The following is a 114273-nucleotide window of genomic DNA, read 5'->3' as shown; positions in this document are numbered from 1 at the left end:
CCATGACATGACCAAACAGCGTGTCGAGATTGGAAAACACCATGCCATCCATTGATTGGGCATAGAACTCCCTCGATGCCTGGTCCCAGGTGATGTCGCTCAAGGCCTGGGTCTGCATGTAGGGCGTTTGGTCCGGGTGGCGATGGATTTCGCCGATGAAACCATATTCGCTGTGGGTCAGCGCCAGGATGTCGTTGAGCAAAGTGTCGAAGGCGATGGTGTTGTCGCGTTCGTCGATAAAGCAGGCCTGGGCACGCATGATGGCGCGCTCGAGGGCTTGCTGCTGGAGCAGTTGAGACTCGATCTTCTTGCGCGGAGTGACATCGTGTAGCGTGCCGATAAGCTGTTCTACACGGCCGTTCGCCACGATGGGAAACCCGGTAATCCTTACCCAGCGCTGCACACCCTTGGCGGACGTCATCTGATAGGTGTCATTGAAGGGATGATGAAATTCGACAGCCTGCTCGAGTGCCGAAAGGAGCCGTTCGCGATCTTGGGGAGGGTAGGATTCCAGGTGCTTGCTGAGATTCCGGCTGTATTCAGGGCCAAGATCATAAAGATCATGAATGACGCTGTTCCAGCAGGTAACTCGGGTGGCGGCGTCCATCTCCCATATGCCGATACCGGCTTTTTCCATCATTTTATGGGTTCGCAACAGGCAGCGCTGGCTTAATAGGGTGACGACCTGCTCGGCCAGCAGCTCGATGAGCTCGCGTTGAATGGCGGAAAGACGACCGGGCTGGACGTCGAAGACACACAACACACCGAGTGCCTCGCCCTCGGGCGTGATCAAGGGCATGCCGGCATAAAAGCGGATATGGGGAAATTCGCTACTGTGGCTAATCGCAGGGCTGATGTCGGAATCGATGCGTGTATCCCTCAGCTCGAGGAAGGAGCGTATGCCGACGACGTGACGACAAAAGCGAGCCTGAGGAAAGGGCTTGTCGTCCGAATCGCAATAGCGGCTCTTCAGCCATTGACTGTCATCTTCCACCATGGTGATGGCTGCATAGGGCGTATGACACACCATGGCGGCCAAGCGTGTGATGCGATCCAGGCTTGGGTCACGGCTACGGTCATTGAGCGTATAGCGCTTCAATACCAGTAGACGTTGGGTTTCAGCGGTGGCAGAAGCTGGCGATTGCATAAGTTGTGCCGTAACGAGCGTATTTGTCTACTTTCCCTGAAGTTGGAGCAGCTGTCTAGGGGCTGGACGAATCGTACGGAACGGCAAAATATCACCTTTTACTTATTTATAGTGCGTTTGGTTTCATCCAGTTAACGAGTCTTGCCGGACGATTTGCACGGCCGGTTGGCCGCAGCTTAGCAAGAAGTTATACTGGCGCGCCTTCAGTCCCTGTAGCTCAGCAGGATAGAGCAGCCGCCTCCTAAGCGGCAGGTCGCAGGTTCGAATCCTGCCAGGGACGCCAGTTTAATCAGCAAGTAAATCAGTATTGGACTGTGCAGCAAGCTGATCCAGGCTTTGCTGAAGTGGTCCAATTAGAGCGGACACCCCGGTAAGCCTCATAATGGAGGCAGTGGAGGTGTTCATGACCAAGAAGACTCGACGTCGGTTTTCCGATGAATTCAAGGCGGATGCAGTGAGCCTGGTGAGCGATCAGGGGTATTCCGTATCCGAGGCCGCCCGGCGCCTGGGCGTGGAGCGCAGCGTGCTGGACCGCTGGTGCCGCAAGCACCGCCAGCAGGGCTCCGGCACCCCGGGGCGGCAGGAGGACGATCGCGACGCCGAGATCAAGAAGCTCCGCGAAGAAGTTCGTAAGCTTCAGGTTGAAAAGGATATTTTAAAAAAGGCGGCGGCCTTCTTCGCCAAAGAGTCGAACTGAGATACCAGTTCATCGAGTCGGAGAAGGCCACCTACCCCGTGGCCGTGTTGTGTCGGGTCATGCGGGTCAGCCGGAGCGGTTTCTATGCCTGGCGACGACGTGACCCTGATGACCATCGACAGGCCCTGCTCCATGAGGTCAGAGAGATCCATCGCCGGAAGCGCGGCAGCTACGGCAGCCGCCGCATGGCCAAAGAACTGCGACGCCGTGGCTATGAGGTCGGTCGTTACCAGGCCCGAAGCCTGATGCGGGAAGCCGGTGTAGAGGCACGCCAGCGGCGACGCTGGCGTCATACGACCGATACCCAGCACACCCTGCCGGTGGCGCCCAACCTCTTGAATCGCCAATTCACGGTGGCGGCACCGAATCGGGCCTGGGTGGCTGATATTACGGCTATCTGGACGTTGGAAGGATGGCTCTACCTGGCGGCGGTGCTCGACCTCCACGACCGGCAGTTGGTGGGCTGGGCGATGGCCGAGCACATGCGCACGCAACTGGTCCTGGACGCCCTGGAGATGGGCGTGGGCCGCCGGCAACCCGGTAGAGGGTTGATTCATCATAGCGATCGCGGGAGCCAATACGCGTCGCATGAGTACCGCGGCACGCTTGTTCGGCATGGGTTCCAGGCCTCGATGAGCCGCAAGGGGAACTGCTGGGATAATGCCGTCATGGAGCGCTTTTTTGGCTCACTGAAAAGCGAGTGGTTGGCTGACCAGCGGTATGCGAGCCGACAGGCGGCACGGCGGGATGTAATCGACTACATCGAGATGGAGTACAACAGTTGCCGGCTTCACTCGACCCTAGGCTATCAGACGCCGAGGGAGATCGAACTGGCGGCTGCGGCTTGAAAATGTGTTCGCTCTGACTTGACCAGAACAGGACCCGGCGGCCCGGGACATGTCGTCGGTTTCTCTGCTGGCACCCCATCGCCTGGCAACTAGACTGAAGGCGAGACACAAATACAATGCCAGGAGACGAAGACATGGAAGAGTTACGTCAGAGGTGGCCGTCATTTGCTAGCATTTCATGGCTTGTCAAACTTGGGTTTGCTTTTTTATCCAGCGATAGGACGTCGAGGGGTAGGTATGGGCTTGGTACTGCAAGGATGGCGCTGGCGATAGGTCTAGCGCTGACCGTGTCCGCCCTTGTGCCTGGGGCGGTATGGGCTGCTGAGTCTGACAGGCCCGCGCTAGGGTCTAGCGATAGCGATGCGGTAGGTCTTGAGCATCCAAGCCAGCATTTGCGCGTCAATGACTTCCCAGCCATCGATGAGGATCTTGAAAGTTGGCAGCGGAACGTGACCGACATCCAGCATATCGAAATCCCGGCTTCTGCCGATGACAGCGATCAGAAGGCGCTCTATTTCGATTCGGGGTCGGAGGACAAAAAACCGCTATTACTCGTGTTGCATAGCTGGAGCAGTGACTACCTGCAGAGTATCGATATCCCTCTAGCGCAATTCGCGGTCGCCAATGATTGGGTCTTCATGCATCCCGATTTCCGCGGCCAGAACGATGGGCGGCCGGAGGCGATGGCCTCGGAACTGGCCATTTCCGATATGCAGGATGCACTCGACTACGCCCGCGAGAATGCAACGATCGACGAAAACCGTATCTACGTGTTGGGATATTCGGGAGGCGCCATGAATGCGCTGCATCTGGCGAGCCGACAGCCGAATGTCTTCGCCGGGGTCGCTGCCTGGGTGCCCGTATACGACCTGGAAACGTGGTATCAATGGAATGAAGCGCGTGGCGAGAAGTACGCAGGTGAGATTGTCGAGGGGTGCGGAGGGGAGCCCGGCGAAGGCAATGCAGGCCACGAAGAGTGTGTGAAGCGCAGCCCAGTGCTCATGTCCCCGATGTGGCAGGACAGATGCGTGTGCTCATCGCCCATGGTATCGAGGATGAGACAGTGCCCCCCGAGCAGGCGCTGAATGCGTTCAACGATCTGGCGAGCGAAGAAGACCGGATCGCTCAGGAGCAAATCGAGCAGCTCATGGAAACCCGCCAGGTTCCCGACGCCTTGGTCGAGCGTTCCACCCACCAGGATCGTGACTTTCCTCACTTCGAGGAAGCCGGTGCCGAGGTAGTGCTGCTCCTTCAATCCGGGCCGGCCGAGCTGGTACTGTTCGAAGGCGGACACGACATGCTCTACCGGCCTGGCCTGGCCTGGCCTGGAATGGCTATCGCAACAGACGCGTTAGTGACGCGTGCAGAATGACAATCCGCTATCGAGGACGAACGATATCAGGGAAGTCAATATGTTTTTCACTCACATCTTGCGCATGGCAAGCCACGCTACTGTCGGGCTTCTGAGCGCGATGCTGTTGATGGGCCTGGGCCTTTCGAGTGCTTTCGGCCAGGAAGAAGATTGGGCGGCAGTACCGGGACCATTGGAAGGCGAGCCGCGGATCATCGGTCACCACGGGGGAGCCTGCCTGGTAGGCGCCGAGCAATTGCCCGAAGATGGCGTGGGGTACCAGGCGGTCGATCTCCAGCGCCATCGCCACTATGGCCATCCGTCTCTGGTCGATTACGTCGAACGACTCGGGCAGCGCGTCGATGAAGCGGGCTTCGGGCCGATTCTCGTGGGTGACATGGCACAGCCCCGCGGTGGTCCAATGTCCACTGGGCACGTCAGCCACCAGAGCGGGCTCGATGTCGATATCTGGTTCCGCCTCGATTTGCCCCTGCTCAATTACCAGGATAGGGAAGGTCTGGAGCAGCCTATCCTTGTCGACCCGGTCACCCAGCGGGTCGATGAACGCTGGACCGATCAGCATGCCGAATTGATTCGTCTAGCCGCTGACGACTCCCGAGTGGCGCGTATCTTCGTTGATGGCGCGGTGAAGCGTGATCTCTGCAGCCGCGAATGGGACGACCGATCCTGGCTACGCCGGGTACGACCTTGGCATTCCCATGACGAGCATCTGCATGTGCGTCTACGTTGCCCACCCGGTGCAGCGGCACCCGGTGCAACGGAGTGTGTCGATCAGCCCGCGCCACCGGCAGGCGATGGCTGTCAATCGATCCCCAATACGCCGCGTCCAGCCGTCTACCCCAGCCCGAGCCGCAATCTACCGTCTGCTTGCCAGGCCGTCTTGAATGCCGAATGAGCGGGGCCGATATCGAGCTATGAGATAGCGAATAGACCCTAAGGAAAGCGGAGCAGGCATGCCGAGAAAAGTCAGTATGCGTATCACACTGGATGACGAGACCTTCAGGATTCCTTACGGTCGCGAGGAATATGAGGGAGGCGTGATCCACCCCTACCGATCCCTGGTAGAGCATCCGGAGCAGATCGACCAGATACCCGAGGTGGTGGGCCAACCTGCGCTCAGGGAATTGCTGAAAGTGCTTAACGGCTCCGAGGGGCGGTTCGAGTCGGTGCGTATCGACAGCACCTATCATGCCTTTGAGGGAGCCATGGTGCATGTGGCGGTCATTGGATTCATCTTCCGGGATCGACAGTTATTCAGCCATTTCGACAGCTGCCTGCTGTTCGCTGGAAACCTGCTGGAAGCCCTGCACGCCGAGGATGCCTTTCCGGAAGGTGAGGACGCCGCCCAGCTTGAGCTACAGCGCGCCACCTTCGGTGAGTCTCGGCAGCAAGGATGGATCATGGACCTTTTCCTGCTGGGGCAGGGCACTGACCGGAAGGCGTGCGACGCCGAGCTGGCCTTACGCTGTAATGCCTTGCAGCAACTGTTCAGGGAAAAGTATGCGCTTCGATGAATACCAGCAGTACGATGCGACCGGTCTGGCCCAACTGATACAGCAAGGCGAGGTGAGCCGGGAAGAGGTGCTGACGGTGTGCTGCGCTGCGATCGAGGCCGTGGATGCCGCCACATCTGGAGTAGTGCGAACGCGCTTCGATCAGGCTCGTCGGGAAAGTGCCGCCTTGGCGCAGAGGACACCGTTCGCCGGGGTGCCGACCTTGACCAAGGACCTGCTGATGGCGATAGGCGGCGAGCCGCTCAGCTTCGGCAGCGCTGCCCTAAGCAACTGGAAGGCCCCTTGCGACAGCACTTTGGTCAAGCGATTGCGTCGTGCCGGCCTGGTGATCGTCGGGCAGACCGCCACCCCCGAGCTGGGCCTGATGGGTATTACCGAGCCGCATGCCTATGCTCATCCCGTCAATCCATGGAAGCCGGGGTACTCACCGGGCGGCTCCAGTGGGGGTGCGGCAACCGCTGTAGCGGCCGGGTTCGTGCCTATCGCGATGGGCGGTGATGGCGGTGGCTCGCTGCGCATCCCCGCCGCCTACTGCGGGCTGTTCGGCTTCAAGCCTTCTCGCGGCCGGGTACCGCTGGGACCGCTGCATGCGCAAGTGTGGCAAGGGGCGGTGATAGAACACGGGCTGACACGCAGCGTACGCGATAGCGCCATGTTGCTGGACCATATCAACGGCATGGATAGCGGCGGGCCGTTCCCCATGCCCCAGGAGTCGGGATTCACCGAGGCGATAAACCGGCCGCCGCCGCCCTTGAGGATCGCCTTGTCCCTGGGGAACTCATTGAGCCAGGGCCTGGGGACCCGGCTCGACCCCGACGTTATCGAGGCGGTGGAGCGTACCGGCCGTCGACTGGAAGCGTTGGGACACACGGTTGAATGGTGTGATCCGGAGCTTGACGGCGATGCCTTGGCCGATAGTTACCTGACGCTCTACCTGGGGCATCTGGCGGCTGACCTGCGCTGGATCGCCGAGGAGACCGGCGTCTCGCTCAAGCATCTGGCTGTTGAGCCCGCCACCCGCGCCATCGGGCGCCTGGGGAGCCGGCTTGCCGCTCACGAATACGAACGAGCCAAGCGTTACTGGAATGTCCCCGGGCGCACGATGGGGGACTTTCATCAACGCTTCGACGCCTGGGTGCTGCCGGTCACGGCGGCACCGGCGCCCAAACTGGGCGAGCTGGCGCCCACTACCATGCAAGAGCAAATGATGAAGCTGCTGGCGCTGCCTGGCATGCCCGCCCTTGCCTTGAAGGCGGGGGCGCTCAAGCACCTGGCGCGGGATGCCCTGAGCCGCACGCCCTTTACTCAGCTGGCCAATCTCACCGGACAGCCGGCCATGTCGCTGCCGCTGCATGTCACGCCGGACGGTTTGCCGGTTGGGGTGCAGGTGGTGGGTGCCGTAGGGGCGGAAAGATTGCTGTTGGCCCTGGCGGCGCAACTGGAAGCCCAGGGGCCTTGGTTGACGCCTGAATTTGCCCCGCCCCAGCGCCTTCAACCAGATGAGACTTGCCTGGATAACGCGTAAACTGGCGTTTTATTTATGGCGGCTCCCTGATCCATGCCTTGCTCTTCCGATCCACCCTCTGTTAACCATTTGACTGCCGCCGGTGACCGTTATTTCGACGGGCTGGCGGAGAAGTTCTCGCGTACGCTGTATAACGCTCCGCGCGGCGAGTTGCGCCTGGCGCTGCTGGATAAGTTGCTGCCCGAAATGCTCCAACTGGAGCGGCAGCCCTGCCTGGACGTGGGTGGTGGATTGGGGCAGCTGTCGGCATGGCTGACCCAACGCGGCCATCCGCTTACCCTGGCCGAGCCCTCGGCCGAAATGCTGGCTCACGCACGGGAGGCGCTGAAGGAGACTCCTGTCACGCTCCTGCAAGCTTCGCTTCAGGAATTGGCCCATACAGCCCCGGGGCCGTGGCCGCTGATTGTCTGCCATGCGGTACTGGAGTGGCTGGGCGATCCCCGCGCCGCCCTGGCGAGGTTGGCCGACCTGCTGGCTCCCGGCGGTCAGCTGTCGCTGATGGTGTTCAACCGTGATGCGCTGCGTTTTTCCAACATCATCAAGGGCAACCTGGAGAAAGCCTGGAGTGAGCGCCTGGCGGGGACCGGGCAACGCCAACGCCTGACGCCGATCTCGCCACTTAGCCACGATGAAATCCTCGCCTGGGCGCAGGAGAGTGGGCTGGAGATGACGGCCGTGGCGGGGGTGAGAGTTTTTCAGGATTACCTGCGTCAAGCTCCACTCGATGCCGAGGCTCAAGCGCACTTGCTGGCCCTCGAGCTGCGTCATAGCCGCAGCGAGCCGCACTGGCGCCTGGGCCGCTATCTCCTTTACACCTTGGTCAAACCGGAGTCCGATTAATGCAAGCGCAAACTCCCGTAGGGCAGCTGCTTGAACGCCACGCCGAGGCTTACCCTTCGCCATGCTGGGTGGCGCCTCCTGTGGATGCCTGGCTCCAGGCCCGGGCGAAGGCAGTTATCAGCGCCGATCACGCCGTACTGAATAGCTTTCGTGCCGCAGGGAAATCAGGTTTGACGCCTTTCGACTCCTTGGCTGTAGACGAAGCGGGGCAGTGGGTGCTGTTCTGGCCCAAGGCGCTGCAACTGGGGCAGTGGTGGCTTGAATGGTTGTGCCGACAGCTTCCGCCGGGCACGCCGTTTACCGTCGTCGGGGAAAACCAGGGCGGTATCAAGCGGGTGCCCAAGCTGCTCGAGGCCATGGGTATGGAAAGCGAGAAGATCGACAGCGCCAGGCGCTGCTCGCTTTTCGTTACCCGGAGCCCGCAGACCGGGCCGCAAGCGGCCGATGAATGGATACGGTTTTCCGCCAATGGATTGGTGCTGGAAAGCCATCCCGGCGTATTCGGCCACGGCAAGCTGGACGAAGGGACTCAGCTGCTGCTGGATACCTTGCCCAGATGGCAGCCAACGCAGCGCTCGAGGGTGCTGGACATGGGCTGTGGCGATGGCATTCTTGCCGCGACCCTGGCCCGGCAGGGCTGCGGGATAACGGCGGTGGACGTCAATCATTTCGCCGTGGAGGCGACCCGGCGCACCCTGGCCGCCAACGGCTTGCAGGGAGACGTGTTGGCGAGCGATGTCTACTCGGCGCTTCACGAGCGGCGCTTCGATACCATCGTCAGCAACCCGCCGTTTCATCAGGAGCGGAGCATCGACTACGGCCCGGCGGCGCGTTTGATTCGCCAGGCGCCGCAATACCTGAGCCGAGGCGGCCGTCTGGTCATCGTGGCCAATGCCTTTCTGCCTTATCCCCAGGTGCTGGAGGAGACCTTCGGCGGGTTTGAAACGCTGGCGGATAACCGCCGGTTTCGTGTCTATCAGGCTTTTGCCGACGGCGCCGTATAGGAAATAGCGGTGATGATGTAAGTGGTTTCACCGCCCGGCGCCAGCACGGTGACGTCATCATCCAGTCTCTTGCCCAGCAGGGTCTTGGCCAGTGGCGCATCCACACTGATCCAGCGGTTTTCGGTCCGGGTCTCGTCATGGCCTACGATACGGATATGTATCTCCTCGCCTTCCTCGTCTTCGAGGGTGACATGGGCACCGAAATAGACCTTCTCCTGGTCGGCGGGGAGACGGTCCACTACCTGAACCTCGTCCAGCCGCTTGGTCAGGTAGCCGATGCGAGCAATGACGCGGTTGAGCTCCTTCTTGTTGTAGGTGTAATCGGCGTTTTCGCTGCGGTCTCCCTGGGCGGCGGCTTCGCCTACCTTGGTGGAGAGTGCGGGTCGCTTGACGCGCGTCAGGTGGTCGAGCACGCCGCGTAGTCGTGCCGCACCTTCCGCGGTGATCAGGTTGCTCTTCGGTTCCTGTCGGGGGTCCTTGGCCGGGTCCCGCCAGCGGGTCATATTACGGCCTTTCATCGGAATTCACCTTGAATTGATTCCATTGAGCGGGTTGGTGAAGGCGCTTGCGCTTGTCGGTCACTGTTCCATCCCCAGGGTGCGTATCAACTTGTCGTGAGTCTTCACATGCACGATACGGGAGCCGGCCTCGGCACACCAGGTCATATAGGGTGGTCAATCATTCAAACGTTCGTTACATTGCCTGTGAGCCAACCGAATTCTTGGTTCTCGTCTTGTTTACCGCGTTGCGGGCACAACAACAATCGGAGTTTCATCATGAAGCATCGTCATCCGTATCAACCAATTCTCGCCGCCCTGTTGGGGACAGGCTTGCTGTTGGCACCCTTGAGTGGCTGGGCCTATGAAGACGAACTGTTCTCCTTGAAAAGCCGCTGGGAGCACACCACGACCCAGATGGAAGATTCCAGCGAACGACGCAACACCCTGGAGGCGCTGGCCGAAGAAGCCGAGGCCCTGGCGCAGGAGCATGAGGCGGAGGCCGACGTGCTGGTCTGGCAGGGCATCATTCTTGCCTCCTACGCACGGGAGCGCAGTGGTCTGGGCGCGCTGGGCAGCGCCAAGGATGCGCGCAGCGTACTGGAACGTGCGATCGAGCTGGACCCCCAGGGCGGCAACGGCTCGGCTTATGTCACGCTGGGCGCCTTGTACGACCGGGCGCCGGGACGACCGCTCGGGTTCGGCAACAGCGAAACGGCGGAGCGCATGTTCCAGCGGGCCCTCGAGATTCGCCCCAACGGTATCGACACCAATTTCTACTATGCCGCTTATCTGAAGGAAGAGGGACGCGAGGACGAAGCGCGAGGCCATGCCCAGCGAGCGGTGGAGGGCGAGGCCCGAGAAGGCCGTCAAGCCTCCGATGAAGCGTTACGCGGCGAAGCCGAGGCGCTGTTGAACAGCTTGTAAGCGGTTCTTTCTCTATAGCGCGCGGTTCCCCGATTGGCATTCCCGGGTACAGCCATTGATAATAGGTCAATGTTTACCCGGGAGTTCTCCATGACCACTACCCACACAACCGATGATTTGGCTCGACCACTGCTGGGACGCGATGACGTCGAATTGCAGCAGCGCCGTTGCCTGTATCAAGGTTTTTTCCGCCTGGAAGCGCTTGAACTTCGTCACCGTCTGTTCGAGGGTGGCTGGAGCAATGTCATGACGCGTGAAGTGCATGACCGTTTCGATGCCGTGGGTGTACTACTCTATGACGTCAAGCGCGATGCGGTCGTGATGGTGGAGCAGTTCCGTGCCGGTGCCATCGATGATCTACATTCACCTTGGAAGCTCGAAGTGGTAGCGGGCTTGGTCGAGGAAGGAGAGAGCCTCGAGGATGTCGCCCGGCGTGAAGCCCTGGAGGAATCGGGCTGCAACGTCGGAGAGCTGATCAAGTTGCATACCTATTATCCCAGCCCCGGCGCCTGCAATGAGCAAGTCACGCTGTTCTGTGGTCTGATCGATAGTTGCGGCCTGGGCGGGGTGCATGGCCTGGACGAGGAGCACGAAGACATTCGCGTGCATGTGGTGAGTTTCGCCCGCGCCTGGGAGCTTCTGGAAAACGGTCGACTGGACAACGCCATGAGCTTGATCGCCATGCACTGGCTGGCCGGGCAGCGCGCTTCGTTACGAGCAAGGAGTTAACATGGCAAGAGCCGCTTATGTCACGGATTTGAAAACCCTGCAGGGAGAATGCAGTGCCAACTATTGGCGCCTGATTCGCCTGGTGGGCGAGCTTGAGGCGGGCATGTCCCGCGATATCGTGCTCAATGCGGCGGGACGTGATGCGGGGCGGCTGCAACTGCGGGTTCAGGAACAGGCCCCCTACACCACTATTCTCCACGTCTCCCAGGCGGGAATCTGGGATGATGTGATGCCGCCGCCACGCATGCGCGTACATTTGTATCATGACGTGCGCATGGCGGAAGTGACCGATTTCCAGCGTGAGCGACACTTCGAAGGCCGCTATCGCTATCCTAATTCGCGCATGCATCAACCCGATGAGAAGCTCCAGCTCAATCGCTTTCTCGGTGAATGGCTCGAGCACGGCTTGGCCCATGGCCTTTACGCCGACTTGCCGGAGACGCCTTGATGCGGCTGGTCCAGATTACCGACTGCCATCTGCATGCCGACCCAGAGGCCCCCTCGCGAGCGGGGTTTCCCTTGCGCCAGTTTCAAATCGTGGTGCAGCAGGTCATTGAGAAGCGCCCGGATATCGTGGTGGTCAGCGGCGATATCAGCCAGGATGAAACCTCGGCTTCCTACGTGCTCGCCAAGGAGATACTGGCAAGCTTGCCCTGTCCCTGGTTCTGGCTTCCCGGCAATCACGATCAACCCGAACTGATGGAGGCGGTGCATCCGTTGCATCGCGAGGTCGATATGCAGGGGTGGCGTTTACTGTTGCTGCATACCCAGGTCAGCGGACAGCCCCACGGCGAACTGGGCGCGGAGCAGTTGGCGGAACTGGTGGAACGGCTCGAGAATGACGTGCGCCCGACGGTTATCGCCATGCATCATCCGCCGCTCGACGTGGGCACGGCCTGGATGGACAGGATCGGCTTGCAGGATCGCGAAGCGTTCTGGCAGAGCCTGGCGGCCTATCCTCAGGTGAAGGTCATCCTCTTCGGCCATGCCCATCAGGCGTTCGCCCGGCTGCAGGGGTTCGGTGACCATGTCATCGGCGTGTACGGTTGCCCCTCGACGACCGACCAATTTCTGGCCGGTGCCGAACACTTCACCATCGATGAAGCCTCACGCCCTGGCTATCGTGTCATCGACCTCCATAGTGGTAGGGCTGGTAACGCTGGCTGGACGACATGGATCGAGCGAGTGGATCTGTAGCGCTTGTAAAACCTGTAACGCTTGTAAAATGAGCGTAGAAAATTTCTTTTTGATCTAAAAAGATAGTTATTAATTCTTTTGGGTTATTATCGTGGCGGCGTTACCCTGCATCTATATTTGAGGCATCCCTGGCCGATGCCCGTACCGATGCAAACTTGAGGTAACCGGGCCATGACCCATTTCTCTTCTGCTGCCAGCACGGCACAGCAAGTGCCGGCGCCCATTCTGAGTGCCGAACGCCAGACCCACCTGAAGCAGCTCGAGGCGGAGTCGATTCATATCATCCGCGAAGTCGCCGCCGAGTTCGACAATCCGGTCATGCTCTACTCGATCGGCAAGGACTCCTCGGTGATGCTGCACCTGGCACGCAAGGCATTCTACCCTGGCACGCCGCCGTTCCCGCTGATGCACATCGACACCACCTGGAAGTTCCGCGAGATGATCGAGTTTCGCAATCGCATGGCGCGTGAAGCGGGCATGGAGCTGATCGTGCATACCAACGAAGAGGGGCGGGCGGCCAACATCAACCCCTTCGATCACGGCAGCGCCAAGTACACCGATATCATGAAGACCCAGGCGCTCAAGCAGGCACTGACCAAGCACGGCTTCGATGCCGCCTTCGGCGGAGCTCGCCGTGATGAAGAAGCCAGCCGGGCCAAGGAGCGCGTCTACTCCTTCCGCGATAAGTATCACCGCTGGGATCCCAAGAATCAGCGTCCCGAGCTGTGGAACACCTATAACGCCAAGATCAACAAGGGCGAATCGATCCGCGTCTTCCCGCTCTCCAACTGGACCGAGCTGGATATCTGGCAGTACATCTACCTCGAGCATATTGCCATCGTGCCGCTTTACTACGCCGCGCCGCGGCCGGTGGTCGAGCGTGACGGCATGCAGGTCATGGTCGATGACGAGCGCCTGCCGCTGGCGGCGAATGAAGTACCCGAAGAGAAATGGGTGCGCTTTCGTACCCTGGGGTGCTACCCGCTGACTGGCGCGGTGGAGTCGAAGGCCGCGACACTGCCCGAGATTATCCAGGAGATGCTGCTGACCCGCACCAGCGAACGCAGTGGCCGGGCCATCGACCGTGATCAAGCCGGGTCGATGGAGAAGAAGAAGCGCGAAGGCTATTTTTAATGGGGAAAGTCTGATGGCACACCAATCGAACCTGATAGCCGAGAACATCGAGCAGTACCTGCACGAGCACGAGAACAAGGACCTGCTGCGCTTCATCACCTGCGGTAGCGTCGATGACGGCAAGTCGACCTTGATCGGTCGACTGCTCCACGATTCGAAGATGATCTACGAGGACCAGCTCGCCGCCATCACCCAGGCGTCGAAATCCAGCGGCACCACCGGCGATACCGTCGACCTGGCGCTGCTGGTCGATGGCCTGCAGTCGGAGCGAGAGCAGGGCATCACCATCGATGTGGCGTATCGTTTCTTCTCCACCGACAAGCGCAAGTTCATCATCGCCGATACCCCGGGACACGAGCAGTACACCCGTAACATGGCCACAGGCGCTTCGACGGCGAGTCTTGCCATCATCCTCATCGATGCCCGCTACGGCGTACAGACCCAGACCCGGCGGCACAGCTTTATCGCCGATCTGCTGGGCATCCAGCATCTGGTCATCGCGGTCAACAAGATGGATCTGGTTGAATTCTCCCAGGCCCGTTTCGACGAGATCGTCGCCGAGTACCGTGAGTTCGCCACCAATCTTCAGGCTCGCGATATTCGCTTCGTGCCCATGTCGGCGCTGCAAGGCGACAACGTGGTGAACCGCAGCGAGCGCACGCCGTGGTACCAGGACAAGACGCTAATCGAGCTGCTGGAGAGTGTCGAGATCAGCCGTGACCAGAATCTCAGCGACCTGCGGCTACCGGTGCAGTACGTCAACCGGCCCAATCTCGATTTCCGTGGCTATTGCGGCACGCTGGCCGCCGGTATCCTGCGACCCGGCCAGGCGGTCAAGGCCTTGCCTTCGGGCAAGCACTCCACCGTCGAGCGTATCGTGACCTTCGACGGCGACCTGGAAGCGGCCTATCCCGGCCAGGCAATCACCGTGACCCTCGACGATGAAATCGATATTTCCCGGGGCGATTGGCTGGTGGCGGCGGATGCCGAAATACCGCTGTCGAATACCTTCGCCGCCGATATCGTGTGGATGCACGAGGACGCCCTGGTGCCGGGCAAGCTTTACGATTTCAAGCTGGCGACCCGCGATCTTTCCGGCCAGGTGAGCACGATCGACTACCAGATCGACGTCAACAGCCTGGAAAAGCATCCGGCCGAGCGTCTCGAACTCAATGCCATTGCTCACTGCGAGGTAGAGCTGACCGCCGCCATCCCGCTGGATGATTACCGTACCAGCCCCGGCACCGGAAGCTTCACCGTGGTCGATCGGTTGAACAACGTCACCGTCGGGGCAGGAATGATCCGCAGGGTTTCAGGCAACCAACTGCAATCGGTCACGCAAACCGATTGGGCAGCGTTCGAGGCCGACCTCAATGCTTTGGTGCGCAAGCATTTTCCGCACTGGGAAGCCAAGGATGTCAGTCAACTGCTAGGCCATTGAGGAGACTTTGCGACACGCGTTGTGATGAGCCACACTGTCGGTGCAGCAAGCAATCTGCTGTGATTTGACGGAATTGTTTATCATCACGATAAGGAGAGCATGATGACTCAATCACTACAGGGAAAACGTGTCGCGATTGTCGCTGCCGATGGCTTTGAAGAGTCAGAGCTGAGTTCGCCGCGCAAGGCGCTGCAGGATGCCGGGGTGGAAGTGGATATCGTCACCCCGGACGGCAAGGATATCCGCGCCTGGGCGGAAACCGACTGGGGTGACACCTACCCGGCATCGAAGTCCCTGGATGCCGCCAGCATGAACGACTATCACGGCCTGGTATTGCCCGGCGGTCTGTTCAACCCGGATGCGCTGCGTACCAACGAGACGGCCCTGGCGCTGGTCAAGGAATTCTTTCATGCCGGTAAGCCGGTAGCAGCGATCTGTCATGCGCCGTGGATTCTGATCAACGCGGAAGTGGTCGACGGGCGTCGTCTTACCTCGGTGCCTTCCATATCCCAGGATCTCAAGAATGCCGGCGCGAAGTGGGTGGATGAACCCGTCGTCGTGGATAGCGGCCTGGTATCGAGCCGTACGCCTAAGGATCTCGACGCCTTCAATGCCAAGCTGCTCGAGGAGCTGGCGGAAGGCCGCCACCAAGGGCAACACGCTTGATGGCAGTACTTCGCCGTGTGACCAGCTTTGCCAAGCGGCTGGCCCATGTAGTGGCCAAGCCGATGAAAGGCGACAGCGGTCGCGGCGGAATGGTGGTTCACCCTTATCGTGGTTACGGCTCGCAGAGGCAGGTGTTTCTGATGGGCCGGGTGTTCCACCAGGCTGCGCTGGGGAGAGCGATTCCCCGGCGCGGCATGTTGCGTGATACCGCCGATATAGTGCGTCGTATTGCCCGCCGGGGGCTGAACCAGGCGCATATACACATCAGGTTGGGCGAGAATACGCTGGATGTAGTGACGGACCGCGACGGGTATTTCTATGCCCATCTTCCCTTGAACACCCCTTTACCCATCGAAGTATCCTGGCACCGGGCTCACCTCCACGTGACGGCGGATAACGAAGCGCCGGTACGGGCACAAGCGGAAATCTACATCCCGCCGCCGGAAACCGACCTGCTGGTGATCAGCGATATCGACGATACGGTCATGTACACCGGTGTGGCCGACAAGATTCGCATGCTCTATCGATTATTCGTCAAGAAGCCCCATCGACGCACGGCGTTTCCCGGCGTGGCGACGCTGTACCAGGCGCTTCATCGGGGATCGACTGATCGCCAGGAACGGCCCATCCTGTACGTCTCGCGGGGGCCGTGGGCAATCTACGAAATGCTGGAAGCCTTTTTTCAGCTCAATCGTATTCCGGTAGGGCCGATCCTGTTCCTGCGCGAATGGGGGCTGACCTGGCGACACCCCTGGCCGCGCCGCGCCGAAGAACACAAGCGTGATCTGATCAACCACATGCTGGAACTGTTCGAGGACATGCCGTGTATTCTGATCGGCGATAGCGGCCAGCACGACCCCGAAGTCTATGCCGATATCGTCAAGGCCTATCCGGACCGTATCAAGGCGGTCTATATTCGCCGAGTGGACAAGAAGCCCGCTCGCGAGAAAGCCATCCAGAAGCTGCGCGACGATATCAGCTATACCCAATGCGATCTGGTATTGGCGCCGGACAGCACCTTGATGGCCGAGCATGCCTATTCCCAAGGCGAAATCTCCGCCTGGGGAGTCGAAGCCGTCCGCCGAGATGTCGACGAACATATAAAAGCCGAGAACGAGAAGTAGTCGATAGCCAGTCTCAGCTGGTTGGGGGATAATCCGGCAAACACGCGGAACGAGGGGCTTGCGATGGTAGTGCTACTGGGTGCCGTGCTGCTGGCCGTATTTATCCTGCCCAATGTCTGGGCCAAGTGGGTGCTCAAGCGCCATACTCGCGGGCGTGACGACTACCCGGGGACCGGTGCCGAGCTTGCCGACCACCTCCTACGCCGCTTGGGTATCGACGGGGTCAAGGTCGAACGCAGCGAGCAAGGCGATCACTATGATCCCGAAGCTCGCCGCGTGCGGCTCTCCCCGGATGTCCATGACGGTCGCTCTCTGACAGCGGTAACGGTGGCCGCCCACGAAGTCAGCCATGCCATCCAGCATCACCAAGGATATCCCCCGCTGCTGGCGCGCAGCCGGCTGATCGGGATGGCGCAGAAAGCCGAAAAGCTCGGCGCCGTGTTGATGATGGCCGCCCCGTTTCTGTTTCTGCTTACCCGGGTTCCGGGTGGCCTGGCGGTGGTGGTGGCGATGGCGGTGATCAGCTTCGGCACCGCCGCTCTGGTACATCTGGTGACGCTTCCGGTGGAATTCGATGCCAGTTTCAACCGCGCCTTGCCGTTATTGAAAGAGTACGTCCCTCCCTACGACATGCCCGGTGCTCGCCATGTGCTGACCGCCTGCGCCTTCACCTACGTCGCGGCGTCCCTGGCTGGAGTGATGAACCTGGGTCGCTGGCTGGTCATACTCAGGCGTTAGGCTTGTTGGCAATCACCACCGCTCGTCGCGGTGCCGAGTAGCCTTCGATCGTGCGGGCATGGTCGTTGGGGTCGAGAAAATCCTCGAGAGATTGAAAGGTCATCCACTCGGTGGCGCGCTGCTCGTCCAGGCGGGTCACCGCTTCGTCCACCACGCGTACATTGTCGAATCCGCAGCGCTCCAGCCAGTGGCACAGGGCTTGTGAGGAGGGCAGGAAGTAGACGTTGGGCATGGCGGCATAGCGCTCGCCGGGCAGCAGTACCGTTGTTATATCGCCTTCCACTACCAGGGTTTCCAGCACCAGCTCGCCGCCGGGGCGCAGCGCGTCCTTCAATTGGTGCAAATGCTCCAGCGGGGAAGGGCGATGGTAGAGCACGCCCATGGAAAAAACCGTATCGAAGAAACCGAGCCCGGACGGCACGTCTTCGATGCCCACCGGCAGAAAGTGGGTGCGCATGTCATCGGCGTCGCCGACGAAGTGGCGGACCGCCTGGAACTGCCAGTAAAAACGCGGCGAGGGGTCGATCACCAGCACGAACTGCGCCCCGGCGCCGGTCATGCGCCACGCGTGATAGCCGCTGCCGCCGCCGACATCGAGTACCTTGCGCTGGGCGAGTGGCGCCAGGTGCGGCGCGACACGTTGCCATTTCCAGTCCGAACGCCACTCGGTATCGATGGCAATGTCGCCGAGGCGATAAGGCCCCTTGCGCCAGGGGGATAGCTTTTTCAGCAGGTTTTCGCACTGTTTGAGCTGGCTGGGGGAAAGCGCCACATCGACCGTCACGGTGTCGCTATCAAGCGACACTTCCCGCGATGCTGGCAGTGGTGGCAACTTGGCCACGGCCTTTTCCCAGGCGGGCAGATCGCCGAAACGCTTGCGGTCGAGCCCGGCGGCCAGTTGCTGGGGAAGAAGTGGCAGCCAGGCTTCCAGGCCCTGGTCGAGGAAAGCCTGATAGAGGGGGCGGTGAATCGGGGGAATTGCCAAGTCAGGCCTCCTTGAAGGCGATCAGAGACGCAAAGTTCAGATACTGGAACCAGGTCAGCGAACGCGAAAAGCCGCATGAGGTCAGCCGCGTATGGTGGGCTTCCAGGGTGTCGGGCACCAGCACGTTTTCCAGGGCGGTGCGTTTCTGGCTGATTTCCAGCTCGCTGTAGCCATTGGCTCGCTTGAAATCGTGATAACGCTCGACGCGCCAGGCATTGTCGCGTTCGTCCGGGTCGACCACTTTTTCGGACAGGATCAGTACGCCGCCGGGCTCCAGGCAGTCGTACAAGCGCTTGATGAGGGCGTCGCGGTCCTCGGGCGGCAGGAACTGCAGAGTGAAATTGAGCATCACCATGCCCGACGTTTCGTAGTCGAGGCTGCGAATATCGCCTTCTATCACGTTCATGGCGTGTTGCGGACACTCGGCGGCGAATGTCTGTCGGGCACGCTCGACCATCGCGGGAGACAGATCCACGCCGCTGTAGCGAAAGGCCTCCGCGGGGAGGTGGGCGGCCAGGGCCAGCCCGGCTGCGCCCAGCGAGCAGCCCAGGTCATAAACATGCGCACCGTGACGCAGGTGGCGCTGAGCCAGGACCCCCAGCATTCCCAGAATCTGGCCATACCCCGGTACCGAACGCCGAATCATGTCGGGAAAGCACGCCACTACCTGTTCGTCGAAGGAAAAACGCGCCACTCGGTCCAGGGGTGTCGAAAAGATGGCGTCACGGTAAGATGGAGAATTCATGGGCAAGCCGGGTACATTGAGTGGGAGACGTATTTTACGCGCCCCGCGCCCAGGCTGCACGGATCGACGCCTTGGAGACTACACGATGTCCGCAGTATCACGCGCTACTCCAGATACCTTGCCGGCCTGGCAGACCCTTCGGACCCACGCCGAACAGCTGAAAAGCATCCATTTGAAGCAACTGTTCGGCGACGGCGGCCAGCGCTGGGAGCATTTCTCCCGTCATGTGGCCGGCGTGACATTGGATGTCTCCAAGCAGCGCTGGGACGAGGACACGCTGGAACACTTGCTGGCCCTTGCTCAGGAGGCAGGAGTACCGGCGGCGATCAAGGCCTTGCTGAGCGGCAAGCGCGTCAATACCAGCGAGGATCGGCCAGCGCTGCATACCGCCTTGCGCCTGCCTGCGGACGCCAGCCTGGAGTTGGACGGCGAGGATGTGGTCGCAGCGGTTCACGCGAGCCTGGCGGAAATGGAGGTTCTGGTTGCCCGGTTGCACGCTGGGCAGTGGCGCGGCGCCACCGGCAAGCCTATTCGTGATGTGGTCAACCTGGGCGTGGGCGGCTCGGACCTGGGGCCGTTGATGGTGACCCATGCGCTGATGGACTTTCGCCCGCAGGACATTCATCGCGTCGAGGTACACTTCGCCTCGACCATGGACGGCTCGCAACTGGCCGATTACCTCAGCCGCCTCAACCCCGAAACCACCTTGTTCGTATTGTCTTCCAAGTCGTTCACCACTATCGATACGTTGTCCAACGCCAATACCGCTCGCGACTGGCTGGTGGGCAGGCTCGCCGAACACGGCTCCAGCCCGGTGCATGCCGAACTGGTGGTTCGCCAGCACTTCATCGGGGTTTCCGCCTGTCCCGAGAAGATGTGCGAATGGGGAATCGCGCCGGAACACCAGCTCAGGTTCTGGGAGTGGGTGGGAGGACGCTATTCGCTGTGGGGCACCATCGGCCTGCCCATCGCCCTGGTCGTGGGCATGGACAATTTTCGCGCACTGCTGGCCGGGGCTCACAGCATGGACGAACACTTCGCCAGCGCTGAACTGATGGGCAATATGCCGGTGCTGCTGGCGCTGGCGGGAATCTGGAACGTCAATTTTCTCGATATCCGCGCCCATTCGATCCTGCCCTATGATGGGCGCCTGGAGCATTTCGCTGCCTACCTCGAGCAGCTCGAGATGGAATCCAACGGCAAATCGGTCACCCGCCACGGCGAATCTGTGACGTACTCCACCTGCCCGGTCCTGTGGGGGCAACTGGGCCCCAACGCCCAGCACGCTTTCTATCAGCTCCTGCACCAGGGCACCCAGCCTGTGGCTTGCGATTTCATCGCCCCGCTGAAACGCTACGACGATGTCGAAGATGCCGACACCCGGGCGCATCTCAAGGCGCAGCACCGGCTGGCGTTGTCCAACTGCTTTGCCCAGTCGCGCGTGCTCATGCTGGGCGACGATGCGATTGAGGATGACGGCCCACGCCCGGAGCACAAGCGCTATCGCGGCAATCAGCCCTCCACCACGCTGCTGCTCGACGAGCTGACTCCTACCACGCTCGGCGCCTTGATCGCCCTGTACGAGCACAAGGTCTTCGTCCAGGCGGTGATCTGGGATATCAATCCGTTCGACCAGTGGGGAGTGGAGCTGGGCAAGAAGATCGCCGGCGAGACCCAGAAACTTCTGGAGCACGAAGGTGACATCTCGCGCACGGATGACTCGACACGCCATCTGATCGAAGCCTTCTGGGCCGCCGAGAACAACGTCTGAAATGGGTTGCCCTCTGGCTGGATATACAGCTTTTCGCTATGCTATGCGCCCTTGAGAGAATTGCCTGACAGTCGGCCCATGCCAGAGCCTGGTCCGGCTGTCCTTGCGCCATTGGATTCATCCCCTTCAGGAAACGTCCTTCATGACCCAGTTTGATGCTCAGCACGATGCCTCGCCCGGCACGCAGTACAGTGCCAGTGCCATCGAGGTTCTGTCCGGGCTGGAGCCGGTACGCAAGCGCCCCGGCATGTACACCGATACCTCGCGACCCAACCACCTGGTGCAAGAGGTCATCGACAACAGCGTGGATGAAGCGCTGGCCGGTCACGCAGGAAAGATCACCGTCGCCCTTTTCGAAGACGGCGGTATCGAAGTCAGCGACGATGGGCGCGGCATGCCCATAGACCTGCATCCCGAGCACGGCGTCTCGGGTGTCGAGCTGATCCTCACCAAGCTGCATTCGGGGGGCAAATTCTCCTCATCCAGTTACCGCTTTTCCGGCGGTTTGCACGGCGTCGGGGTCTCGGTGGTCAATGCGCTCTCCCGGCGCCTGGAAGTAGAAGTCACCCGCGGCGGCGCGCGGCATGCCATCGCCTTCGAGCATGGCGACAAGGTCAGCGACCTGGAAGAGGTAGGCAAGGCGCCCAAGCGGGCGACCGGCACCTTGGTGCGCTTCTGGCCGGAAGCGGAGTATTTCGACAGCCCCCGGCTGTCGTTGGTACGGCTGCGCCATCTATTGCGCGCCAAGGCGGTGCTGTGTCCCGGGCTCATGGTCACCCTGGTGGAAAGCGACGGCAACCGTACCGAGTGGCAGTACGCGGACGGCCTGCGCGACTACCTGGCCCAGGCCAACGATGGCTTCGAGGTACTGCCATCGTCGCCCTTCATAGGCCATTTCAACGATGACGAGCACGGCGTGGACTGGGCGATCCAGTGGTTGCCCGAAGGGGGCGAGCCGCTGACTGAAAGCTACGTCAACCTGATCCCCACTCCCCAGGGTGGCACCCACGTCAATGGCTTTCGTGCCGGGTTGCTGGATGCGCTGCGCGAGTTCTGCGAATACCGTAACCTGTTGCCGCGCGGCATCAAGCTCACCGCCGACGACTTGTGGGAGCGCGCTTCTTTCGTGTTGTCGGTGAAGATGCTCGATCCCCAGTTCGCCGGACAGACCAAGGAGCGCCTTTCTTCGCGCACGATTGCGGGTTTCGTCTCCGGTGTGGTCAAGGACGCCTTCTCGCTATGGCTCAACCATCATGTGGAGCAAGCCGAGTCGCTGGCCGAGCTGGTGATAAACGCCGCCCAGCGCCGCCAGAAGAAAGCCAAGAAGGTGGCCCGCAAGAAGGTCACGTCCGGCCCGGCCCTGCCCGGCAAGCTGGCCGACTGCAGCGGCCAGGACCCGGCACAGAGCGAGCTGTTTTTGGTGGAGGGGGACTCGGCGGGCGGCAGCGCCAAGCAGGCGCGTAACCGCGAGACCCAGGCGATCCTGCCCCTGCGCGGCAAGATCCTCAATACCTGGGAAGTCGAAACCCACGATATCTACGGCTCCCAGGAGGTCCACGATATCGCCGTGGCGATCGGGGCCGACCCAGCCAGCGCCGACCTGGAAAAACTGCGCTACCACAAGATCTGCATCCTAGCCGATGCCGACTCCGACGGCCTGCACATCGCCACGCTGCTGTGCGCGCTGTTTGTCAGACATTTCCCCGCCCTGGTGGACGCCGGGCACGTCTTCGTCGCCATGCCGCCGCTCTACCGCATCGACCTGGGCAAGGAGGTCCACTATGCCCTGGACGAGAGCGAGAAAGCGGCGATCCTCAAGCAGCTGGAGAAAAAACGCGGTGCCCGCAAGGGAACGCCCAATGTGCAACGCTTCAAGGGCCTGGGCGAAATGAGTCCTCTGCAGCTGCGTGAAACCACTATGGCCCCGGACACTCGGCGGCTGGTGCAGCTGACCCGAGAGGAGGGCGACAACACCTTTGAATTGATGGACATGCTGTTGGCCAAGAAGCGTGCCAGCGACCGTAAACGCTGGCTGGAAGACTACGGCAACCTCGCCGACATCGAAGTTTGAGCGAATGAACCTTTCTGCTCTCGAAGCGGCTCCGCAAGGGACTCGAGTAGCTGAGGTAAGCAGCGCCGGGGGCGGGCTGGCGAGGATGTCCGATGGCAGGGATGCCCTCGGTAGCGCCCATGGATGGGTTCACAGCGCGTCCTCGTCAGCCTGCCGCCGGGATAGCCGCGGAACTGAATTCCATTTGAACCCTGACCAAGGGCTTATCGTATGACCATGGACATCCAAGTGGCGGAGGGGGACGTCGAACGCCTCTCCCTGCGAGACTACAGCGAAAAAGCGTATCTCGATTACTCGATGTACGTGATTCTCGACCGGGCCTTGCCCAATATCGGCGACGGCATGAAGCCGGTACAGCGGCGTATCGTCTACGCCATGCGCGAACTGGCCTTGAACGCCAGTGCCAAGTACAAGAAGTCGGCGCGTACCGTGGGCGATGTCCTGGGCAAGTTCCACCCCCATGGCGATAGCGCCTGCTACGAAGCCATGGTGCTGATGGCGCAGCCGTTCAGCTACCGTTATCCGCTGGTGGACGGGCAGGGCAACTGGGGCAGCCCCGACGATCCCAAGTCGTTCGCCGCCATGCGCTATACCGAGGCGCGGCTGTCCAAGTTCGCCGAAGTGCTGCTGGCGGAGCTTGGCCAGGGCACGGTCGACTGGACTCCCAATTTCGACGGCACCATGAACGAACCCGTGGTGCTGCCGGCCCAGCTGCCCCATGTGCTGCTCAACGGCGGGACCGGAATAGCGGTGGGCATGGCGACGGATATCCCGCCGCATAACGTGGCGGAAGTGGTCGAGGCGACGTGTCATCTGCTGCGCCACCCCGAGGCCACGACCGCGGACCTGATGCAGTTCGTGCCGGGACCGGACTTTCCCACGACGGCGGAAATCATCACCCCCGCCGAAGACCTGCGCAAACTCTACGAAAGCGGACGCGGATCGGTGAAGCTGCGCGGGCGCTATGTGCGTGAAGAGGCCAATATCGTGGTCACCGCCCTGCCGTATCAGGTCAGTGGGGCCAAGGTCCTCGAGCAGATCGCCGCCCAGATGAACGCCAAGAAACTGCCCATGGTGGCGGATCTGCGCGACGAGTCGACCCACGAGGAGCCGACCCGGTTGGTCATCGAGCCGCGCTCGAACCGCATCGACGTCGAGTCGCTGATGGCCCACCTGTTCGCCACCACCGACCTGGAAAAGAACGTTCGCGTCAACATGAACGTGATCGGCCTCGATGGGCGTCCCCGGGTAATGCCGCTGGCGGACATGCTGGGCGAATGGCTGCGTTTTCGCCGTACCACCGTGCGTCGCCGCCTGCAGCATCGCCTGGGCAAAGTGGAGGATCGCCTGCATCTGCTGGAAGGTTTGCTTACCGCTTATCTCAATATCGACGAAGTGATACGCATCATTCGCGAGGAGGATGAGCCCAAGCCCGCGTTGATTGCCGCGTTTGGTCTCTCCGAGCGTCAGGCGGAAGCCATCCTGGAGCTGCGCCTGCGCCATCTGGCCAAACTCGAGGAAATGAAGATTCGCGGTGAGCAGGATGAGCTGGAAACCGAACGCAAGCGCCTCGAGGGCTTGCTGGGAAGCGAGGCCAAGCTGACCACCTTGATGGAAAAGGAGATTCGCGCCGCGGGCAAGGGGCATGGCGACGAGCGCCGCTCGCCCCTGGTCGAGCGCGAGGACGCCAGGGCGCTCTCCGAAGTGGAACTGCTGGGGGCCGACCCGATCACCGTGGTGCTTTCCGCCAAGGGCTGGATACGCGCAGCCAAGGGCCACGATATCGACCCCGAAGGGCTTTCCTACAAGGCCGGCGACACGTTTCATCTCGCCGCAAAGGGAAAAACCAATCAACCATTGGTACTGCTGGACGATACTGGCCGCGCCTACACCCTGGCGGCGCACAATCTGCCCAGCGCACGGGGCCAGGGCGAGCCGGTAACCGGTCGCGTCAATGTATCCGCCGGCGCGCAGATGACGGGATTGATGCTGGCGCCGCCTGAGAGCCGTTTTCTGCTGGCGTCTGACGGCGGCTACGGTTTCGTTGCCCGGCTTGACGCGCTGACGGGCAAGAACAAGGCAGGCAAGGCGGTGCTCAGCGTGCCCAAGGGGTGCAGCGTGATGCCTCCGGTTGCGGTGCCCGGCGGGGAAGGCCACTGGGTGGCGGCGGTTTCCAACGAGGGTCGTCTGCTGCTGTTCGCCCTCGAACAATTGCCCGAAATGGCCAAGGGAAAAGGCATCAAGATGCTGGATATTCCCGGCCCAAGGGCGGCTCGCCGCGAAGAGTTCATGCGCGACATGACGGTGGTGCCCAGTGGCGCGGCGCTGGTGGTACACGCCGGCAAGCGGCGGTTGACGCTCAAGGCGGCGGATCTCGAGTACTATCGAGGTGAGCGTGGGCGGCGCGGCAGCAAATTGCCACGCGGCTTCCAGAAGGTAGATCGAATCGAGGCGGAGGAGTAACCGTATGGCAAAGCGACTATTGATTCGTGCCACGGGGGTGGCCCGTCCCGGCCAGCTGGCGGGTCTGGGGCAAGCCTTGGCCAGAAGCGGGGCGCGGCTACTCGACATCAATCAGAGCGTGACCTTCGGCATGCTTTCGCTGGAGGCCCTGGTCGGGCTGGATCACGACAGTGCTCTTGAAGCGGCTCTCAGCGAGACCGGAGACGCCCTGGGGCTGGATGTTCAGGCGATTGCGGTCAGCGCTGCGGATTATCATCGCTGGAGCAGCGAGGCGAGTCGTCCCCGGCTGATCCTTACCCTGCTGGCGCCGCGCTTGCCGGCAGGTATCCTGGCCGAAGTCGGCGGCTTGACCGCCGAGTTCGGTCTCACCGTGGAGTTGATTCACCGGCTTTCGGGGCGAGAGCCCCTGGATGGTGAAGCCCCCTCCACTGGCGCTTGCGTGGAGTGCTGGTTGCGCGGCGAGGAAACCGATCTCGATGCGCTGCGGGAGAAGGCCTTGGCATTGGGGGCCCAGCACGGTGTCGATATTGCCTTGCAGGAGGACTCCATCTGGCGCCGCCATCGTCGCCTGGTGTGTTTCGATATGGACTCCACCCTGATCCAGACCGAAGTGATCGACGAACTCGCCCGTCGCCATGGTGTGGGCGAAGAGGTCGCCGAGGTGACCGAACGGGCGATGCGCGGCGAACTCGATTTCCAGCACAGTTTCCGCGAGCGCATGAGCAAGCTGGCCGGCCTGGATGAGTCCGTGCTGGCCGAGATCGCCGAAGAACTGCCGCTCATGGACGGCGTCGAGCGGCTGATGCGAAATCTCAAGCGTTTGGGGTATCGCACCGCGATCCTGTCCGGCGGCTTTACCTATTTCGCCCGCCATCTTCAGGACAGGCTCGGCTTCGACGAGATTCACGCCAACGAACTGGTGATAGAAAACGGCAAGGTCACTGGCGAGGTGCGTGAACCGATCGTGGATGCCGAGCGCAAGGCCGAATTGCTGGAAGCCATCGCGCTGCGCGAAGGTTTTACTCTGGAACAGACGATCGCCGTGGGCGACGGGGCGAACGACTTGAAGATGCTGGCCAAGGCCGGGCTGGGCATCGCCTTTCGCGCCAAGCCCTTGGTGCGAGCCCAGGCGCGCCAGGCGATCTCCACGCTAGGAATCGATGCCGTGCTCTACCTGATCGGCTATCGTCAGGTGGATCTGGAAGAGGAGGCCGGCTGACGGTCGCCATGCAAGACTGGCGACGCGTCACTTGAACGCTCGCCGTCGCTCAGTTGCTTCAACCATGGCCCTTATCGGGATGCAGCACGGGTTTTTCGCCGACTTCTTCCGGCGATAACTCCGCCGGCTTGCCCTGGGTAATGTCGATATGCTTGAGGCACAGGTGCAGGCCGGTCTTGGCCAGCAAGTGAGCGCTTACTGGGGCGGTGAGAAAGAGAAACAGGGTAATCAGCACTTCCTGGATATCCGGCTTGCCGTCGACGGACCAGAAGTACAGCATCGACGCAAATAGCATGCAGCCGATGCCCAGGGTAGTGGCTTTCGTCGGCCCGTGGAGTCGCATGTAGAAGTCAGGCAGGTGAGCCATGCCCAGCGAGCCGATGAAGACGAAGATACCGCCTGCCACGAGCACTAGCGAGATGATGATTTCAGTGATGAAAGACATTAACGCTCCTCCTGACGGATCTGCTTTCCAGCCATGTTCATTCGATGATATCTCCCCGCAGTAAGTACTTGCACACCGCAACGGTGCTGATGAAACCAAGCATGGCGATCAGTAACGCGGATTCGAAATAGGTCTTGCTGTTCAACCACAGGCCGAGCAGAACGATCAGGGCGATGGAATTCACGTACATGGTGTCCAGGGCCAGGATGCGGTCGGGCATGTCCGGTCCCACGGTCAGGCGATAGACGTTGAGCAACAGCGCCATGACGACCAAGGCGAGGGTGATGTACAAGGCAATGCTTAACATTCGTAGATCTCCTTGAGCGGACGTTCGTAGCGTTCGCGAATCCGTTCAATCAAGGCGTCTTCATCCTGTTCATCGAGGGCATGAATGAGCAGGCTTTTTCCATCCATGCGCAGGTTGGCCGATACCGTTCCCGGCGTGAGGCTGATCGTGCTGGCCAGAAGGGTGATGGTGAATCGCTCTTCCAGCATCAGCGGGTAGACGATGAAATGCGGGTTCAGGCGCCGCCAGGGGTTGGCGATCAGCCATGCCACCTCGAAATTGGCGGTGAAGATATCCCGCAGCACACGAAGCACGAAGCGCAGCAACAGTAACGGCCGGCCCAGCCGCGGCTGGGCGTCCCAGAAGCGGTAGGTCAGCAGCGGAATGATGATTGCCAGCACCCCGCCCAGGAAAATCTGGCCGAAAGCCACGCTGCGCACCAGCAACAGCCAGACGAACAGCAGCAACAGCGATAACAATGGAGTGGGAAGCCAGCGGCGAGGGGTGATCATGGCGTCTCTCCGGCATCGGGTAGCAAGGCGTTGGTCATCAGCTCGGGTGTGGCAAGCTGCTCGGCGGTGGCTCGGGTGTAATCACTTATCGGACCACCCAGTACCACCATCAGCGGAGCCGCACTCAATAGCCCGGCGGTGCCCAGCCATTGGCTGCGGGGAAGCGAATTCCCTCCCTTGCCGCCGCGATGGCTGCGCCAGAACAGGGTGGAACCGGCGCGGGACAAGGCGATCAGGGAGGTCAGGCTGACCAACAGCAGGATCGGCCATAGCCAATATTGCTGATAGCCTTCGACAGCGCCGAGCATCAGGGCCTTGCCCACTGCGCCGGAAAGCGGCGGTAGGCCGGCAACGGCGATAGCCCCGATGAAGAATAGCCCTGCCAGCCAGCCGCCTTGCTGCATTGGCCGCCCTTTTACCAGACGGGTGCCCGCCTTGCCGCGTTGTAACCCGATCATCTCCGCCAGCAGGAACAGCCCCCCTGTCACCAGGGTGGTATGAATCAAATAGTAGAGCAGCGCCGAGGTGGCGTCGGGGTTACGCATGCCGATACCGGCCAGCAGAGTGCCGATGGAGACCAGAACAAGATAGGCGACCAGCAGGCGCAAATCGCGCGCCGCCAGGATGCTGATACCCGCGACTACTAGCGTTGCCAGGCCCAGCCACCATACCCAGGGTTGCTCCAAGGCGGTGAGCTCGACGGCAGTCTCACCGAATATCAGCGAATAGACGCGCAGGATGGCGTAGATTCCCACCTTGGTCATGATGGCGAAAAGGGCGGCGACCGGCGCTGGCGCGGCGGCATAGGCCCGGGGCAACCAGAAGTAGAGCGGCAGGATGGCCGCCTTGAGCCCGAAGACCACCAGCAGCATCAAGGCGCCGGCGGTTACCAGGCCCTGGCGCTCCGCGGGAAGGTCGGCCAGGCGAATGGCCATGTCCGCCATGTTCAATGTGCCCGTGGCGCCGTAGAGTATGCCCACCGCAATCAGGAACAGCGAGGAACCGGCGAGATTGAGCACCACGTAATGCACGCCGGCCTGAATGCGGGCCTTGCCGCCACCGTGCAGCAGCAAGGCATAGGAGGCGAGCAGCAGAACCTCGAAGAAGACGAAAAGGTTGAACAGATCGCCGGTCAGGAAGGCGCCGTTGATCCCCATCAGCTGCCATTGAAAGAGACCATGGAAATTGCTGCCTCTCTCGTCTTCCCCAGCACAGGCGAATACCGCGGCACCGAGTGCGAGAATCGCCGTCAGCAGTACCATCAACGCCGACAGTCGATCGACGACCAGCACGATACCGAACGGTGGCTGCCAATCGCCAAGAGCATAGTAAGTAATCTCGCCACCAGCAGCCCGGCTCAGCAGGGCGATGCTCACTAGCAGCAGCACAGCGGTTGCACCAACGCTGATGATGCGCTTGAAACGAACCATTCCCTGGCGTTGAAAGAGTAACAGGATACCGGCAACCAAGGGCAGCACGACGGGAAGAACAATCAGGTGCTGCATCATGAGCGATCATCCTTGTTGCCGTCGACATGATCATTGCCGACCTCGCTGCGTGCGCGCATGGCGAGGATCACCACGAAAGCCGTCATGGCGAAGCCGATCACGATGGCCGTGAGCACCAGGGCTTGCGGCAAAGGGTCGGCATGATATTGCGCGCCGTTGACGAGCGCCGCGCCATCGGTGGTCAAACCGCCCATGGAGAACAGAAACAGGTTCACGGCGTAGGAGAGAAGCGTCAGGCCCACCACCACGGGGAAGGTGCGCCCACGCAGGGTCAAGTAGAGGCCGCAGGCCGTGAGAACGCCGGTAGTAATGGCGTAAAGGGTTTCCATCAGTGAGTCTCCCTGGATTGCGGTGTCGGCTCCGGCGTCTCGGGTTGTTTGCTGGGTCGGTGCGGCGTGGTCACTTTGCCCAGGTTGGCCAGGATCATCAGTGTGGCGCCGACGACGGCAAGATAGACACCGAGATCGAACAGCAAAGCCGTGGCCAGCTCGAAGTCCCCCAGCAACGGCAAGTGGAAGTGGCCGAAGGCGGAGGTGAGAAATGGATAACCGAATAGCCAGCTACCCAGGCCAGTAAGAGTGGCAATGCCTACCCCGACGACGGCCACCGGCTGGTAAGGAAAATTCAGCCGCTGCTGCGCCCAATCCACGCCACGGGCCATGTAAAGGAGGATCAAGGCCACGGCGGTGATGAGTCCGGCGATGAACCCGCCGCCGGGCTGGTTGTGGCCGCGCAGGAAGATGAAGGCGGAGACCAGCAGCGCCAGGGGCAGCAGGGCCATCGAGATCGACGTCAGAATCATCGGGTAGCGATCCGGTGACCACACTCGGCCTTCTCCATCGCTATGCGGGATGAACAGGCGCAAGCGGTTGAGCAGCTTGAAGATGGCCAGGCCCGCCAGGGCCAGCACGGTGATTTCGCCCAGCGTATCGAAACCACGGAAATCGACCAGAATGACGTTGACCACATTGTGCCCGCCCCCGCCGGGTACGCTGTTGGCCATGAAGAAATCCGAAATCGTCCCGGTGTCGCGGGTCATCACCGCATAGTTGAGACTGGCAACCGCCAATCCCAGGGAGGCGGCGAGAATGATATCGCGCAGGTTGCGTATGGGGGTGGATTCGGGCGGCGTCTTTTGCGGCAGGAAAAACAGCGACAGCATCAGCAGGATCATGGTCACCACTTCCACCGAAAGCTGGGTAAGCGCCAGATCGGGTGCCGAGAAGCGCGCGAAGGTCAAGGCTACCACCAGACCTACCACTGAAAGCAGCAGCAGTGAAATCAAGCGATAGCGATGTGTTGCGGCGGTACCGATACCACCGAAGATCAGCAGGCCCGCCCCCAACAGCACGATGCCGTCGATAGGCTGGTTACCTTGAGATCCGGTGAGATCGGTCATGCCCGCCAGGCCTATCACCGCCATGGATAAGGCGGAGAACAGCAGCAACCCCATGTAGCGTTGCAACGAATTGCCTTCGAAATAGGCTACGAAGGTTTCTGCCTTGTAGCTCATCCAGACCATGGCCCGCTCGAATACCCGGCGTGCATCGACGTCCCGGAATGTTTGGGTAAAACGGCGTACCTCCGCGTCCTGCCAATACATCGCAACCCCGGCGATGACGGCGATGAGGCTCATGATCAGCGGCAGGTTGACGCCATGCCAGATGGACAGATAGAAAACCAGCGGTTCGGTGAGCACTGCTCGTGCGGCAAGATCGAGCAGTCCGGTAGCCATCACGGCGGGAACGATGCCCACCAGGATGCACAGGACAACCAGAATTTCGACGGGTAGACGCATCAGGTGCGGTGGCTCGTGGGCGGCTTTCGGCGGCTGCTCTCGGGCCGGCTTGAAGAATACGGCATGCACCAGGCGCAGGGAGTAGGCCACGGACAGGATACCGCCCAAAGTGGCGAGAACCGGCAGCAGCCAGCTCAGGCCGGCCCACACCGGGGTGGCCAGGGTCTCGGTGAACAACATCTCCTTGGACAGAAACCCGTTGAGCAGGGGCAGCCCGGCCATGGCCGCCGCGGCAAGCGTGGTCAATAGCGCGGTAACAGGCATGGCACGCCTCAGGCCACCCAACTGCTTCAATTCCCGGGTGCCGGTTTCATGGTCGATAATCCCGGCGCTCATGAACAGGGCGGCCTTGAAGGTGGCGTGGTTGAGAATATGAAACAACGCCGCCAGTACCGCCATGGGACTACCGACACCCAGCAGTACCGTAATCAGGCCCAGGTGGCTGACGGTCGAAAAGGCCAGAATGGCTTTTAGGTCGGTCTTTATCAGGGCGAACCAGGCGCCATAGAGCATGGTGACGATACCCACCAGCGGCACCACCACCGACCACAGCTCGCTTCCGGCAATAGCGGGATGCAAGCGAGCCATGAGGAAGATTCCCGCCTTGACCATGGTGGCCGAGTGCAGATAGGCCGAGACGGGCGTCGGCGCGGCCATGGCGTGGGGCAGCCAGAACTGGAAGGGAAACTGCGCGGATTTGGTGAAAGCCCCCAGCAGCACTAGCCCCAGCATCAGTGGATAGCGGGCATCGCTGCGGATCAGGTCGCCACTGGCGAGGACCACGTCCATGTCGAAGCTACCCGCCATGTCGCCCAGCATGAGTAGTCCTGCAAGTAGCGCCAGGCCCCCGGCGCCGGTGACGGTCAGGGCCATGCGCGCGCCCTTGCGGGCATCGCTGCGATAGGACCAGAAGCCGATCAGCAGGAACGAGGAGAGACTGGTCATCTCCCAGAACAGCCACAGCAGCATCAGATTATCGGCCATGGCGATTCCCACCATGGAGGCCATGAACAGCATCAGAAAGGCATAAAAGCGCCCGAATGGTTCGTCGGCTGCCAGGTAGAAGTGGGCGTACAGCAGGATCAGCAGGCCGATACCCAGGATCAACAGATTGAACAGCAAGGTCAGCCCGTCCAGGCGCAATGCCAGTTCCAGTCCCAGCTCAGGCATCCAGGCCAGAGAGAAGCGCAGTGTTTCGCCATCGGCCAAGGCCGGTACCTGGGATAGCGTCAGCAACAGCGCCAGGGCCGGCAGAGCGGCGGTGGCAAGCGAGCAGATTCGTCGCTCCCGCTTGGCGCTCAGGGCCGGTACCAAAACACCGAGTAACGGCAGTACAGTGATCCACAGCAATGTCATGGGGTCCATCCAGCAGAATTTTCAGGAAACTTTCACAGAGCTTACGAAGAACGGCGACGATCCAGTCGCTTTTCAGCTTGCCCGTTAGTCACGATAATTCAAGCGAAACAAAGCACAGGGTATCATTTGTCCGGTGCCCATGTGTTTTTAGTATTGTCCATCTGTATTTAGTATAAAGTGTGCCGATCGGTATTCCAGAGACCCCTTGTGCAATGAGTGAACCCTTCAATACCTGGCAGTCGCGCTTTGAACGGCTGCGCTCGAACAAGCTCTTCGAGACGGTGGTTATTGCCATCATCATCGTTTCCGCCCTGGTAATCGGCGCCAAGACCTATGAGGAAACGTCGCGTTTCGAGCAGTGGCTGATCTATCTCGATATCGCGGTGACGGTGTTCTTCCTGGTGGAAATCCTGATCCGGATGGCGGCTGAGCGAAACCTGGCGCGTTTTTTCAAGAATGGCTGGAACGTCTTCGACTTCCTCATCGTCACCGCCAGTCTGATCCCCATGGATGATTCGGAAATGGTGCTGCTGGCCCGCCTGCTGCGTATCTTCCGGGTGCTGCGTCTGGTGTCGATGATCCCTGAGCTGCGCCTGCTGCTGGTGGCACTCGTCAAGTCGATTCCCCGCATGGGGTACGTCGCACTGCTGATGTTCATCATCTTCTATATCTATGCGGCGATCGGTAGTTTCCTTTTTGCCCCGGTGGACGAGTTCCTGTGGGGCAATATCTCGATATCCATGCTGACGTTATTCAGGGTCGCGACCTTCGAGGACTGGACCGATGTGATGTACGCCACCCAGGAAGTGTATGCCTGGAGCTGGATCTATTACCTGACCTTCATTTTCCTGACCGCCTTCATTTTTCTCAACATGATGATCGGCATCGTGCTGGATGTAATGCAGAAAGAGAGCGCCTTGATCGATCTGGAGAACGGCGAGGGCGAGGCAGCCGAGTTGCAAGGCGTTCGTCAGGACGTCCATTCGATGCGCGACCAGCTGGAGCGTATCGAACGGCTACTCGAAGGCGATAGCAGAGGTACAAGAGCCTCTTTGACGGACCAGACTACGGAGCGCTCTTCGCCGGCTAGACAAACGGATAATTAGATGGATTCATCGCCAGGGAACCGTGAAAAGGTAAAAACATTGACAATCCGTCGCGGGGCTGATTTTCTAGAGGCATGAAAACACCATTGAACTACCTAGCACTAGACCTACGACTACTACTAGCCCGCCGCTGAATCTTCAGGCGTCGGGCGATGCAGACTGCATTGTCGTTGGTTTTACTAGTTGCGAGGTTTTCATGGTTCACATCCTTTTCAGTCCCGGTTCAGCTTGTCCTTCCCAATACCGCTCTTGCCAGCCTCGCTGTCATGGCCGAGCAGTAGTGTGCTGTTCACCGGATAAATCGCGCGCCCCCTCGCACATAGCTGCGGCGGGGCGTTTTTCGTTTGCGCCCACGGCGCATCCTAGCCTCGATCACACCATAAGCATCGCCACCACCTGACCAGGAGAGCCGCCATGATGTTGCACGATCCCGCCCAGAAGTATCGCCCCTTCGTTGCCGTCGATCTGCCCGACCGCCAATGGCCGAGCCGGAGAATCGAGACGCCACCGCAGTGGTGCAGCGTCGACCTGCGCGATGGCAACCAGTCATTGATCGACCCCATGGACCAGGAGCGCAAGCAGCGCTTGTTCGACTTGCTGGTGGAGGTGGGTTTCAAGCAGATCGAGGTAGGCTTTCCCTCGGCGTCCCAGACCGATTTCGACTTCGTGCGCTCATTGATCGAAAACGACAAGATCCCCGATGACGTGACGATCCAGGTGTTGACCCAAGCCCGGCCGCAGCTCATCGACCGCACCTTCGAGGCGCTCAAGGGTGCGAAAAGCGCCATCGTTCATGTGTATAACGCTACCGATCCGGTGTTTCGTCGCGTCGTCTTCAATGTCGACAAGGCCGAGTGCGTCAAGATTGCCGTGGATGCCACGCGACAGATTCGCGACAACATGGACGCCGCCTCGGAAACCCGCTGGACCTTCCAGTACTCGCCGGAACTGTTCACCACCACCGAAATGGATTTTGCCGTCGAGATCGTCGAGGCGGTAATGGAAGCGTTCGCCCCCACGCCTACCGACCGCATGATCGTCAACTTGCCGGCCACCGTCGAAGTGGCGCCGCCCAACAATTACGCCGACCAGATCGAATGGTTCTGCCGCAACGTGGCCAACCGCGACAGCTTGATCGTCAGTGTTCACCCGCACAACGACCGCGGCACGGGCGTGGCCGCGGCGGAACTGACCATGATGGCCGGCGCCGACCGGGTCGAAGGCACCTTGTTCGGCAACGGCGAGCGCACCGGGAATGTGGATATCGTCACCCTGGCCATGAACATGTACACCCAGGGCGTCCATCCGCAGCTGGATTTTTCCAATATCACTCCGATCATGCGCGAAGTGGAGTATTGCAACCAACTGCCGGTTCACCCCCGCCACCCATACGTCGGAGATCTGGTCTTCACCGCGTTCTCCGGCTCGCACCAGGATGCCATCAAGAAAGGCATGGCCGTGCGCCGGGCCGATCCCGACGCCGCATGGGAAGTGCCATACTTGCCCATCGACCCGCTGGATGTGGGGCGCTCCTACGAAGCGGTAATTCGCGTCAATAGCCAGTCGGGCAAGGGGGGCATCTCCTACTTGCTGGAACAGGAACACGGCATCGAGTTGCCGCGCAGGCTCTCCATCGAGTTCAGCCAGGTCGTGCAGGAAGTGGCCGACCGTACCGGCAAGGAAATTACTTCCGCCATGATCTATCAAGCGTTCAAGGACGAATACCTGGAGAAGAGCGCTCCCCTGATGCTGATCAACCACCGACTCTCTTCAGAGCCGGATAGCCCCAAGGTCGTACTCGAAGCCGCTATCGAGGAAAACGGTACCTCGCAGACTATTCGTGGCGAAGGCAACGGTCCTTTGGCGGCCTTCATCAAGGCGCTTGCCGCACAGGGGCATGATGTCGAGATCATCGATTATCACGAACACTCCCGCGGGCAGGGCGCCGATGCCGAGGCCATCGCCTACGTGGAGGTTCGTATCGAGGGCGAAGCGGTATTCGGTGTGGGCACCGATGAAAGCATCACCAGTGCCTCGATGAAAGGTGTCTTGAGCGCCATGAATCGCCACCGTTCCACCCAGGCGCCTGCGGCCAATGTAACGGCAGAGACACTGGCGTAACGAGGCCTTTGCCGGGCGGGAAAGGCTGCCTGCGCACATGAGCCCATGTCGCAAAAGGGGCGAGCCTTGAGCTCGCCCCTTTTGCTATCTATTCACCAGCGATTGCTGGGTTATTCCGGCAGCGCGTAGACCGCGACCTGATCGCCGACCTGATTCTTCAGAATCGTGTTGCCGCCGGAAACGAAAGCGACGTATTGACGACCGTTGTGCTCATAGACCGCCGGGTTCGATACGGACGGCGCCTCGAGCTGATCCGACCATAGCTCTTCGCCGGTTTCAAGCGAGTAGGCCCGCACCTTGGCATCCATCGAAGCACCGATGAATATCACATTGCCGGCTGTTACCGCCGCTCCTCCGATGGTGGGGGAACCCCAGCTTTCGGGCATGAAGAAGCCATATTGCTGCGATGCCCCCACAGGACGGCGCCACTTGACATCACCGGTCGTCATGTCGAGGGCAACGAGCTCACCGAAGGGTGGCTCCCAGCAGGGCATGCCGAGCCAGTTCTGTGCTATCTCAAGGCGTATCCCGTAGGGCGCGCCTTCCTGTGCTGCAAAGCCACTCTCGTTGCCTGAAGACCTATTGGCTGCCTCGTAATCCTTTCGACTGTAGAGCTTCAGGGTTTGCACAATATGCGAGGTATTGACGAGCGCGGTCTGACTTTCAGGGTCGAAGGCGACGCCGCCCCACTGTACGCCACCAGCGGTGATGGGGTAACCAAGCGTACCTTTACCCCGTGTGGTGGGCGGAGTATAGAGGCCTTCGTACCAGAGATCGTCCCACAGGGCCGAGCACTGGCCGAAGCTCAACGCATCGGCCAGAGCCCATATCTCGGGCTTTTCGGTCTGATCGAGCAGCGGCGCTGGCTTGGTCGGGAAGGGTTGGGTCGGCGCGTACACTTCGCCCTCGACTGTACCGTCGCCGCCAGGGACTGGACGCTCCTCGATCGGCCAGACGTCTTCGCCGGTTTCGCGATTGACGACAAAAAGAAAGCCCATCTTGGTTGGCTGCACCAGCGCCGGGATCTCTTCGCCATCCACGGTGATATCCATCAGCGTCGGGGCGGCAACAGTATCGTAATCCCAGATATCGTGATGTACCCACTGCCGCGACCAGGCTACTTCGCCCGTCTCGATATCGAGCGCCGTCGTGGAGGTGCCCAGAGGCACCTCTTCGGTGCGGTTGCCGCCCCAGAAGTTAGGCGAGGGCGATGAGACCGGCAAATAGACCAGACCACGCTCTTCGTCGGCGGACATGTGCGTCCACACGTTGGCGGTACCGCTTTTTTCGCGCATCTCGTCTGACAGTGCCTGGAATGTCCATTCGCGCTCGCCGGTACGGGCATTGATCGAGAAGACGGTGCCGGGTGGGGTTTGCTCGTAGGCCCAGTCCATGCCCGCCCAACCAAGAATCAGACGATCGCCCACTACCGTCGGTGGCTGCAGCAGCGACAGCGGCCACTTGTCGTTGGTGTCGTTCCACTGGTTGACGTCGAGAATGCCATTGTCGGCAAAGCTTGCGCACTGCTCACCGGTGTCGGCATCGACGGCAAACAGCTGAGCGTCCATGGTGCCCATGTAGATGATCTTCTGGCAGGGCTCGCCCTCGTTCGGTTCGTCGGCTTCCCAGTAGGCGACACCGCGGTTCTTCAGCACGGGCTGCGTCAAGGCCTCTAGCGTCGACTGGGTATCGAAACTCCACTTCTCATCGCCGGAGGCGGGGTCGAGGGCGAGGATGCGGTAGAATGGTGTACCGATATAAAGCGTATCGTTGGCGAAAACCGGCGTCGCGGACCAGACGGTAGCAGGTAGCTCCCCCGAGCCATCGGCAACGTCGCCGGTGTGGATTTCCCAGACCTTTTCCAGCTCGCCGACGTTGTCGGAGTCGATCTGGTCGAGCGGGCTGTACTTCTGCGCGTTCAGCTGGCCATGGAAGCTGTCCCAGGTCGGTGTGCCGGGGACCAGCGGCACCGACTCGGATGGGCCTTCCGATTGAACGCTCTCCGGGTCGTTCGACGCATCCTGTGCGGCGGGCTGATCCTGCGCCAGAAGGGGTTGGGGCGACAGGCAAACCGCCAGCACCGTGGCCGTCCCCAGGCGCTGAGTATTGAAGTTGAATATCGGCATGGCGCGGCTCCTCATGTGTGGGCGGGATGGGTGGCGTGGGGCATGAGCATATCGAGAATCAACCCGACAAGGCCGACCACCATGGCGACGCCGATCCACCATTGATGCAGCAGCAACCCGACGAAAAAGGTGCCGACGAGACCCAGCAGAATCACCACACGCAGCGCCATGCGAGCGCCGCGACCTCTTACGGCCGCAAGAACGAACGCCAGCAATGCAAGTACGATACAGGCCAGAATGGCAACGAATGCACCGAACGATCCGGTGACACCGGTCAAAGGCGTGAAATAGGCATAGAGGGCGACGGCGAGTCCGGCGAGCGAGGCCAGCAGGAGCACGATGGCGCCCGGTCCAGACGAATGAGGTCGTGACATGGTTTTCTTGTCTCCTCCTGATCTGTTGTCTGACAGGACTATGGCGTCCTGGCGGAAATAGTTAGCTATATAACCTTAGCAGAGACTCGTGCCGTTTCGATTATCTCGGTATCGCTATGCTTGTGACATCGCCTTGCCCTCTCATAAACCTAGCATCAAAGCGGTGTCTTGCTTGCCTTGCCGGGAATTTCCCTGACCAGGCGAGGCATCAGGAACCCCGGCAGCTGATCGCGAAGCCGAGCGACAAGCTCGCGGGCCTCGCTATCCGGGACATCGAAATGCGCCGCGCCTTGAACCGGGTCGAGTACGTGCAGGTAATAGGGCAGTATGCCCGCTTCGAACAGCCGCTCGGATAGCGCCGCCAACGTGTCGACGCTATCGTTAATATCTCGCAGCAGCACGCTCTGGTTGAGTAGAGTCACACCCGCCTGCTTGAGGCGCGCGCAGGCGTCGATGACTGCATGGTCTATTTCGTTGGCATGGTTGATATGCAGCACCATGACTTTCTGCAGTCGGGTCCTTGCCAGCCAGACAAGCAAGGCGTCATCGATACGATCGGGTATCACCACCGGCAGGCGGGTATGAATACGCAGGCGCTTGAGCTGCGGAATATTGTCGAGTTGCTCGACGAGCCAGGCCAGCTGGTTATCGCTGGCAGCCAGCGGATCGCCGCCGGAGAGTATCGCCTCGTTGATGGTGGCGTCGTCACGCAGGTGTCGCAGCGACTCGCGCCACTGATCCCGCGAGGGAGCGTTCTCGTGATAGGGGAAGTGGCGGCGAAAGCAGTAGCGGCAGTTGACCGCGCAGGCGGGACTGGTGATCAACAGCACACGATTGGCATACTTGTGAATCAAGCCCTTGGCTGGGGTATGGCTGGCTTCTTCCAGTGGGTCGGTCAGGTAGCCCTCGACCGGCCGGTTCTCGGCCTCGAGTGGCAAGACCTGGCGTAGCAGCGGGTCGGTGGGGTCGCCGTGGCGCATGCGGACGAGGAAGGCCTCGGGGACGCGGACCTCGAACAAGTCATGCCCCTGCCTGGCACCTTGTGTCCAGTCGCGCTCCAGGCCCAGGCGACGGCATAATTCGTCGGGGTCGCGTATGGCGCGGGAGAGCTGGGTTTGCCAGCTGGATTGCTGCGCAATCACGTTCTTCCTGCCGGGCGAGATCGCATCGGCTTGCAAGCCATCGGCGTGACTGCCCTGCACAAGGGCTGGGCTTCGGGTTATCATGCGGCGCACCAGTCATTACGGGCGAAGCCTCGGCTTCGCTGAATATTATGTGAGAGGCAATATGGCGAACTATTCTACCAACGAATTCAAGGGCGGGTTGAAGGTCATGCTGGACGGTGACCCGTGTACCATCGTCGATAACGAATTCGTCAAGCCGGGCAAGGGCCAGGCGTTCAACCGCGTCAAGCTGCGTAACCTCAATACCGGGCGCGTCTGGGAGCGCACCTTCAAGTCGGGAGAGTCGCTGGAAGGCGCCGACGTCATGGAACTGGAGATGGAGTATCTCTATAACGATGGTGAGATGTGGTACTTCATGAAAACCGACGGCTCCTTCGAGCAGTACGCGGTGGAAAAGAAGGCCTTGGGCGATACCGAAAAATGGCTCAAGGAGCAGGTTCCTTATACCGTTACCTTATGGAACGACAACGCCATCAACGTGTCGCCGCCCAACTTCATCGAGCTTGAAGTGGTCGAGACGGACCCCGGCCTCAAGGGTGATACCGCGCAAGGTGGCTCCAAACCGGCAACGCTTTCTTCCGGTGCGGTGGTTCGGGTTCCGCTGTTCATCAACCAAGGCGAAGTACTCAAGATCGATACACGCAGTGGCGAGTACGTATCCCGCGCCTGATGAGTGATTGGCGGCCTTCGGCTTCCCTCGAAACATTACGCGCCCGCGCTCGTCTGCTTGGCGAGGTGCGGGCGTTCTTCGCCCGGCGCGGGGTGCTCGAGGTGGAAACGCCGGTACTCGGCCATGGCGGCAGCACCGATGTTCACTTGGCATCGTTGCAGGTGGCGGCGAACACCCCCGGCAGCCTGGAGCCGTTGTGGCTGCAGACCTCGCCGGAATTTCACATGAAGCGCTTGCTGGCGGCAGGCAGCGGCCCGATCTTTCAATTGGCCAGGAGCTTTCGCGACGGCGAAGTCGGGCGGCGCCACAACATCGAATTCACCATGCTCGAGTGGTATCGCCCCGGATTCAACCTGGATCAGCTGATCGAGGAGACCACCACCCTGGTCCGGCAGTTGCTGCCCGCGCCTCCGGCAAGGGTATTGCGGCACCGCTACCGCGACCTGTTTGGTGAGTATCTCGCTATCGACCCGTTTCTCGCCACCCAGGAGGAGCTTGGGCAGCTGGCGTCTCGCCATGCCGATGCTGATATGAGCGTGGAGTCCCGAGATACCTGCCTGGATCTACTCATGAGCCTTGCGATCGAACCGCATCTGGGGCGGGAAGAACTCAGCGTGGTAGTCGACTATCCTGCCAGCCAGGCGGCGCTTGCCCGGCGCCATCGAGATGCGCAGGGTGAGTGGGTGGCGTCGCGCTTCGAGCTTTATCTTGACGGGGTGGAACTGGCCAACGGTTATGATGAACTCACTGACGCCGACGAGCAGCGCGCTCGCTTTGCCGAGGACAACCGCGAGCGGCGAGCGCTGGGGCTGCCCGAAGTGGCGGTGGATAATCGATTGCTGGCGGCACTTGAGCACGGCATGCCCGAAGGCGCCGGTGTGGCGCTGGGCATGGACCGGCTGGTTCAGCTGGCGCTGGACAAGCAGAGCGTCGGCGAGGTGATGGCCTTCGCGACGCCCGTGGCCTAACCGGCTGACGTCAACGCTAGAAGGTCGGAACGTCGCCGGGAGCACCTCGGCCCAGCGTCCGGCCCATGTAGATTTTCCCGCCCCGGGTGTACTCCTCGAATTGCACGGGCTCGGCAAAGCAGGTCACCACCGTGGAGCCGAGCTTGAACAGCCCCATCTCGGCGCCTTTCTCCAGTACCACGCCTTGATCGAAGCGGGTGCGTTGCGGCGATTTGGCTAGCGGCGTCACCTGGCCCGACCATACGGTTTCGATCGCCGCGACGATCATCGCCCCCACCAGCACCATGGCTATTGGCCCATATTCGGTATCGAATATGCACACCAGCCGCTCGTTACGAGCGAATAGTCCGGGAACGTGGGCCGTCGTGGCCTGGTTGACCGAAAAGATGCGGCCCGGCACGTAGATCGTTTCGCGCAAGGTGCCGGTCAGCGGCATATGCACCCGATGATAGTTGCTCGGCGACAGGTAGATGGTGGCGAAGCTGCCGTTCATGAACTCTTCCGCCAGAGCGGCATCACCGCCCAGCAACGCCCTTGCGGAATAGGTGTGACCCTTGGCCTGCACAAGCTCGCCACCTTGCAGGCGACCGTACTGGGAGAGCACGCCGTCGGTGGGGCTGACGATGCCGCTACCCAGTGGGCGCGCGTCGGCTTTCAGTACGCGGGTGAAGAAGTCATTGAAGGTGGCGTAGGCTTCGGGGTCGGGTTCCAGCGCCTCGCTCATGTCGACGCCGAAGCGCTTGATGAAGGCCTTGATCAGGCGATCCTTGAACCAGGGTGTCGAGGAGTCGGCCACCGTGCCCGCCAGGCGCGATAGCGCATGATGGGGCAAGGGGTATTGCAGCAGGGAAAAGAGCTTGTCGCGCACGGCTATCTCTCGTTGATGATTCTCTCGTTGTCTCTATGTGAGCCATCGGCCAAAGCCTGGTGTTGGCTTGCTTGACCACAGCCTGGGCAATTAGCTTGCTCAGGTCTCGATGGGGCTCAGGTCTCGATAGGGGTGTCGTCGCGGTTGCCCCATTCCCCCCAGGAGCCGGGGTAGCCACGAATCCTGTCGAAGCCGAGTGCCCTGCCCACCAGCCAGGTATAGCTGCTGCGGTGGTGGCTTTGGCAGTGAGTGGCGATTTCCATGTCCGGGGTCAGCCCCATGGCCTGCAGCTCGGTGATCAACTCGGCGTAATCGCGAATGCGCAGAGCGCGCTGGCGATCCATGACATCGACCCAGTCCATGTTGACGGCGCCGGGAATATGACCGAGATGCTTGTTGTTGCCGCGCTGGCCGTCGTATTCGGCGCTCGAACGTGCATCCCAGATCGCAAACTGCTTGTCGCCAAGGCGCTCGATGATCTCCTCGCGGGTGATCATGACCTCGGGATGCAGTATCTCGGCGACATAGTCGCTGGGGGTGGTGGGCGTAGGCTCGCGGCTCTCCTCTAGTCCGGCGTCGCGCCAGGCGTGTATGCCGCCGTTGAGGTAGGAATAGCGGGTGTGACCGAGCAGCTCCAGGGTCCACAGCAGGCGTGCCGCCCAGCCGCCACCCTCGTCGTCATAGGCGACGACATGGGTATCCCGAGTGAGTCCTAAGGCGCTGAAAAGACGGGAAAGCACCTCGACATCGGGGACATCGTTGGGCACCGGACCTTCGCCGCGCATCAAGTGGCGAAAGTCGAGGAACACCGCACCGGGCACATGGCCCTGTAGGTAGCTGTCGGCATTCGCCGGCACATCGACGATCAGCAGGTTCGGCTCATCGAGATGTTCCTGGAGCTGTTCGGGTTCAACGATCAGCGGTAGCAGATTGGTTTCAGAACTCATGCGACGTCTCCTTGCAAGCGGATCAAAATGAGCCGGGGCCGGTATCGAGGCTTTCCACTATGCGCCGGTAACTGGCAAAACGGGCGGGATGAATATCACCGTTCTCGACGGCTTGCAGCAGGGCGCACCCCGGCTCCTGGCGATGGCGACAGTCCCTGAAGCGGCAATGCCCCAGATGCGCGCGAAACTCGACAAAGCCATCGAGCACTTCCTGCTCGTCCAGATGGGTCAGGCCGAACTCGCGAATGCCGGGAGAGTCGATCAGCTCGCCGGCTTCCACCCCGGCGCCAGTCATGGGGTAGAGCCGGGCGGTAGTGGTAGTATGAGTGCCCTTGCGCGAATCGGCGGAAAGCGCGCCGATTCGCAGCTCTTCGTCAGGCAGCAGCAAGTCGATCAACGAGGACTTGCCAACCCCGCTCTGGCCGACGAACACCGAGGTGCGCTCAGTCAGCAGCTCGCGCAGTTCGGCAAGCCCGTCCTCGCTGGCGGTGGTGGTGCGTATCACCGGATAGCCCAATTCACGGTAGCGTTCCAGCAACAGACCCAGCTCCCCGCCGTCCTCCGGCAACAGGTCGATCTTGTTGAGTACCAGTACCGGCGGGATCTGCGTGGCTTCCGCCGCGACCAGGTAGCGGTCGATCAGGTTGGCATGGGGGGCAGGCTCCACGGCGAACACGATCAGCAGCTGGTCGATATTGGCCGCCACCGGCTTGAGCTGGCCGCGTGGGTCGGGGCGCTTGAGCACCGTGTCCCGTGGTAATTGGGCCACCACCACGCCGGAGCCGTCGTTGCTCGCCCGCCAGATCACGCGGTCCCCGGTCACCAGGCCGTCCAGGTTGGCGCGCAGGTGGCAACGCACCGGGTTGCCCTGGTCATCGTGGACTTCCAGGGTACGCCCGAAATGCGCTACCACGCGGCCGGTCTGCTCGGCGCCGTACTCGCCGGCAGCCAGCTTGTCGGTATCGTCGGCATCGCGCTTTTCCGCACGCTTGGCGCGCTCGGCCTGGATCTTTTCCACGCGCCAGCGTTGCTGGCGGCTAAGGTTACGTTTGCTCATGGGCACCAGAAGATCGTTACAATAGCGGCATTGTACTCATCAAACATGCCGACTGTCCTGTCGGCACTGCACTGGAGCGACCAATGACGCAAGCAACCCAACCACGCGACGACCTGCTGGTCTGGATCGACCTGGAAATGACCGGGCTCGATCCCGAGCGAGAACGGATTATCGAAGTGGCGACGCTGATTACCGACAGCGACCTCAGCGTCGTGGCTGAAGGGCCGGTTCTGGCGGTAAAGCAGCCCGATTCGTTGCTCGCGGCGATGGACGATTGGAACCGGAAGACCCATGGGGGCTCGGGCCTGGTGGAGCGCGTCAAGGCCAGTAACGTGACCACCGCCGACGCCGAGCGCAGCACCCTGGAGTTCCTGCAGCGCCATGTGGTGGCGGGTAGCTCGCCGATGTGCGGCAACAGCATCCATCAGGACCGGCGCTTTCTCGAGCGCGAGATGCCCGAGCTGCTGGCGTTTTTTCATTACCGCAACCTGGATGTCTCCACCCTCAAGGAGCTGGCCAAGCGCTGGAATCCCGGGGCGCAGGCAGGCTTCAAGAAGCGTAACGTGCATCTGGCCATGGATGACATCAAGGAGTCCATCGAGGAGCTGGCCCACTATCGCAAGACATTCCTGCGTGCGGAAACCGAGCGCGACGAAGAGGAGTGAGCCGTAGCGCTTCAGCTGTGATCGGCTAGATCAGGTCTGGGCGCTTGGCGCGCTGTTCCGCCAGGGCCCAGGCGACGTGTTCGCGTACCAGGGCCGAGGGATAGCAGCGCCGGGCGCTGAGCGCGGCCTCGATCGCCGGGCTCCAGCGGGCATTGCCCAGGCCCACGGCCACGTTGCGTAGCCAGCGGATATAACCGATGCGGCGGATGGCGCTGCCGGCGGTCTTGTCGAGAAACTCCTCTTCGCTCCAGCTGAACAGGTCGAGCAGCTCGGCGCGATCGAGGTCGTGCCGGGGCGCGAAGTCCGCTTCCTGGCTGGCCCGGGTGAAACGGGTGAAAGGACAGACCAGCTGGCAGTCGTCGCAACCGTAGATGCGGTTGCCCATGGCGCGCCGGTAGTCCTCGGGGATGGCTCCCGAAAGCTCGATGGTGAGATAGGAGATGCAGCGGCGCGAATCGACCACCTTGTCGTCGACGATCGCACCGGTAGGGCAGGCCGTGCGACAGGCGCTGCAGCTGCCGCAGTGCTCCTTCGCGTAAGGCGCATCCACGGGAAGCGGCAGGTCGGTATAGAGCTCGCCGAGAAAGAACAGCGAGCCCGCCTTGGGGTTGAGCAGCATGGCATTCTTGCCGAACCAGCCCAGTCCGGCGCGCTGGGCCAGGGCACGCTCCATGACCGGGGCGGAGTCGACGAAGGCGCGATAGCCGATGCGCCCGGCCTCCTTTTCGAGTTGCTGAGCCAGACTTGCCAGGCGCTTGCGCATCAACTTGTGATAATCGCGACCCAGGGCATAGCGCGAGACATAGGCTTTCTGCGGTTGACCGAGCACCTTGGTGGTCTCGACTTCGGGGGGCAGGTAATCCAGGCGAACGCTGATGACGCGGCAGGTACCCGGCTCGAGTTCCTGCGGGCGGGTGCGTTTGCTACCGTGTTTCTCCATGAAGCCCATTTCGCCGTGGTGCCCCGCTTCCAGCCAGCGTTGCAGATACCCTTCATGCTCGACGATATTCACATCGGTGATGCCCACCTGCTGGAAACCCAGCTCGCGGCCCCACTTCTTGACCAGCGCCGCCAAGCGCTCTCCCTCGGAGTCGGAGAGCTGGCGAGAGGGGCTCTCGGTAGCGGTGTCGGTATCGATGTTGCTGGCATCGACGGCGAAAGAAGAGGTGGCGGACATGGCATATCACACAGCGGAAATCGGCCACGCTATGCTAAAGCATTGGACGCCGCAACAACATGCGATGAGGAGTTATCGTGACCATCCTGAGTACATCCCGTCTTCGCCCGCTCTACCGTGCCGCCCAGGTCGGCGAACTGGATAGACGCACCATTGCCGGCGGCATCGATGGCTTCGCCTTGATGCAGCGCGCCGCTTCCAGCGCCTGGCACAGCTTTCGGGCACGCTGGCCCCAGGTGCGCGGGGTCACCGTGATGTGCGGGGCGGGCAACAACGGCGGAGACGGCCATGTGCTGGCCGCCTTAGCGGCCCAGTCGGGCTTGAAGGTGCAGCGCATCTGCCTCAAGGCACCGGCTGAGCTGAATGGAGATGCCGCGCGAGCCGCCGCACTGGCTGACTCGGCCGGTGTCGAATGCGAACCCTGGCATGAAGACATGAGTTTCACTGGGGAAGTCATCGTAGATGCCCTGTTGGGAACCGGTCTGAGCGGCGAGGTCAGAGGGACGTTTCGTCAGGCCATCGACGCGATCAACGACAGCGGTTTGCCGGTATTGGCGGTGGATATTCCCTCGGGACTCGCGGCGGATACCGGTGCGGTACTGGGCGTGGCAGTCAACGCCACTCGCACGGTGACCTTCATCGGTGACAAGCTGGGGCTGCATACCGGCGCGGCGCCGGCGCATACCGGCGAGGTGGATTTTCGTCCCCTCGGGGTCAAGGCGGGGGCCTATGTGGATATTCCTCCCAGCGCCTGGTTGCTGGACGATGGGCTCGTCGAAAGCTGCTTTCCGCCCCGTTCCCGCACTGCCCACAAGGGCGACATGGGCCATGTGCTGGTGTTGGCGGGCGCTCCGGGTTTTGGCGGGGCGGGGCTGTTGGCCGCCCAGTCGGCGGCACGCCTGGGGGCGGGCAAGGTGAGCCTGGCCACAGCGCCGGAACACGTCACCGCCAGCCTGGTGCTCTGCTCCGAGGTAATGGCGCGAGGGGTGCGCAGTGTGGCGGATCTGGGAGAGCTTCCGGAGCAGGCGGATATCGTCTTGGTCGGCCCGGGCCTGGGATTGGGAGCGTGGGGGCAGGCGATGCTGCAAACGGCGTTGCAGACCGAACGTCCGCTGGTGGTCGACGCGGATGGCTTGAACCTCTTGGCGCAGCGATGGCCGAACTTGCGGCGCAACGACTGGATTCTCACACCGCATCCCGGCGAGGCCGCGCGCCTTCTGGATATCAGCGTCAGCCAGGTTCAGGCCGATCGCCCCGCGGCGGTGCTGGCGCTACAGCGTCAGCGCGGTGGTGTGGTGATTTTGAAAGGAGCGGGGAGCCTGATCGCCGGGCCGTCGGGGCTCGTGGTTTGTCCCTACGGTAACCCGGGCATGGCCAGTGGCGGCATGGGTGACGCCCTGTGCGGCATGCTGGCGGCCCTGGCGGCCCAAGGGTATACGCTGGAACATGTCGCCTGGCTGGGCAATCTGGTGCATGCTCTCGCAGCGGATCGTGCGGCGGCGGCTGAAGGTGAGCGTGGCCTGCTGGCCGGCGATCTGGCATCCTATGCACGCAAATTGATCAACCCGGGGTAAAGGCAGCCGCGATGCAGGTGCAACTTGAAAGTGAAGAGGCTCAGGTGGCCTTCGGCAAAGCATTGGGTCAGGCGCTTGCCGGACGTGGGCGAGTGCACCTGGAAGGGGAACTGGGCGCGGGAAAGACCACGTTGACGCGGGGCATCCTGCAGGCTCACGGCCACGAAGGGGCGGTCAAGAGTCCCACCTATACCCTGGTGGAGCCCTATGACATCGACGGTCGGCATATCTATCATCTGGATCTCTACCGGCTGGGTGATCCCGAGGAACTCGAGTTTCTGGGCGGTCGTGACCTGCTCGCCGAAGATGCTCTGTGCATCATCGAGTGGGCCAGCCGTGGCGAGGGCTGGCTGCCACCACCGGATATTCAGATCAACCTGGACGTGATCGAAGGCGGGCGCCTGGCTGTTCTTGAGGCGATCACACCCATCGGCGAAGCCGTACTGGCGCGCTTGCCGCCTCGGTTCTCCCAGACAGAAACACAAGGCGGCGGGATACAATGAGCAAGCTGGTGTCTTGTCTGGTGCATGGTTTATCGAAGCGATGTCTTTGTCTAGGCGTCGTGCTGTTGGTGACGGTACTACCGGTCAACGCCGCCGAGGTGGAAAATATGCGCCTGTGGGCGGCGCCGGATCATGCGCGGCTGGTCTTCGACCTTTCTACCGCGGCGAATGCCAATGTGTTCATGCTGGATAACCCGTCGCGTCTGGTGATCGACATGGACGCCAGCCGCTTGACTACCGACGCCGGCACACTCCCGTTGGAAGGCAGCGCCATCTCCACGGTACGAACTGGCGTGCGCGAAGGAAACGGGCTGCGCGTGGTGCTTGAACTCAATCGCGAAATCGAGCCACGCCACTTCATGCTGGCCCCCAACGATCAATACGGCCATCGTCTGGTGGTGGATCTCGAATACCCGGGGGAGAGCGCGGTGGAAAATCCGATCGACCCCATCGAGGCCATGATTCGTGAGCAGGAGATCTCCGCCCAGCGCAGCATGGCCGAAAGCCGGGCGCTGGGCGAAGAGGCCGAGCCGGATTCCACGGAGCAGACCTCGGCGGTACAGAAGGCTCAGCCGCATCCCAAGCGTGACATCATCATCGCCGTGGACGCGGGGCACGGGGGCGAAGACCCTGGGGCCATCGGCCCCTCCGGCACGCGGGAAAAGGATGTGGTGCTGAGCATCAGCCGCCACCTGGCCAACACCATCAACGCGGCAGACGGCTTTCGCGCCGTGCTGATTCGCGACGGCGACTACTATCTAGGCCTGCGCCAACGCACCCAGTTGGCGCGTGAGCAGAAAGTCGATTTCTTTGTCTCGATCCATGCCGACGCCTTCACCAGTTCACGGCCGCAGGGAAGCTCGGTATACGCCCTGTCCCAGCGCGGGGCGACCTCGGAGACGGCCCAGTGGCTGGCGGATAGCGAAAATCGCTCGGACTTGATCGGCGGCGTGGATGGCAGTCTCTCGCTGCGCGACAAGGACCAGGTGTTGCGCGGGGTGCTGCTGGACTTGACCATGACCGCCACTCTCAACGACTCCTTGTCGATAGGCGGACAAGTGCTCGACAAGCTCGGGCGGGTGAACCGCCTGCACAAGTCGCGGGTCGAGCAGGCGGGTTTCATGGTCTTGAAGTCGCCGGATATTCCCTCACTGTTGATCGAGGTGGGGTTTATCTCCAACCCGGATGAAGAGCGCCGTTTGCGCGATGCCTCGCACCAGCAGAGTCTGGCGCGGGCCATCTTCGGCGGTCTGAACGAGCATTTCCAGCGCAACCCGCCTCCGGCGAGCCTGCTGGCCTGGCAGCGGGATAATGACCGCCGTCCGACCAGCAATGAGTACCGTATCCAGTCGGGAGATACGCTCTCCGCCATCGCCGTGCGCCATGGGGTGCAGATAGAGCATCTCAAGCAGGCCAATGAGCTCAACGGCGATGTGATTCGGGTGGGCCAGGTGCTGCATATACCGCGCTCGTGAGCCGTACAGGCTTTCCAACGAAACAGGCAATCGGGAAGTTATCGTGATGTCGACGCGCATTCATGTGCTTGACCCTCGTCTCGCCAACCAGATCGCGGCGGGGGAGGTGGTCGAACGCCCGGCATCGGTGGCCAAGGAGCTGATCGAGAACGCCATCGACGCCGGCAGCCGACGCATTGAAGTGGATATCGAAGCCGGCGGCGCGCGCCTGGTGCGGGTGCGCGACGATGGAATAGGCATCGGAGAGGAGGACTTGCCGCTGGCACTGTCGCGCCACGCTACCAGCAAGATTGCAACCCTCGATGACCTGGAAGGGGTCAGTTCCCTGGGGTTTCGCGGCGAGGCGCTGGCCTCGATCAGCTCGGTGTCGCGCCTCGAGCTGATCTCCAACGCCTTGGAGGAGCCCACCGGCGGATGGCGGGTCACCGCCGAGGGACGCAGCATGGAGTCACGGGTGTCGCCGGCGCCGCACCCCCGGGGCACCACGGTCAATGTACGCGACCTGTTCTTCAATACTCCGGCGCGACGCAAGTTCCTGCGTACTGAAAAGACCGAATTCGGCCACCTGGAGGAGACGTTTCGGCGGCAGGCGCTGTCGCGTTTCGATATCGGCTGGATATTGCGCCACAATCAGAAAGTGGTGCAGCAGTTGTCCCCTGGCACCGATACCCTGGCCAGGGAGCGCCGGATCTCTGCACTGCTGGGCAAGGGCTTCATCGAGCACGCGCGCTATATCGAGCGCGAGGTCGGTGCCTTGCGCCTGAGCGGCTGGGTGGGGCTGCCGACTCATTCGCGGGCGCAGGCGGACCAGCAATACTTCTTCGTCAATGGCCGAGTGGTGCGCGATCGTCTGGTGGCCCACGCGGTACGCCAGGCCTACCGGGATGTGATGTTCCACGGGCGCCAGCCGGTCTTCGTGCTCTACCTGGATCTCGACCCCGATGTGGTGGACGTCAATGTTCACCCGACCAAGCACGAAGTCCGCTTCCGTGACGGTCGCATGGTCCATGATTTTCTCTTTTCCAGCTTGCATCACGCCCTCGCCGATGCGCGGCCGCAACCAGGCCCCGAACTGCACCAGGAGGAATCCGACGGGGAGCCCGATAGCGCGCCTGTTGATCCGCCTGCCGATGATTCAGCTGGCTGGCAGCAGCAGGGCATGGCCTTGCCCGCTGGCGCCTCGGCGAATGGCGATGCTGCGTCCTTTGGCGAACGGCCGGGTGCGGATCGGGTTCGCCGTTTCATGCAGGGCTATCGCGATCTGCATCCCGAACACGAAGAGACCTTGCTGACGCCTCGCTCCGCGGCACCGGGCGATGCCGACCCAGCGGTAACGGCAAGAGCTTCTTCGGTTGGGCCGAGCCCCGACCAGGTCAGAGAAACGTCGCCCGAGGGATGGAACAGCGACCCCGCCGCTCCGCCTCCGCTAGGCTTTGCTCTCGGTCAGCTGCACGGCATCTACATTCTGGCACAGAATGCCGCCGGCCTGGTGGTGGTGGACATGCATGCGGCCCACGAGCGCATCGTCTACGAGCGCATGAAGACCCAGGTCCAGGTGGGCCAGGGGCGACTCGATGCGCAACCGTTGCTGGTGCCGGTATCGTTGGCGGCCAGCCATCGGGAAATCGCCACCGCCGAGAGCGAGCGGGACGCTTTCGCACGCCTCGGGGTGGAGCTGGACGCGGCGGGCCCGGAGACGCTGCTGGTGCGCCAGTTGCCGGCCCTGTTGGCGAATGCCGATCCCGAGCCATTGATTCGCGACATGCTGGCCGACCTTGAGCGCTATGGTCGTTCGGATCGCATCGAGGCGCATATCAATGAGCTGCTCTCGATCATGGCCTGTCACGGCAGCGTACGCGCCAATCGCAGGCTGACGCTGGATGAAATGAATGCGTTGCTACGCGACATGGAGCGCACCGAGCGCAGCGACCAGTGCAATCATGGGCGTCCCACCTGGACGCAGATGAGCCTCAAGGCGCTGGATAGGCTGTTTTTGCGTGGCCAGTAAACGCCCGGGCACCGACATTCAGCCCGTTAACCGTATTCTCCTACCGAGGGCATGTCGAAATGGCGGATAACCGACCTTGGGCGATTTTTCTCATGGGCCCCACCGCCGCGGGAAAGACCGACCTGGCCATGGCCTTGCACGAGCGCCTGGGGATGGAGTTGATCAGTGTCGACTCCGCCATGGTATATCGCGACATGGATATCGGCAGCGCCAAGCCTTCGCCGCAGGAGCTGGCGCGGGCGCCACATCGGCTGATCGATATCCGCGACCCGGCAGAGCCTTACTCGGCGGCTGAGTTTCGCCAGGATGCGCAGCGCGAGATGCGGCAAATCAGCATGGCCGGCCAGGTGCCGCTGCTGGTAGGTGGCACCATGCTCTATTTCAAGCGCCTGGTGGAAGGCGTGGCCAACCTGCCGGAAGCGGATAGTGCGGTTCGGGCGCGGCTTGAAGCTCAGGCGGAGGAGCATGGGCTATCCGCCCTGCATGCCGAGCTTGCCCGGGTAGATCCGCACGCGGCCCGTAGAATCCATCCCAACGATCCGCAGCGTCTGATACGGGCACTGGAAGTCTTCCATGTCAGCGGTGTCACGATGAGTGAGCTGTGGGCGCAGCAACAACCGGAAACTTTTCCTTACCGAGTGTTGTCGATAGCGGTGTCACCCGATGAACGCCACGTATTGCATCAGCGTATCGAAGCCCGTTTCAGACAAATGCTGGAGCTGGGACTGGTGGATGAAGTGGCCGCTCTGAAGGAACGGCCCGAACTCCACGCCGGGCTACCGGCAATGAAGAGTGTGGGCTATCGCCAGGCGTGGGAATACCTTGATGGCCACTACGACGAGCCGATATTGCTTGAGCGCGGCATCATTGCCACGCGTCAGTTGGCCAAGCGCCAATTGACCTGGTTGCGCAGCTGGCCGCAGTTGCATTGGGTTGATTCCCAGCGCCCGGATGCCCTGGATCACGTGCTGAAAATCGTGCGTGAGCGCGGTGCTTAGCGTAAGATGGTGACTTCGAGTGGCCGGGTGACCAGGCCCTTCGGGTAACAAACCTTTGTCGCGTACCAGGTGGACGCGTCAATGACATAACCAACCCCAACGACATATTTAGGGAGAGCAACATGTCCAAAGGGCAGTCCCTTCAAGACCCGTACCTGAACATCTTGCGCAAGGAGCGCATTCCGGTCTCTATTTTCCTGGTCAACGGCATCAAGCTGCAGGGCCAGATCGAATCCTTCGACCAGTTTGTCATCCTTTTGCGCAATACCGTGAGTCAAATGGTTTACAAACATGCGATTTCCACCGTGGTACCCTCGCGCAACGTGCGCTTGCCGGTACAGGATCCGGCCGCGCCGGATGCCGAGGTGTGACGTATTCCCGCCGCGTCGTATGAAAAGACATGAGGTATTGATTGTTTTTTGAACGCCCCGAAGCCGGTGAAACGGCAGTGCTTGTTCACGTGGATTTTCACGATGAGCAAGCACGAGAAGATCCTGGTGAGTTTCTTGAACTCGTGCGCTCAGCGGGCGCTATCCCGGCCACGCTGCTGACCGCCAGCAGGCAGCGCCCCGACTCCCGCTCCTTTGTGGGGTCGGGCAAGCTGGAAGAGTTGCGTACCTGCCTGGAAGCTCATCAAGCGGAACTGGTGATTTTCAACCATGGTTTGAGCCCTTCGCAGCAGCGTAACCTCGAGCGCGAGCTCAAGTGTCGCGTGCTCGATCGCACCGGCTTGATCCTGGATATCTTCGCGCAACGCGCCAGAACCCATGAGGGCAAGCTGCAGGTCGAGCTTGCCCAGCTTGAATACATGTCCACCCGCCTGGTGCGCGGCTGGACCCACCTCGAACGCCAGAAAGGCGGTATCGGCTTGCGCGGCCCGGGTGAAACCCAGCTTGAAACCGACCGTCGTCTGTTGCGAGGTCGTATCAAGTCCATCCACAAGCGCCTGGACAAGGTGCGTAGCCAGCGCGAACAGAATCGCCGTGCCCGTTCCCGAGCGGAAATCTCCAGCGTTTCGCTGGTGGGTTACACCAACGCCGGCAAGTCAACGCTGTTCAATGCGCTGACCCAGGCGCACGTATATGCCGCCGATCAACTGTTCGCCACGCTGGACCCCACGCTACGGCGCCTTGAGATCGAAGATGTGGGCGCGGTAGTGATGGCGGATACGGTAGGCTTCATTCGGCACCTGCCGCATAAGCTGGTGGAAGCCTTTCAGGCGACCTTGCAGGAAGCGGCGGAAGCTACCCTGCTGGTGCATGTGATCGATGCGGCCGACCCGGATCGTGAGCTTAACGTCGAGCAGGTGGAGAGCGTGCTCAAGGAGATCGGGGCGCAAGACGTACCGGTACTCAGAGTGATGAACAAGATCGATGTGCTCGACAGCGCACCGCGTATCGAACGCGACGGCGCCGGTGTGCCGGAAGTCGTCTGGCTGTCGGCACAAGAAGGGCGCGGGCTGGATCTACTGCATGAGGCGCTTTCCGAGCGGCTAGCGCAGGATGTCATTGCCTTCGACCTGACGCTTTCGCCTGAGCAGGGTAAACTGCGGGCCGGCCTGCACGAACTGGGAGCCGTTCGCGAAGAACATTTTGACGAACAGGGTCGGCCGGTACTCAGCGTGCGGTTGCCAAGGCGCGATTTCAACCAGCTCATGGCTCAACTGGGAGAGCGCGCCGCCACATATCTGCCCGAAGCGTTGCGTGAGCCCACCGAGTGGTGACGCGGACGCAGGCCGACACCCGTTGGGTGCCGGCCGGGTACTGAAAATCAATGTCAATGATTCGGTAGGCTTCGTGAGTCGAGAGGTATGGGGTGACTGCTCGAAAGCCAACAAGATTCGATGGTGCGGATGCTTCGCCTTGTATCGATTGAAAGTCGCCTGACACATTACTATCGGCGGCAAGCGACAATTAAAGTGGAGACGACGTATGGCCTGGAATGAGCCTGGTGGTGGCAACCAGCACGACCCATGGAGTGGTGGTGGCCGACGCGGTAGTAATGGTGGCGGCAATAACAATGATGAAGGGGGCGGTAATCGCGGAGGCAACAACCAGGGGCCGCCCGATCTGGACGAAGCGCTGAAAAAGTTCCAGGACAAGCTCAACGCCATGCTCGGTGGCGGTGGCAAGAAGGGCGGTGGCCGCAAGAAGAGCGGCGGTGCCGGAGGCGGTGGTAAGCCGCGTAACGTGTTCGCGCTGCCGGGGCTGCTGCTGATTGTCGCGCTGGCTATCTGGGCGGCTTCGGGTTTCTATCTGGTCGACCAGTCCGAGCGTGGCGTGGTGCTGCGCTTTGGCAAGTTCCAGGAAATCGTCAGTCCCGGTCTGCAGTGGAATCCACCGCTGATCGATGACGTGCGCATGGTCAATGTGACACGTGTGCGTTCGCTGACCCAGACCCAATCGATGCTGACCCGCGACGAGAACATCGTCGAGGTGGAAATTTCCGCGCAGTATCAGGTCGCCAATCCGCGTGACTACGTTCTCAACGTGCGTGATCCGGGCCTGTCGATCGAGAATGCCCTGGACTCCGCCTTGCGCCACGTGGTCGGTGGTACCGAAATGATCGAGATCCTGACCTCAGGTCGTGAAATTCTCGGCAGTTCGGTCGCGAGTCGCCTGCAGTCCTATCTGGACAACTATGGTACCGGCATCCGTCTGCAGACGATCAACATCGAGTCCACCACCGCGCCGGCTCCCGTCATCGATGCGTTCGACGACGTCATCCGGGCGCGTGAGGATCGCCAGCGTACCATCAACGAAGGGATGGCTTACGCCAACGCCATCATTCCCGCCGCACAAGGCCAGGCACAGCGCGTGATCGAGCAGGGCCAGGGTTACCGTGAATCGGTAGTGGCCGAGGCACAGGGCCAGGCCAACCGCTTTACCGCACTGTTGGGCGAGTATCAGAACTCCCCGGCCGTCATGCGTGAGCGGATGTACCTGGATGCCATCGAGGAAGTCTTCGGCAATACCCCGAAGGTACTCATGGATGTGAGCGAAAACAGTCCGCTGATGTACCTGCCGCTGGACCAGTTGCGTGGTGGCGGTGCGTCGAGTGTCACCAGTGGCAGTGGCCGCGCCAGCGAAGAGGAGTTGGACCCGAGTGTGCTTGAGCGTTTGCGTAACACTCAGTCTTCGTCAGGTAATACGAGCAACAGCAATAACAGCAATATCCGCAGGGAGGGTCGCTAAATGATCAATAATCGTTCCCTGCTGATCGTGGGTGGTCTGGCGGCAGCCGCCTGGCTTGCCAGTAATACCTTGTATGTCGTCGATGAGACCGAGCGCGCAGTCAAGCTGCGCTTTGGTGAAGTCATCGAGGAAAATATCCAGCCAGGCCTGCATTTCAAGGTGCCAATCACCCAGACTATCCGTAAATTCGATACTCGGGTGCTGACGCTGGATACCGATACCAGCCGTTATCTGACGCTGGAACAGAAGGCGGTCATCGTCGACTCCTACGTAAAGTGGCAGGTAGTCAATCCGACTCGCTACTACGAGGCAACCTCCGGTGACGAGATGATGGCAATTCGCCTGATTCAGCCCCGTGTGGACGAGAGCTTGCGTAACGAGTTCGGCCGGCTGAACCTGCAGCAGATCATCGCCGAACGGCGCGACGATCTCATGACCGGGCCCACGAACGAGCTCGACGAGTTGATGCGTGAGGAACTGGGGGTATCGATCCTTGATATTCGTATCAAGCGTATCGATCTGCCGGATGACGTCTCCGCCGCGGTCTTCGAACGGATGCGTTCTGAACGCGAGCGTGAAGCACGGGAATGGCGGGCTCAGGGGCAGGAAGAGGCCGAGCGGATTCGGGCCAATGCGGATCGTCGGCGCCAGGTCCTGCTGGCCCAGGCTAACGAGCGTTCGGAAACGCTTCGCGGTGAAGGGGACGCCCAAGCCGCGGCCATCTTCTCCCAGGCTTATCAACAGGACCAGGAATTCTTCGCTTTCTGGCGCAGCTTGAATGCCTACCGCAACAGCTTTGCCGGTGACGACAATCTGCTGGTGCTGGAGCCGGATAGTGACTTCTTCCGCTACCTGAGAAGCGCAGTTCCATCGTCCGCAGACGACGAGTGAAATCGGTCCGGTGAACCTCGCGGAGCGTCGCCGCGGGGTTCATCAGCCGAGCAAACATGGTAGACTTCATTCACCGGGCGTCGCCCGGTTTTTTTGTGGCCATTTTCTTGGTCTTCATCGTCTTGCAGGATTGTTGACATGACCATCGCTGACCGCTGGCTATTGCCCGACGGCATGGATGAGGTACTCCCACCTCAGGCAAGCCGCATGGAAGAGCTGCGCCGGGCGCTGCTCGATCTTTATCACAGTTGGGGCTATGACCAGGTCATGCCGCCACCGATCGAGTTTCTCGATTCGTTGCTGACCGGCACCGGCACCGATCTGGATCTACAGACCTTCAAGCTGACCGATCAGCTCACCGGGCGCATGATGGGTGCCAGTGCCGATGTCACCCCGCAGGTGGCGCGCATGGACGCCCATTCGCTCAAGCGTCAGGGGCCGGTACGGTTGTGCTATTGCACTAATGTGCTGCGCGCCAAGGCCGACCAGCACCAAGGCGGGCGTAGCCCCGTGCAGGTAGGTGTGGAGCTGTTCGGCCACGCCGGGCTTGATGCGGACAGAGAGATCGTTCAGCTCGCACTCGCCAGTCTCGAAGCCGCAGGAGCCGGCGAAATCCATTTGGCCCTGGGTCATATCGGCATTTATCGTAGTCTGGTCGAAGCGGCGAAGCTGGATGGCGAGCAGGAGAGGGCGCTGTACGCCGCTCTGGCTCTCAAGTCTCCCGGTCAGCTGGCGGAGCAGGTCGCCCAGAGTGTCGACGATCCCGTGTTGGCCGACATGTTCCTGGCGTTGGGGGAGCTGCATGGCAGCGATCAGGTTCTGGTTCGGGCACGGGAAGCCTTTGCCGGCGCCCCGGCCTCCGTGCTGGCGGCCCTGGATCAGCTGGAGGTGTTGTATAGAGGGGTAGCGGCTAAATTCGATGTTTCCCTCTACTTCGACCTGGCTGAATTGCGCGGCTACCAATACCATACAGGAATGGTCTTCGCCGCCTATGTACCCGGCTACGGTCAGGCCCTGGCCAAGGGCGGCCGTTACGATGATACCGGGCGGGCATTCGGGCGCGCCCGTCCCGCTACCGGCTTTTCCATGGACTTGAAATTGCTGGCGACTCTGGCGCTGGGTAGTGTGGCGGCCGGGGCAATCTGGGCGCCACCCGGGGAGGACGAGGCGCTGCAGGAGGCGATCTCGGCTCTGCGCCAGCAGGGCGAGCGAGTCATACAAGCGCTGCCTGGGCAGCGTACCGGTCCGGCGGAGCATGAGTGCAACCGCTGTCTTGAGCTTATCGACGGTCGCTGGCAGGCAGTGGCCCTGACACAAGAGACGAGAGCATCATAATGGGCAAGAATGTAGTGGTACTGGGTACCCAGTGGGGCGACGAAGGCAAGGGCAAGGTCGTTGACCTTCTGACCGAATCCGCCGCTGCCGTGGTGCGCTTCCAGGGAGGGCACAACGCCGGCCATACACTGGTCATCGACGGCGAGAAGACGGTCCTGCACTTGATTCCTTCCGGTGTGCTGCGCCCCGGCAAGACCTGCGTCATCGGCAACGGCGTAGTGCTGTCGCCGGAGGCGCTAATCAAGGAAATCCGCGAGCTCGAGAGCAAGGGCGTACCGGTGCGCGAGCGCCTGCGTCTGTCGCCGGCCTGTCCGCTGATCCTCGACTACCACGTGCGCCTCGATCAGGCCCGCGAGAAGGCTCGTGGCATCGCCAAGATCGGCACCACCGGTCGCGGCATCGGTCCGGCCTACGAGGACAAGGTCGCCCGCCGGGGACTGCGCCTGGGCGATATGCTCCATCGTGAGCGCTTTGCCTCCAAGCTGGGCGAGGTGCTGGATTACCACAACTTCGTACTGACCCAGTACCATGGCGAAGCGGCGGTGGATTTCCAGGAAGTGCTCGATAGCGCCATGCAGATGGCCGAAGAGCTGCGCCCGATGGTGTCCGATACCGTTGGCCTGGTCCATGATCTGCGCAAGGCAGGGGAGAATATTCTCTTCGAAGGCGCTCAGGGCTCGCTGCTGGATATCGACCACGGCACCTATCCCTATGTCACCAGTTCCAATACCACGGCGGGCGGCACCGCGACGGGTTCCGGCGTGGGGCCGCTCTACCTCGATTACGTGCTGGGCATCACCAAGGCCTATACCACGCGGGTAGGCTCAGGACCCTTCCCTACCGAGCTGTTCGATGATCACGGCCGTCATCTGGCGGAACGCGGGCATGAATTCGGCGCCACGACCGGGCGAGCTCGCCGCTGCGGCTGGTTTGACGCCGTTGCCCTGCGTCATGCGGTGCAGATCAATTCGGTGTCAGGCATCTGCCTGACCAAGCTGGATGTGCTCGATGGCCTGGAGAATATCCGCGTGTGTGTCGGTTACCGCAGCAAGGATGGCGATGTCCTGGATACCCCGGTGGATTCCGAGGGCTATGAAGCGATCGAACCGCTCTACCAGGACCTGCCCGGTTGGAGCGAATCCACGCTGGGCATCAAGCAGGTAGAAAACCTGCCGGCGAATGCACGCTCCTATATAAGCTTTCTGGAAGAGCAGGTGGGTACCTCCATCGATATTATCTCGACCGGCCCCGACCGCAACGAGACCATCGTCCTGCGCAATCCCTTCGACGAGTAAGGGTTGCGACTGAGCTAAGTGAACTGAAACTGAGTGAACTGAAAAGGCGCCTTCGGGCGCCTTTTCGTGTTAGATGGTGAGAAAACCGCTCAGTAATCGATGCCGCGGCGGGCCTGCAGTCCGTTGTTGAACGCGTGGCGGACTTCCTGCATTTCGGTCACCGTATCGGCCATTGCCACAAGCTCCCGATGAGCATTGCGCCCCGTGATGATCACGGTCTGCTCGGCGGGACGATTCTGCAGCGCCCGCTTGACGACGTCGATGTCCAGATAGCCGAACTTGAGCATGTAGGTGATCTCGTCGAGTACCACCAGGTAGGTATCGCGGTCGGCCAGCATGCGCTCGGCTTCCTGCCATACCGCCTGGCAGGCCTGGGTATCGGCTTCCCGGTTCTGGGTATCCCAGGTGAAGCCAGTCGCCATGACGGCCACTTCCAGGTTGTCATCCGCTTCCAGCCGGTTGCGCTCGCCGCACTCCCATAATCCCTTGATGAACTGTACCACCGCGGTTTTGTAACCGTAGCCCAGGGCGCGGGTCACGGTGCCCCAGGCCGCGGTCGTCTTGCCCTTGCCACTGCCGGTAAATACCAGCAACAGGCCGCGCTGTTCATCGGCCGCGGCAATTTTGTCGTCGACATGCTGCTTGAGTTTCTGCATGGACGCTTTGTGCCGGCTGTCTCGCTCGCTCATGGTGCTCTCCGTTGCTAGGAACCGGCGCACAGGGTAAGCGATGGCTGACGGAATGGAAACGCAGGGCATGATCGCCAGCCTATCTGCCGCCGAGATCGGATTGGCCGGTAGGGGGCGGCTACTCTAGAATGGTGAGCCATGTTTCGCCAGGAAAGCCAAAATGCCTTCATTTGATATCGTTTCTGAATTCGACCGCCATGAAGCGGCCAATGCCGTGGATCAAGCCAATCGCGAAGTCCAGTCCCGCTTTGATTTCAAGGGTGTGGATGCGAGTTTTACCCTGGAAAACGACAAGGTCATGCTCGAAGCGGAAGTGGACTTCCAGCTCAAGCAGATGCTGGATGTACTACGCAACAAGTTGATCGCCCGTGGTATCGATGCCCGCTGCCTGGACATTCAGGAACCTGTGCTCTCCGGGGTCAAGGCACGCCAGGAAGCCATACTCAAGCAAGGGCTGGACCAGGCTGAAGCCAAGGATATCGTCAAGCGTATCAAGACCTCGAAGCTCAAGGTACAGGCCCAGATCCAGGGTGAAAAAGTGCGAGTGACCGGCAAGAAGCGCGATGACCTGCAAAGCGTGATGGCCCTGTTACGCAGCGAGGAGGGACCGGATTTGCCGTTGCAGTTCGACAATTTCCGCGACTAGGACATCTCCCTTTCGGAAATTTGCCGTCCTACCTTCTTTTACCACTTCAACGACGTCGCCTTTGACAGGAGTCTGAACCATGTCCGCACCGCAGCCGGTCTATCGATTTGACTATCAAGCCCCCGCCTATCGTGTCACCCACACGGAGCTGACGTTTGACCTGGCTCCCACGGCGACTCGGGTCAAGGCCCGGCTGCACCTGGAGCGACACCCGGATCGCGAGGGCGGGTTGCCGCTTGAACTCCAGGGCGAGCGCCTTGAACTCAAAGCTATAGCCCTTGATGGCCAGGCGCTGGATTCAGGCGATTACGTCATCGACGACAAGGGACTCACTATTGCCCGGGTACCGGAGCGCTTCGTACTGGAGACGGAAGTGGAAATCGCGCCCAGCGAGAACACCGCGCTGGAAGGGTTGTACCAGTCCAATGGCATCTATTGCACCCAGTGCGAAGCGCAGGGGTTTCGGCGCATTACCTTCTATCCCGATCGCCCGGATGTCATGGCGACGTTCTCCACCACCATCATCGGCGATCAGCAGAGCGAACCGGTATTGCTTTGCAACGGCAACCCGGTGGACAAGGGGAGTCTCGAAGACGGCCGCCACTTTGCTACCTGGGAGGACCCGCATCCCAAGCCGTGCTACCTGTTCGCCCTGGTGGCGGGGGATTTGAAGAAGGTCGAGGATCATTTCACCACCATGGGGGGGCGCGAGGTCACCCTGCAGCTCTGGGTGGAAGAGGAGAACCTGGACAAGACCGAACATGCCATGGCCTCGCTGAAGCGGGCGATGGCCTGGGATGAACAGACCTACGGGCGCGAATACGACCTGGATCTGTTCATGATCGTGGCGGTCAATGATTTCAACATGGGGGCGATGGAGAACAAGGGATTGAATATCTTCAATTCCGCCGCCGTGCTGACCCACCCCAAGACGGCGACCGATATCGCCTACCAACGTGTCGAGGGGATAGTCGCCCATGAGTATTTCCATAACTGGTCGGGGAACCGTGTGACCTGCCGCGACTGGTTTCAGCTCTCCCTGAAAGAGGGCTTTACCGTCTTTCGCGACCAATGCTTTTCCGCGGACATCACCTCCGCTCCGGTCAAGCGGATTCAGGATGCGGCTTTCTTTCGTACCGCGCAGTTCGCCGAGGATGCCGGGCCCACCGCCCATCCGATCCGCCCCGACCACTACATCGAGATCACTAATTTCTATACATTGACGATCTACGAGAAAGGGGCCGAAGTCGTGCGCATGCTGCACAATCTGGTGGGTTGGGAAGCGTTCCGCCGCGGCAGCGACCTCTATTTCGAGCGTTTCGACGGGCAGGCGGTCACCATCGAGGATTTCGTCGATTGTATGGCCGAAGCCTCCGGCGAGGACCTGTCCCAGTTCATGCGCTGGTATTCTCAGGCCGGTACGCCCGAAATCGATGCCCATGGGGAGTACGACTACACCCACAGCGAATACCATCTGACCCTGCGCCAGCGGACACCGGCGACTCCCGGCCAGCCCGAAAAGCAGGCATTGCATATTCCCGTGCGCATGGGGCTGGTGGGAACCAAGTCCGGCCGTGACCTGACCATGACCCTGGATGGCGAGTCGCTGGGCAAGGATGGAGTCATCCATCTGTGCGAAGACGAGCGCACCTTCGTCTTCACTGATGTAGCCGAGGCCCCGGTGCCTTCGCTGCTGCGCAGCTTTTCCGCGCCGGTCAAGCTGCATTTCCCCTATTCCCGGGAAGACCTGGCATTCCTGCTGGCCCATGACAGCGATGGCTTCAACCGCTGGGACGCTGGCCAGCGCCTGGCCCTGCTGGCACTCGACGACCTGATCGCCGCGCATCGCAATGGCGTCGAAAAGGTCATGGATACGCGGGTCATCGAGGCGTTTCGTACCTTGCTGACCACCTCCACCGATGACAAGGCGGTACTGGCGGAAATGCTGATGCTGCCCTCGGAAGCCTACATTGCCGAACAGCAACCGCTGGTGGATGTGGATGCCATCCACGCGGCGCGTGAGTTCGTTCGCCAGTCGCTGGCCGTGGCGCTACGCGACGAGTTCCTGGCGGTATACGAGAACAATCGTTCGCAGGTGGCCTATGCGCCAGAACCGGAACAGATCGCCGAGCGTAGCCTGAAGAATGTGGCGCTCTCCTACCTTATGGCGATTGAGGACGAACAGGGCTTGGCATACTGTCGTGAGCAGTACGAGGCGGATCACAACATGACGGACGTTCGTCATGCCTTGACGCTGCTGGTGCATAGTTCTGATGAAGCGCTTGGCGCATCGGCTCTCAAGCGCTTTGGCGAAAAGTGGGCGCACGATCCGCTGGTGATGGATCAGTGGTTCACCATTCAGGTGACGCGCCCCCAGGCGGATGTCATCGAAAGGGTCAAGTATCTGATGCAGCATCCGGCATTTTCGCTCAGAAACCCCAATCGGGTTCGTGCGCTGGTTGGCGCCTTCGCCAGCCATAACCGGGTCAATTTCCACCGCCTGGATGGCGAAGGTTATCAGCTATTGTCGGATGTGGTGATCGAACTCAACCGGCTAAACCCGGAAATAGCGGCGGGTCTGGTGACGCCATTGACCCGCTGGCAGCGTTTTGACGAGACGCGCCAGGCACTGATGCGAGCACAATTGGAACGGATCAAGGCAGAACCGCTTTCACCCAATGTCTACGAGGTCGTTGCCAAGGCATTGGCCTGATGACACCACGAGGAAAACCATGTGAATGGAGAGCACGTGCGTTATCTGTTAATCGTCAATGGAAAAGCCGCGCATGAGCCGGAACTGCGCGACGCGGTGAATGCCGCCAGGAAGGCCGGGATGCCCCTGGATGTGCAGGTAACCTGGGAGCCCGGTGACGCGGCGCGTTTTGCCAAGGTTGCCCCATCACTGGGCTTTACCCATGTCATCGCCGGTGGCGGTGACGGTACGGTCAACGAAGTCGTCAATGGCCTGATGGCCCTGCCCCACGACAGGCGGCCGATTCTGGGTATCGTGCCGCTAGGCAGCGCCAACGATTTCGCCACCTCGATTGGTTTGCCCCTGGAGGCGAGTAAGGCCCTGGATGCCGCTTGTACATTAATGCCTCAGCGGGTGGATGCGGTAGAGGTGATCAATGAGCACAAGGCGACCACGCCGAGTTACTTCTTGAATGTGACCACGGCGGGTTTCGGTGCTGAAATTACTGCCAATACCCCTAAACTTCTCAAGCGAGCCCTGGGAGGTAGCGCCTATTCGTTGATGGGCGTATTCAAGGCATGGCGACATTGCAGTTATCGAGGCCGGCTGTGCTGGGAGGGAGGGAGCCAGCAGGAGGCGATAATGTTGCTGGCGATAGCCAATGCCTGCCAGGCGGGAGGCGGCCAGTTGCTGGCTCCTGAGGCATGTATTGATGATGGCCTTCTGGATATTCTCATCGTCAAGGATTTCTCTTCCGTTCGCCAATTGCCGCCGCTATTGAAGGAACTGAATGCATTTGCCCGCAATGGCCAATACGTGGACTATTTCACCACGCCTTGGATTGAAGTCAGCGCCGAGTCGTCCGAGGCACCGTGGCCCTTGACCCTCGATGGCGAAGCCCGGGAGCACGCTTACTTTCGTGCCGAGGTGGTTCCCGGCGCGTTACAGTTATTGATGCCCGAGTCGTCTTCGCTGTTGCAACGCAACAAGATTAACGACACATGACTCGACGGCAGGTAAACATGAATGAACCTATCGATTGGAGAAGTTGATGACGACACGATTCTGGGTGCCTACCGTCATGGCGCTGGCTCTGCTGCTGAGCGCCTGTGGCGATAGCGACGACGGCGTTGAAACCGAGAGTAACGGCACATCCGCGACGGGGCAGGAAGCGAGCCAGGACGATGCCCCGGTCCAGACGCCAGACGATGATCCGCAAGCCTCCGAAGTCGCTTCTTCGGCACCGGAATCGGAGTCAGACACTGAATTCACCACGGAAGCAGAGACGGAAACTGCAGCGAGCACTGAAACCGCCACCAATGAAACCGCTGCAGATGATGGCCTGGCGGATAGCTCCACTGATTCCATGTCGATGGATGAAAATGGAGCCGAGGCGGAAGACGAGACATTGGGGCAGGAGCCCCTCGATGTGCTGGAAGAAGGCGGAGCGATGCCGGGTGAGGCGACCCGTTCCGATGTCGACGAGATGATTGCCGAAACCGAGCGTCGTTTCGAAGAGGCCCAGCGTGAGTTGGATGCTCAATTCGAAGAAGTCGAAAGAGAAGCAGCGACATTGGAATCTCTCGATATACCCGACGATATCGGCGAACGCTGGGACAGCGATGCTGACCTGACGGAAAGTATCGGTACGACAAGTTCCGCCATTGAAGATGAAAATCTCGATGTGGATGCGATGATCGAGGATACCGAGCGGCGCTTCGAGGAGGCTCAGCAGCGCCTGGATGAGCAATACGACGAGCTTGAAGCGCAGCGCGATAGTCTCCGCCAGGACAGGGGGCGGGAGAGTGAAGAACACCCGGGGGACGAGCCCGAGGATTATCGAGAGGAATTCGATACACAATCCGACGAAGAAGATAACGTCGAAGAAAACGACGAGGCGGCTCAACCCAGCACCCGCTGATAAAAAATGGCACCCGGTGCATAAGATTTTCAAAGAGGTCTAGGATGAAATATGGCTAGACAACTTGAAGTTGAACGTACCGGGAATCGCCATGATGAAAACACCCGACAGCATCCGGCAAGGGATTGATCTCGCTTCTTTCAGTGCGGGAATATTCGATCTCGATGGGGTCCTGACCCGAACCGCCAGCGTGCATTGTGCCGCATGGAAGCAGCTGTTTGACGATTACCTGCAGCGTCGTGCGGCAACGTCGGGTGAGAAATTCCAGCCGTTTGATTGTGAATCCGACTATCCACGCTTTGTCGACGGCAAGCCTCGCTACCAGGGCGTGCAGAGTTTTCTGGCCTCCCGTTCCATCTCCCTTGATCATGGCACCCCGACGGATGCGCCGGGACTGGAGACGGTCTGTGGCCTGGGCAACCTCAAGGACGAACTGTTCGGCAAGCGCCTGGCCGAGGACGGCGTCGAGGTGTTCGATAGTTCGGTGGCCCTTGTTCAGAGACTGCGCGATGCAGGAGTGAATACCGCCCTGGTATCGTCGAGCAAGAATGCTTCTGCAGTGCTCGAAGCGGCCGACTTGGGCCATTTGTTCGATGTGTGCGTCGATGGCAACGACATCGATCGTTTACCGCTGAAGGGCAAACCGAATCCGGATGCCTTCCTGCATGCGGCCCATCTGCTCGGTGTTCCGCCGAACCGCACCTTTGCGATCGAGGATGCCTTGTCGGGAGTCGAGGCGGCACGTGCCGCCGATTTCGGTCTGGTGGTCGGAGTCGACCGTGCCGGCCAGCGTGATGCCTTGCTGGCCCACGGAGCAGACATCGTTGTCGATGATCTAGATGAACTGCTGACGAGTGCCGCATCGACGCTGCCGGATGCGCTGGCGCGTCATGACGAGATCGCCGGCTGGTTGGCGGGTAAGCGCCCGGTTGTGTTTCTCGACTATGACGGCACCTTGACGCCGATCGTCGACAGGCCCGAACTGGCGGTGCTGAGCGATGAGATGCGCGGCATGCTACTCAAGGTCGCCGAACGCATGACTGTTGCCATTATCAGCGGTCGTGACCGCGCCGATGTCGAGCGGTTGGTGGGCATCGATTCGCTTGTCTATGCCGGCAGCCATGGCTTCGATATCGCCGGCCCCGATGGTCTGCAGTTGCAACTCGATCAGGCCGAGGAATTCCTGCCTGCGCTTGATCGCGCCGAAGCCGAACTGCAGCAAGCGCTGTCCGGTATCGACGGCATACTCATCGAGCGCAAGCGCTATGCCATCGCCGTGCACTACCGTCTCGTGGCCGCTGAAGATTTGGAAACCATAGATCACGGAGTCGATGAGGTTATCGAAGCCTCGGAGTCGATGTTGCGGCGCACCGGCGGCAAGAAGATCTTCGAACTGAGGCCTCGGCTGCCCTGGGATAAAGGCAAGGCCTTGGGTTGGCTGCTTGAAGCGCTTGAGCTCGAGGGCGAGGATAGCCTGCCGCTTTACTTCGGCGACGACGAGACGGACGAAGACGCGTTCAAGTTCTTGCGAAATGGACAAGGGATAGGCTTTCTGGTGGCCGATTCACCCCAGCCGAGTGCCGCTCACTACCGGCTGGAAGATCCCAGGGCGGTAGGCCGTTTCCTGTGCCGCCTCTGCACCGTCAATGGAGCGACAACATGAGCGATTGGACACTCGATTACACGGATTTCGACAATGCCGAGGAGGGGCTGCGCGAGGCTCTATGTACCTTGGGCAATGGTTATTTCGCCACCCGAGGAGCGGCGGAAGAGGCCAAGGCCGATGAAATCCATTACCCCGGAACCTATCTCGCGGGGGGATATAATCGGCTCGAGACAGAGATAGCCGGACGCGAGATCGAGAACGAAGATCTCGTCAATATGCCGAATTGGCTATGTCTGTCATTTCGTCACGAAGGTGAGGATGAGTGGTTCGATCTCGCGGCGGTCGAGATTCTGGGTTATCACCAGGCGCTGGACCTGAGAAACGGTGTACTGCAACGGAAGATGCGCTTTCGTGATCGCCAAGGCCGGGAGACGTCTCTCGTCTGCCAGCGTCTCGTACATATGCAGAATCCCCATCTTGCCGCCATCCAGTGGCAGCTGACAGCGGAGAACTGGTCGGGGCGAATCACCGTATGCTCGGCCCTCGACGGGCGGGTCATCAATAGTGGTGTGGCCCGTTACCGCGAGCTGGCCAGTACCCATCTGCGGCCCTTGGGCAGCGAAGCGATCGATGACGACAGCATTCGCTTGAGGGTCGAAACCAGCCAATCTAACCTTCGCGTGGCCCAGGCGGCGCGCACGCAAGTGTTCGAGGCTGGGTGCCTGTTGCCTGACCAACGCAGGCTGGAGCAGCAGCGCGGCTATATCGCCCACGAGCTGAGTTTCGACGTCAGCCAGGGCCGGGATATCCATATCGAGAAAGTCGTTGCGCTGCAGACGTCCCGGGACCGGGCCATTTCGGAGCCCGGGCTTGCGGCCATGTACACACTTGCCGAGGCGGGGCGGTTTGCCGATTTGCTGGCGAGTCATGCTCAGGTGTGGCGCCATCTCTGGCATCGCTGTGACTTGATCCTCAAGGGCGGTGGACGCACCCAGATGATCCTGCGGTTGCATATCTTTCATCTGCTGCAAACCGTCTCGCCCCACGTCGTCGATCTGGATGTCGGGGTGCCGGCGCGTGGGCTGCATGGCGAGGCCTATCGCGGACATATCTTCTGGGACGAATTGTTCATCTTTCCCTTTCTCAACCTGCGTATTCCCGAGATCACCCGCGCCTTGCTGCGCTACCGCTATCGTCGTCTGGGGGAAGCCCGGAGGCTGGCGCGCGAAGCGGGGTATCGTGGCGCCATGTACCCCTGGCAAAGCGGCAGTAACGGTCGTGAAGAGAGCCAGATGCTGCATCTCAACCCCAAGTCGGGTCGCTGGGTGGCGGACAACAGTCACCTGCAGCGACACGTGAATGCCGCGGTGGCCTACAATGTCTGGCGCTACTACGAGGTCACCGAGGACATCGAATTCCTGTCCTATTACGGGGCGGAATTGCTGGTGGAAATCGCACGTTTCTGGGCCAGTAGCGCTCAATGGAATGCCCAGCGCAAGCGTTACGATATCTGCCGAATCATGGGGCCCGACGAGTTCCATGACCAGTACCCATGGGCGGACGAACCCGGGGTCGATAACAATGCCTACACCAATGTGATGGTTTCCTGGGGGCTGCGGCGGGCCTGCGAGGCCCTGGAGCACATCGGAACCGAGCGGCGTCGAGAGCTTTGCGAAACCCTGAGCGTTAGCGAACAGGAAATCAGTACCTGGGATAGCATCAGCCGCCGGCTTTCCATTCCGTTTCACGATGGTGTGATCAGTCAGTTCGAAGGCTACGAACGGCTCGATGAGTTCGATTGGAAAGGGTATCAGGAAAAATACGGTGATATTCATCGTCTGGATCGGCTGCTCGAGGCGGAAGGAGACACGGTCAATCGCTACAAGGCCTCGAAACAAGCCGATGTCCTCATGCTGTTCTACCTTTTCTCTGCCCAAGAGCTTGGCGATCTTTTTCATCAGTTGGGTTATCCGTTCGATCCGGAGCTGATTTCGCAGAGCATCCATTATTATCGACAGCGCACCTCGCACGGCTCGACCTTGAGCCGCATTGTGGAGTCCTGGGTATTGGCGCGTCTGGACCGGCCGAGGTCACTGCAGCTACTCAACGAAGCGCTTGAAAGCGATATCGCCGATGTGCAGGGGGGAACGACCCGGGAGGGCATCCACCTGGGAGCCATGGCGGGATCCGTGGATCTGGTTCAGCGCGGTGAAACGGGGCTGGTGCTGCGCGATGGTTTGCTGCGGCTGGACCCTTGTCTGCCCGAGCCGCTGCCTGGACTACAGTTGCGCCTGCGCTATCACGGACGATGGGTAGAGATAACCCTCGAAGGACACAGAATGACGCTTTGTGTTCCTGAAGGAGGGACAAAAACGCTAAGGCTCGCCGTGCGTGATCGAGCCTACTCGTTCGAAGCTGGGCAACGTCTTGAGTTTCAATGGCAATCGGATTCGGGATGGCAGCTTGTTGACCCCGGTGAGACGAGTTCATCACCGCGATGAAATGTGGGGAGTCTGGGGCAGAAAACGAGTTGAAGCGGAAGGAAGTAAATGGGACGAAACAAAAAAGGCCCGCGCACGCGGACCTTTCAACATAAGCCTAACGAATCATCAGGCGAGGCGAATGTTGGAAGCCTGAAGGCCTTTTTTGCCCTGGGTTACCTCAAAGCTGACTTTCTGCCCGTCTTGCAGGGTCTTGAAACCTTCAGCTTGGATTTCGGAGAAGTGGGCGAACAAATCGTCACCGCCATCATCGGGGGAGATGAAGCCGTAACCCTTCGTATCGTTGAACCACTTGACAGTACCTGTTGCCATCGTCGATTTCCTTAACATGCTTAATGATCAAGCGAAGCGGCATTAACCGCTACGCAAATTTACTGTAGTTGGATTTAGCGGAAGCGTCCAGAGAAGATAACCCTGTATCATTCGCTTCTCCATTGCCCTGCATTGAGGTTCTGCAATGAATTCCTGGGGACTGATCGACGCGCAATTTCTGTCGTTTCTCATTGCCATCACCCTGTTGTCGCTATCGCCCGGTGTGGACACGCTGCTGGTGGTGCGCAACACCGCAAGGGGCGGGACGCGCGATGGCATCGTGACCAGCGTGGCGATCTGCTGCGGCCTTTTCGTTCACGCCGCGATATCGGCGCTGGGCATTTCCTTCATTCTGCTGCAATCCGCCTGGGCCTTTGCAGCGCTCAAACTGGCGGGTGCGGGGTATCTCATCTGGCTGGGGTTGTCGAGTCTTATGGCGGCACGCCAGGGTAGGGCCTTGCCCGTGGCAAGTGTGCTGGGGCGTAGCGAGCCGGTGACGATATGGCGACCGATTCGTGAAGGCTTTGCCTCGAATGTCCTCAACCCCAAGACCGTCGTGTTCTACATGGCCTTTCTGCCCCAGTTCATTGCGCCCGAAGACTCGGCGCTGCTCAAGTCGTTATGGCTTGCCGGGGTGCATTTCGTGATCGCCAATATCTGGCAGATCAGCATCGTACTCATGGTGGGGCGTGCTGCCCACTGGTTGGGCAGCAGCGCGTTTGCGCGCCTGCTCAACGGCGCCACCGGGCTGGTACTGGTGTTCTTCGGGCTACGCCTGGCCTTGACCGAGCGCCCGGTTTAGCCGGGCGCATTTGCTCTTAACGGCGGCTCAGCAGCGAGCGGTCGTAACTCACTTGGCGTTCACTATCGCTGAGCAGCGACACGCCCTGTGTGTCGCCGCCATTGGCCAGGCTTGCGAAAATGACGCGATAACTGAGTATCGCCTGGACATAATCGCGGGTTTCGCGAAACGGTATGCTCTCGATGAACAGGTCGAATTCCGCCGGGCCGTCTTGTAGCCAGCGGTCCACCCGCCCCGGGCCGGCGTTATAGGCGGCGGCGGCCGCCAGGCGATTGTCCTGGTAGCGTTCGAGCTTGTCACGCAGGTAGGTGCTTCCCAGGCGGATATTCAGCTCCGGTTCCAGAATGCCGTAGGGGCCGGGGTCGGGGAGGCCAAGGGCGCGGCTGACCTGGGTGGCGGTACCGGGCATCAATTGCATCAGCCCGCGGGCGCCGGCGGGTGAAAGGGCGGCCGGATTGTAGGCGCTTTCGCGGCGAGTGATGGCCATCAGCAGATAAGGGTCGACACCCGTCATGCGTCCCCAGTGCAGGAAACTTTCCCGGTAGGCCTGGGGAAAGCGCCACTCAAGCGTATCCCACATTTGCGCCGCGATGGTGGTCTGGACAAGCAGTGCGTGCCAGCCTTGCTGCGCGGCGTAATCGGCAAGCGCGCGGGCCTGCTCCGGCGAGGCATTGCGGACGGCGTGCAGCCATTCACTGTTGGCAAGCCCGGCTTCGCCGATACGCATCAACGCTTCCGTTCGTTCCACGACAGGAAGTTCGGCGACACGATCACGGTAGACCTGGTCGTAGTGGGGGCGTTCCAGATTCAAGGAGAGGGGTTGGTCGAGTCGTTCGGCAGCGGCAAAACCGTAGAAATTGCGCTCCTCGGCAGCCTGGCGATAACGGGCATGGGCGGCATCCTCCTCACCCAATTGTTCGTGGGCGCGAGCCAACCAGTATTGCCAGCGGGACTCCTGCCGGGCTGATTCGTCCATCATCGCCACCCAGTTGATGACGCCCCGCCAATTCTGGTCGGATAGGGCCCGGCGCACCCTGAGTTCGAGGACTCGCTGGCTGTCGAGGGCAGGCAATACCTGATCCACCCAGCTCAAAGCGCCGGGTACTTCGCGCACCAGGGCATAGAATGCCAATTCCTCTTCGATTTCATTTTGCGTGGTGGGCGCAAGCTGCAGTTGCGGGCGCCGCTCTTGCCAGATGGACAAAGCGGCTGCGGTATCGGCACGGGTCAGGCGCTGCATGGCGGCCCGATAGAAGTCATTGCTGCCGGCGCACTCCGGGCCCAGGCACGCCGGGGTACGGGCGACGGCCTCGGCTTCATCGCTGACGGTGGCCAGGGTATTGCGTGCCGTCTCCCAGCGGCCGTCCAGCTTGCGACCAAGATACTGCACCAGGCCGGTCTCACCGGTTTCCCAGGCGAGCATGGCGCGAGCCCATATATCGCCGGAGCTGATGTCTCCACTCGCTAGCAGGCGATTGAATAGTGTATCGCAGGCATCCGGCTGAGAGCGGCCCACATGCCACAGTTCACGAGCGCCTTGAATGGCTGCCTGCCGGTCGCTATCGACCAGGGCCGTATAATAATGACACTGCCGCTCGGCCCCTTGCGGGGGGGCGTGGGCAACGGCCAGTAGATTGGTGTAACGTCCCGCGTCGCCATACGCGCTTATGGCCTGTCCACGCAACCAGTCGGCCAAGGGGGAGTCCGCATGACGCTCGATGAAATCGAGCACCCGGCCGGGCTCGGCCTGCGGCAGTTGGCTGCGCAAGCGGTGATATGCGATGTACCCGCTCAATACATGGTCGCTCGTTTCGGCTTCGTCGACCCTGTGCCACTGCTGGTTGCGTGCCGCATTCAGCGCCACGCGCATGTCGGCGTCGCTGGCGCCCGCCGCGACATGCGAAAACGGCAGCAACGCAGCGGCGAGCAACGAGGCGCAACAGAGAGAGATAAAGGACCGTTCGGTGCATGCAGTGGGGCGATGGCCCGGCAGGGTTCGTTTTAGCGCTAAGCGAAAGGCGGCGGACATGACATACCTCATCGACGATTGATGACCCATACTGGACGACATGGGGATGAACCTACAGGGGAACCCTGGTGAAAGAAAAAGTTCTGATGACGAACAGGATAGGACAATGCGCAGAGGTTCAATAGCGCAGACGCTCAAGAGCGCAGATGCAATAGCAGTGGAAGCGACCAAAGCGAGGTGAACGAATGGCAATGCTCTCCAAGATATGGTTCTGGAATCGCTTGAAAAGTCGGACCTGGGCCTTCAAGCGTATGGGTAGGGCGCTGCGGCTTTTTATCCCCATGACTCGGGACGTGGTAAGCGGACGCTATCGTCCCGTTCCCTGGGAAGCGTTTCTGCTGATGGGCGCGGCCCTGGCCTATCTGGTCATGCCCTTCGACCTGATTCCGGATTTCCTCATGCTGATCGGGGTGGTGGACGATGTGGTCATTGTCGGCTGGTTATTGAGTCGGGTGGACAAGCATCTGGCCGGTTACCGTGCATGGCGTGAAAACACGCCGGCAAGGGCCGAGTGACTAGCGAACTCCCGTCACAAAACGTCGGCTACGTGCCGTCTCAAATGGCTTGAAATAAGCCAGGCAAGCCCCATATCACGATCACGCAATTTTAGGCGCGCCGTTTCGGCGCCTATTAAGTGACTGACCTACAGTGATTGAGGGCCGACCCATGTCGACAGCGACTCGCGAAGAAACTCTGGGCTTCCAGACGGAAGTGAAACAGCTCCTGCATCTGATGATCCACTCCCTTTATTCCAATCGGGAGATCTTTCTGCGCGAGCTGATTTCCAATGCGGCTGACGCTTGTGACAAGCTGCGTTACGCAGCGCTGGATAACGATGCGCTGTATGAAAACGACAGCGAGTTGCGTATCGAGATAGAGCACGACAGCCAGGCCAATACCGTGACCGTCCGCGATAACGGCATCGGCATGAGTCGCGACGAAGTCATCAGCAACCTGGGCACCATTGCGCGCTCCGGTACCGCCGAATTTCTCAAGCAGCTCTCCGGCGAACAGCAGAAGGATGCCAAGCTTATCGGCCAGTTCGGGGTCGGCTTCTACTCCGGTTTCATCGTCGCCGATGAAGTGACGGTGCGTACGCGTAAGGCGGGCAGCCAGACCGAGGAAGGCGTGGAATGGCGCTCCCGGGGCGAAGGCGAGTTCACCGTGGCGGAAGTCGACCTCGAGCGCCACGGCACGGAAATCGTCCTGCATCTGAAAGAGGACGCCAAGGAGTTCGCCGACGATTACCGCCTGCAGAGCCTGGTGCGCAAGTACTCCGACCACATCGAAGTGCCGGTGCGCATGCCCAAGGTCGAAACCGCCAAGGATGACGAAGGCAACGAGATCGAAGGCAGCGAGGTAGTCACCTGGGAGACCGTCAACGAAGCGACTGCGCTGTGGGTGCGCCCCAAGAGCGATATCAGCGATGACGAGTACAAGGCCTTCTACAAGCACGTGGCCCATGATTTCTCGGACCCCTTGACGTGGAGTCACAACAAGGTCGAAGGCAAGCTCGAATATACCAGCCTGCTCTACGTGCCTGGTCGGGCGCCCTTCGACCTGTACGAGCGCGATGGCGCCCGTGGCGTGAAGCTCTACGTCCAGCGCGTATTCATCATGGACGATGCCGATCAGTTCCTGCCGCTCTACCTGCGCTTCGTCAAGGGTGTGCTGGATACTCGCGACCTGTCGCTCAACGTGTCCCGCGAGCTGCTGCAGCAGGACCCCAAGGTCGACAAGATCAAGAGCGCGTTGACCAAGCGTTCGCTGGATATGCTCAAGAAGCTGGCCAAGGACAGTGCCGCCTACCAGACCTTCTGGAATACCTTCGGCAGCGTGCTGAAGGAAGGCCCCGGCGAGGATTTCGCCAATCGCGAAGCTATCGCCGGGCTGTTGCGCTTTGCCAGCACACATACCGATTCCGCCACTCAGGATCAATCTCTGGCCGACTACGTCGAACGGATGAAGGAAGGCCAGCAGAAGATCTACTACATCGTGGCCGACAGCTTCAATGCGGCCAAGAACAGCCCGCATCTGGAGATCTTCCGCAAGAAGGGTATCGAAGTACTGCTACTCTCCGATCGCATCGACGAGTGGCTGATGAGCCATCTCACCGAGTTCGACGGCAAGAGCTTCGCCGATGTCGCCAAGGGTGAGCTGGACCTGGGCGATGTGGAGGACGAAGAGGAGAAGAAAGCCAAGGAAGAGACGGCCAAGTCCAAGGAAGATCTGGTCAAGCGGGTCAAGGAAGCGCTGGAAAGCGATGTCCAGGAAGTGAAAGTGACCCACCGTCTGACCGATTCACCGGCCTGCGTGGTGCTGCCCGAGCATGAAATGGGCTTCCAGATGCGCCGCATCATGGAGGCGGCGGGGCAAACCTTGCCCGAAGTGAAGCCGATTCTGGAGCTGAATCCCGAGCATGCCCTGGTGGCACGTCTTGAAGGCGCTGAAGGCGAGCGTTTCAACGAGCTTGCCCACATTCTTCTCGACCAGGCCATCATCGCCGAAGGCGGCCATCTCGACGATCCGGCGGCTTACGTCAAGCGCCTGAATAGCCTGTTGACCGCCTGACGTTATCGCTGAGCCACCAAGCCGCCTTGGCCATGCCAAGGCGGCTTTATTTTGCCTTCTGTAAACCGGCCAGCTGATGTCCCGTTGCTGAAAGGGTCTGGCCCCGTTATTACAACGGTCTGGTAAGATGGCATGACATAGCTGCCGGTTAGGAATCCACCATGTCTGAGCAACAAATCAACGTGGCCGTGCTGGGAGGAGGAAGTTTCGGTACGGCATTGGCCAGTATCGCCGCCGACAACGGGGCCCGGGTTCGCCAATGGATGCGCGATGGCGAACTGGTCGACCAGATCAACTCGACCCACCGCAATGGGCGCTACCTGCCCGCCTATGCCATCAATCCCGCCGTTACCGCCTCGACCGACATGGCGACCGTGCTGGAAGATGCCGAGCTGGTACTGATCGCCATTCCCTCCAAGGCGTTTCGCAGCGTGGTCCAGGCTGCCAGGCCCTGGCTAAAGCCCGAGCAGATACTGGTGAGCACCACCAAGGGCATCGAACAGGAGAGCTTCCTGTTGATGAGCGAGGTGCTGGATCAGGAAATTGGTTTTCCCCATGTGGGAGTCATCGCCGGCCCTAATCTGGCTTCGGAAATCGCCGACAAGCAGCTGACCGCTACGGTGATCGCCAGCCACGATCCTCTAACACGTACCCGCGTCCAGCAGGTGCTCGGCTGCCGCTACTTTCGTGTCTACGCCAGCGACGACCGTCACGGGGTGGAACTGGGCGGGGCGCTGAAGAATATCTACGCCATTGCGGCGGGCATGGCGGCGGCCCTGGGCATGGGTGAGAACACCCGCAGTATGCTGATGACCCGGGCCTTGGCCGAAATGAGCCGTTTTGCGGTGGCTCAAGGCGCCAATCCGATGACCTTTCTCGGCCTCGCTGGTGTGGGGGATCTGATCGTGACGTGCTCGTCGAACCTGTCGCGCAACTACCGTGTGGGCTACGCCTTGGGACAGGGGCAGACGCTCGAGCAGGCGGTGGACTCCCTGGGCCAGGTCGCGGAAGGCGTGAACACGGTGCGTCTGGTCTGCGACAAGGCGCGCAATTCCGGCGTTTACATGCCCTTGGCGGAAGGCTTGTATCACGTGCTGTTCGACAATGTTCCGCCCAAGGACATGGCACTCTCGTTGATGATGGGAGAACAGAGTAGCGACGTGGAATTCGTGCTGCCGCGTGAGGCGGTACAGCAGGCGCATCGCAACAGTACAGGAACTTCGTCCGACGAGTCGGGAGGCGATGGGCCCGAACGTACATAAGATTAAGTTCGAGCGGGCTTGTGTTCGAGCAGACGAGAAAGGTGATGCATGGCAAGAATGGGAATCATGCGCCATGGCGAAGCCGCTGCGGGCGCGCCGGACAGTCGGCGCGAATTGACCGAGCAGGGCCGGCGTGAAGTACGCAAGATGGCCCGCTGGTTGGCGCAGCGCGATGATATCGGTGCCATCCGGCTCGTCGCCAGCCCTTTCGTTCGTGCCCAACAGACGGCGGGTATCATCGGCAAGATATTGGCCGTCCCTGTCGAGACTCTGACGTGTCTGACCCCCGACGATACTGTGCAGTCCGTCAGCGACTGGTTGCTGGAGTGGTTTGATGACGGCGCATACTTGCTGCTGGTCAGCCATATGCCGTTGGTGGGAGACTTGACGGCAATGTTGGTGGAGGGGTCTCGAGAGCGCGGGTTGGCGTTTCCCACCGCGGCGCTTGCCGAGCTGGAAGCGCCGATCTGGGCGCCGGGCTGCGCCACCATGAAGCGCTTTACGCAGCCCGGCCAGCTCTAGTGGCGTGGCACACCTCTAGATCAGGTCTCGCTTAGCCCAGGTATCGTTACAGCAAGGCATCGAGTTTTTCCTTGAGCAAGGTGTTGACCTGCTGCGGGTTGGCGGTACCGCGCGAGGCCTTCATCACCTGACCGACGAAATAGCCGATCATCTTGCCGCGCTTTTCCGGCTCCGAGTCGCGATACTGAGCCACCTGGGCGGGGCTTTCCGCGATCACCTGATCGATCATCGCCTCGATGGCGCCGCTGTCGGTGACCTGTTTCAAGCCCTTGGCTTCGATGATCGCGTCGGCACTTTCTCCCTGGCCGTTCCACAGGGCCTGGAAGACTTCCTTGGCCGCCTTGCCGTTGATGGTGTCATCCAGGATGCGGGCGATAAGTTCTCCCAGCTGACGGGAGGAGATCGGACTATCGGCGATCGCCAGGTTTTCCCGATTGAGCGCGCCGGTAAGCTCGCCCTGTACCCAGTTGGCGGCCTGCTTGGCATCCCCGCAGACCTCCTTGACCGCTTCGAAGTACTCGGCCACGTCACGGCTGGCGGAAAGCACGCTCGCATCGTAGGCGGAAAGTCCCAGCTCATTCTCGAAGCGTGCCCGCTTATCGGCAGGAAGCTCGGGCAGGCTGTCGCGCAAGTGCTCCACATAGGCATTGTCCAGCACCACCGGCAGCAGGTCGGGGCAGGGGAAGTAACGATAGTCGTTGGCCTCCTCCTTGGTACGCATGCTACGAGTCTCGTCTCGCTCGGGGTCGAACAGACGGGTCTCCTGAACGACCTTGCCACCATCCTCGATCAGTTCGATCTGGCGCTCCACCTCGAAAGCGATCGCCCGCTCGACGAAGCGGAACGAGTTGACGTTCTTGATCTCGGCGCGGGTGCCGAACGCCTCCTGACCCTTGGGACGCACCGAGACGTTGACGTCGCAGCGCATCGAGCCTTCGGCCATGTTGCCATCCGAGATGCCGAGATACGTGACGATGGAGTGGATCGCCCTGAGGTAAGCGGCGGCCTCCTTGGCGCTGCGCATGTCGGGTTCGGAGACGATCTCCAGCAGCGGTGTACCGGCGCGGTTGAGATCGACGCCGGTCATGCCATGGAAATCTTCGTGCAGCGACTTCCCGGCATCTTCCTCCAGGTGGGCATGGTGAATGCGGATACGCTTGGTGGTGCCGTCGTCGAAGCCTATCTCGACTTCACCGGGGCCGACGATGGGGTGATACATCTGGCTGGTCTGGTAGCCCTTGGGCAGATCCGGATAGAAGTAGTTCTTGCGATCGAAGACCGACACCTCGGGAATATCGGCGTGGACGGCCAGGCCGAACTGCACTGCCATGGCTACGGCTGATTCGTTGAGGACCGGCAACACGCCGGGCATGCCCAGGTCTACCGCGCATGCCTGGGTATTCGGCTCGGCACCGAACGCTGTGGAGGCGCCGGAAAAGATTTTCGAACGGGTGGCAAGCTGGACGTGAACCTCGAGTCCGATCACGGTTTCCCATTGCATCATGCGTTCTCCTCGGCAAGGGCGGGACGGCGGCGGTGCCAATCAGTGGCTTGCTGGAACTGGTGGGCGACATTGAGCAGTTGCGCTTCGGCGAAGTGCGTGCCGAGAATCTGCAGGCCCACCGGGCGCCCACCGACGAAGCCCGCCGGGACACTGATGCCCGGAATGCCCGCCAGGTTGACGGCAATGGTATAGATATCCTGCAGATACATGGAGACCGGGTCCTTCTTGGCTCCCAGGTCGAAAGCCGGTGTGGGGGAGGCCGGTCCCATCAGCACATCGACTTCTTCGAAGGCATCGAGGAAATCCTGGCGAATCAGTCGCCGCACCTTCTGAGCCTTGAGGTAGTACGCATCGAAGAATCCTTCGGAAAGGGTATGGGTGCCGATCAGAATGCGGCGCTTCACCTCATCGCCGAAGCCTTCATCCCGCGAACGCTTGTAGAGATCCATCAGATCCTGCGGATTCTTGCAGCGATGGCCGAAGCGCACGCCGTCGAAGCGCGACAGGTTGGAGGAAGCTTCCGCCGGTGCGATCACGTAATAGGCGGGAATCGCGTAGTGGGTATGCGGCAAGCTTACTTCGCGCACGGTGGCACCCAGCGACTCGTAGACACTGACGGCGCTGCGGATGGCGGCTTCCACGTCGGCGTCCAGGCCATCGCCGAAATACTCCCTGGGCAGGCCGATCTTCAAGCCACTGAGCGGAGCATCGAGTGCTTCGAGATAATCCGGAACGCCGCGGGCCACGCTGGTAGAGTCGCGCAGGTCGTGCCCGGCGATGGCGCCCAGCAGGTGCGCGCAATCTTCCGCCGAGCGGGCCATGGGACCGGCCTGGTCGAGGCTCGAGGCATAGGCAATGATGCCGTAACGCGAAACACGGCCATAGGTAGGCTTGAGGCCGGTGATGCCGCAGAACGCCGCCGGCTGGCGGATGGAGCCGCCGGTGTCGGTGCCCATGGCGGCCGGTACCAGGCCGGCTGCCACGGCGGCGGCGCTGCCGCCGGAACTGCCGCCGGGCACGGCACTAAAGTTCCAGGGATTCTTTACCGCACCGTAGTAGCTGGACTCGTTGGAAGAGCCCATGGCGAACTCATCCATGTTGGTCTTGCCCAGGCTGACGGTGCCGGCGGCATTCAGCCGTTCCACTACCGTGGCGTCATAGGGGGCGACAAAATTGTCGAGCATCCGCGAGCCGCAGCTGGTTTTTACCCCTTGGGTGCAGAAGATATCCTTCAGCGCTAGAGGAATTCCCGCCAGCGGTCCGGCTTCGCCCTTGGCCCGTGCGCGATCGGCGGCATCGGCAGCGACCAGGGCCTGTTCCGCGGTCACGCTGATGAAACTGTTGAGTTGAGCGTCGAAATGCTGAATACGCTTGAGATAGTGAGTCGTCAGCTCGCGGCTGGAAAGTTCACCACCGGCCAGGGAGGTAACGAGTTCGCTTAGTGTCTTGTCATGCATGGCCCTGAGGCTCCATCAAGATTGCCGTAACGTGAGAATGCTGAACCATGCGGGCGTTATTCCACTACCCGGGGAACGAGGTACAGGCCGTTTTCCACGGCAGGGGCGCAGCGCTGGAACTTTTCGCGCTGATCCGTCTCGGTCACTTCATCGACACGTAGCCGCTGGGTGGCGTCCAGCGGATGGGACAAGGGCGTCACGCCATCGGTATCCAGCCCCTGCAGCTGGTCGACCATATTGAGAATGTGGTTCAGGTCGTCGACGAACCCGGTGGCTTGGGCATCACTTACCGCGATGCGGGCCAGGTGCGCGGCCCGGCGCACATGAGACTCTTCAAGCGCCATGATCGAAATATCCTCGCGAACGTAAAAAAGCGGTGAAAAAATATCTCTCGGGGAGATGATGATAATATTTGCCGGCGAGCGTTTTCGAGATGTCCCGATTTCAGTAGCATGTTGCCGCTCTCGGCACTGCCTCGTGACGCATTCTCGAAGGCATCGTCGCCGTCATTAGACGTCTTCGTTAAAGACGCAGGAAAATAGCTGCAAAAGGTACCACATCTTGGCCGCCACGGGCAGCGCGCTGGTGACTCGCGCTTGCTGCCGGGGGGTTGCGGTGATACCGTTTGCATCCGCACAGGGTTCCCGGTCTGCACTAGGTAACAACGTCCATGTTCAAACGTTTGAGGGGGCTGTTTTCCAGCGATCTATCGATCGACTTGGGAACGGCCAATACACTGATTTACGTACGCGGTCGTGGCATCGTGCTCGACGAGCCATCCGTGGTGGCGATTCGCCAATCCGGCAACATGCGCAGCGTGGCATCGGTGGGTGCCGACGCCAAGCGCATGCTGGGGCGCACGCCCGGCAACATCACCGCCATTCGGCCGATGAAGGACGGTGTCATCGCCGATTTCACCGTCACCGAGCAGATGTTGCAGCATTTTATCCGCAAGGTGCACCAGAGTACCTTCCTGACTCCCAGCCCACGCGTACTGGTGTGTGTGCCGTGCATGTCGACCCAGGTCGAACGGCGCGCCATACGCGAATCCGCCGAAGGGGCGGGCGCCAGGGAAGTCTTCCTCATCGAGGAGCCCATGGCCGCCGCGATCGGTGCGGGGTTGCCGGTCGAGGAGGCACAAGGCTCGATGGTGGTGGATATCGGTGGCGGAACGACCGAAATCGCCATCATCTCGCTCAACGGCGTGGTCTATTCCGAGTCCATCCGCGTCGGCGGCGACCGCTTCGATGAGGCAATCACCGCCTATGTGCGCCGCCACTATGGCAGCCTTATCGGTGAAGCTACGGCCGAGCGCATCAAGGAGGAGATCGGCTGCGCCTATCCCGGCGGCGAGTTGCGTGAGATCGATGTACGCGGTCGTAACCTGGCGGAAGGCGTTCCCCGCAGTTTCACCCTGAATTCCCACGAGATCCTCGAAGCCCTGCAGGAAACACTGGGCTCGATCATCGCGGCGGTCAAGAGCGCGCTGGAACAGTCTCCCCCCGAGTTGGCCTCGGATATCGCCGAGCGCGGCCTGGTCCTTACCGGCGGCGGCGCCTTGTTACGTGACCTCGACAAGCTGATTGCCGAAGAGACCGGCCTGCCGGTGATTGTGGCGGAAGATCCGTTGACATGTGTGGCTCGCGGAGGTGGCAAGGCGCTGGAGATGATCGACCAGCATACGTTCGAGCTACTGTCCAGCGATTGAGCGGCGGCTGACTGCGGGGGATTTGCCTATCAAACCGCTGTTCTCGCACGGACCCTTGCCTGGCTACCGGTTGTTTTTCTGTGTCTTGGCGGCGAGCGCGCTGATGTTTGTCGACCAGCGTTTTACCCGCATGGAAAGTGTGCGCGCCCAGTTGACCATGGTGGTGGCCCCCATTCAGTGGGTGGTGAGTGTCCCTAGCGATATTCTCAACTGGGGCACACTGGCCTTGTCGGACCAACGCACGCTTGCCGAGGAGAACCAGCGCCTGCGTGAACAGATCCTCACGCTTTCCCACCGTGCCCAGCGCATGGCCAACCTGACGGCGGAAAATGTCCGCCTGAGGGAGCTGCTGGGCGCGGCGCAACGCGATGACCTGCCTTACATGACCGCCGAACTCCTGTCGCTGGACAATGATCCCTTTAGCCATCAAATGGTGATCGACCGCGGACGCCGCAATGGCGCCTACGTCGGCCAGCCGGTCCTGGATGCCTCGGGCCTGGTGGGCCAGGTCACGGCAATTTCCGCCTACTCCAGTCGCGTATTGTTGTTGACCGATGCCAGCCATGCCTTGCCGGTCCAGATCAACCGCAACGGCTTGCGCTTTATCGTTCAGGGTAGCGGGCGTTACGGCGCCTTGAACGTACTTCACGTTCCCGATACAGCGGATATTCGCGAAGGCGATCTGCTCACCACATCGGGAATGGCGGGACGCTTCCCGACGGGCTATCCGGTCGCTCGGGTGACCGAGGTGTATCACGATCCCGGCCGGCCGTTTGCCCAGGTGACGGCGGCTCCCATGGCCAAGCTGCAACGGTCACGACATTTCCTGCTGCTGTTTCCGCCACGGCGTGAGGGGTTGCGAAATCCCGTATGGGACGAGGCGTTGCCCCACGTTCTTTCATCGGAAGCGATCGAGGCGGCGGAGCGGCTGGCGCCACCACCCGTGGACGCAGAATCGACCGGCTCGGAGGCACGCTGATGGCCCGTACCCCCTTGATACCGTTGCTGGCGATCTGGTTCAGCTTGTTGCTGGCCTTGTGCCTGCAGGTGATGCCGCTGGCGGATGGCTGGCAGGTATGGCGTCCTGACTGGCTGGGACTCATGTTGATCTACTGGTGCATGCGTACCCCGGAACAGGTCGGCGTCTTCCACGGGTTCGTGCTGGGGATTCTGCTGGACCTGATCAATGGAACGGCTCTGGGTCAGAATGCCTTGACGTTGTCGCTTCTGGCGTTCCTTTGCGCCCTGGTGTATCCGCGGTTTCGCGCCTACTCCCTGCTCCAGCAAGCGGCACTAGTATGGGTGTTGCTGGGTATCGTGCAATTGGTCGAGCAATGGTTGAGGACGATGATCGGCGATTTTTCCATTCATCTGGCCTTTCTTATCCCGTCGCTGATCAGTGCCGCTCTGTGGCCGTGGCTGGCGACGATGTTCAAGGCGCTGGAGCAACGTCTGGCACGGCCTTGAGGATACACGGTATGTTATCTTTCCCAACTGTTTCCTCCCCGACGTTATGTCTGGCCTCGGCATCGCCTCGACGGCGCATGCTGCTGGAGTCGATCGGGGTGAAAGTGGTGGTGCAATCTTGCGATATAGACGAAACCCCCGCGTCCGGCGAGCTACCCACCGGATATGTGACGCGGCTGGCCAGAGCCAAGGCTGACGCGGCCAGACATGTCGACTTGCCCACACTCGGCTCGGACACGGCCATCGTGCTCGACGGTGAGATACTGGGAAAGCCCCGCGATGCGGCTCACGCCGCCGTGATGCTGAGGGCGCTTTCCGGGCGCACCCATGAAGTGCTGACCGGCGTGGCGGTTCACGGCTCACGGGGAGATTTCTATGCCTGCGTCACCACCCAGGTGGAAATGCGTGATCTGAGCGACAGGGAAATTGCGGCATACTGGGGCACCGGTGAACCCGAGGGCAAGGCCGGAGGATATGCTATTCAGGGGCTGGCAGCCGTTTTCATCAAGCGAATCGTTGGAAGTTACTCCGCCGTGGTGGGCTTGCCGTTATACGAAACCGCCGAATTGCTGCGCCAGCACGACGTGCCGCTGTGGAGCGGTATCTGGACCCCTGATCTTCTGGATGACACTTAGTTTCTGCCTGAAATAGTTTTTGCCTGATCAGGCCTTGCCTGAAAAGTCGGCCATTCTAACTAAATGACAAGGAACCCTGCATGAGCGGCGAAGTACTCATCAATCTGACACCGATGGAGACCCGCGTGGCGGTCGTTGAAAACGGTGTCCTGCAGGAAGCGCTGATTGAGCGTTCTCGCCGTCGCGGCATCGTGGGCAATATCTACAAGGGCAAGGTGGTACGGGTTCTTCCCGGCATGCAGGCGGCATTTGTCGATATCGGCCTGGAGCGGGCGGCTTTCATTCATGCCCATGAAGTCATGCCATCCGGTACCCCCGCGGAGGAGCAGCTCACCATCGGCCAGCTATTGCATGAAGGCCAGGCGTTGGTCGTGCAAGTGACCAAGGACCCCATCGCTTCCAAGGGCGCCCGACTCACGACTCATCTCTCGATACCCTCGCGTTATCTGGTGTACATGCCTGACTCGCCACATCACGGCGTCTCCCAGCGCATCGAGGACGAGCAGGAGCGTGAACGCCTGCGCGAGTTGCTGGAAACGAGCGCCGCCGAGCAGACCCTGGAGATTCACGGCGGGTTTATCGTTCGAACCGCGGCCGAAGGGGTGGGTAAGGAAGAGCTTAGTGGCGACATGCATTTCCTGCTGCGTCTGTGGCGCAAGGTCAGCGAACGCAAGATCACAGCGAGTTCTCCCTCCGTCATCTACGACGACCTGCCGTTGTTCATGCGTACCTTGCGCGATTTCATGCGTGACGAGATCGAGAAAGTCCGCATCGATTCCCGGGAGAACTTTCTCAAGCTGGTGGAATTCGCCGAGGAGTTCATGCCCGCGGCGGTGGACCGTATCGAATACTATCCCGGTGAACGTCCCATCTTTGATCTATACAGTGTCGAGGACGAGATCCAAAAGGCTCTGGGACGCAAGGTGCAGCTCAAGTCGGGCGGCTACCTTGTGATCGATCCGACCGAGGCGATGACGACGATCGATGTCAATACCGGTGGCTATGTCGGTCATCGCAATCTCGAAGAGACCATCTTCAAGACCAACCTGGAAGCCGCCACCGCGATTGCGCGGCAGCTGCGCCTGCGTAACTTGGGCGGCATCATCATTATCGATTTCATCGATATGGAAGATACCGAACATCAGCGGCAGGTACTGAGGGTGCTGGAAAAAGCACTCGAACGCGATCATGCCAAGACCAAGTGTACCGGGGTCACCGAGTTGGGTTTGGTACAACTGACGCGTAAGCGAACTCGGGAAAGTCTCGAGCAGACGCTGTGCGAAGCCTGCCCGACCTGCGCGGGGCGCGGCACGCTGAAGACACCGGAAACGATATGTTACGAGATCTTTCGGGAGATATTGCGCGAAGAGCGCGCCTACAGCGCCGAGACCTACATGGTGCTGGCCTCGCAGCCCGTCGTGGACCGCCTGCTCGACGAAGAGTCGGCGGCGGTTGCCGATCTCGAGATGTTCATCGGCAAGACCATTCGTTTCCAGGTGGAGCAGCACTATTCGCAAGAGCTTTACGATATCGTGCTGATGTAACGCCATGAGCAGGATGCGCCTGGGGCTTCGTTGGGTCTTGACCTTCCTGGCAGTACTGCTCGGCAGCCTGGCGGCTGTGCTTCTGTTGTTGCGCTTGGTGATGAGCCAGGCGGAGGCATTGACCCCGCGAATCGAAGCGATGCTAGAGGCGCGTATCGGGGCGCCCGTGGAAATTGGCTCGCTCTCCCTCTCCTTCGCACGCAATGATCCGCTGCTGGAAATCGTCGACTTCAAGGTGCAGACGCGAGAGGGCGAGGCTCTGCTGGCCCTGGACAAGCTCCGTCTACGGCTGGACACCTGGGATTCGATTGCCGCCTGGTCGCCGGTATTCAATGATGCCCGGCTGGATGGACTGTCGCTTCACCTGTATCAGGATGACGCATCCCGCTGGCACTGGCCGGGAGCCGCCGGGCTCCCTGTCGACTTCAATACCGATACCGAAGTGGACATGGCGCGCCTGGATCGTTGGGCGGGCCTGATCTTGCGTCAGCGGCTGTGGGTAGAAAACAGCCGCTTGATGCTGCATGGCCTCGAGCAGCAAGTCACTCTGACTGCTCCCGACTTGCTGATGACCGGGGACGAGCGCCATACCCGTCTTGAAGGTCAGCTGGAAATCACCCATCGAGGCTCCCCTGCACAAGAAACAAAGTCGCAGCCATTGATGCATATGTCCGTGGATGTTCAGCCGGGGCGACGCGGCTTCAGTGACTTCTCCGCCGCCTTGCAGGCGGACCTGCAATTGGACAATTTTCTAGTCCTGATGGAAATGCTGCGTCCGGAGCAAGTGCCGCAACTGGAGCACGTAGAGGGTGACTTGCGCCTATGGGGGCGGTGGGAGGATGGAGCCTTGGCGGATTCCCGTGTCGATATGGACGTGCCCATACTGGCGATACGCCACCAGACGCATCGTGCAGTTTTGCAGGATATTCACGCACAGGCGCAGTGGCTGCGTACCGAGGTGGGAGGAGAGGCGTGGCTACAAGCGGATGCCGATAGCGCCAGCTGGGCCCGGCCGGTTGGCGTTGGAGAGAAAGAGGGCCCGGCCTTGCCCAAGCAATGGTATCTGTCCCATGGCGCCCAAGGGTGGCAGATTCGCACAAGCGAATTCGAGCTGGCTTCACTCGCTGCCTGGCGTGACTATGTTCCCTTGCCTGAATCGTTGTCCCGGGTATTGTCGAGTTTGGCGCCGCGTGGCCAGGTAACGGGGTTGAGTCTGGGGCGCCATGACGACGAATGGACCGCCCAGGCAGCGGTGAAACGACTCGAAGTATCGCCCTGGGAGCAGGCGCCAGGCGGTGGGCCGCTGGATGCTTGGGTGGAAGCACGTGATGAGCGAGGACGAGTGCTTTTCAATAGTAGCGGTATCACCACGCTTTCTTTTCCCAAAGTTTTCATCAATCCCATGGTATTGGAACAGGCACGGGGCGAAGTGCAGTGGGTCTATGATGGCCCCGCCAGCCTGGTCAGTGGCAAGGATCTGCGCATCGCGTGGGATGGCGCGCAATTGCAGGGCGGCTTCGGCCTGGTCACGGGAAAGGAGCGGGGCCATTTCGGTCTCGACATCGCCTTTACCGACGTAGATGCGCTGGAGCGGCCGCTGGAGCAGTGGTTGCCCCTGGTGTTGTTTGACGAAGGATTGCGCGACTGGCTGCTGAATGACGTCGGCGGCTATGTGGAAGAGGGTTCCTTGAAGCTGAGCCGGCCGCTGTTCGAAGGAGCCGAGGCGGAGGATACCGACCTGGAGCTGATGTTGAGCATCGTCGACGGGCATCTGCCCATTGCCGAAGACTGGCCCCTGCTTGATGGGGTGAGCGGTCGAATGAAACTGGTCAACCAGCGCCTCGAAGCTGTGGTCGAAAAAGCCCACAGCCATGGAGTCCTGGCCCAGAATGCCGAGGTGTTACTCGAAGATGGCTTGCTGGCGGTTGCGGGAGAGCTCGAGGCTGAGACGACGGCACTCAAGTCTTTCTTGCAGGCCGCTCCCCTGGATGGCATCGAGATGCTGCAGGATTGGCAGGGCAAAGGCCGGGTGGAGGGGCAACTAGCCCTGGAGACGCGGCTCGATGCGCCGGAGTCTCTACTGCTGGAAATTGATACGACAGGGCGATTTTCCGAACTCGCCTATCGCCCTCTGGGGCTTGCCATCAGCGAGGTGAAAAGCGATCTTGCCTGGCGTCAGCGAGGTGAGAAGGGAGGGCTCAGCGGTTACGCCGAGGGTCGCCTGTTGGGCGGCAAGGTCGCGGCGGATATCGATACATTGAACCATGGCATTGATTTTACGGGGAGGGCTCATGCCGGCCCGCTATTGACCTGGGCGGGCCTGACGGGCAATCAATCGCAGGAAGTGGCGACGGGGGCATTCGACTGGCAGGGGCGGCTGGCGCTGACGCCCCGCCCGCGCTTGCAGCTTCAGAGCTCACTCGTCGGCCTGGAATTGGCAATGCCCGCTCCGTTAACAAAGCCCCGGAATATTGCCTGGCCATGGCGAATGGATGCTCAGTTGGAGCAGGGACGATGGGAGAGCCAACTGGCCAACGTGGCGCATGTTCGCAGCCTAACGATAGACAATGCCTTGGCCGGCCGCGTCTGGCTGGGGGAAGCGCTGCCCGCCACGGGCTGGCCTCAGCAACCGGGCTGGGAAATCGACGCTGATGTTCCCAGCGTGGACCCGGTCGCCTGGTATGACGTTGCCCAGCGCTTCCAGGGCGGCACCGATCCGGGAGCGGAGCAAGGGGGATGGGAGGGAGTCAGCAATCCCTGGCAAGTGAACTTGCAGACCCACTGCGTCTCCTTCCAGGGAAAATGCCTAGGGGAGCTCAGCGCCGAAGGGCGTGTGGAGTCGTCCAGCATCGACTTCAACGTGGGTGGCACGCTGGTCAGGGGACTGGTGAACTACGATCCCCAGGCGGAGCATCCGCTGGATATCGCCTTGAGCCATATGAATCTGGATCTGCTGCTGGCTTTCCGCGAAAAGAGCGATGCAAGGGACACCACCCCGCAGCCCTCTCGGCACCCGACACTCTCCTGGACTGAAGAGATCGAAACCCGTCTGGAAGAGCCGAGGCCCATGCCCGACTGGTTGGGCGCAGTACCGGATGGTCGCTTCAGGCTGGCTGATGTGATCGTCAACGACCAGCAATTTGGGCCGATGACAGCCTTCTGGGAGACACGCGATGATCGCTTCTCTCTCGCCCCGGTCGGCTTGACCCTAGGTCAGACATCGGCTCGCGGCGAATTGCAGTGGGTGCGCCAGGGGGCGAGCAGTCGTACCTTTGCCGATCTGACCTTGCAAGGCCGCGACATCGGTACCACCCTGGAGCGGCTGGGCCAGCCTGTAGCGTTGCGCAGCGGCAGTGCTTCCATCGCGTCGCGCCTGGAGTGGCCCGGTGCGCCCTGGCAGTTCGATCTTCGCCGCGCCGATGGGGCGTTGGAGATGGATCTTCAAGACGGCCGCTTCCTGGCCTTCGAGTCCACTCCCGCTCGGCTGATCGGCCTGCTCAATTTCGAATATCTTTTACGCCGTTTGCGGCTGGGTTTTTCCGATCTCACCGGCGAAGGCATGGCGTTCAATCATGTGCGCGGTGCTGCCGATATTCGTGATGGCAGCTTGACCACACGAGGCCCGGTCGAGATCGAAGCGCCGGTAACGACTTTCACTCTCGACGGCAGCGCGAACCTGATTCGCCGGGAACTGGCTCTGCGTTTGGGCGTCATACTACCGGTCAGCCAAAGTTTACCTCTGGCCGCTCTTGCGGCGGGAGCGCCCGTGGTGGGCGGTGCCCTGTTTATCGCTCATACCCTGTTTGGTGACGCCATCGAGCGGGCGACACGAATTCACTATCGCGTACGCGGCCCCTGGGCCGACCCGCAAATCACCCTGGAAGGTGCCGAATGACACAACAGACTGCCATGCTGGATACCGCCGTTACGACATTGTTGACGCCGGGAGGGCTGGATCTCGATGCGCTTGACACGGGGTTGTCTCATGCACTGGGAAAGGGGGTGGATTATGCCGATCTCTACTTCCAGCGCAGCTGGCAGGAAGGCTGGATGCTGGAAGACGGCGAAGTGAAGGAAGCCAGTTACAACATTGATGGTGGTGTCGGTGTCCGTGCGCTTTCCGGCGAGAAGACCGGCTTTGCCTACTCCAACCAGATAACCGCCGATGCTCTGGTCGATACCGGACGTACTGCTGCCGGTATCGTCCGTAGTGGAGCGCGTCTGAGTGGCCAAGGCGTGAGCCCGGTCGCCGTCACACAGCGCTATGCCAGCGATGATCCCGTTTCCGGCCTGGGTGCCGAAGAGAAGGTCGCCATGCTGAAACTGGCCGACCGTGTGGCGCGGAGCTTGGACCCGAGCATCAGTCAGGTGAGTGCATCGCTTAGCGGTTCCTATGAAGTCGTCCTGGTGCGCGGTAGCGATGGCACCCTGGCAGCGGATATTCGCCCACTGGTGCGTTTCAATGTGAGCGTCATTGCGGTCAAGGGCGATCGACGCGAGCGCGGCAGTGCCGGTGGCGGCGGGCGTTTCTCCATGGCCCGCCTGCGTGACGATAACGTCGCCGAGCGTTACGCCCGGGAGGCGGTTCGGCAGGCCCTGGTCAACCTCGATGCCATCGATGCCCCGGCGGGACGGATGCCGGTAGTGCTGGGGCCGGGGTGGCCGGGCATTCTTCTGCATGAAGCGGTGGGGCACGGACTGGAAGGAGACTTCAATCGCAAGGGGAGTTCGGCGTTCGCCGGTCGCATGGGACAGCGCGTGGCGGCCAAGGGTGTCACCGTGGTCGACGACTCCACCCTCGATGGCCTGCGTGGTTCGTTGAGCGTGGATGACGAAGGCACGCCCGGGCAGTACACCCCGTTGATCGAGGACGGGATCCTTACCGGCTACATGCAGGACAAGCTCAACGCCCGCTTGATGGGCATGGCGGCAACCGGCAATGCTCGTCGCGAATCCTACGCGCACCTGCCCATGCCGCGCATGACCAATACCTACATGCTGGCGGGGCAGGACGACCCGCAGGACATCATTCGCAGCGTGAAGCGAGGCATCTACGCAGTCAGCTTCGGTGGCGGCCAGGTCGATATCACCTCGGGCAAGTTCGTCTTTTCCGCCAGCGAAGCCTACATGATCGAGGACGGTAGAATTACCGCCCCGGTCAAGGGCGCTACACTGATCGGCAATGGGCCCGAGGCCATGGGGCGAGTCTCGATGATCGGTCACGACATGGAGCTGGATACGGGAATCGGCGTGTGCGGCAAGGAAGGACAAGGCGTGCCGGTGGGGGTCGGCCAGCCCACCTTGAAACTGGATGAGCTGACCGTGGGTGGCACACAATCGTAACCGCTCGGGCATGTGGTCGGAGTGAAGCGTGCGTGATCAGAGCTTACAACGCTGCCGTATCGCGTAGATGCTTGAACAGCTTGCGTGAAGCGGTGGGCGGCTTGTTCTGATCGCGCTCGCGGCGAGCATTACGCGCCAACTGGCGCAGGGCTTGACGATCGGCATCGGGATAATCGGCCATGAACGCTTCGACGCCCTGGTCGCCTTCTTCGATCAGGCGGTCGCGCCACTTTTCCAGACGGTGAAAGGCATGGTCACGCTGATGTTTTTCCTGCTCGATGGCATCGAAGACCGCCTGGATGGCGACCAGGTCCTCCTTGCGGATCAGCTTGCCGACGTATTGCATATGGCGCCTGCGACCCTCGTGAGAGCGGATACGTGACGTTTCCTCTATGGCGCGCAGCATGTCATCGGATAGGGGGAAGCGGGCAAGTTCGGCGGGCTTCATGGCGATCAGGGTTTCGCCGAGTGCCTGGAGCGCGTGCATTTCCCGCTTCAGTTGCGATTTGCTGGGTCGTTCGTCAAGGGCATCGGATTCGATGGGCTCGGGACGTTGTTTAGGCATGGTGTGGCTCATTGACGTTTTCAGGTACCGGCAGTATATCAGGCCGCAAGCGACATCATTCATCCGCCGGGCAATCCCGGCAATGGAAGGAGAAAAACATGACCCAAGCGTTTGATGCGCAAGCGCAGCAGGAACTTCTGGAAAGCCGTGCCGCTCAAGCGTTGTCGCTGGCAAGGCAGCTGGGCGCGGATGCCTGCGAAGTCGGCGCAAGCGTGGACCAGGGCGTGGGCGTCAGCGTGCGCCAGGGTGAAGTGGAAACGGTCGAGCTTTCCCGCGATCAAGGCATTGCCGTGACGGTTTACCTGGGCCAACGCAAGGGCAGCGCCTCTTCGACCGATGCGGGAGAAGACTCGATACGGGCGGCGGTGGAAAAGGCGATCGCCATCGCGCACTACACCGGCGAGGATCCCATGGCGGGGCTGGCGGATGCCCACCTGATGGCGCGCGAATTACCCGATCTGAAAGTTCATCATCCCTGGGCGTTGACCACGGACGAAGCCATTGAATTGGCCCTGGCCTGCGAAAACGCCGGCCGCCACGTCGAGGGCATCACTCAATCGGAGGGTGCGTCGCTGTCGACGGGAGAAGGCGTGCGCGTCTACGCCAATAGCCACGGCTTCATCGGCAGTCAGCGCGGCAGTCGCCATTCGCTTTCCTGTATGCTGATCGCCGAAGACGGCGCCGGAATGCAGCGCGACTATGAATACACCTCGGCGCGTGACCCGAGCTTGTTGCAGAAGCCCGACGCAGTGGGACGACAGGCGGCCCAGCGCACGCTACGTCGACTGGGTGCTCGGCGCCCCGCGACCGGGCGTTTCCCGATATTGTTCGACCCCAGCCTGGCGAGCGGCTTGATCGGCCACTTGATGGGAGCCATCGCGGGTGGTGCCATCTACCGACAAGCGTCTTTCTTGTGCGACCGACTGGGAGATAGCGTCTTTCCGCAGTGGTTCAATCTGGAAGAGCGGCCGATGGAGCCGGGCGCCATGGCCAGTAGCCCGTTCGACAACGAGGGGGTACAGACGCGCAATAACCGTTTTATCGAACAAGGTAGGTTGGCAAGCTATATGCTCTCCTCCTATAGCGCCAGGCGCTTGGGCATGGAGACCACCGCCAATGCCGGGGGCGCTCGCAACCTGCGCTTGCAGGTTCCCCTGGAGTCACGCGCAAGCCTGCTCAAGCAGATGGGAAGCGGCATCTGGGTAACGGAACTGATGGGCCAGGGAGTTAATAGCGTGACTGGCGACTACTCTCGGGGTGCCGCCGGTTTCTGGGTGGAAAACGGTGAAGTTCAGTACCCGGTGGAAGAGTTCACGATTGCCAGTACCTTGCAGTCGATGTTCAAGGGACTGGTAGCGATCGGCGATGACACTGATACCCGGGGAAGTATCCATACCGGCAGCTGGTTGATCGATGAAATGACGGTGGCTGGAGGGGAAGACTGAACAATTTCAGGCTTTCGAGCGGGTTCAGGCGTCTTCATCGAAGCGAGACTCGACCAGGGTCTGGACTGCCTCCAGGGCCTGGTCGGCATCTTCACCTTCCGCCTGCACGGTGAGTTCCGTGCCGCAGGGAGCCGCCAGCATCAACAATGCCATGATATTGGCGGCATCGGCTTCCATCTCGCCCTTGCGTACGCTCACGCGGGCCTTGAAGCCTTGCGTGCATTGCACCAGTTTGGTGGCGGCTCGGGCATGCAGGCCGCGTCGGTTGATGAGAGTCAATTTGCGTTCAGGCACCTTTTATCCCTTGTCTATCTATCCTTGTCTATCCGCCTTTCCCATGGCTTCGCGTATCCGACAATCCTTGTGGCACGGTGAGGTCGAATCGGGTCAGTCCTGTTCGCAGGTGAATGCCGCCGGGTCGCCATTGCTTGCACTTGAACTGGTGGCAATTTGAGTTGTATTCGTGAGAGTGTGCTGCAACCCCAGCTCGCGATGACGCAGGCTGATCTGGCCGAAATTGCCTACCAGCCTGGCGGCCAGCTGCTCGACAAGGTAGACGGAGCGGTGCTGGCCGCCGGTACAGCCGATGGCGACGGTCAGGTAGCTGCGTTGGCTGCTTTGATAGGCGGGCAGCCAGCGTTCCAGCCAGGCCTGGATATCGGTCAGCATCTCCTCCACCAAGGGATAGCCTTCCAGAAAGGCGGCGATGGATGCATCGCGACCGGTGGCACCGCGTAGGTTGGGGTCCCAGTAGGGGTTGGGCAGGCAACGTCCATCGAAGACGAGATCGGCATCCAGCGGGATGCCTCGCTTGTAACCGAACGACTCGAAAGTCAGCGTCAACTGATCGCGCTGATGATGGGAAACCTGGTCGGTAATGCGACGCCGCAGATCGTGAACCGATAGCCGCGAGGTATCGATCATCAGATCGGAAAGATCGCGTATCTCGCTCAGCGCCTCTTCCTCGTGGGCTATCGCTTCTTCCAGGGTCATTTCGCTATCGCGAGTCAGCGGATGACGACGCCGGGTGGCCGAGTATCGTTCCAGCAAGATGCGCGCATCGGTTGTCATGTAGATGAGCTGGCAATCGATATGTCGACGCTTGAGCTCCTGCAGCAGGCTGGGAAAACGCTTCAAGGCATGGGGAAGATTACGCGCGTCGACGCTTACCGCCAGATGGCTGCGATTGCCGCCCTCACCGAGCTCCTCTATCAATGAATCCAGAAGCATGGCGGGAAGGTTGTCGATAGCGTAATAGCCGAGATCCTCCAATGCCTGCAGGGCAATGGACTTTCCCGATCCCGAGCGACCGCTGATAATCACGAGTTGCATGACGAATCTCCTTCCGCACCGTATTTTAGCTATTACCGTGCAGGTTGCAGCCATTCTTCAAGGCGAAATAGGCGAGAGGTTTGCAAGTAAGCCTCTATCGAGGGCCGTCCGGTAACGGAGGCAGAATCGTATCGAAAGCGTAATTTGACAGAAGCACGCCAGAAGCTGAACGGTGCCGAACTAACTGGAGCTCTGCTGCCTGATCTTGTCTCTCAGCAACTCCAGCAGCTCACGTTGACTGGTGCTTTTGCGCAACCGGACACGGGTGTCGCCGTCATTCATGATGGTCGCCACCTGGCCTAGCAGGGCAAGGTGAGTATCATCCGCCTCTTCCGGGACCAGCAGCACGAAGATGAGGTCCACGGGTTCACCGTCGACGGCATCGAAATCGATGGCTTCGGCCAGCTTCAGAAAACCTGCAATGGGGGCATCGCAATGCGGACTGCGCGCATGGGGGATAGCGACACCATTGCCGATCCCGGTACTGCCTAGGCGCTCTCGACCGATCAAGCGACTGAAGACTTCCTGGCTATCGAGACTGGGGGTGTTCTGGGCGATAAAGGTGCTGAAGAATTCCAGCACCCGTTTCTTGCTTCCCCCGGGCACATCATAGAGCACGCGCTCGGGGGGCAGGATGGTTTCCAGCATCATTGGCTCAGCGCACGCCAGCGCCTTGGGCGCGGGCTTGTGCTTTTTCCTTATGCTTGACCAGTTGACGGTCGATCTTGTCGGCCAGTGCATCGATGGCGGCATACATGTCCGAATCCATGGCCTCGGCGTGAAGATCGGCACCGGCCGCGTGCAACGTACAGGCCGCGTGCTGACGCTCTTTTTCGATGGACAGGGTTACCTGAACGGTAGTGATATTGTCGTAATGGCGTTCAACGCGAGCGAGTTTTTCCTCGACGTAGTCACGCAGGGCGTCAGTGAGTTCGACATGATGACCTGTGATGTTGACTTGCATTGACGTACTCCTTATCCATCGGACTGTACTTCGATTGTAACTCTTTTTCCTGCTGAGCAAAGCCCCGCGAACAACTTTCTCGATTTCCACGAGAGCTCTACTTCAGCGTAGCCTGCGTCGTTCGCTGGAAGAGGGAATTCCCATCGCCTCACGGTACTTGGCGACGGTACGGCGAGCCACCTGAATACCACTGTCGCCAAGCAGGGTGACCAGCCGGCTGTCGGAAAGCGGTTTGCCTGGAGGCTCTTCCTGGATCAGTTTCTTCAGTCGGGCACGAATGGCGGTACTGGAGTGGCTGTCGCCGTCGGCGCTGCCTATCTGGCTGGAGAAGAAGTACTTGAGCTCGAAGACCCCGCGTGGCGTATGAATGAACTTCTGGGTGGTGACGCGCGAAATGGTCGATTCGTGCATGTCCACGGCGCTGGCGATATCGGCGAGAATCAAGGGTTTCATGGCCTCCTCGCCTTGCTCGAGAAAGCCGAGCTGACGGGTGACGATTTCGCGCCCCACGCGCAACAAGGTGTCGTTGCGGCTGGACAGGCTCTTGATCAGCCACCGAGCCTCTTGGAGGTGTTCCTTGAGATATTGATTGTCCTGGCTCTTGTCGGCGCGCTTGATGAGGCTGGCGTAATCGGGCTGAATCCTGAGCCTGGGTAGCGCCTCGGGGTTCAAGTCGAGATGCCAGCCCTGGGCATCGTGGCGCACCACCAGATCGGGGACGACGTAGCCTTCGTCCGCGTCGCTGAAGGCGCTGCCCGGACGCGGGTCCAGGGTGCGTATCAGCGAGATAACATCCTCGAGCTGGGTCTCGTCCAGTCCCAGCCGACGCTTGAGCAGGCGGGTGTCGTTCTTGCCCAGCGCCTCGAGAAACTGGCGGACCAAACGGCGGGCGTGGGCGAGCAGGGGGGTGTCATCGGCCAGGGTGGCGAGCTGCAGCATCAGGCATTCGCGTAGATCTCGGGCGAAGATGCCGGTGGGCTCGAACTGCTGCAAGCGGAGCAGAATGGTTTCCACCTCTCGAGTGCTTATGCCTTCGAGGCCCTGATCGCGTAGCCCGTCGCGCAGCTCGGACAAGGTCTGGGTCAGGTAGCCATTGACATCGATGGCATCGATCAGGCTTTCCGCTATCTGCCGTTCGCGCCAGTCGAGATCGGTCATGGCCAGTTGCCAGAGCAGGTGCCCCTGCAGACTCTGGCCGGCGGCCTGACGCTCGAAATCCGGACCTTCGCCGCTGCCGGCGGCGGGCACCATGTCCTGGTAGGTATCCGACCAGTCGCTGTCGAGCGCCAGTTCGTTAGGGATGTCCTCGGACCACTCGGCTTCCTGTGCCTCGTCCACCGCCTGCTCGCTGAACTCCTCCTCCTGCTCGAGCAGGGGGTTGGAATCGAGCGCCTGCTGGATTTCCTGACGCAGATCGAGAGTGGATAATTGCAGCAGCGCGATCGCCTGTTGCAATTGCGGCGTCATGGTCAGCTGGGAGCCCATGCGCAATTGAAGAGAGGCTTTCATGACCATAGCGGGACTCGCGTGCGTAATCGGAAAGCTTAACCCTAGTGCGAGCAAGGACCAGGTGCAAGTCAACTTTTGCAATATGCATGCCACCGGCAATAAGCATGCCATCTGGCGCTTGAGACGGCTAGAGTATGAAGTCGTCTAGAGCTTGAAGTCGGCGCCCAGGTAAACGTCGCGCACCTGTTGGTTGTCCAGTATGCCCTGTGGCGGGCCGCTGGCAATGATCTGGCCATCGCCGACGATATAGGCGGTGTCACAGATATCCAATGTGTCGCGCACATTGTGATCGGTTATGAGAACGCCGATTTCGCGCGCCTTGAGCGCGCGGATAATGGTCTTGATTTCGCCGACGGAGATCGGATCGACCCCGGCAAATGGTTCATCCAGAAGAATGAAAGCGGGCTCTGTGGCAAGCGCACGGGCAATTTCCACCCGGCGTCGTTCGCCACCGGAGAGGCTCATGCCGAGATTGTCGCGAATGTGGGTGACGTGAAAATCCTCGAGCAGCGCTTCGAGCTGCTGTTCGCGTCCGCTCGAGTCGAGGTCGCGGCGGGTTTCCAGGATCGCCAGGATATTGTCCGCCACCGAAAGCTTGCGAAATATCGAGGCTTCCTGGGGCAGGTAGCCGATGCCCGCCTTGGCTCGCTCATGCATGGGGGCGTGGGAGATATCGTGATCATCGATACTGACGCTGCCGGCGTCGGCGCTCACCAGGCCCACGATCATGTAGAACGAAGTGGTCTTGCCCGCCCCGTTGGGGCCGAGCAGGCCGACGACACTGCCTTGCGCGATCTCCACGGAAATATCCTTGACCACACGGCGGCGCTTGTAACTCTTGGCCAAGTGGCGAGCGTAAAGTGTCTTCATCGAGGTGCCAGGTTCCTGTAGCGAGAAATGGGGGCAGCGTTGGCGAAGCCTATTGGCGTTCGGGCTGGAGCGTCATGCGGATGCGCTGCTGATCGCCGCTACCGGTTTCCGAACGTGCCTGAACCACCTGCCGGTCAATGAAGTATTCCAGGTATCCGCCCTCGAAATGGTCGTCCTGTTGGTTCAGCTCCGCCTGGTCGATCAGTACCACGCGCTGCTCTGCGACGTGAAAGACGATATTGCGGGCCCAGCCCTCCATGGGCGAGGGCTGGCCTTCGATCTGATGACGCAGATAGGCTCGCTCGCCCGTAGCGGTGGCTCGGGATAGCTCCCCTTCGTCGTTACGCTGGATCTGAACGCGATCGCCTTTCAGGCGCATTTCGCCCTGACGAATCTCCACATTACCGGCATAGACGGCGGTGCCGGCGCGTTGATCCAGGTCCAGGCGATCGGCCTCGACTTCGATCGGGGCCTGGGAAGATTGGGCAAAGGCTAGCGTGGGCAGCCCGCCCGTCAGCAGTGTCGAAGCCAGGATGGCGGCCGTGATGGTGGGTTTCATGGCATTTCCTCTTGAGCGTTCGTCTCGGGTGGATGGTAGCCTTTAACGTCATCAGTCAAACGGACGCGACTTTCGTTCAGCCAGGCATCCATTCGATTGGCCTGCATTCGTTGGGGAGGTTGTTGCAGCAAGGCCGGTGTCTCGCTCCAGGCGTGGGCTTGTTGCGCATCATAGTGCAATATCTGCGTGTCGAGTTGCCAGCCTGCTTCAGGTGCCCGCAACCGGGCATCGCCGGTAAGGGTGAGCTGTTGCCTGGGAACATCCACGAAACCTTGTTCCGCCTCGGCGGTCCACTCGCGTCGATGGCTGTCGAACAGGCGCGCGCGGGGCTGTTCCGCCTGGCTGATATCCTCCTGCGAATGGGTCATGCGTGGCGTACGGATGGCTTGGCGAACATGTCCGTCGTTACCGAACAGGGTGAGCTCGGCCCCTTCCAGAATATGGCCTGGTTCGTTGGCGCGCGCTTCCAGGTCCACACCAGGCTGGCGCTGTTCGCCGGGGTCCAGGTAGACCAGCAGTCCGCCTAGCGCCAGGATCAGCACGCCTAGTCCCAGCCGTCTGGTGAAGTGCCGGGAAAGGCGCCTGGTGCGAGTGCGTGAAGGCGTATCCGGCGCCATGTCAGGGCCGCCCGTGAAGGTAGGTATCGATTACCGCCCCCCAGTGACCTTGGGCTTCGAGAAGGGTGTCACATACCTCACGTACCGCGCCATGACCGCCCTGGCGCTCGGTCACCCAATCGGCGTGAGCCTGAACGTAGCTGGGCGCGCCGGGTACGGTGATGCCGATACCGGACCGTTTGATCGCGGCCAGGTCGGGCAGGTCGTCACCACAGTAGGCGACCTGGTCCAGTCCGATTTCCAGCCGGCGGCAGAGGTCGCGCAGGGTGGCGAGTTTATCCTCTACCCCCTGATGAACGTGGGTGATCCCTAGGGCAGCGGCACGCTGGCTGACCATGGGCGAGTCGCGTCCGGTAATGAACGCCACTGCGATACCGGCGCGCTTGAGCAATTTCAGGCCGTGGCCGTCAAGGGTATTGAAAGCCTTGATCTCGATGCCATCGGCCTGAAAGTAGAGGCGTCCATCGGTGAGCACGCCATCGACATCCATGGCGAACAGGCGCACGCGGCGAATCGGGTCGAGTAAAGCAGGCGTAAGAGCCATTGAGCCTCCAGTCGATAAGAGTCAGATTACGCCGCTGGCCAGCAGATCGTGCATGTGTAACGCCCCGATCGGTCTCTGCTGGTCATCCACCACCGCCAAGGCGGTGATACGGCTGTCTTCCATCAAGCGCACGGCTTCCGCCGCCAGTACTTGTGGAGAGATGCGCTTGCCCGGTCGGGTCATGACCTCATCAACCGTAAGGTCACGTAAATCATGATGCTGGTCGAGGGTACGGCGCAAGTCGCCATCGGTATAGACCCCGGCCAGGCGACCCTGCTGGTCAACGACGCAGGTGAATCCCAGACCTTGACGAGTGATTTCAATCAGGGCGTCACGCAGGGGGCTACCCAGCGTTACCAGCGGGAGGCGATCTCCGCTGTGCATCAGGTCCTGGACGGTCAGTAACAGGCGCTTGCCCAGAGTGCCGCCGGGGTGGGAAAGAGCAAAATCCTCGGCGGTAAAGCCGCGAGCCTCCAGTAGCGCGACAGCCAAGGCATCGCCCAGTGCCAGGGCGGCGGTGGTCGAGCTCGTGGGTGCCAGATCGTGCGGGCAGGCCTCCCGTTCCACGGCGCTGTTCAGGTGGGCATCGGCGTGGCGCGCCAGCGTCGACCCTGGCCGGCCGGTCATGCTGATCAATGGAGTTCCCAGGCGTTTCAACAGGGGAAGAAGGGCGGTAACCTCGGCGGTTTCCCCCGAGTTGGACAGCGCCAGCACGACATCGCCTCGGGTAATCATGCCCAGGTCGCCGTGGCTAGCTTCGCCGGGGTGGACGAAAAAGGCCGGGGTGCCGGTACTGGCGAGGGTGGCGGCAATCTTGCCGGCAATATGGCCGGATTTGCCCATGCCGGTCACGATCACCCGGCCCTGGCAATCGAGCATCAAACGGCAGGCGTGGTCGAATTCCTCGTCCAGCCTGCTCATCAAGGCGCCGATCGCCGCCTGCTCGAGAGAGAGGGTGCGCAGCGCGCTTTCACGCAACAGTGACGCGGGAGGAGACGTTTGACTCATAAGGGCAGCTCGTAGGCAATAGGAAAACGGGCTTGGCTAATGTCCATGATAACACTGTGCAGAGATAGCGTGGCCCCGGCTGTCGATAGTGGAATATTCTCGCTTGAAGTGGGCCAAAACGGTTAGGATACGTTGTTCGATAACGTTTTTGAAACGCACCACGTGCGGTTTATCGAGCATGGCCGCCACCGCCATGGTCATACGGTGGTGTGTTCCACGTACGGCTTTCAGACACCGAGGCACCATGACGGACTCGCCGTTTATCGAAATCGAAGACCTGCATTTTTCCCGCGGAGAACGAGCGATCTTCCGGGGCGTGAACATGACCCTGGCCAAAGGGCGGATCACTGCCATCATGGGCCCCAGCGGCACCGGCAAGACTACCCTGCTGAAGCTTATCGGCGGGCAATTGACGCCGGATCGGGGGCGGGTGCGTATAGACGGCGACGACGTACACAAGTTGTCCCGCAAGGCCCTGTTCGATCTACGCAAGCGGATGGGGATGCTGTTTCAGAGTGGCGCGCTGTTTTCCGATTTGAGTGTATTCGAGAACGTTGCCTTTCCCCTACGCGTCCATACGGACTTGCCGGAAGCGATGGTCCGCGATCTGGTCCTGCTCAAGTTGCAGGCGGTCGGCTTGCGCGGTGCCCAGGCACTTGCCCCGGCGGAGCTTTCCGGCGGCATGGCACGGCGCGTGGCGTTGGCCCGGGCGATCGCCCTCGACCCGGAGTTGATCCTGTACGATGAACCGTTTGTCGGTCAGGACCCGATCTCGATGGGCGTGCTAGTGCAGTTGATCAAGCGCTTGAGCCAGGCACTGGAGCTGACGTCGGTGGTGGTATCCCACGATATCAAGGAGACACTGTCGATCGCGGACTACATCTATCTGCTCTCCGACGGCGAGGTCGTCGCCCACGGCACTCCGGCGAGCCTGGATACCCATGCCGATCCGCGGGTCAACCAGTTCGTCCATGGCAAACCGGACGGGCCGGTGCCGTTTCATTACCCGGCCAAGGATTTCTATCGCGACATGCTCGATGATGTCGCCACAACCGGAGGTTGCAGCTGATGTCTGGGCGGCTAGCGAAAAGCAGCGAACGGGTGCGGTACCTGGGGCGGCGAGGGTGCGATACCGTGGAGTCGCTGGGGCGCGCGGGAATTTTCCTGGGCCAGGCCGTGGTCGGAGTTCCTTCTCGCGAAGGGATACGTCTGTGGTTGCGCCAGATGCACTTCGTCGGTGTGCTGTCGCTGGCGATCGTGCTGGTATCGGGCCTTTTTATCGGCATGGTGCTGGCGCTTCAGGGCTATACCATTTTGGTGGATTTCGGCGCCGAGCAGGCACTGGGGCAGATGGTGGCACTGTCACTGTTGCGCGAGCTGGCACCCGTGGTGGCGGCCTTGTTGTTCGCCGGGAGGGCCGGCTCGGCGCTGACCGCGGAAATCGGCTTGATGAAAGCCACCGAGCAGCTCACCAGCATGGAAATGATCGGCGTGGATCCGTTGCGTCGCGTCGTGGCGCCGCGGCTGTGGGCCGGTTTCGTCTCCCTGCCGATATTGACCATCGGCTTCAGCGTGGTGGGAATCTGGGGCGGCTACCTGGTCGGCGTGGAGTGGCTCGGGGTATTCGAGGGATCCTACTGGAGCAATATGCAGTCGAGCGTCAACTTCTTCGCCGATATCGGCAACGGTATCGTCAAGAGTCTGGTATTTGCCCTGGTGGTGACCTGGATCGCGGTATTCCAGGGCTACGATCTCATCCCCACGTCTGAGGGCATATCGCGAGCCACGACCCGTACCGTAGTGTACTCGTCGCTGGCGGTGCTGGGGTTGGACTTCGTGCTGACCGCTCTGATGTTCGGCGGCCTTTCTTGATTTTCGGAGTGTGGTGATGAAACGCAGCAAGACTATGGAGCTTGGGGTGGGGCTGTTCATGCTGGCCGGTATCGTCGGTCTGGTGTTCCTCGGGCTTCGCGTCAGTGGCTTGACCCTCGATGCCCCGACGGATTCTTTCCGGATGCAGGCCAGTTTCGCCAATGTCGGTAGCCTCAAACCGCGAGCTCGGGTGACGATGTCTGGCGTGACGGTGGGACGGGTCGAATCGATCGAACTGGACCCGGAGTGGTTCGATGCTCGCGTGGTGTTGCGTCTGGACAGCGAGCTGGAGGGACAGCTTTCGCGGGACACCACTGCCGCGATTCTGACTGCTGGCCTGCTGGGCGAGCAGTATATCGGACTGACGGTAGGCGGCGATCCGGAAATGTTGAGCGCAGGTGACACTATCCGAGACACGCAATCGGCCATGGTCCTGGAAGAACTTATTCAACAATTCGTATCTAATATGGCCAGCAACTGATACCCGGTGTCGCTTCTACTTTCAAGGAGATCCCATGAGTCTTGCACGCCGCCTTGTACCGCTGTTGGCGATGTTTCTACTGATGCTGCCATTGCAGCTTCAGGCCCAGGAGCGCAGCCCCGAAGAGCTCATTCGCGATAACATCAATGAATTCATGGCCGAACTTAATTCCAGGGAGGCCTATTATGCCGCGAACCTGGATGAACTGAAGGCTCAGGTGGACGAAAGCCTGGAAGAGGTGGCGGATTTTCGATATATCGGCGCCAGTGTGATGGGCAGTTATTTTCGCAACGCTACCCCGGAGCAACGGGCGCGCTTTGCCGATGTATTTCGCCAGACCTTGATCGATACCTATACCAAAGGACTGGTCACCTTCGATTATGACGAAGTTCGTGTACTCGATGACCAACGTGCCCAGCGATATGACGACCAGGCCAGCGTGGCCATGGAAATTGTCGCCAACGATGGTCAGGTCTTTCCCGTAAGTTATAGTCTGCGCCTTTCCGATGGGCAGTGGCGGGTAGTGAACGTGATCGTCAATGGTATCAATCTGGGATTGACGTTCCGCAACCAGTTCGACCAGGCCATGCGCAGCAACAATCGTGACTACGATGCCGTGATCGATGGCTGGGCGCCTGAGCTGGCTGTGGAAGAGCTGGAGCAGGGAGGCGATGCGTGAGTGTCCTGCTGGACCTGCAATCGTCACGGCTAGAAGTGAATGAGCCAGACACGATAATGGTGGTGGGAGACGTGCATGTCTTGGCGGCGTCGCGTTTGGCTGAGGCGGGCAACGATTGGCTATCGCAATTGCCTCGAGAAGGCCATGTAGTACTGGATTTCTCGAGGGTCGAAAAGGCCAGTACGGCGGCACTGAGCGTTTTATTGCAGTGGGTAAGAGCCGCTCGCCGTCGTCACTTGTCGATTACCGCCATTATTCTGTCCTCTCCCTTGCGCCGTTTGAGCGCGTTGGCCGACATTACGCCCTTGCTTGACGAAGTGGTCGTTCCCGATCGCTGATTCCCGGGCTGCACCTGCGGGACTGACATCGCCAAGTGCGGCGCTTTTCTTTATCATGTTCCCATCAAGATGGAGAGCCGCATACGCGGGCTCTCCGTCGTTTCCATTTTATACTTCGAAGGAGTGTTCATATCCATGCAACCTAACGAGGTTAAAGCGCTGCTCGAGTCCCGCTTGGATGGATGTGATTTCCATATCCAAGGGGAGGGGTGCAATTTCCAGGTCGTTGCGGTAGGCGATGTTTTCGAGGGGATGACCGCCGTCAAGCGTCAGCAGCTGATCTACTCGGCCCTGAGCGATCAGATCGCTTCCGGGGCGCTGCATGCCGTGAGTATCAAGACGTATACGCCCGCTCAATGGCAAACCGCGCCTGAGCGCGCTCAGTGACGGTCTTCCTCCATGGATAAATTGATCATTACCGGCAACGGCGCCGTTGACGGAGAAGTTTGGGTAAGCGGCGCGAAAAATGCGGCCCTGCCCATTCTGTGCGCCAGTTTGCTTGCCGATGGGCCAGTGGTTATCGGCAACCTTCCGCACCTGCAGGATATTACCACTACCCTGGAGTTGCTGGGGCGGATGGGGGTCGAGCCGGTAATGGGGGAGAAGCTCAGCATTCAGTTGGACGGTTCGCAAGTTACGGATTGCCACGCGCCTTATGAACTGGTCAAGAAAATGCGGGCTTCCATCCTCGTGCTGGGGCCGCTTCTGGCCCACTTCGGCAAGGCGGACGTTTCCTTGCCCGGCGGGTGCGCCATCGGTTCACGGCCGGTGGACCTGCATATTCGTGGCCTGCAGGCCATGGGGGCGGATATCCGGGTGGAAAACGGCTATATCCGCGCACGGGTGGATGGGCGGCTCAAGGGGGCTACCATCTACTTCGATACCGTTACCGTCACCGGTACCGAAAACCTGCTCATGGCCGCGACATTGGCGGAAGGTACCACGATCCTGGAAAACGCCGCTCGCGAGCCGGAAGTGGTGGATCTGGCCGAATGCTTGATCGCCATGGGGGCGAAGATAAGCGGCCACGGTAGCGATACCATTACCATCGAGGGCGTGCCCCGGTTGCACGGTTGTGAGCACGATGTCATGCCCGACCGCATCGAGACGGGAACCTTCCTGGTCGCGGCGGCGATGACCCGCGGCAAGGTCAAGGTGAAGCGGACGCGCTCCGACATTCTCGAAGCGGTACTGGTCAAGCTGGAGGAAGCCGGCGCGGAAATCACCACCGGTGAGGATTGGATAGCGCTGGATATGCATGGCAAGCGGCCGCGGGCAGTCAACATCCGGACCGCTCCCTACCCGGCGTTTCCCACCGACATGCAGGCCCAGTTCGTCGCCATGAATGCCGTGGCCGAGGGTAATTCGAGGGTGGTGGAGACCATCTTCGAGAACCGTTTCATGCATGTGCAAGAGCTCAACCGCATGGGGGCGAATATCTTCCTCGAGGGCAATACCGCCCTGATCACTGGGGTGGAGAGCCTGTCCGGCGCCCCGGTGATGGCAACCGATCTGCGTGCTTCGGCATCCCTGGTCATTGCCGCGATGATGGCAGAAGGCGAAACGCTGGTGGACCGTATCTACCACATCGATCGTGGCTATGAATGTATCGAAGAGAAACTGCAAGGGTTGGGCGCACGTATTCGGCGTATTCCCGGCTGATTCACGATTTCACTTAGTGGCACAAACATGAGCAAGCAATTGATCCTGGCCCTGTCCAAGGGGCGAATTCTCGACGAGACCCTGCCGTTGCTGGCGGATGCCGGCATCACGCCGCTGGAAGATTTGGGCAAGAGCCGCAAGCTGCTGTTCGATACCAACTTGCCCGATGTCAAGTTGGTGGTGATTCGAGCGACCGATGTGCCGACCTATGTTCAACTCGGAGCGGCGGATCTGGGGTTGGCGGGCAAGGACGTGCTGCTTGAGCATGGTGCCGAAGGTCTCTATGAGCCTCTGGACCTGGAAATCGCTCGCTGCAAGCTGATGACCGCCGGGATTGTCGGTGCGGCACCGGCGCGAGCACGGCGCCGGGTGGCGACCAAGTTCGTCAATATCGCTCGGCGCTACTATGCAGAGCAGGGCATCCAGGCTGAGGTCATCAAGCTCTACGGTGCCATGGAGCTCGCCCCGTTGATGAATCTCGCCGACGAGATCGTGGATATCGTCGATACCGGCAATACCCTGCGTGCCAACGGCATGGAGCCGCGCGAGCTGATCGCTTCGATCAGTACCCGCCTGGTGGCCAACAAGGCGGCCATGACCATGAAGCATGAACGCATCAAACCGCTCATCGCGCGCTTGGGCGAGGCGGTCGCGGCGCGCCGGGAAGCCGTCTCCGCCAGTACAACCTCGGAAGGAGCGTGACGCCATGAGTGATACGATTTTCGATGTGGCCATTGCACGTCTTTCGACCCAAGAGGCGGATTTCGATGAGCGTCTTGCGGCATTGCTGGCGTGGGAGGGCGTCTCCGACAGCAGTGTGCAAGAGCGGGTGCAGGCCATACTCGAAGACGTCAGGCAGCACGGCGACCAGGCGGTGCTTGCGGCGACCAATCGTTTCGACCGCCTGAACGCTACACACATGCGTGAGCTGACGTTGACTCAGGAGCAGCTGAAAGCGGCCTTCGACGGCTTACCGGATGCCCAGCGGGAGGCGTTGACCCAGGCTGCGGAGCGCATTCGTCGCTACCACGAACGGCAGAAGCCGCAATCGTGGCAGTATCAGGAGCAGGACGGGACGGTGCTGGGACAAAAGGTCTCGCCGCTGGATCGGGCGGGTATCTATGTGCCCGGCGGCAAGGCCGCTTATCCCTCGTCGGTGTTGATGAATGCAATTCCCGCCCATGTCGCGGGCGTGCGCGAGATCGTCATGGTCGTACCCACGCCCGATGGCGTGCTCAATGAGCTGGTACTGGCCGCTGCGCACCTCGCCGGGGTCGACCATGTCTTCACCATTGGTGGCGCTCAGGCAGTAGCCGCGCTGGCCTACGGTACCGCAAGCGTGCCGCGGGTGGACAAGATCGTCGGGCCGGGCAATATCTATGTTGCCACCGCCAAGCGAGCGGTATTCGGCCAGGTGGGTATCGACATGATTGCCGGGCCGTCAGAAATTCTGGTGGTGGCCGATGGCGGTACCGACAGCGACTGGCTGGCGATGGATCTGTTCTCCCAGGCGGAGCACGACGAAGACGCCCAGGCGATACTCGTCAGCTGGGAACAGCAGCACTTGGACGATGTGGCGGATTCCATCGAGCGGCTGTTGCCGAGCCTGGAAAGAGAAGAGATCGTGCGCCAGTCGCTGGCGCGTCGCGGCGCCCTGATCCAATGCCGCAACCGCGAGGAAGCGGTGGCGCTGATCAACCGGATCGCCCCCGAGCACCTGGAGCTTTCGGTGGAAGACCCCGAGAGTATGCTGGAGGGAATCCGGCATGCCGGCGCTATTTTCATGGGGCGCTACACGGCCGAGGCTCTGGGAGATTACTGTGCGGGACCCAACCACGTGCTGCCTACTTCGGGAACGGCGCGTTTCTCCTCACCATTGGGTGTCTATGACTTTCAGAAACGTTCATCGATCATTCACTGCTCAGCCGAAGGAGCTTCCGAGCTGGGCAAGATAGCCTCTGTTCTGGCGCGGGGCGAAGCCTTGACCGCTCACGCCCGCTCGGCGGAATACCGCATACGCGACTGAGTGTCATGATAAGCGCTGACATATACCGGCCACGACTTGAGTGTCGTGGCCGGTTGTCGTTTCAAGATAAGCCGGTTACGGTGATTTGGGGTCGTTGAGCACAGGTGGAGTGAAGGCTGGCAGAGGGCGTTCGCCGACTTCCAGTGTCAGTTCGATACGCTCTCCGTCGCGTACTATTGTCAGTGGAAGCATGGTGCCCGGAGGTATCGAGGCTATATCGCTCATGGTGGAGCGGGCGTCGAGGATCGTCTGGCCATCTAGGGCCAGCAGGACATCTCCCGGCAGCAGCCCGGCTTCGGCGGCCGGCCCGTTGCTGACCACGCCCGCAACGATAACTCCCTGCGGTGCGCGTAAACCAAACGAAGCGGCGAGTTCGTGCGAAAGTTCCTGTGCCTCGATGCCCAGCCATCCCCGTATCACCCGGCCCTGGGTAACCAGCTCGTCGAGAATGCTGTGGGCCAGATTGGCGGGAATGGCGAATCCGATACCCTGGGAGCCCCCTGAACGGGAGAAGATGGCGGTATTGATGCCGACCAGGGCGCCTTCGGGGTTGATCAATGCTCCCCCCGAGTTTCCCGGATTGATGGCGGCATCGGTCTGGATGAAGTCTTCATAGGCATTTAGACCGAGGTGGCTGCGCCCCGTGGCACTGATGATGCCCATGGTGACGGTCTGCCCCACGCCGAATGGGTTGCCGATGGCCAGCGCGACGTCGCCCACCGCGACGTGGGAAGTGTCGGCCAGCTCGATTACCGGCAGGTCGTCGAGGGAAATGCGCAACACCGCCAGATCGCTTTCCGGGTCCGTGCCGATCACTTCGGCAAGTGTCTCCCGGCCATCACGCAGGGCGACTTGAATCTGGTCGGCGCCATTGATTACATGATGATTGGTGAGCACGTAGCCGTCTTCGCTGACGATTACGCCCGAGCCCAGGCTGGAAAGCATGCGTTGCTGGGTGGTGGTGTCATCGCGGAAGAATTGTTGAAAGAAGGGGTCTGACATCAGCGGGTGCTCATCGCGTTCGACGATTCGCGAAGAATAGATGTTCACCACGGCCGGGGCGGCTTGGTTGACGCCATCGGCATAACTCATCGGACCTTCCGAACGGGCCATGGGCGGCGCCTGGCGTACTTCTGGCGCAGACCGAGTCACGTTTTCGCTGTTCTCGGTAATGGGGAAGCTGCCCACGATCGGTTCTGGAGCGGTCTCGGGTCTCGAGGCTGGAGATGTTGTGGTCGAGGAAGGCGAAGAAGCGAAAAAAGGAAGACGCAGCTGTTCGGGGAATGCCAGCAACAGAATGCCGGCAAATAAACCACCGGCAACGACGGGCCAGAAGTAAGGGAGTAATGTGCGTCGCATGCAGCGTATTCCTTGGCTAGGCAGTGCTCGTGAGGGCAATGCCTGGTATTTTCTCAGAACGGTTCAGCATGGTTATCGTATCATCTTCAGGTCCTGTGCTCATCGGCGAAAAGCCGACCGCTCGAGGCCGGCCCGGCGAATCCCGCTTCATGCTTCCCTATGCCTTTCCGCTAACCATCGTTAATGATTATATGGAGATGATTATGCGCAAGCGAGATGTCCTCGTGGATGCTTGTGACCAATATCTTGGAGCTTCCAGGTTCAAGGATTTCACCCTTAACGGCCTTCAGGTGGCGGGCCGGGAAAATGTGGCACGGATCATGACGGGGGTGACGGCGAGTCAAGCGCTGCTGGATGAGGCCGTGGCCTGGGAAGCGGACATGCTGCTGGTTCACCACGGATATTTCTGGAAGAACGAGCCGGTTGCCATTACCGGCATGAAGCGACAGCGTATCAAGACGCTGCTGGCACACGATATCAATCTAGTGGCCTATCATTTGCCCCTGGACGCGCATCCCGAGCTGGGCAATAACGCTGAGCTCGCTCGCAAGCTCATGTTCAACGTGACCGGATGTGCCGATGGTGCGATAGGTGAGGGGCTTCTATGGACGGGGACCTTGATGGAGCCCATGCAGGCGCAGAACCTGGCAAGCCATGTGGCGCGACAACTGGATCGCGAACCGCTATTGGTCGAGGCGCCAACGACAGCTCCCATCGAGCGCGTGGCATGGTGTACGGGCGGAGCGCAGGACATGATTGGAACAGCGCATGAGGCGGGAGCTCAGGCCTTCATTTCAGGCGAAATATCCGAGCGTACCACTCATCTGGCGAGGGAGTTGGGTATCCACTATCTGGCCGCAGGGCATCATGCCACCGAGCGCTACGGAATCAAGGCGCTAGGTGAATGGCTGGCTCGGACTCATGGCGTGTCGCACCGTTTCGTGGACATCGATAACCCCGCCTGACGATGCGGGGTCTGGCTTGCCCGCTCAGTGGCGGGCAGGCTGAGGTGAATCGGAATCTTCCTTGAGGCCGAAATCTTCCGAGAGAGTGCCGTTCTTGCCGACGGCATAGTCGCGCGGCGCCTTGAACGCATCTTGCTCTTCCTGACTGGCGTTGCTCTCCTGCCTTTCGGGAGAGTCGTTGACGCCCGGCATGTCCAGGTAAATCGGCGTCGAGCTTTCGATCTGCCAGCGAAAACTGTCATCGCTGAGCTGGGCTTCAAGCTGTTCGGCTTCATGACGAATAGTGGCCAGGCGATGCTGGATGCGTACCATGTGCTCGCCTACATCTCCCCTGAGTTCCGCCACCTGCCGGTCACGCTCGATCAGTTTCTGACGCGTGGCCTGGAGCTCCCGATGGCTTCTACTGAACAGGCGGTAGCCTGCCAATCCGATGATAATTCCGATCACCATGCCGAGTATGACAAACATCAGCTGTGTGTTTGCTTCCACAATATTCTCCCTGGCCTCTGAGTTACCTGGCTGTTCATGGTCATACGACATTTTCCTTGAGGTCGCTAGGGCAGCCCAGCAGCGCCATTATAGAGGGCAGCTTGCTGGTCGGGTCAATCCGCTCATGTGCTCGGCAACGCGTATGCGTATAATCTGATGACTTTTGCGCTGCGGATTTTCCGCCTGCATCGTCTGAATTTCATGTCGTCGGGGAAAGCTGAATGAAAGAAACGCCAGCGGCTGAGCCGCGTGAAGCAAAGCCTGCCACACCGCTGGAGCGGTATAAAACCGATCTGGAGCGAGAGGATTTTCACTACGATGCCGCGCAGGAGAAGGCCGTCCAACACCTGCAGCGTCTTTACGATGATTTGGTGAACTCCTCTGAAGCGACTCCACGAGCCGTTCTGGCCAGCGCCGACCTGCAATCGAAGCGCGGGAAGGTAAGGGGGCTCAAGGCGAAAATGGCCGGTCTGCTGGGACAATCCCGCGACACGGTAGCCTTGTCGGAGGAGCCTGCCGTTCAAGGACTCTACTTTTGGGGCGGGGTAGGCCGAGGGAAAACCTATCTGGTCGACACTTTCTATGAGTCGTTGCCTTTCCCCGACAAGATGCGTACCCACTTTCATCGTTTCATGCAGCGGGTTCATAACGAACTCGCACACTACAAGGGCGAGAAAAATCCGCTCAACCTGATTGCGGGCAAGTTTGCTGTCGAGGCCCGAGTCATCTGCTTCGATGAATTTTTCGTCAAGGACATCACCGATGCCATGATTCTGGCCAACCTGCTGGAAGCGCTGTTCGACAGGGGCGTTGTCCTAGTCACCACCTCCAATATCGTTCCCGACGAGCTGTACAAGGATGGATTGCAGCGCGCCCGTTTTCTGCCTGCCATCGACTTGCTCAAGCGGCACTGCGAGGTGGTCAACGTGGACTCGGGAGTCGACTATCGGCTGCGTGCTCTGGAGCGAGCAGAAATATTTCACTCCCCCCTCGATGAAGCCGCCGAGCAGGAGTTGGCGCGAAGTTTCGCTTCGATCGCCAACCACGCCGGAGAAGAGGGTGCTCCCCTAGAGCTTAACCATCGCGTGCTCAAGACGCGCCGCCTGCACGATGATGTGGCGTGGTTCGAGTTTGCCGAATTGTGCGATGGGCCGCGTAGCCAGAATGACTATATCGAGCTGGCACGGGAATTCCACACGGTACTGGTATCCAATGTGCCGAAGATGAGCGCAGGCGAGGACGATCAGGCTCGACGTTTCATCAATATGGTCGATGAGTTCTACGATCGTGGGGTCAAGCTATTGATGTCCGCCGAGGTCGAGGCCGAGCAGCTTTATCGCGGCGGGCGCTTGGAGTTTGAATTTCAGCGCACTCTGTCGCGCTTGCAGGAAATGCAGTCGCATGAATACCTGGCGCTGGCCCACAAGCCCTAGCTAGGCGTTGTGTCGCATCGCAAAGAAGATACCGAAGGCCAAAGAAAATGACTGCCTTGGCTTAACCTGCTCGCAAGAGTCGTGTAGAATGCGGCCTCGCTCGACCGTTGCCTGCTTACGGTTAGGACTTCTTGTTGTTCCTGCTGAAGCGGCAACCAAGAAAAATAGGGATGGTTTGACGCTGGCACCTGTCAGCAGGATAACCCAATACACTTATCTGGTGATTTCATCCATGAAGACGTTCAGTGCTAAGCCGCAGTCCGTCCAGCGCGACTGGTATGTTGTCGACGCCACGGACAAGACGCTAGGTCGTCTGGCTACCGAAATTGCGCGCCGCTTGCGCGGCAAGCATAAGCCCGAATTTACTCCGCATGTCGATACCGGCGATTACATCGTGGTCATCAACGCGGAAAAAGTGCAAGTGACCGGTAACAAGGCCAAGGCGAAGACCTATTATCGCCACACAGGCTACCCGGGTGGCCTGCGCTCCATGACCTTCGACAAGATGCTCGATCACGCTCCCGAGCGCATCATCGAGTCCGCCGTCAAGGGCATGCTGCCGAAAGGTCCCATGGGCCGTGCCATGTACACCAAGCTCAAAGTGTATGCCGGTGCCGAGCATCCGCATGCTGCCCAGCAGCCGCTTGAACTGAACATCTAAGGAAATCTTCGCCATGACACAGCAGTATTATGGTACCGGGCGCCGCAAGACTTCCACCGCTCGTGTTTTCATGAAGCCGGGCTCCGGCAAGATTACTGTCAATAACCGTGAGCTGGATCAATATTTTGGCCGGGTCACTGGGCGCATGGTAGTGCGCCAGCCGCTGGAATTGACCGAGACCCTGAGCCAGTTCGATGTGTTCGTAACTGTTCAAGGCGGCGGCGGTTCCTCGCAGGCCGGGGCAATTCGCCACGGTATTACTCGCGCCCTGATGAATTACAATGAAGACTTCAGACCTGCATTGCGTGAGGCTGGCTACGTGACTCGCGATGCGCGTCAAGTCGAACGGAAGAAAGTCGGCTTGCGCAAGGCGCGTCGTCGTCCGCAGTTCTCCAAGCGTTAAGCTCTTACGCTATGCGGAAATACGCCCAGGTCCAGAAGACCTGGGCGTTTTTGGTTGAATATCAAGAAAATACGGCACTCTTTACACCTTGGTCAGGCACGCTTGTCCTTGTGCAGAGCGTCATGTTTTTTTACCATAGTGCGCATTTGATACTCGTCGTCGCAAAAGCGGTTTGCGTCAACGTAGCGGGTAAGCTGATGGGAGAAACCTAAAAATGGCAGATAACGGCGTAAACAAAGGCCGGCGCCGTTTCCTCGTAGGTGCGACTACCGTAGTGGGTGCGGTAGGTGCAGTCGGGGTTGCGGTACCCTTTGTGGCTTCTTGGCAGCCAAGTGCCAGGGCGAGGGCGGCAGGGGCGCCGGTTCGAGCGGATATTTCCAAGCTGGAAGCCGGGCAGCGCATGACCGTGGAGTGGCGGGGACGTCCCGTATGGGTGATCAACCGTACTCCAGAGATGATCGAGCTCACCGAGAACAGCGATCCCTCGCGTCTGGCGGATCCCGATTCGGACGTGCCGCAGCAGCCGAGCTACATTTCGGGTCCGCTGCGTTCCGTACGGCCCGAGATCGGTGTGTTGATCGGGATCTGTACGCATCTGGGCTGTTCCCCGCTCTATCGTCCTGAGCCCGAGGCGGCGGTAACGGATGACTGGCCGGGTGGTTTCTTCTGCCCTTGCCACGGTTCGTATTTTGACCTGGCGGGGCGGGTATTTCGCAATGTTCCGGCGCCGACCAATCTAGAGGTGCCGCCGTACCGCTTTGAAGGCGACGACATTATCGTCGGCGAAGATGAGGAGAATGCCTGATGGGTAACCCGAATCGTGCCAAGGCGGAAAGTGGCATCATGCGCTGGGTAGATGATCGCTTTCCCGCGACTCAGATGATGCAGGATCATCTGACCAAGTATTACGCTCCCAAGAATTTCAACTTCCTGTATATCTTCGGTGTGCTGGCCATGCTGGTGCTGGTCAATCAGATCCTCACCGGGGTCTGGCTGACCATGAGCTACAACCCGTCAGCCGAAGGGGCCTTCGCCTCGGTCGAGTACATCATGCGTGATGTGGAATATGGCTGGTTGATCCGTTACATGCACTCCACGGGTGCCTCGGCATTCTTCGTGGTGGTCTACCTGCACATGTTCCGCGGGCTGATGTATGGGTCATACAAGGCACCTCGCGAGCTGGTGTGGATTTTCGGTATGGCGATCTATCTGGCCTTGATGGCGGAAGCGTTCATGGGCTACCTGCTGCCCTGGGGTCAGATGTCCTATTGGGGCGCCCAGGTCATCATCTCCCTGTTCTCTGCCATTCCGGGAATCGGGGCCGATCTGGCACAGTGGATTCGTGGTGACTATCTGATCTCGGGCATCACCTTGAACCGCTTCTTCGCCTTGCATGTGGTGGCATTGCCGATCGTGATTCTGGCGCTGGTGGTATTACATATCATCGCCCTGCACGAGGTGGGTTCCAACAACCCCGACGGGATCGATATCAAGCAGAAGAAGGACGAGACCGGCAAGCCCCTCGACGGGATCGCATTCCACCCCTATTACACCGTGAAAGATCTGGTGGGTGTGGCGATTTTCCTGTTCGTCTTTGCCGTGGTAATCTTCTACTTCCCGGAAGGGGGCGGTTACTTCCTCGAGAAACCCAACTTCGAGCCGGCCAACCCGCTGGTTACCCCAGATCACATCGCCCCGGTATGGTACTTCACGCCGTTCTACGCCATTCTGCGCGCCATTACCTTTAGCATCTTCGGTCTTGATGCCAAGTTGCTGGGTGTCCTCTGCATGGGTGGGGCAATTGCGGTACTCTTCGTTCTGCCCTGGTTGGATCGTAGTCCCGTCAAATCCTTTCGCTACAAGGGTTGGATGTCCAAGGTGGCACTGATTGTCTTTTCCATCAGTTTCGTGATTCTGGGTGTCCTTGGCGCTATTCCTACCACGCCTGGGCGCACTCTCTTGGCGCAACTGTGTACCGCCCTGTACTTCGCCTTCTTCCTGCTCATGCCGTTGTATACCAAGCTGGAGAAGACCAAACCCGTTCCGGAAAGGGTGACTGGCTAATGAAAAAGCAACTGTTTGCACTGCTATTTGCACTGATGCCTTTCACGGCATTGGCTGCAGGCGGAGAAGACGTTCCTTACTCAATGACGCCTGATCTGCAGAATCAGGAGTCGTTGCAGCGC

At 60.7% G+C, this 114273-nt stretch carries 107 protein-coding genes, 1 tRNA gene and 1 pseudogene (2 of these 109 only partly in view); 73 read left to right on the top strand and 36 right to left on the bottom strand.

Annotation, left to right across the window (positions count from 1 at the left end; all coding sequences use genetic code 11):
- Positions 1-1147 carry the start of an EAL domain-containing protein gene (locus R5M92_RS07395; RefSeq protein WP_346799031.1) on the bottom strand. The gene continues 1931 nt to the left of window position 1, outside the view, so 1147 of the gene's 3078 nt are visible here — the first part of the coding sequence; the start codon lies at positions 1145-1147; its stop codon lies off the left edge, out of view.
- A 206-nt stretch (positions 1148-1353) separates the two neighbouring features.
- Here R5M92_RS07395 and R5M92_RS07390 point away from each other — a divergent pair.
- From R5M92_RS07390 to R5M92_RS07350, 9 genes and pseudogenes are all read left to right on the top strand, one after another.
- A tRNA-Arg gene (locus R5M92_RS07390) sits at positions 1354-1430 on the top strand.
- 120 nt (positions 1431-1550) lie between these two features.
- A pseudogene (locus R5M92_RS07385) lies at positions 1551-2692 on the top strand (IS3 family transposase).
- A gap of 257 nt (positions 2693-2949) precedes the next feature.
- Positions 2950-3777, top strand: coding sequence for an alpha/beta hydrolase family protein (locus R5M92_RS07380; protein WP_346799029.1), 828 nt, complete (start codon positions 2950-2952; stop codon positions 3775-3777).
- On the top strand, positions 3723-4064 hold the full coding sequence (locus R5M92_RS07375; RefSeq protein WP_346799027.1) for a hypothetical protein: 342 nt from the start codon (positions 3723-3725) through the stop codon (positions 4062-4064). Before R5M92_RS07380 ends, R5M92_RS07375 begins: the two co-directional genes overlap by 55 nt.
- 40 nt (positions 4065-4104) lie before the next feature.
- Positions 4105-4959 carry a penicillin-insensitive murein endopeptidase gene (mepA, locus tag R5M92_RS07370; protein ID WP_346799025.1) on the top strand — a complete coding sequence of 285 codons (855 nt, stop codon included), beginning with the start codon at positions 4105-4107 and terminating at the stop codon, positions 4957-4959.
- Between the two features lie 76 nt (positions 4960-5035).
- Positions 5036-5578: a hypothetical protein gene (locus R5M92_RS07365; RefSeq protein WP_346799024.1), complete on the top strand. Its 543-nt coding sequence runs from the start codon at positions 5036-5038 to the stop codon at positions 5576-5578.
- Positions 5565-7103: an amidase gene (locus R5M92_RS07360; RefSeq protein WP_346799023.1), complete on the top strand. Its 1539-nt coding sequence runs from the start codon at positions 5565-5567 to the stop codon at positions 7101-7103. Before R5M92_RS07365 ends, R5M92_RS07360 begins: the two co-directional genes overlap by 14 nt.
- Positions 7104-7136: 33 nt before the next feature.
- Positions 7137-7943 carry a methyltransferase domain-containing protein gene (locus tag R5M92_RS07355; protein WP_346799021.1) on the top strand — a complete coding sequence of 269 codons (807 nt, stop codon included), beginning with the start codon at positions 7137-7139 and terminating at the stop codon, positions 7941-7943.
- Positions 7943-8947 carry a methyltransferase gene (locus R5M92_RS07350; protein WP_346799019.1) on the top strand — a complete coding sequence of 335 codons (1005 nt, stop codon included), beginning with the start codon at positions 7943-7945 and terminating at the stop codon, positions 8945-8947. Before R5M92_RS07355 ends, R5M92_RS07350 begins: the two co-directional genes overlap by 1 nt.
- Here R5M92_RS07350 and greB read toward each other — a convergent pair.
- The gene (gene greB / locus R5M92_RS07345; protein ID WP_346799017.1) at positions 8920-9465 is read right to left on the bottom strand and encodes a transcription elongation factor GreB; all 546 of its coding nucleotides are present in this window, start codon (positions 9463-9465) and stop codon (positions 8920-8922) included. The two genes, R5M92_RS07350 and greB, sit on opposite strands and share 28 nt — an antisense overlap.
- 258 nt (positions 9466-9723) lie before the next feature.
- On the opposite strand from greB, the gene R5M92_RS07340 reads away from it, so the two are divergent.
- The 9 genes from R5M92_RS07340 to R5M92_RS07300 all read left to right on the top strand — a co-directional run bounded on the left by R5M92_RS07340 (position 9724) and on the right by R5M92_RS07300 (position 17400).
- Positions 9724-10371, top strand: a complete 648-nt coding sequence (locus tag R5M92_RS07340) for a tetratricopeptide repeat protein (protein ID WP_346799016.1) — start codon at positions 9724-9726, stop codon at positions 10369-10371.
- A gap of 90 nt (positions 10372-10461) precedes the next feature.
- Entirely contained in the window at positions 10462-11100 is a 639-nt protein-coding gene (locus R5M92_RS07335) for an NUDIX domain-containing protein (protein WP_346799014.1), read from the top strand.
- 1 nt (position 11101) lies between these two features.
- Positions 11102-11548, top strand: coding sequence for a DUF1249 domain-containing protein (locus R5M92_RS07330; protein WP_346799013.1), 447 nt, complete (start codon positions 11102-11104; stop codon positions 11546-11548).
- The gene (locus tag R5M92_RS07325) at positions 11548-12297 is read left to right on the top strand and encodes a phosphodiesterase (protein WP_346799012.1); all 750 of its coding nucleotides are present in this window, start codon (positions 11548-11550) and stop codon (positions 12295-12297) included. The genes R5M92_RS07330 and R5M92_RS07325 overlap by 1 nt, the downstream gene beginning before the upstream one ends.
- 171 nt (positions 12298-12468) lie before the next feature.
- Complete coding sequence (gene cysD, locus R5M92_RS07320; protein ID WP_346799011.1) at positions 12469-13431, top strand: sulfate adenylyltransferase subunit CysD; 963 nt, start codon at positions 12469-12471, stop codon at positions 13429-13431.
- Between the two features lie 13 nt (positions 13432-13444).
- Entirely contained in the window at positions 13445-14872 is a 1428-nt protein-coding gene (gene cysN / locus R5M92_RS07315) for a sulfate adenylyltransferase subunit CysN (protein WP_346799009.1), read from the top strand.
- 102 nt (positions 14873-14974) lie between these two features.
- Positions 14975-15538 (top strand): type 1 glutamine amidotransferase domain-containing protein, encoded by a 564-nt coding sequence (locus R5M92_RS07310; RefSeq protein ID WP_346799007.1) that lies wholly within the window; start codon positions 14975-14977, stop codon positions 15536-15538.
- Positions 15538-16662, top strand: coding sequence for an App1 family protein (locus tag R5M92_RS07305; RefSeq protein WP_346799006.1), 1125 nt, complete (start codon positions 15538-15540; stop codon positions 16660-16662). Before R5M92_RS07310 ends, R5M92_RS07305 begins: the two co-directional genes overlap by 1 nt.
- A 63-nt stretch (positions 16663-16725) precedes the next feature.
- The gene (locus R5M92_RS07300) at positions 16726-17400 is read left to right on the top strand and encodes a zinc metallopeptidase (protein WP_346799004.1); all 675 of its coding nucleotides are present in this window, start codon (positions 16726-16728) and stop codon (positions 17398-17400) included.
- On the opposite strand, the gene cmoB is transcribed toward R5M92_RS07300, so the two are convergent.
- Together cmoB and cmoA are read right to left on the bottom strand one after the other, a co-directional pair.
- Positions 17390-18385, bottom strand: coding sequence for a tRNA 5-methoxyuridine(34)/uridine 5-oxyacetic acid(34) synthase CmoB (gene cmoB, locus R5M92_RS07295; RefSeq protein ID WP_346799002.1), 996 nt, complete (start codon positions 18383-18385; stop codon positions 17390-17392). The genes R5M92_RS07300 and cmoB overlap by 11 nt on opposite strands.
- 1 nt (position 18386) lies before the next feature.
- The gene (gene cmoA, locus R5M92_RS07290; RefSeq protein ID WP_346799000.1) at positions 18387-19130 is read right to left on the bottom strand and encodes a carboxy-S-adenosyl-L-methionine synthase CmoA; all 744 of its coding nucleotides are present in this window, start codon (positions 19128-19130) and stop codon (positions 18387-18389) included.
- 85 nt (positions 19131-19215) lie between these two features.
- On the opposite strand from cmoA, the gene pgi reads away from it, so the two are divergent.
- From pgi to serB, 4 genes are all read left to right on the top strand, one after another.
- On the top strand, positions 19216-20901 hold the full coding sequence (gene pgi / locus R5M92_RS07285; protein ID WP_346798999.1) for a glucose-6-phosphate isomerase: 1686 nt from the start codon (positions 19216-19218) through the stop codon (positions 20899-20901).
- Positions 20902-21043: 142 nt separating this feature from the next.
- Complete coding sequence (parE, locus tag R5M92_RS07280) at positions 21044-22972, top strand: DNA topoisomerase IV subunit B (RefSeq protein ID WP_346798997.1); 1929 nt, start codon at positions 21044-21046, stop codon at positions 22970-22972.
- Between the two features lie 210 nt (positions 22973-23182).
- Positions 23183-25435: a DNA topoisomerase IV subunit A gene (gene parC / locus R5M92_RS07275; RefSeq protein WP_346798995.1), complete on the top strand. Its 2253-nt coding sequence runs from the start codon at positions 23183-23185 to the stop codon at positions 25433-25435.
- A gap of 4 nt (positions 25436-25439) precedes the next feature.
- Complete coding sequence (gene serB, locus R5M92_RS07270) at positions 25440-26654, top strand: phosphoserine phosphatase SerB (RefSeq protein ID WP_346798993.1); 1215 nt, start codon at positions 25440-25442, stop codon at positions 26652-26654.
- 58 nt (positions 26655-26712) lie between these two features.
- On the opposite strand, the gene R5M92_RS07265 is transcribed toward serB, so the two are convergent.
- Genes R5M92_RS07265 through R5M92_RS07240 form a run of 6 tightly spaced genes read right to left on the bottom strand, consistent with a single transcriptional unit; the run spans position 26713 to position 32559 of the window.
- Positions 26713-27099 carry a Na+/H+ antiporter subunit G gene (locus tag R5M92_RS07265; RefSeq protein WP_346798991.1) on the bottom strand — a complete coding sequence of 129 codons (387 nt, stop codon included), beginning with the start codon at positions 27097-27099 and terminating at the stop codon, positions 26713-26715.
- A 37-nt stretch (positions 27100-27136) separates the two neighbouring features.
- Entirely contained in the window at positions 27137-27406 is a 270-nt protein-coding gene (locus R5M92_RS07260) for a K+/H+ antiporter subunit F (RefSeq protein ID WP_346798989.1), read from the bottom strand.
- Positions 27400-27897 carry a Na+/H+ antiporter subunit E gene (locus R5M92_RS07255; RefSeq protein WP_346798987.1) on the bottom strand — a complete coding sequence of 166 codons (498 nt, stop codon included), beginning with the start codon at positions 27895-27897 and terminating at the stop codon, positions 27400-27402. Before R5M92_RS07255 ends, R5M92_RS07260 begins: the two co-directional genes overlap by 7 nt.
- A complete protein-coding gene (locus R5M92_RS07250) occupies positions 27894-29405 on the bottom strand; it encodes a monovalent cation/H+ antiporter subunit D (protein WP_346798985.1) in 1512 nt (503 codons plus the stop codon). Before R5M92_RS07250 ends, R5M92_RS07255 begins: the two co-directional genes overlap by 4 nt.
- On the bottom strand, positions 29402-29734 hold the full coding sequence (locus R5M92_RS07245; protein ID WP_346798983.1) for a Na+/H+ antiporter subunit C: 333 nt from the start codon (positions 29732-29734) through the stop codon (positions 29402-29404). Before R5M92_RS07245 ends, R5M92_RS07250 begins: the two co-directional genes overlap by 4 nt.
- Positions 29734-32559 (bottom strand): monovalent cation/H+ antiporter subunit A, encoded by a 2826-nt coding sequence (locus R5M92_RS07240; protein WP_346798981.1) that lies wholly within the window; start codon positions 32557-32559, stop codon positions 29734-29736. The genes R5M92_RS07245 and R5M92_RS07240 overlap by 1 nt, the downstream gene beginning before the upstream one ends.
- A gap of 212 nt (positions 32560-32771) precedes the next feature.
- Here R5M92_RS07240 and R5M92_RS07235 point away from each other — a divergent pair, with 212 nt between their 5' ends.
- Together R5M92_RS07235 and leuA are read left to right on the top strand one after the other, a co-directional pair.
- Positions 32772-33665 carry an ion transporter gene (locus tag R5M92_RS07235; protein WP_346798979.1) on the top strand — a complete coding sequence of 298 codons (894 nt, stop codon included), beginning with the start codon at positions 32772-32774 and terminating at the stop codon, positions 33663-33665.
- 414 nt (positions 33666-34079) lie between these two features.
- Positions 34080-35786 (top strand): 2-isopropylmalate synthase, encoded by a 1707-nt coding sequence (leuA, locus tag R5M92_RS07230; protein ID WP_346798977.1) that lies wholly within the window; start codon positions 34080-34082, stop codon positions 35784-35786.
- Between the two features lie 110 nt (positions 35787-35896).
- On the opposite strand, the gene R5M92_RS07225 is transcribed toward leuA, so the two are convergent.
- From R5M92_RS07225 to epmB, 3 genes are all read right to left on the bottom strand, one after another.
- Positions 35897-37912, bottom strand: coding sequence for a pyrroloquinoline quinone-dependent dehydrogenase (locus R5M92_RS07225; protein ID WP_346798975.1), 2016 nt, complete (start codon positions 37910-37912; stop codon positions 35897-35899).
- An 11-nt stretch (positions 37913-37923) separates the two neighbouring features.
- Positions 37924-38286, bottom strand: a complete 363-nt coding sequence (locus tag R5M92_RS07220; protein ID WP_346798973.1) for a hypothetical protein — start codon at positions 38284-38286, stop codon at positions 37924-37926.
- A gap of 155 nt (positions 38287-38441) precedes the next feature.
- A complete protein-coding gene (gene epmB / locus R5M92_RS07215) occupies positions 38442-39512 on the bottom strand; it encodes an EF-P beta-lysylation protein EpmB (RefSeq protein ID WP_346798971.1) in 1071 nt (356 codons plus the stop codon).
- 61 nt (positions 39513-39573) lie between these two features.
- Between epmB and efp the strand changes: the two genes are divergently transcribed.
- Positions 39574-40140 carry an elongation factor P gene (efp, locus tag R5M92_RS07210; RefSeq protein ID WP_346798970.1) on the top strand — a complete coding sequence of 189 codons (567 nt, stop codon included), beginning with the start codon at positions 39574-39576 and terminating at the stop codon, positions 40138-40140.
- Positions 40137-41108: an EF-P lysine aminoacylase EpmA gene (epmA, locus tag R5M92_RS07205; protein ID WP_346799291.1), complete on the top strand. Its 972-nt coding sequence runs from the start codon at positions 40137-40139 to the stop codon at positions 41106-41108. The genes efp and epmA overlap by 4 nt, the downstream gene beginning before the upstream one ends.
- A 16-nt stretch (positions 41109-41124) precedes the next feature.
- Here epmA and asd read toward each other — a convergent pair whose 3' ends face one another.
- The 3 genes from asd to rsgA all read right to left on the bottom strand — a co-directional run bounded on the left by asd (position 41125) and on the right by rsgA (position 43980).
- The gene (gene asd / locus R5M92_RS07200; RefSeq protein WP_346799290.1) at positions 41125-41982 is read right to left on the bottom strand and encodes an archaetidylserine decarboxylase; all 858 of its coding nucleotides are present in this window, start codon (positions 41980-41982) and stop codon (positions 41125-41127) included.
- 110 nt (positions 41983-42092) lie between these two features.
- Positions 42093-42923 (bottom strand): sulfurtransferase, encoded by an 831-nt coding sequence (locus tag R5M92_RS07195; RefSeq protein WP_346798968.1) that lies wholly within the window; start codon positions 42921-42923, stop codon positions 42093-42095.
- 22 nt (positions 42924-42945) lie between these two features.
- Positions 42946-43980: a small ribosomal subunit biogenesis GTPase RsgA gene (gene rsgA / locus R5M92_RS07190; RefSeq protein WP_346798966.1), complete on the bottom strand. Its 1035-nt coding sequence runs from the start codon at positions 43978-43980 to the stop codon at positions 42946-42948.
- Positions 43981-44063: 83 nt separating this feature from the next.
- On the opposite strand from rsgA, the gene orn reads away from it, so the two are divergent.
- A complete protein-coding gene (orn, locus tag R5M92_RS07185; RefSeq protein ID WP_346798965.1) occupies positions 44064-44645 on the top strand; it encodes an oligoribonuclease in 582 nt (193 codons plus the stop codon).
- A gap of 25 nt (positions 44646-44670) precedes the next feature.
- Here orn and queG read toward each other — a convergent pair whose 3' ends face one another.
- Complete coding sequence (queG, locus tag R5M92_RS07180; protein WP_346798963.1) at positions 44671-45822, bottom strand: tRNA epoxyqueuosine(34) reductase QueG; 1152 nt, start codon at positions 45820-45822, stop codon at positions 44671-44673.
- A gap of 77 nt (positions 45823-45899) precedes the next feature.
- Between queG and R5M92_RS07175 the strand changes: the two genes are divergently transcribed.
- The 11 genes from R5M92_RS07175 to R5M92_RS07125 all read left to right on the top strand — a co-directional run bounded on the left by R5M92_RS07175 (position 45900) and on the right by R5M92_RS07125 (position 59095).
- Complete coding sequence (locus R5M92_RS07175) at positions 45900-47396, top strand: NAD(P)H-hydrate dehydratase (protein ID WP_346798961.1); 1497 nt, start codon at positions 45900-45902, stop codon at positions 47394-47396.
- Between the two features lie 11 nt (positions 47397-47407).
- On the top strand, positions 47408-47899 hold the full coding sequence (gene tsaE, locus R5M92_RS07170; RefSeq protein WP_346798959.1) for a tRNA (adenosine(37)-N6)-threonylcarbamoyltransferase complex ATPase subunit type 1 TsaE: 492 nt from the start codon (positions 47408-47410) through the stop codon (positions 47897-47899).
- 107 nt (positions 47900-48006) lie between these two features.
- The gene (locus R5M92_RS07165; protein WP_346799289.1) at positions 48007-49374 is read left to right on the top strand and encodes an N-acetylmuramoyl-L-alanine amidase; all 1368 of its coding nucleotides are present in this window, start codon (positions 48007-48009) and stop codon (positions 49372-49374) included.
- A 46-nt stretch (positions 49375-49420) separates the two neighbouring features.
- Complete coding sequence (gene mutL, locus R5M92_RS07160) at positions 49421-51382, top strand: DNA mismatch repair endonuclease MutL (protein ID WP_346798958.1); 1962 nt, start codon at positions 49421-49423, stop codon at positions 51380-51382.
- Between the two features lie 59 nt (positions 51383-51441).
- On the top strand, positions 51442-52380 hold the full coding sequence (gene miaA / locus R5M92_RS07155) for a tRNA (adenosine(37)-N6)-dimethylallyltransferase MiaA (RefSeq protein ID WP_346798956.1): 939 nt from the start codon (positions 51442-51444) through the stop codon (positions 52378-52380).
- Between the two features lie 122 nt (positions 52381-52502).
- Complete coding sequence (gene hfq / locus R5M92_RS07150; protein ID WP_346798955.1) at positions 52503-52751, top strand: RNA chaperone Hfq; 249 nt, start codon at positions 52503-52505, stop codon at positions 52749-52751.
- Positions 52752-52792: 41 nt separating this feature from the next.
- Positions 52793-54103, top strand: a complete 1311-nt coding sequence (hflX, locus tag R5M92_RS07145) for a ribosome rescue GTPase HflX (protein WP_346798953.1) — start codon at positions 52793-52795, stop codon at positions 54101-54103.
- 208 nt (positions 54104-54311) lie between these two features.
- Positions 54312-55574, top strand: coding sequence for an FtsH protease activity modulator HflK (gene hflK, locus R5M92_RS07140; RefSeq protein WP_346798952.1), 1263 nt, complete (start codon positions 54312-54314; stop codon positions 55572-55574).
- Positions 55575-56465, top strand: coding sequence for a protease modulator HflC (gene hflC, locus R5M92_RS07135; RefSeq protein ID WP_346798950.1), 891 nt, complete (start codon positions 55575-55577; stop codon positions 56463-56465).
- Positions 56466-56603: 138 nt separating this feature from the next.
- The gene (locus R5M92_RS07130; protein ID WP_346798948.1) at positions 56604-57800 is read left to right on the top strand and encodes an ATP phosphoribosyltransferase regulatory subunit; all 1197 of its coding nucleotides are present in this window, start codon (positions 56604-56606) and stop codon (positions 57798-57800) included.
- Positions 57800-59095, top strand: coding sequence for an adenylosuccinate synthase (locus R5M92_RS07125; RefSeq protein ID WP_346798947.1), 1296 nt, complete (start codon positions 57800-57802; stop codon positions 59093-59095). Before R5M92_RS07130 ends, R5M92_RS07125 begins: the two co-directional genes overlap by 1 nt.
- Positions 59096-59184: 89 nt before the next feature.
- On the opposite strand, the gene cobO is transcribed toward R5M92_RS07125, so the two are convergent.
- On the bottom strand, positions 59185-59784 hold the full coding sequence (gene cobO / locus R5M92_RS07120) for a cob(I)yrinic acid a,c-diamide adenosyltransferase (RefSeq protein WP_346798945.1): 600 nt from the start codon (positions 59782-59784) through the stop codon (positions 59185-59187).
- 160 nt (positions 59785-59944) lie between these two features.
- On the opposite strand from cobO, the gene R5M92_RS07115 reads away from it, so the two are divergent.
- The 6 genes from R5M92_RS07115 (at position 59945) to R5M92_RS07090 (ending at position 69150) form a co-directional block, all read left to right on the top strand.
- Positions 59945-60430 (top strand): YajQ family cyclic di-GMP-binding protein, encoded by a 486-nt coding sequence (locus tag R5M92_RS07115; protein ID WP_346798943.1) that lies wholly within the window; start codon positions 59945-59947, stop codon positions 60428-60430.
- A 79-nt stretch (positions 60431-60509) separates the two neighbouring features.
- A complete protein-coding gene (gene pepN / locus R5M92_RS07110; RefSeq protein WP_346798942.1) occupies positions 60510-63143 on the top strand; it encodes an aminopeptidase N in 2634 nt (877 codons plus the stop codon).
- A gap of 36 nt (positions 63144-63179) precedes the next feature.
- Positions 63180-64127, top strand: a complete 948-nt coding sequence (gene yegS, locus R5M92_RS07105) for a lipid kinase YegS (protein WP_346798940.1) — start codon at positions 63180-63182, stop codon at positions 64125-64127.
- 46 nt (positions 64128-64173) lie between these two features.
- Complete coding sequence (locus R5M92_RS07100) at positions 64174-65043, top strand: hypothetical protein (protein ID WP_346798939.1); 870 nt, start codon at positions 64174-64176, stop codon at positions 65041-65043.
- A gap of 91 nt (positions 65044-65134) precedes the next feature.
- Positions 65135-66706 carry a trehalose-phosphatase gene (gene otsB, locus R5M92_RS07095; protein WP_346798937.1) on the top strand — a complete coding sequence of 524 codons (1572 nt, stop codon included), beginning with the start codon at positions 65135-65137 and terminating at the stop codon, positions 66704-66706.
- Positions 66703-69150: a glycoside hydrolase family 65 protein gene (locus R5M92_RS07090; RefSeq protein ID WP_346798935.1), complete on the top strand. Its 2448-nt coding sequence runs from the start codon at positions 66703-66705 to the stop codon at positions 69148-69150. Before otsB ends, R5M92_RS07090 begins: the two co-directional genes overlap by 4 nt.
- A gap of 108 nt (positions 69151-69258) precedes the next feature.
- On the opposite strand, the gene R5M92_RS07085 is transcribed toward R5M92_RS07090, so the two are convergent.
- On the bottom strand, positions 69259-69462 hold the full coding sequence (locus tag R5M92_RS07085; RefSeq protein WP_249978836.1) for a cold-shock protein: 204 nt from the start codon (positions 69460-69462) through the stop codon (positions 69259-69261).
- A gap of 145 nt (positions 69463-69607) precedes the next feature.
- Between R5M92_RS07085 and R5M92_RS07080 the strand changes: the two genes are divergently transcribed.
- The gene (locus tag R5M92_RS07080; RefSeq protein WP_346798933.1) at positions 69608-70264 is read left to right on the top strand and encodes a LysE family translocator; all 657 of its coding nucleotides are present in this window, start codon (positions 69608-69610) and stop codon (positions 70262-70264) included.
- Between the two features lie 16 nt (positions 70265-70280).
- Here R5M92_RS07080 and R5M92_RS07075 read toward each other — a convergent pair whose 3' ends face one another.
- Positions 70281-72293, bottom strand: a complete 2013-nt coding sequence (locus R5M92_RS07075; RefSeq protein ID WP_346798931.1) for a transglycosylase SLT domain-containing protein — start codon at positions 72291-72293, stop codon at positions 70281-70283.
- A gap of 185 nt (positions 72294-72478) precedes the next feature.
- On the opposite strand from R5M92_RS07075, the gene R5M92_RS07070 reads away from it, so the two are divergent.
- From R5M92_RS07070 to sixA, 4 genes are all read left to right on the top strand, one after another.
- Positions 72479-72808 carry a YkvA family protein gene (locus R5M92_RS07070; RefSeq protein WP_346798929.1) on the top strand — a complete coding sequence of 110 codons (330 nt, stop codon included), beginning with the start codon at positions 72479-72481 and terminating at the stop codon, positions 72806-72808.
- A 151-nt stretch (positions 72809-72959) separates the two neighbouring features.
- A complete protein-coding gene (gene htpG / locus R5M92_RS07065; RefSeq protein WP_346798927.1) occupies positions 72960-74864 on the top strand; it encodes a molecular chaperone HtpG in 1905 nt (634 codons plus the stop codon).
- A 161-nt stretch (positions 74865-75025) separates the two neighbouring features.
- Entirely contained in the window at positions 75026-76126 is a 1101-nt protein-coding gene (locus R5M92_RS07060; protein WP_346798926.1) for an NAD(P)H-dependent glycerol-3-phosphate dehydrogenase, read from the top strand.
- Positions 76127-76174: 48 nt separating this feature from the next.
- Positions 76175-76648: a phosphohistidine phosphatase SixA gene (sixA, locus tag R5M92_RS07055; RefSeq protein ID WP_346798925.1), complete on the top strand. Its 474-nt coding sequence runs from the start codon at positions 76175-76177 to the stop codon at positions 76646-76648.
- Between the two features lie 46 nt (positions 76649-76694).
- Here sixA and gatB read toward each other — a convergent pair whose 3' ends face one another.
- Genes gatB through gatC form a run of 3 tightly spaced genes read right to left on the bottom strand, consistent with a single transcriptional unit; the run spans position 76695 to position 79953 of the window.
- Entirely contained in the window at positions 76695-78149 is a 1455-nt protein-coding gene (gatB, locus tag R5M92_RS07050) for an Asp-tRNA(Asn)/Glu-tRNA(Gln) amidotransferase subunit GatB (protein ID WP_346799287.1), read from the bottom strand.
- A complete protein-coding gene (gatA, locus tag R5M92_RS07045; RefSeq protein ID WP_346798923.1) occupies positions 78149-79609 on the bottom strand; it encodes an Asp-tRNA(Asn)/Glu-tRNA(Gln) amidotransferase subunit GatA in 1461 nt (486 codons plus the stop codon). Before gatA ends, gatB begins: the two co-directional genes overlap by 1 nt.
- 56 nt (positions 79610-79665) lie before the next feature.
- On the bottom strand, positions 79666-79953 hold the full coding sequence (gatC, locus tag R5M92_RS07040) for an Asp-tRNA(Asn)/Glu-tRNA(Gln) amidotransferase subunit GatC (RefSeq protein ID WP_346798921.1): 288 nt from the start codon (positions 79951-79953) through the stop codon (positions 79666-79668).
- Positions 79954-80279: 326 nt separating this feature from the next.
- On the opposite strand from gatC, the gene R5M92_RS07035 reads away from it, so the two are divergent.
- The 7 genes from R5M92_RS07035 (at position 80280) to tldD (ending at position 90306) form a co-directional block, all read left to right on the top strand.
- Positions 80280-81317, top strand: coding sequence for a rod shape-determining protein (locus R5M92_RS07035; RefSeq protein ID WP_346798920.1), 1038 nt, complete (start codon positions 80280-80282; stop codon positions 81315-81317).
- A 22-nt stretch (positions 81318-81339) separates the two neighbouring features.
- On the top strand, positions 81340-82296 hold the full coding sequence (gene mreC, locus R5M92_RS07030) for a rod shape-determining protein MreC (protein ID WP_346798918.1): 957 nt from the start codon (positions 81340-81342) through the stop codon (positions 82294-82296).
- The gene (mreD, locus tag R5M92_RS07025; protein ID WP_346798916.1) at positions 82296-82784 is read left to right on the top strand and encodes a rod shape-determining protein MreD; all 489 of its coding nucleotides are present in this window, start codon (positions 82296-82298) and stop codon (positions 82782-82784) included. Before mreC ends, mreD begins: the two co-directional genes overlap by 1 nt.
- Before the next feature lie 11 nt (positions 82785-82795).
- A complete protein-coding gene (locus R5M92_RS07020) occupies positions 82796-83419 on the top strand; it encodes a Maf family protein (RefSeq protein WP_346798914.1) in 624 nt (207 codons plus the stop codon).
- Between the two features lie 80 nt (positions 83420-83499).
- The gene (rng, locus tag R5M92_RS07015) at positions 83500-84963 is read left to right on the top strand and encodes a ribonuclease G (protein WP_346798913.1); all 1464 of its coding nucleotides are present in this window, start codon (positions 83500-83502) and stop codon (positions 84961-84963) included.
- 4 nt (positions 84964-84967) lie between these two features.
- Positions 84968-88858, top strand: coding sequence for a YhdP family protein (locus R5M92_RS07010; protein WP_346798912.1), 3891 nt, complete (start codon positions 84968-84970; stop codon positions 88856-88858).
- A complete protein-coding gene (gene tldD / locus R5M92_RS07005; RefSeq protein WP_346798910.1) occupies positions 88855-90306 on the top strand; it encodes a metalloprotease TldD in 1452 nt (483 codons plus the stop codon). The genes R5M92_RS07010 and tldD overlap by 4 nt, the downstream gene beginning before the upstream one ends.
- Before the next feature lie 43 nt (positions 90307-90349).
- Here the strand turns inward: tldD and yjgA are convergent, their stop codons facing one another.
- Positions 90350-90871: a ribosome biogenesis factor YjgA gene (gene yjgA, locus R5M92_RS07000; RefSeq protein WP_346798909.1), complete on the bottom strand. Its 522-nt coding sequence runs from the start codon at positions 90869-90871 to the stop codon at positions 90350-90352.
- Positions 90872-90969: 98 nt separating this feature from the next.
- On the opposite strand from yjgA, the gene pmbA reads away from it, so the two are divergent.
- Positions 90970-92316, top strand: coding sequence for a metalloprotease PmbA (gene pmbA, locus R5M92_RS06995; protein WP_346798907.1), 1347 nt, complete (start codon positions 90970-90972; stop codon positions 92314-92316).
- A 24-nt stretch (positions 92317-92340) separates the two neighbouring features.
- Here pmbA and R5M92_RS06990 read toward each other — a convergent pair whose 3' ends face one another.
- The 10 genes from R5M92_RS06990 to R5M92_RS06945 form a co-directional block, all read right to left on the bottom strand.
- A complete protein-coding gene (locus tag R5M92_RS06990; RefSeq protein ID WP_346798905.1) occupies positions 92341-92610 on the bottom strand; it encodes an HPr family phosphocarrier protein in 270 nt (89 codons plus the stop codon).
- Between the two features lie 93 nt (positions 92611-92703).
- Entirely contained in the window at positions 92704-93648 is a 945-nt protein-coding gene (gene rapZ / locus R5M92_RS06985) for an RNase adapter RapZ (protein WP_346798904.1), read from the bottom strand.
- 180 nt (positions 93649-93828) lie between these two features.
- Positions 93829-94299, bottom strand: a complete 471-nt coding sequence (locus R5M92_RS06980) for a PTS sugar transporter subunit IIA (protein WP_346798902.1) — start codon at positions 94297-94299, stop codon at positions 93829-93831.
- A gap of 4 nt (positions 94300-94303) precedes the next feature.
- Positions 94304-94612 (bottom strand): ribosome hibernation-promoting factor, HPF/YfiA family, encoded by a 309-nt coding sequence (gene hpf, locus R5M92_RS06975; protein WP_346798901.1) that lies wholly within the window; start codon positions 94610-94612, stop codon positions 94304-94306.
- A 102-nt stretch (positions 94613-94714) separates the two neighbouring features.
- Positions 94715-96127 carry an RNA polymerase factor sigma-54 gene (locus R5M92_RS06970; protein WP_346798899.1) on the bottom strand — a complete coding sequence of 471 codons (1413 nt, stop codon included), beginning with the start codon at positions 96125-96127 and terminating at the stop codon, positions 94715-94717.
- A 138-nt stretch (positions 96128-96265) separates the two neighbouring features.
- Positions 96266-96991, bottom strand: a complete 726-nt coding sequence (gene lptB, locus R5M92_RS06965) for an LPS export ABC transporter ATP-binding protein (protein WP_346798897.1) — start codon at positions 96989-96991, stop codon at positions 96266-96268.
- A gap of 49 nt (positions 96992-97040) precedes the next feature.
- Positions 97041-97550, bottom strand: coding sequence for a lipopolysaccharide transport periplasmic protein LptA (gene lptA / locus R5M92_RS06960; protein WP_346798895.1), 510 nt, complete (start codon positions 97548-97550; stop codon positions 97041-97043).
- Complete coding sequence (lptC, locus tag R5M92_RS06955; protein ID WP_346798893.1) at positions 97547-98167, bottom strand: LPS export ABC transporter periplasmic protein LptC; 621 nt, start codon at positions 98165-98167, stop codon at positions 97547-97549. The genes lptA and lptC overlap by 4 nt, the downstream gene beginning before the upstream one ends.
- A 1-nt stretch (position 98168) precedes the next feature.
- Positions 98169-98711, bottom strand: a complete 543-nt coding sequence (locus tag R5M92_RS06950; RefSeq protein WP_346798891.1) for a KdsC family phosphatase — start codon at positions 98709-98711, stop codon at positions 98169-98171.
- A gap of 21 nt (positions 98712-98732) precedes the next feature.
- Positions 98733-99719 carry a KpsF/GutQ family sugar-phosphate isomerase gene (locus tag R5M92_RS06945; protein ID WP_346798889.1) on the bottom strand — a complete coding sequence of 329 codons (987 nt, stop codon included), beginning with the start codon at positions 99717-99719 and terminating at the stop codon, positions 98733-98735.
- 244 nt (positions 99720-99963) lie between these two features.
- Here R5M92_RS06945 and R5M92_RS06940 point away from each other — a divergent pair, with 244 nt between their 5' ends.
- The 9 genes from R5M92_RS06940 (at position 99964) to hisD (ending at position 106777) form a co-directional block, all read left to right on the top strand.
- Complete coding sequence (locus R5M92_RS06940; protein WP_346798887.1) at positions 99964-100788, top strand: ABC transporter ATP-binding protein; 825 nt, start codon at positions 99964-99966, stop codon at positions 100786-100788.
- Entirely contained in the window at positions 100788-101591 is an 804-nt protein-coding gene (mlaE, locus tag R5M92_RS06935) for a lipid asymmetry maintenance ABC transporter permease subunit MlaE (RefSeq protein ID WP_346798886.1), read from the top strand. Before R5M92_RS06940 ends, mlaE begins: the two co-directional genes overlap by 1 nt.
- 16 nt (positions 101592-101607) lie before the next feature.
- Complete coding sequence (mlaD, locus tag R5M92_RS06930) at positions 101608-102072, top strand: outer membrane lipid asymmetry maintenance protein MlaD (protein ID WP_346798885.1); 465 nt, start codon at positions 101608-101610, stop codon at positions 102070-102072.
- Between the two features lie 34 nt (positions 102073-102106).
- On the top strand, positions 102107-102751 hold the full coding sequence (locus R5M92_RS06925) for an ABC transporter substrate-binding protein (protein ID WP_346798884.1): 645 nt from the start codon (positions 102107-102109) through the stop codon (positions 102749-102751).
- Positions 102748-103089: an STAS domain-containing protein gene (locus R5M92_RS06920; protein WP_346798883.1), complete on the top strand. Its 342-nt coding sequence runs from the start codon at positions 102748-102750 to the stop codon at positions 103087-103089. The genes R5M92_RS06925 and R5M92_RS06920 overlap by 4 nt, the downstream gene beginning before the upstream one ends.
- 135 nt (positions 103090-103224) lie before the next feature.
- Positions 103225-103476 (top strand): BolA family protein, encoded by a 252-nt coding sequence (locus R5M92_RS06915; RefSeq protein ID WP_346798881.1) that lies wholly within the window; start codon positions 103225-103227, stop codon positions 103474-103476.
- A 12-nt stretch (positions 103477-103488) separates the two neighbouring features.
- Complete coding sequence (gene murA, locus R5M92_RS06910; RefSeq protein ID WP_346798880.1) at positions 103489-104751, top strand: UDP-N-acetylglucosamine 1-carboxyvinyltransferase; 1263 nt, start codon at positions 103489-103491, stop codon at positions 104749-104751.
- Positions 104752-104778: 27 nt separating this feature from the next.
- The gene (hisG, locus tag R5M92_RS06905; RefSeq protein WP_346798878.1) at positions 104779-105453 is read left to right on the top strand and encodes an ATP phosphoribosyltransferase; all 675 of its coding nucleotides are present in this window, start codon (positions 104779-104781) and stop codon (positions 105451-105453) included.
- A 4-nt stretch (positions 105454-105457) separates the two neighbouring features.
- Complete coding sequence (gene hisD / locus R5M92_RS06900; RefSeq protein ID WP_346798876.1) at positions 105458-106777, top strand: histidinol dehydrogenase; 1320 nt, start codon at positions 105458-105460, stop codon at positions 106775-106777.
- A 75-nt stretch (positions 106778-106852) separates the two neighbouring features.
- Here the strand turns inward: hisD and R5M92_RS06895 are convergent, their stop codons facing one another.
- The gene (locus tag R5M92_RS06895) at positions 106853-108136 is read right to left on the bottom strand and encodes a Do family serine endopeptidase (protein WP_346798875.1); all 1284 of its coding nucleotides are present in this window, start codon (positions 108134-108136) and stop codon (positions 106853-106855) included.
- 203 nt (positions 108137-108339) lie between these two features.
- Here R5M92_RS06895 and R5M92_RS06890 point away from each other — a divergent pair, with 203 nt between their 5' ends.
- Positions 108340-109101, top strand: a complete 762-nt coding sequence (locus R5M92_RS06890; RefSeq protein ID WP_346798873.1) for a Nif3-like dinuclear metal center hexameric protein — start codon at positions 108340-108342, stop codon at positions 109099-109101.
- A gap of 24 nt (positions 109102-109125) precedes the next feature.
- Here the strand turns inward: R5M92_RS06890 and R5M92_RS06885 are convergent, their stop codons facing one another.
- Positions 109126-109590: a ZapG family protein gene (locus tag R5M92_RS06885; protein ID WP_346798872.1), complete on the bottom strand. Its 465-nt coding sequence runs from the start codon at positions 109588-109590 to the stop codon at positions 109126-109128.
- A 221-nt stretch (positions 109591-109811) separates the two neighbouring features.
- On the opposite strand from R5M92_RS06885, the gene zapE reads away from it, so the two are divergent.
- From zapE to R5M92_RS06855, 6 genes are all read left to right on the top strand, one after another.
- On the top strand, positions 109812-111023 hold the full coding sequence (gene zapE / locus R5M92_RS06880; protein ID WP_346798870.1) for a cell division protein ZapE: 1212 nt from the start codon (positions 109812-109814) through the stop codon (positions 111021-111023).
- 232 nt (positions 111024-111255) lie between these two features.
- Positions 111256-111684 carry a 50S ribosomal protein L13 gene (rplM, locus tag R5M92_RS06875; RefSeq protein WP_346798869.1) on the top strand — a complete coding sequence of 143 codons (429 nt, stop codon included), beginning with the start codon at positions 111256-111258 and terminating at the stop codon, positions 111682-111684.
- A 13-nt stretch (positions 111685-111697) separates the two neighbouring features.
- On the top strand, positions 111698-112087 hold the full coding sequence (gene rpsI / locus R5M92_RS06870) for a 30S ribosomal protein S9 (RefSeq protein ID WP_346798867.1): 390 nt from the start codon (positions 111698-111700) through the stop codon (positions 112085-112087).
- 214 nt (positions 112088-112301) lie between these two features.
- The gene (petA, locus tag R5M92_RS06865; RefSeq protein ID WP_346798865.1) at positions 112302-112892 is read left to right on the top strand and encodes a ubiquinol-cytochrome c reductase iron-sulfur subunit; all 591 of its coding nucleotides are present in this window, start codon (positions 112302-112304) and stop codon (positions 112890-112892) included.
- On the top strand, positions 112892-114151 hold the full coding sequence (locus R5M92_RS06860; protein ID WP_346798863.1) for a cytochrome bc complex cytochrome b subunit: 1260 nt from the start codon (positions 112892-112894) through the stop codon (positions 114149-114151). The genes petA and R5M92_RS06860 overlap by 1 nt, the downstream gene beginning before the upstream one ends.
- On the top strand, positions 114151-114273 hold the start of the coding sequence (locus R5M92_RS06855; protein ID WP_346798861.1) for a cytochrome c1. Its footprint extends 645 nt past the window's final position; 123 of the gene's 768 nt are visible here — the first part of the coding sequence; it begins with the start codon at positions 114151-114153; its stop codon lies off the right edge, out of view. Before R5M92_RS06860 ends, R5M92_RS06855 begins: the two co-directional genes overlap by 1 nt.

The sequence above is a fragment of the Halomonas sp. Bachu 37 genome (assembly GCF_039691755.1).
Classification (GTDB): domain Bacteria; phylum Pseudomonadota; class Gammaproteobacteria; order Pseudomonadales; family Halomonadaceae; genus Vreelandella; species Vreelandella kashgarensis.
Note: the sequence above shows the minus strand (reverse complement) of the source record. Positions and strands in the feature narration are given on the sequence as shown.

Excerpts from the sequence above, each read along its gene's own strand:
- R5M92_RS07380 (WP_346799029.1), top strand. The coding sequence starts at position 2,950 with ATGGCGCTGGCGATAGGTCTAGCGCTGACCGTGTCCGCCCTTGTGCCT.
- mepA (WP_346799025.1), top strand. The coding sequence starts at position 4,105 with ATGTTTTTCACTCACATCTTGCGCATGGCAAGCCACGCTACTGTCGGG.
- R5M92_RS07365 (WP_346799024.1), top strand. The coding sequence starts at position 5,036 with ATGCGTATCACACTGGATGACGAGACCTTCAGGATTCCTTACGGTCGC.
- R5M92_RS07360 (WP_346799023.1), top strand. The coding sequence starts at position 5,565 with ATGCGCTTCGATGAATACCAGCAGTACGATGCGACCGGTCTGGCCCAA.
- R5M92_RS07355 (WP_346799021.1), top strand. The coding sequence starts at position 7,137 with ATGCCTTGCTCTTCCGATCCACCCTCTGTTAACCATTTGACTGCCGCC.
- R5M92_RS07350 (WP_346799019.1), top strand. The coding sequence starts at position 7,943 with ATGCAAGCGCAAACTCCCGTAGGGCAGCTGCTTGAACGCCACGCCGAG.
- greB (WP_346799017.1), bottom strand. The coding sequence starts at position 9,465 with ATGAAAGGCCGTAATATGACCCGCTGGCGGGACCCGGCCAAGGACCCC.
- R5M92_RS07340 (WP_346799016.1), top strand. The coding sequence starts at position 9,724 with ATGAAGCATCGTCATCCGTATCAACCAATTCTCGCCGCCCTGTTGGGG.
- R5M92_RS07335 (WP_346799014.1), top strand. The coding sequence starts at position 10,462 with ATGACCACTACCCACACAACCGATGATTTGGCTCGACCACTGCTGGGA.
- R5M92_RS07330 (WP_346799013.1), top strand. The coding sequence starts at position 11,102 with ATGGCAAGAGCCGCTTATGTCACGGATTTGAAAACCCTGCAGGGAGAA.
- R5M92_RS07325 (WP_346799012.1), top strand. The coding sequence starts at position 11,548 with ATGCGGCTGGTCCAGATTACCGACTGCCATCTGCATGCCGACCCAGAG.
- cysD (WP_346799011.1), top strand. The coding sequence starts at position 12,469 with ATGACCCATTTCTCTTCTGCTGCCAGCACGGCACAGCAAGTGCCGGCG.
- cysN (WP_346799009.1), top strand. The coding sequence starts at position 13,445 with ATGGCACACCAATCGAACCTGATAGCCGAGAACATCGAGCAGTACCTG.
- R5M92_RS07310 (WP_346799007.1), top strand. The coding sequence starts at position 14,975 with ATGACTCAATCACTACAGGGAAAACGTGTCGCGATTGTCGCTGCCGAT.
- R5M92_RS07305 (WP_346799006.1), top strand. The coding sequence starts at position 15,538 with ATGGCAGTACTTCGCCGTGTGACCAGCTTTGCCAAGCGGCTGGCCCAT.
- R5M92_RS07300 (WP_346799004.1), top strand. The coding sequence starts at position 16,726 with ATGGTAGTGCTACTGGGTGCCGTGCTGCTGGCCGTATTTATCCTGCCC.
- cmoA (WP_346799000.1), bottom strand. The coding sequence starts at position 19,130 with ATGAATTCTCCATCTTACCGTGACGCCATCTTTTCGACACCCCTGGAC.
- pgi (WP_346798999.1), top strand. The coding sequence starts at position 19,216 with ATGTCCGCAGTATCACGCGCTACTCCAGATACCTTGCCGGCCTGGCAG.
- parE (WP_346798997.1), top strand. The coding sequence starts at position 21,044 with ATGACCCAGTTTGATGCTCAGCACGATGCCTCGCCCGGCACGCAGTAC.
- parC (WP_346798995.1), top strand. The coding sequence starts at position 23,183 with ATGACCATGGACATCCAAGTGGCGGAGGGGGACGTCGAACGCCTCTCC.
- serB (WP_346798993.1), top strand. The coding sequence starts at position 25,440 with ATGGCAAAGCGACTATTGATTCGTGCCACGGGGGTGGCCCGTCCCGGC.
- R5M92_RS07265 (WP_346798991.1), bottom strand. The coding sequence starts at position 27,099 with ATGTCTTTCATCACTGAAATCATCATCTCGCTAGTGCTCGTGGCAGGC.
- R5M92_RS07260 (WP_346798989.1), bottom strand. The coding sequence starts at position 27,406 with ATGTTAAGCATTGCCTTGTACATCACCCTCGCCTTGGTCGTCATGGCG.
- R5M92_RS07255 (WP_346798987.1), bottom strand. The coding sequence starts at position 27,897 with ATGATCACCCCTCGCCGCTGGCTTCCCACTCCATTGTTATCGCTGTTG.
- R5M92_RS07250 (WP_346798985.1), bottom strand. The coding sequence starts at position 29,405 with ATGATGCAGCACCTGATTGTTCTTCCCGTCGTGCTGCCCTTGGTTGCC.
- R5M92_RS07245 (WP_346798983.1), bottom strand. The coding sequence starts at position 29,734 with ATGGAAACCCTTTACGCCATTACTACCGGCGTTCTCACGGCCTGCGGC.
- R5M92_RS07240 (WP_346798981.1), bottom strand. The coding sequence starts at position 32,559 with ATGACATTGCTGTGGATCACTGTACTGCCGTTACTCGGTGTTTTGGTA.
- R5M92_RS07235 (WP_346798979.1), top strand. The coding sequence starts at position 32,772 with ATGAGTGAACCCTTCAATACCTGGCAGTCGCGCTTTGAACGGCTGCGC.
- leuA (WP_346798977.1), top strand. The coding sequence starts at position 34,080 with ATGATGTTGCACGATCCCGCCCAGAAGTATCGCCCCTTCGTTGCCGTC.
- R5M92_RS07225 (WP_346798975.1), bottom strand. The coding sequence starts at position 37,912 with ATGCCGATATTCAACTTCAATACTCAGCGCCTGGGGACGGCCACGGTG.
- R5M92_RS07220 (WP_346798973.1), bottom strand. The coding sequence starts at position 38,286 with ATGTCACGACCTCATTCGTCTGGACCGGGCGCCATCGTGCTCCTGCTG.
- epmB (WP_346798971.1), bottom strand. The coding sequence starts at position 39,512 with ATGATAACCCGAAGCCCAGCCCTTGTGCAGGGCAGTCACGCCGATGGC.
- efp (WP_346798970.1), top strand. The coding sequence starts at position 39,574 with ATGGCGAACTATTCTACCAACGAATTCAAGGGCGGGTTGAAGGTCATG.
- R5M92_RS07195 (WP_346798968.1), bottom strand. The coding sequence starts at position 42,923 with ATGAGTTCTGAAACCAATCTGCTACCGCTGATCGTTGAACCCGAACAG.
- rsgA (WP_346798966.1), bottom strand. The coding sequence starts at position 43,980 with ATGAGCAAACGTAACCTTAGCCGCCAGCAACGCTGGCGCGTGGAAAAG.
- orn (WP_346798965.1), top strand. The coding sequence starts at position 44,064 with ATGACGCAAGCAACCCAACCACGCGACGACCTGCTGGTCTGGATCGAC.
- queG (WP_346798963.1), bottom strand. The coding sequence starts at position 45,822 with ATGTCCGCCACCTCTTCTTTCGCCGTCGATGCCAGCAACATCGATACC.
- tsaE (WP_346798959.1), top strand. The coding sequence starts at position 47,408 with ATGCAGGTGCAACTTGAAAGTGAAGAGGCTCAGGTGGCCTTCGGCAAA.
- R5M92_RS07165 (WP_346799289.1), top strand. The coding sequence starts at position 48,007 with ATGCGCCTGTGGGCGGCGCCGGATCATGCGCGGCTGGTCTTCGACCTT.
- mutL (WP_346798958.1), top strand. The coding sequence starts at position 49,421 with ATGTCGACGCGCATTCATGTGCTTGACCCTCGTCTCGCCAACCAGATC.
- miaA (WP_346798956.1), top strand. The coding sequence starts at position 51,442 with ATGGCGGATAACCGACCTTGGGCGATTTTTCTCATGGGCCCCACCGCC.
- hfq (WP_346798955.1), top strand. The coding sequence starts at position 52,503 with ATGTCCAAAGGGCAGTCCCTTCAAGACCCGTACCTGAACATCTTGCGC.
- hflK (WP_346798952.1), top strand. The coding sequence starts at position 54,312 with ATGGCCTGGAATGAGCCTGGTGGTGGCAACCAGCACGACCCATGGAGT.
- hflC (WP_346798950.1), top strand. The coding sequence starts at position 55,575 with ATGATCAATAATCGTTCCCTGCTGATCGTGGGTGGTCTGGCGGCAGCC.
- R5M92_RS07130 (WP_346798948.1), top strand. The coding sequence starts at position 56,604 with ATGACCATCGCTGACCGCTGGCTATTGCCCGACGGCATGGATGAGGTA.
- R5M92_RS07125 (WP_346798947.1), top strand. The coding sequence starts at position 57,800 with ATGGGCAAGAATGTAGTGGTACTGGGTACCCAGTGGGGCGACGAAGGC.
- cobO (WP_346798945.1), bottom strand. The coding sequence starts at position 59,784 with ATGAGCGAGCGAGACAGCCGGCACAAAGCGTCCATGCAGAAACTCAAG.
- R5M92_RS07115 (WP_346798943.1), top strand. The coding sequence starts at position 59,945 with ATGCCTTCATTTGATATCGTTTCTGAATTCGACCGCCATGAAGCGGCC.
- pepN (WP_346798942.1), top strand. The coding sequence starts at position 60,510 with ATGTCCGCACCGCAGCCGGTCTATCGATTTGACTATCAAGCCCCCGCC.
- R5M92_RS07100 (WP_346798939.1), top strand. The coding sequence starts at position 64,174 with ATGACGACACGATTCTGGGTGCCTACCGTCATGGCGCTGGCTCTGCTG.
- otsB (WP_346798937.1), top strand. The coding sequence starts at position 65,135 with ATGATGAAAACACCCGACAGCATCCGGCAAGGGATTGATCTCGCTTCT.
- R5M92_RS07090 (WP_346798935.1), top strand. The coding sequence starts at position 66,703 with ATGAGCGATTGGACACTCGATTACACGGATTTCGACAATGCCGAGGAG.
- R5M92_RS07085 (WP_249978836.1), bottom strand. The coding sequence starts at position 69,462 with ATGGCAACAGGTACTGTCAAGTGGTTCAACGATACGAAGGGTTACGGC.
- R5M92_RS07080 (WP_346798933.1), top strand. The coding sequence starts at position 69,608 with ATGAATTCCTGGGGACTGATCGACGCGCAATTTCTGTCGTTTCTCATT.
- R5M92_RS07075 (WP_346798931.1), bottom strand. The coding sequence starts at position 72,293 with ATGTCCGCCGCCTTTCGCTTAGCGCTAAAACGAACCCTGCCGGGCCAT.
- R5M92_RS07070 (WP_346798929.1), top strand. The coding sequence starts at position 72,479 with ATGGCAATGCTCTCCAAGATATGGTTCTGGAATCGCTTGAAAAGTCGG.
- htpG (WP_346798927.1), top strand. The coding sequence starts at position 72,960 with ATGTCGACAGCGACTCGCGAAGAAACTCTGGGCTTCCAGACGGAAGTG.
- R5M92_RS07060 (WP_346798926.1), top strand. The coding sequence starts at position 75,026 with ATGTCTGAGCAACAAATCAACGTGGCCGTGCTGGGAGGAGGAAGTTTC.
- sixA (WP_346798925.1), top strand. The coding sequence starts at position 76,175 with ATGGCAAGAATGGGAATCATGCGCCATGGCGAAGCCGCTGCGGGCGCG.
- gatB (WP_346799287.1), bottom strand. The coding sequence starts at position 78,149 with ATGCAATGGGAAACCGTGATCGGACTCGAGGTTCACGTCCAGCTTGCC.
- gatA (WP_346798923.1), bottom strand. The coding sequence starts at position 79,609 with ATGCATGACAAGACACTAAGCGAACTCGTTACCTCCCTGGCCGGTGGT.
- gatC (WP_346798921.1), bottom strand. The coding sequence starts at position 79,953 with ATGGCGCTTGAAGAGTCTCATGTGCGCCGGGCCGCGCACCTGGCCCGC.
- R5M92_RS07035 (WP_346798920.1), top strand. The coding sequence starts at position 80,280 with ATGTTCAAACGTTTGAGGGGGCTGTTTTCCAGCGATCTATCGATCGAC.
- mreD (WP_346798916.1), top strand. The coding sequence starts at position 82,296 with ATGGCCCGTACCCCCTTGATACCGTTGCTGGCGATCTGGTTCAGCTTG.
- R5M92_RS07020 (WP_346798914.1), top strand. The coding sequence starts at position 82,796 with ATGTTATCTTTCCCAACTGTTTCCTCCCCGACGTTATGTCTGGCCTCG.
- rng (WP_346798913.1), top strand. The coding sequence starts at position 83,500 with ATGAGCGGCGAAGTACTCATCAATCTGACACCGATGGAGACCCGCGTG.
- R5M92_RS07010 (WP_346798912.1), top strand. The coding sequence starts at position 84,968 with ATGAGCAGGATGCGCCTGGGGCTTCGTTGGGTCTTGACCTTCCTGGCA.
- tldD (WP_346798910.1), top strand. The coding sequence starts at position 88,855 with ATGACACAACAGACTGCCATGCTGGATACCGCCGTTACGACATTGTTG.
- yjgA (WP_346798909.1), bottom strand. The coding sequence starts at position 90,871 with ATGCCTAAACAACGTCCCGAGCCCATCGAATCCGATGCCCTTGACGAA.
- pmbA (WP_346798907.1), top strand. The coding sequence starts at position 90,970 with ATGACCCAAGCGTTTGATGCGCAAGCGCAGCAGGAACTTCTGGAAAGC.
- rapZ (WP_346798904.1), bottom strand. The coding sequence starts at position 93,648 with ATGCAACTCGTGATTATCAGCGGTCGCTCGGGATCGGGAAAGTCCATT.
- R5M92_RS06980 (WP_346798902.1), bottom strand. The coding sequence starts at position 94,299 with ATGATGCTGGAAACCATCCTGCCCCCCGAGCGCGTGCTCTATGATGTG.
- hpf (WP_346798901.1), bottom strand. The coding sequence starts at position 94,612 with ATGCAAGTCAACATCACAGGTCATCATGTCGAACTCACTGACGCCCTG.
- R5M92_RS06970 (WP_346798899.1), bottom strand. The coding sequence starts at position 96,127 with ATGGTCATGAAAGCCTCTCTTCAATTGCGCATGGGCTCCCAGCTGACC.
- lptB (WP_346798897.1), bottom strand. The coding sequence starts at position 96,991 with ATGAAGACACTTTACGCTCGCCACTTGGCCAAGAGTTACAAGCGCCGC.
- lptA (WP_346798895.1), bottom strand. The coding sequence starts at position 97,550 with ATGAAACCCACCATCACGGCCGCCATCCTGGCTTCGACACTGCTGACG.
- lptC (WP_346798893.1), bottom strand. The coding sequence starts at position 98,167 with ATGGCGCCGGATACGCCTTCACGCACTCGCACCAGGCGCCTTTCCCGG.
- R5M92_RS06950 (WP_346798891.1), bottom strand. The coding sequence starts at position 98,711 with ATGGCTCTTACGCCTGCTTTACTCGACCCGATTCGCCGCGTGCGCCTG.
- R5M92_RS06945 (WP_346798889.1), bottom strand. The coding sequence starts at position 99,719 with ATGAGTCAAACGTCTCCTCCCGCGTCACTGTTGCGTGAAAGCGCGCTG.
- R5M92_RS06940 (WP_346798887.1), top strand. The coding sequence starts at position 99,964 with ATGACGGACTCGCCGTTTATCGAAATCGAAGACCTGCATTTTTCCCGC.
- mlaE (WP_346798886.1), top strand. The coding sequence starts at position 100,788 with ATGTCTGGGCGGCTAGCGAAAAGCAGCGAACGGGTGCGGTACCTGGGG.
- mlaD (WP_346798885.1), top strand. The coding sequence starts at position 101,608 with ATGAAACGCAGCAAGACTATGGAGCTTGGGGTGGGGCTGTTCATGCTG.
- R5M92_RS06925 (WP_346798884.1), top strand. The coding sequence starts at position 102,107 with ATGAGTCTTGCACGCCGCCTTGTACCGCTGTTGGCGATGTTTCTACTG.
- R5M92_RS06915 (WP_346798881.1), top strand. The coding sequence starts at position 103,225 with ATGCAACCTAACGAGGTTAAAGCGCTGCTCGAGTCCCGCTTGGATGGA.
- murA (WP_346798880.1), top strand. The coding sequence starts at position 103,489 with ATGGATAAATTGATCATTACCGGCAACGGCGCCGTTGACGGAGAAGTT.
- hisG (WP_346798878.1), top strand. The coding sequence starts at position 104,779 with ATGAGCAAGCAATTGATCCTGGCCCTGTCCAAGGGGCGAATTCTCGAC.
- hisD (WP_346798876.1), top strand. The coding sequence starts at position 105,458 with ATGAGTGATACGATTTTCGATGTGGCCATTGCACGTCTTTCGACCCAA.
- R5M92_RS06895 (WP_346798875.1), bottom strand. The coding sequence starts at position 108,136 with ATGCGACGCACATTACTCCCTTACTTCTGGCCCGTCGTTGCCGGTGGT.
- R5M92_RS06890 (WP_346798873.1), top strand. The coding sequence starts at position 108,340 with ATGCGCAAGCGAGATGTCCTCGTGGATGCTTGTGACCAATATCTTGGA.
- zapE (WP_346798870.1), top strand. The coding sequence starts at position 109,812 with ATGAAAGAAACGCCAGCGGCTGAGCCGCGTGAAGCAAAGCCTGCCACA.
- rplM (WP_346798869.1), top strand. The coding sequence starts at position 111,256 with ATGAAGACGTTCAGTGCTAAGCCGCAGTCCGTCCAGCGCGACTGGTAT.
- rpsI (WP_346798867.1), top strand. The coding sequence starts at position 111,698 with ATGACACAGCAGTATTATGGTACCGGGCGCCGCAAGACTTCCACCGCT.
- petA (WP_346798865.1), top strand. The coding sequence starts at position 112,302 with ATGGCAGATAACGGCGTAAACAAAGGCCGGCGCCGTTTCCTCGTAGGT.
- R5M92_RS06860 (WP_346798863.1), top strand. The coding sequence starts at position 112,892 with ATGGGTAACCCGAATCGTGCCAAGGCGGAAAGTGGCATCATGCGCTGG.